General features: G+C 71.5%; 98 protein-coding genes and 2 pseudogenes (2 of these 100 running past the window's edge). 41 read left to right on the forward strand and 59 right to left on the reverse strand.

All coding sequences use genetic code 11. The features are described from left to right. From V5F53_RS17530 to V5F53_RS17570, 9 genes and pseudogenes are all read left to right on the forward strand, one after another. Positions 1–555: the 3' portion of an ABC transporter ATP-binding protein gene (locus V5F53_RS17530; protein WP_393996111.1), read on the forward strand. The gene continues 210 nt to the left of window position 1, outside the view; 555 of the gene's 765 nt are visible here — the last part of the coding sequence; the start codon falls outside the window, past its left edge; it ends in the stop codon at positions 553–555. A gap of 174 nt (positions 556–729) precedes the next feature. Beyond that, positions 730–1,734, forward strand: coding sequence for a quinoprotein relay system zinc metallohydrolase 2 (locus V5F53_RS17535; RefSeq protein ID WP_393996110.1), 1,005 nt, complete (start codon positions 730–732; stop codon positions 1,732–1,734). Positions 1,735–2,092: 358 nt separating this feature from the next. Continuing rightward, positions 2,093–3,901 carry a lanthanide-dependent methanol dehydrogenase XoxF5 gene (gene xoxF5 / locus V5F53_RS17540; RefSeq protein WP_393996109.1) on the forward strand — a complete coding sequence of 603 codons (1,809 nt, stop codon included), beginning with the start codon at positions 2,093–2,095 and terminating at the stop codon, positions 3,899–3,901. 258 nt (positions 3,902–4,159) lie between these two features. Next, complete coding sequence (locus V5F53_RS17545) at positions 4,160–4,636, forward strand: c-type cytochrome, methanol metabolism-related (protein WP_393996266.1); 477 nt, start codon at positions 4,160–4,162, stop codon at positions 4,634–4,636. A gap of 16 nt (positions 4,637–4,652) precedes the next feature. Beyond that, positions 4,653–5,507 carry a substrate-binding domain-containing protein gene (locus V5F53_RS17550; RefSeq protein ID WP_393996108.1) on the forward strand — a complete coding sequence of 285 codons (855 nt, stop codon included), beginning with the start codon at positions 4,653–4,655 and terminating at the stop codon, positions 5,505–5,507. 83 nt (positions 5,508–5,590) lie between these two features. After that, positions 5,591–6,166, forward strand: coding sequence for a PQQ-dependent catabolism-associated CXXCW motif protein (locus V5F53_RS17555; RefSeq protein WP_393996107.1), 576 nt, complete (start codon positions 5,591–5,593; stop codon positions 6,164–6,166). 51 nt (positions 6,167–6,217) lie between these two features. Next, entirely contained in the window at positions 6,218–7,141 is a 924-nt protein-coding gene (locus tag V5F53_RS17560; RefSeq protein WP_393996106.1) for a quinoprotein dehydrogenase-associated SoxYZ-like carrier, read from the forward strand. A 90-nt stretch (positions 7,142–7,231) separates the two neighbouring features. After that, positions 7,232–7,363: pseudogene (locus V5F53_RS17565) on the forward strand (IS630 transposase-related protein); the annotation flags it as partial. Positions 7,364–7,703: 340 nt separating this feature from the next. After that, positions 7,704–7,988, forward strand: a complete 285-nt coding sequence (locus V5F53_RS17570; RefSeq protein ID WP_509213016.1) for a transposase — start codon at positions 7,704–7,706, stop codon at positions 7,986–7,988. Between the two features lie 106 nt (positions 7,989–8,094). Here the strand turns inward: V5F53_RS17570 and V5F53_RS17575 are convergent. The 9 genes and pseudogenes from V5F53_RS17575 to ftsW all read right to left on the reverse strand — a co-directional run. Continuing rightward, a pseudogene (locus tag V5F53_RS17575) lies at positions 8,095–8,501 on the reverse strand (transposase family protein); the annotation flags it as partial. Positions 8,502–9,086: 585 nt separating this feature from the next. Further along, positions 9,087–9,401, reverse strand: coding sequence for a lipopolysaccharide assembly protein LapA domain-containing protein (locus V5F53_RS17580; RefSeq protein WP_393996105.1), 315 nt, complete (start codon positions 9,399–9,401; stop codon positions 9,087–9,089). A 6-nt stretch (positions 9,402–9,407) separates the two neighbouring features. After that, positions 9,408–9,692, reverse strand: coding sequence for an integration host factor subunit beta (gene ihfB, locus V5F53_RS17585; protein WP_393996104.1), 285 nt, complete (start codon positions 9,690–9,692; stop codon positions 9,408–9,410). Positions 9,693–9,791: 99 nt separating this feature from the next. Further along, positions 9,792–10,763: a signal peptide peptidase SppA gene (sppA, locus tag V5F53_RS17590; protein WP_393996103.1), complete on the reverse strand. Its 972-nt coding sequence runs from the start codon at positions 10,761–10,763 to the stop codon at positions 9,792–9,794. Between the two features lie 113 nt (positions 10,764–10,876). Then, positions 10,877–11,317: an NUDIX domain-containing protein gene (locus V5F53_RS17595; protein ID WP_393996102.1), complete on the reverse strand. Its 441-nt coding sequence runs from the start codon at positions 11,315–11,317 to the stop codon at positions 10,877–10,879. A gap of 21 nt (positions 11,318–11,338) precedes the next feature. Beyond that, on the reverse strand, positions 11,339–12,541 hold the full coding sequence (locus V5F53_RS17600; protein WP_393996101.1) for a GGDEF domain-containing protein: 1,203 nt from the start codon (positions 12,539–12,541) through the stop codon (positions 11,339–11,341). Between the two features lie 249 nt (positions 12,542–12,790). Continuing rightward, the gene (gene murC / locus V5F53_RS17605; RefSeq protein WP_393996100.1) at positions 12,791–14,203 is read right to left on the reverse strand and encodes a UDP-N-acetylmuramate--L-alanine ligase; all 1,413 of its coding nucleotides are present in this window, start codon (positions 14,201–14,203) and stop codon (positions 12,791–12,793) included. After that, a complete protein-coding gene (gene murG, locus V5F53_RS17610; RefSeq protein ID WP_393996099.1) occupies positions 14,200–15,327 on the reverse strand; it encodes an undecaprenyldiphospho-muramoylpentapeptide beta-N-acetylglucosaminyltransferase in 1,128 nt (375 codons plus the stop codon). The genes murC and murG overlap by 4 nt, the downstream gene beginning before the upstream one ends. A 212-nt stretch (positions 15,328–15,539) precedes the next feature. After that, the gene (ftsW, locus tag V5F53_RS17615; protein ID WP_393996098.1) at positions 15,540–16,760 is read right to left on the reverse strand and encodes a putative lipid II flippase FtsW; all 1,221 of its coding nucleotides are present in this window, start codon (positions 16,758–16,760) and stop codon (positions 15,540–15,542) included. Between the two features lie 1,050 nt (positions 16,761–17,810). Between ftsW and V5F53_RS17620 the strand changes: the two genes are divergently transcribed. Further along, on the forward strand, positions 17,811–20,582 hold the full coding sequence (locus V5F53_RS17620) for a ligase-associated DNA damage response DEXH box helicase (protein WP_393996097.1): 2,772 nt from the start codon (positions 17,811–17,813) through the stop codon (positions 20,580–20,582). Positions 20,583–20,875: 293 nt separating this feature from the next. On the opposite strand, the gene V5F53_RS17625 is transcribed toward V5F53_RS17620, so the two are convergent. The 3 genes from V5F53_RS17625 to V5F53_RS17635 all read right to left on the reverse strand — a co-directional run bounded on the left by V5F53_RS17625 (position 20,876) and on the right by V5F53_RS17635 (position 24,997). Next, positions 20,876–23,536, reverse strand: a complete 2,661-nt coding sequence (locus V5F53_RS17625) for a TIGR02302 family protein (RefSeq protein WP_393996096.1) — start codon at positions 23,534–23,536, stop codon at positions 20,876–20,878. A 131-nt stretch (positions 23,537–23,667) separates the two neighbouring features. After that, positions 23,668–24,441, reverse strand: coding sequence for an RluA family pseudouridine synthase (locus V5F53_RS17630; protein ID WP_393996095.1), 774 nt, complete (start codon positions 24,439–24,441; stop codon positions 23,668–23,670). After that, positions 24,404–24,997, reverse strand: coding sequence for an O-acetyl-ADP-ribose deacetylase (locus V5F53_RS17635; RefSeq protein ID WP_393996094.1), 594 nt, complete (start codon positions 24,995–24,997; stop codon positions 24,404–24,406). Before V5F53_RS17635 ends, V5F53_RS17630 begins: the two co-directional genes overlap by 38 nt. 92 nt (positions 24,998–25,089) lie before the next feature. On the opposite strand from V5F53_RS17635, the gene V5F53_RS17640 reads away from it, so the two are divergent. Next, positions 25,090–25,617 carry a hypothetical protein gene (locus V5F53_RS17640; RefSeq protein WP_393996093.1) on the forward strand — a complete coding sequence of 176 codons (528 nt, stop codon included), beginning with the start codon at positions 25,090–25,092 and terminating at the stop codon, positions 25,615–25,617. A gap of 697 nt (positions 25,618–26,314) precedes the next feature. Here the strand turns inward: V5F53_RS17640 and V5F53_RS17645 are convergent. Both V5F53_RS17645 and V5F53_RS17650 read right to left on the reverse strand, forming a co-directional pair. Further along, complete coding sequence (locus V5F53_RS17645) at positions 26,315–27,361, reverse strand: patatin-like phospholipase family protein (RefSeq protein ID WP_393996092.1); 1,047 nt, start codon at positions 27,359–27,361, stop codon at positions 26,315–26,317. A gap of 74 nt (positions 27,362–27,435) precedes the next feature. After that, entirely contained in the window at positions 27,436–28,218 is a 783-nt protein-coding gene (locus tag V5F53_RS17650) for a 3-hydroxybutyrate dehydrogenase (protein WP_393996091.1), read from the reverse strand. Between the two features lie 258 nt (positions 28,219–28,476). On the opposite strand from V5F53_RS17650, the gene V5F53_RS17655 reads away from it, so the two are divergent. The 4 genes from V5F53_RS17655 to V5F53_RS17670 all read left to right on the forward strand — a co-directional run bounded on the left by V5F53_RS17655 (position 28,477) and on the right by V5F53_RS17670 (position 32,112). Next, entirely contained in the window at positions 28,477–29,025 is a 549-nt protein-coding gene (locus tag V5F53_RS17655; protein WP_393996090.1) for a Fur family transcriptional regulator, read from the forward strand. 70 nt (positions 29,026–29,095) lie between these two features. Continuing rightward, positions 29,096–30,430 (forward strand): flavodoxin-dependent (E)-4-hydroxy-3-methylbut-2-enyl-diphosphate synthase, encoded by a 1,335-nt coding sequence (ispG, locus tag V5F53_RS17660; protein ID WP_393996089.1) that lies wholly within the window; start codon positions 29,096–29,098, stop codon positions 30,428–30,430. Positions 30,431–30,540: 110 nt separating this feature from the next. After that, positions 30,541–31,389, forward strand: a complete 849-nt coding sequence (locus tag V5F53_RS17665) for a DUF2076 domain-containing protein (protein WP_393996088.1) — start codon at positions 30,541–30,543, stop codon at positions 31,387–31,389. A 357-nt stretch (positions 31,390–31,746) separates the two neighbouring features. Beyond that, positions 31,747–32,112 carry a helix-turn-helix domain-containing protein gene (locus tag V5F53_RS17670; protein WP_393996087.1) on the forward strand — a complete coding sequence of 122 codons (366 nt, stop codon included), beginning with the start codon at positions 31,747–31,749 and terminating at the stop codon, positions 32,110–32,112. A gap of 57 nt (positions 32,113–32,169) precedes the next feature. On the opposite strand, the gene V5F53_RS17675 is transcribed toward V5F53_RS17670, so the two are convergent. The 4 genes from V5F53_RS17675 to fae form a co-directional block, all read right to left on the reverse strand. Further along, the gene (locus tag V5F53_RS17675; RefSeq protein ID WP_393996086.1) at positions 32,170–33,645 is read right to left on the reverse strand and encodes a sigma-54-dependent transcriptional regulator; all 1,476 of its coding nucleotides are present in this window, start codon (positions 33,643–33,645) and stop codon (positions 32,170–32,172) included. A 125-nt stretch (positions 33,646–33,770) separates the two neighbouring features. Beyond that, entirely contained in the window at positions 33,771–35,729 is a 1,959-nt protein-coding gene (locus tag V5F53_RS17680; protein ID WP_393996085.1) for a tetratricopeptide repeat protein, read from the reverse strand. Between the two features lie 395 nt (positions 35,730–36,124). Further along, positions 36,125–36,277 carry a DUF3309 family protein gene (locus V5F53_RS17685; RefSeq protein WP_393996084.1) on the reverse strand — a complete coding sequence of 51 codons (153 nt, stop codon included), beginning with the start codon at positions 36,275–36,277 and terminating at the stop codon, positions 36,125–36,127. A 263-nt stretch (positions 36,278–36,540) separates the two neighbouring features. Then, complete coding sequence (gene fae / locus V5F53_RS17690; protein ID WP_393996005.1) at positions 36,541–37,047, reverse strand: formaldehyde-activating enzyme; 507 nt, start codon at positions 37,045–37,047, stop codon at positions 36,541–36,543. Between the two features lie 531 nt (positions 37,048–37,578). On the opposite strand from fae, the gene V5F53_RS17695 reads away from it, so the two are divergent. From V5F53_RS17695 to mutS, 3 genes are all read left to right on the forward strand, one after another. Beyond that, positions 37,579–37,785, forward strand: coding sequence for a hypothetical protein (locus V5F53_RS17695; protein ID WP_393996083.1), 207 nt, complete (start codon positions 37,579–37,581; stop codon positions 37,783–37,785). 147 nt (positions 37,786–37,932) lie between these two features. After that, positions 37,933–38,904, forward strand: a complete 972-nt coding sequence (htpX, locus tag V5F53_RS17700; protein ID WP_393996082.1) for a zinc metalloprotease HtpX — start codon at positions 37,933–37,935, stop codon at positions 38,902–38,904. 114 nt (positions 38,905–39,018) lie between these two features. Further along, positions 39,019–41,811 carry a DNA mismatch repair protein MutS gene (gene mutS / locus V5F53_RS17705; protein ID WP_393996081.1) on the forward strand — a complete coding sequence of 931 codons (2,793 nt, stop codon included), beginning with the start codon at positions 39,019–39,021 and terminating at the stop codon, positions 41,809–41,811. 125 nt (positions 41,812–41,936) lie between these two features. On the opposite strand, the gene V5F53_RS17710 is transcribed toward mutS, so the two are convergent. The 5 genes from V5F53_RS17710 to V5F53_RS17730 form a co-directional block, all read right to left on the reverse strand. Continuing rightward, positions 41,937–42,836 carry an alpha/beta fold hydrolase gene (locus tag V5F53_RS17710; RefSeq protein WP_393996080.1) on the reverse strand — a complete coding sequence of 300 codons (900 nt, stop codon included), beginning with the start codon at positions 42,834–42,836 and terminating at the stop codon, positions 41,937–41,939. Next, positions 42,826–43,782 carry a TauD/TfdA dioxygenase family protein gene (locus V5F53_RS17715; RefSeq protein WP_393996079.1) on the reverse strand — a complete coding sequence of 319 codons (957 nt, stop codon included), beginning with the start codon at positions 43,780–43,782 and terminating at the stop codon, positions 42,826–42,828. Before V5F53_RS17715 ends, V5F53_RS17710 begins: the two co-directional genes overlap by 11 nt. A gap of 193 nt (positions 43,783–43,975) precedes the next feature. Next, positions 43,976–44,989, reverse strand: a complete 1,014-nt coding sequence (locus V5F53_RS17720) for an ABC transporter substrate-binding protein (protein ID WP_393996078.1) — start codon at positions 44,987–44,989, stop codon at positions 43,976–43,978. Positions 44,990–45,007: 18 nt separating this feature from the next. Further along, positions 45,008–45,847, reverse strand: a complete 840-nt coding sequence (locus tag V5F53_RS17725; RefSeq protein ID WP_393996077.1) for an ABC transporter ATP-binding protein — start codon at positions 45,845–45,847, stop codon at positions 45,008–45,010. Between the two features lie 32 nt (positions 45,848–45,879). After that, positions 45,880–46,713, reverse strand: coding sequence for an ABC transporter permease (locus tag V5F53_RS17730; protein WP_393996076.1), 834 nt, complete (start codon positions 46,711–46,713; stop codon positions 45,880–45,882). A 156-nt stretch (positions 46,714–46,869) separates the two neighbouring features. On the opposite strand from V5F53_RS17730, the gene V5F53_RS17735 reads away from it, so the two are divergent. Beyond that, positions 46,870–47,688 carry a Crp/Fnr family transcriptional regulator gene (locus V5F53_RS17735; protein WP_393996075.1) on the forward strand — a complete coding sequence of 273 codons (819 nt, stop codon included), beginning with the start codon at positions 46,870–46,872 and terminating at the stop codon, positions 47,686–47,688. Between the two features lie 338 nt (positions 47,689–48,026). Here the strand turns inward: V5F53_RS17735 and V5F53_RS17740 are convergent, their stop codons facing one another. The 5 genes from V5F53_RS17740 to V5F53_RS17760 form a co-directional block, all read right to left on the reverse strand. Further along, entirely contained in the window at positions 48,027–49,118 is a 1,092-nt protein-coding gene (locus V5F53_RS17740; RefSeq protein ID WP_393996074.1) for an ABC transporter substrate-binding protein, read from the reverse strand. 50 nt (positions 49,119–49,168) lie between these two features. Then, positions 49,169–49,981, reverse strand: a complete 813-nt coding sequence (locus V5F53_RS17745) for an ABC transporter ATP-binding protein (RefSeq protein WP_393996073.1) — start codon at positions 49,979–49,981, stop codon at positions 49,169–49,171. 3 nt (positions 49,982–49,984) lie between these two features. After that, positions 49,985–50,854: an ABC transporter permease subunit gene (locus V5F53_RS17750; protein WP_393996072.1), complete on the reverse strand. Its 870-nt coding sequence runs from the start codon at positions 50,852–50,854 to the stop codon at positions 49,985–49,987. Between the two features lie 128 nt (positions 50,855–50,982). Next, a complete protein-coding gene (locus V5F53_RS17755; protein ID WP_393996071.1) occupies positions 50,983–51,990 on the reverse strand; it encodes a PhnD/SsuA/transferrin family substrate-binding protein in 1,008 nt (335 codons plus the stop codon). A 47-nt stretch (positions 51,991–52,037) separates the two neighbouring features. Further along, on the reverse strand, positions 52,038–53,279 hold the full coding sequence (locus V5F53_RS17760; protein WP_393996070.1) for an acyl-CoA dehydrogenase family protein: 1,242 nt from the start codon (positions 53,277–53,279) through the stop codon (positions 52,038–52,040). A gap of 485 nt (positions 53,280–53,764) precedes the next feature. Here V5F53_RS17760 and gcvA point away from each other — a divergent pair, with 485 nt between their 5' ends. Then, positions 53,765–54,769 (forward strand): transcriptional regulator GcvA, encoded by a 1,005-nt coding sequence (gcvA, locus tag V5F53_RS17765; RefSeq protein WP_393996069.1) that lies wholly within the window; start codon positions 53,765–53,767, stop codon positions 54,767–54,769. A 14-nt stretch (positions 54,770–54,783) separates the two neighbouring features. Here the strand turns inward: gcvA and V5F53_RS17770 are convergent, their stop codons facing one another. After that, positions 54,784–55,806, reverse strand: a complete 1,023-nt coding sequence (locus V5F53_RS17770; RefSeq protein ID WP_393996068.1) for a Bug family tripartite tricarboxylate transporter substrate binding protein — start codon at positions 55,804–55,806, stop codon at positions 54,784–54,786. Positions 55,807–55,914: 108 nt separating this feature from the next. Then, positions 55,915–56,712, reverse strand: coding sequence for a class II aldolase/adducin family protein (locus V5F53_RS17775; RefSeq protein ID WP_393996067.1), 798 nt, complete (start codon positions 56,710–56,712; stop codon positions 55,915–55,917). Positions 56,713–56,969: 257 nt separating this feature from the next. Between V5F53_RS17775 and V5F53_RS17780 the strand changes: the two genes are divergently transcribed. The 3 genes from V5F53_RS17780 to V5F53_RS17790 are packed head-to-tail and all read left to right on the forward strand — an operon-like array spanning position 56,970 to position 59,951. Then, on the forward strand, positions 56,970–57,962 hold the full coding sequence (locus tag V5F53_RS17780) for a Bug family tripartite tricarboxylate transporter substrate binding protein (protein ID WP_393996066.1): 993 nt from the start codon (positions 56,970–56,972) through the stop codon (positions 57,960–57,962). Between the two features lie 16 nt (positions 57,963–57,978). Next, positions 57,979–58,428 (forward strand): tripartite tricarboxylate transporter TctB family protein, encoded by a 450-nt coding sequence (locus V5F53_RS17785; protein ID WP_393996065.1) that lies wholly within the window; start codon positions 57,979–57,981, stop codon positions 58,426–58,428. 17 nt (positions 58,429–58,445) lie between these two features. Beyond that, entirely contained in the window at positions 58,446–59,951 is a 1,506-nt protein-coding gene (locus V5F53_RS17790) for a tripartite tricarboxylate transporter permease (RefSeq protein WP_393996064.1), read from the forward strand. A gap of 77 nt (positions 59,952–60,028) precedes the next feature. Here the strand turns inward: V5F53_RS17790 and V5F53_RS17795 are convergent, their stop codons facing one another. The 6 genes from V5F53_RS17795 to V5F53_RS17820 all read right to left on the reverse strand — a co-directional run bounded on the left by V5F53_RS17795 (position 60,029) and on the right by V5F53_RS17820 (position 65,917). After that, positions 60,029–61,195 (reverse strand): acyl-CoA dehydrogenase family protein, encoded by a 1,167-nt coding sequence (locus V5F53_RS17795; protein ID WP_393996063.1) that lies wholly within the window; start codon positions 61,193–61,195, stop codon positions 60,029–60,031. Positions 61,196–61,249: 54 nt separating this feature from the next. Continuing rightward, positions 61,250–62,212, reverse strand: a complete 963-nt coding sequence (locus V5F53_RS17800; RefSeq protein ID WP_393996062.1) for a Bug family tripartite tricarboxylate transporter substrate binding protein — start codon at positions 62,210–62,212, stop codon at positions 61,250–61,252. Between the two features lie 40 nt (positions 62,213–62,252). After that, positions 62,253–63,752: a tripartite tricarboxylate transporter permease gene (locus V5F53_RS17805; protein ID WP_393996061.1), complete on the reverse strand. Its 1,500-nt coding sequence runs from the start codon at positions 63,750–63,752 to the stop codon at positions 62,253–62,255. Then, complete coding sequence (locus V5F53_RS17810) at positions 63,749–64,249, reverse strand: tripartite tricarboxylate transporter TctB family protein (protein WP_393996060.1); 501 nt, start codon at positions 64,247–64,249, stop codon at positions 63,749–63,751. The genes V5F53_RS17805 and V5F53_RS17810 overlap by 4 nt, the downstream gene beginning before the upstream one ends. Before the next feature lie 3 nt (positions 64,250–64,252). Next, the gene (locus tag V5F53_RS17815) at positions 64,253–65,611 is read right to left on the reverse strand and encodes an LLM class flavin-dependent oxidoreductase (RefSeq protein ID WP_393996059.1); all 1,359 of its coding nucleotides are present in this window, start codon (positions 65,609–65,611) and stop codon (positions 64,253–64,255) included. A 78-nt stretch (positions 65,612–65,689) separates the two neighbouring features. Next, the gene (locus V5F53_RS17820; RefSeq protein ID WP_393996058.1) at positions 65,690–65,917 is read right to left on the reverse strand and encodes a hypothetical protein; all 228 of its coding nucleotides are present in this window, start codon (positions 65,915–65,917) and stop codon (positions 65,690–65,692) included. A 129-nt stretch (positions 65,918–66,046) separates the two neighbouring features. Between V5F53_RS17820 and V5F53_RS17825 the strand changes: the two genes are divergently transcribed. The 3 genes from V5F53_RS17825 to V5F53_RS17835 all read left to right on the forward strand — a co-directional run bounded on the left by V5F53_RS17825 (position 66,047) and on the right by V5F53_RS17835 (position 69,280). Beyond that, complete coding sequence (locus V5F53_RS17825) at positions 66,047–66,988, forward strand: NAD(P)-dependent oxidoreductase (RefSeq protein ID WP_393996057.1); 942 nt, start codon at positions 66,047–66,049, stop codon at positions 66,986–66,988. Positions 66,989–67,132: 144 nt separating this feature from the next. Continuing rightward, positions 67,133–68,515 (forward strand): MmgE/PrpD family protein, encoded by a 1,383-nt coding sequence (locus tag V5F53_RS17830; RefSeq protein ID WP_393996056.1) that lies wholly within the window; start codon positions 67,133–67,135, stop codon positions 68,513–68,515. 39 nt (positions 68,516–68,554) lie between these two features. Then, positions 68,555–69,280, forward strand: coding sequence for an SDR family NAD(P)-dependent oxidoreductase (locus tag V5F53_RS17835; protein ID WP_393996055.1), 726 nt, complete (start codon positions 68,555–68,557; stop codon positions 69,278–69,280). A 106-nt stretch (positions 69,281–69,386) separates the two neighbouring features. Here the strand turns inward: V5F53_RS17835 and V5F53_RS17840 are convergent, their stop codons facing one another. Beyond that, positions 69,387–71,027: a rhodanese-like domain-containing protein gene (locus V5F53_RS17840; RefSeq protein WP_393996054.1), complete on the reverse strand. Its 1,641-nt coding sequence runs from the start codon at positions 71,025–71,027 to the stop codon at positions 69,387–69,389. Positions 71,028–71,187: 160 nt separating this feature from the next. Here V5F53_RS17840 and V5F53_RS17845 point away from each other — a divergent pair, with 160 nt between their 5' ends. From V5F53_RS17845 to V5F53_RS17855, 3 genes are all read left to right on the forward strand, one after another. Beyond that, on the forward strand, positions 71,188–72,606 hold the full coding sequence (locus V5F53_RS17845) for an LLM class flavin-dependent oxidoreductase (RefSeq protein WP_393996053.1): 1,419 nt from the start codon (positions 71,188–71,190) through the stop codon (positions 72,604–72,606). A gap of 36 nt (positions 72,607–72,642) precedes the next feature. Further along, positions 72,643–72,843 carry a hypothetical protein gene (locus V5F53_RS17850; RefSeq protein ID WP_393996052.1) on the forward strand — a complete coding sequence of 67 codons (201 nt, stop codon included), beginning with the start codon at positions 72,643–72,645 and terminating at the stop codon, positions 72,841–72,843. A 64-nt stretch (positions 72,844–72,907) separates the two neighbouring features. Beyond that, positions 72,908–74,293 (forward strand): LLM class flavin-dependent oxidoreductase, encoded by a 1,386-nt coding sequence (locus tag V5F53_RS17855; protein ID WP_393996051.1) that lies wholly within the window; start codon positions 72,908–72,910, stop codon positions 74,291–74,293. 171 nt (positions 74,294–74,464) lie between these two features. Here V5F53_RS17855 and V5F53_RS17860 read toward each other — a convergent pair whose 3' ends face one another. The 12 genes from V5F53_RS17860 to V5F53_RS17915 all read right to left on the reverse strand — a co-directional run bounded on the left by V5F53_RS17860 (position 74,465) and on the right by V5F53_RS17915 (position 85,203). After that, positions 74,465–75,271, reverse strand: a complete 807-nt coding sequence (locus V5F53_RS17860; RefSeq protein ID WP_393996050.1) for an enoyl-CoA hydratase/isomerase family protein — start codon at positions 75,269–75,271, stop codon at positions 74,465–74,467. A gap of 53 nt (positions 75,272–75,324) precedes the next feature. Then, the gene (locus V5F53_RS17865) at positions 75,325–75,750 is read right to left on the reverse strand and encodes a carboxymuconolactone decarboxylase family protein (RefSeq protein WP_393996049.1); all 426 of its coding nucleotides are present in this window, start codon (positions 75,748–75,750) and stop codon (positions 75,325–75,327) included. Positions 75,751–75,815: 65 nt separating this feature from the next. Continuing rightward, positions 75,816–77,201, reverse strand: coding sequence for a phenylacetate--CoA ligase family protein (locus tag V5F53_RS17870; protein WP_393996048.1), 1,386 nt, complete (start codon positions 77,199–77,201; stop codon positions 75,816–75,818). A 75-nt stretch (positions 77,202–77,276) separates the two neighbouring features. Continuing rightward, complete coding sequence (locus V5F53_RS17875; protein ID WP_393996047.1) at positions 77,277–78,032, reverse strand: Phenylacetic acid catabolic protein; 756 nt, start codon at positions 78,030–78,032, stop codon at positions 77,277–77,279. Between the two features lie 3 nt (positions 78,033–78,035). Beyond that, the gene (locus V5F53_RS17880; protein WP_393996046.1) at positions 78,036–79,145 is read right to left on the reverse strand and encodes an NADPH:quinone oxidoreductase family protein; all 1,110 of its coding nucleotides are present in this window, start codon (positions 79,143–79,145) and stop codon (positions 78,036–78,038) included. Continuing rightward, positions 79,142–79,936 (reverse strand): ABC transporter ATP-binding protein, encoded by a 795-nt coding sequence (locus tag V5F53_RS17885; protein WP_393996045.1) that lies wholly within the window; start codon positions 79,934–79,936, stop codon positions 79,142–79,144. The genes V5F53_RS17880 and V5F53_RS17885 overlap by 4 nt, the downstream gene beginning before the upstream one ends. Next, positions 79,929–80,672 carry an ABC transporter ATP-binding protein gene (locus V5F53_RS17890; protein ID WP_393996044.1) on the reverse strand — a complete coding sequence of 248 codons (744 nt, stop codon included), beginning with the start codon at positions 80,670–80,672 and terminating at the stop codon, positions 79,929–79,931. The genes V5F53_RS17885 and V5F53_RS17890 overlap by 8 nt, the downstream gene beginning before the upstream one ends. Further along, positions 80,669–81,712: a branched-chain amino acid ABC transporter permease gene (locus V5F53_RS17895; protein ID WP_393996043.1), complete on the reverse strand. Its 1,044-nt coding sequence runs from the start codon at positions 81,710–81,712 to the stop codon at positions 80,669–80,671. Before V5F53_RS17895 ends, V5F53_RS17890 begins: the two co-directional genes overlap by 4 nt. A 3-nt stretch (positions 81,713–81,715) precedes the next feature. After that, the gene (locus tag V5F53_RS17900) at positions 81,716–82,591 is read right to left on the reverse strand and encodes a branched-chain amino acid ABC transporter permease (RefSeq protein ID WP_393996042.1); all 876 of its coding nucleotides are present in this window, start codon (positions 82,589–82,591) and stop codon (positions 81,716–81,718) included. An 11-nt stretch (positions 82,592–82,602) separates the two neighbouring features. After that, positions 82,603–83,811: an ABC transporter substrate-binding protein gene (locus V5F53_RS17905; RefSeq protein WP_393996041.1), complete on the reverse strand. Its 1,209-nt coding sequence runs from the start codon at positions 83,809–83,811 to the stop codon at positions 82,603–82,605. A 425-nt stretch (positions 83,812–84,236) separates the two neighbouring features. Continuing rightward, entirely contained in the window at positions 84,237–84,713 is a 477-nt protein-coding gene (locus V5F53_RS17910; RefSeq protein WP_393996040.1) for an Rrf2 family transcriptional regulator, read from the reverse strand. 7 nt (positions 84,714–84,720) lie between these two features. Beyond that, positions 84,721–85,203 (reverse strand): GNAT family N-acetyltransferase, encoded by a 483-nt coding sequence (locus V5F53_RS17915; RefSeq protein WP_393996039.1) that lies wholly within the window; start codon positions 85,201–85,203, stop codon positions 84,721–84,723. Positions 85,204–85,388: 185 nt separating this feature from the next. Between V5F53_RS17915 and V5F53_RS17920 the strand changes: the two genes are divergently transcribed. From V5F53_RS17920 to V5F53_RS17955, 8 genes are all read left to right on the forward strand, one after another. After that, positions 85,389–88,361: a xanthine dehydrogenase family protein molybdopterin-binding subunit gene (locus V5F53_RS17920; RefSeq protein WP_393996038.1), complete on the forward strand. Its 2,973-nt coding sequence runs from the start codon at positions 85,389–85,391 to the stop codon at positions 88,359–88,361. Then, positions 88,358–89,194 (forward strand): FAD binding domain-containing protein, encoded by an 837-nt coding sequence (locus V5F53_RS17925; RefSeq protein ID WP_393996037.1) that lies wholly within the window; start codon positions 88,358–88,360, stop codon positions 89,192–89,194. Before V5F53_RS17920 ends, V5F53_RS17925 begins: the two co-directional genes overlap by 4 nt. Continuing rightward, positions 89,182–89,709 (forward strand): (2Fe-2S)-binding protein, encoded by a 528-nt coding sequence (locus V5F53_RS17930; protein ID WP_393996036.1) that lies wholly within the window; start codon positions 89,182–89,184, stop codon positions 89,707–89,709. The genes V5F53_RS17925 and V5F53_RS17930 overlap by 13 nt, the downstream gene beginning before the upstream one ends. Beyond that, a complete protein-coding gene (locus tag V5F53_RS17935; RefSeq protein ID WP_393996035.1) occupies positions 89,706–90,773 on the forward strand; it encodes an MBL fold metallo-hydrolase in 1,068 nt (355 codons plus the stop codon). Before V5F53_RS17930 ends, V5F53_RS17935 begins: the two co-directional genes overlap by 4 nt. Beyond that, positions 90,770–91,366 carry a cupin domain-containing protein gene (locus tag V5F53_RS17940; RefSeq protein ID WP_393996034.1) on the forward strand — a complete coding sequence of 199 codons (597 nt, stop codon included), beginning with the start codon at positions 90,770–90,772 and terminating at the stop codon, positions 91,364–91,366. Before V5F53_RS17935 ends, V5F53_RS17940 begins: the two co-directional genes overlap by 4 nt. Positions 91,367–91,389: 23 nt before the next feature. Continuing rightward, the gene (locus V5F53_RS17945) at positions 91,390–92,178 is read left to right on the forward strand and encodes an alpha/beta fold hydrolase (RefSeq protein WP_393996033.1); all 789 of its coding nucleotides are present in this window, start codon (positions 91,390–91,392) and stop codon (positions 92,176–92,178) included. A gap of 22 nt (positions 92,179–92,200) precedes the next feature. After that, positions 92,201–93,097 (forward strand): alpha/beta fold hydrolase, encoded by an 897-nt coding sequence (locus tag V5F53_RS17950; protein ID WP_393996032.1) that lies wholly within the window; start codon positions 92,201–92,203, stop codon positions 93,095–93,097. A 245-nt stretch (positions 93,098–93,342) separates the two neighbouring features. Continuing rightward, the gene (locus V5F53_RS17955; RefSeq protein WP_393996031.1) at positions 93,343–94,365 is read left to right on the forward strand and encodes an LLM class flavin-dependent oxidoreductase; all 1,023 of its coding nucleotides are present in this window, start codon (positions 93,343–93,345) and stop codon (positions 94,363–94,365) included. Between the two features lie 102 nt (positions 94,366–94,467). On the opposite strand, the gene V5F53_RS17960 is transcribed toward V5F53_RS17955, so the two are convergent. Then, complete coding sequence (locus tag V5F53_RS17960; RefSeq protein ID WP_393996030.1) at positions 94,468–95,871, reverse strand: hypothetical protein; 1,404 nt, start codon at positions 95,869–95,871, stop codon at positions 94,468–94,470. Between the two features lie 38 nt (positions 95,872–95,909). Continuing rightward, positions 95,910–97,202: an adenylosuccinate synthase gene (locus tag V5F53_RS17965; RefSeq protein WP_393996029.1), complete on the reverse strand. Its 1,293-nt coding sequence runs from the start codon at positions 97,200–97,202 to the stop codon at positions 95,910–95,912. Positions 97,203–97,412: 210 nt separating this feature from the next. Here V5F53_RS17965 and V5F53_RS17970 point away from each other — a divergent pair, with 210 nt between their 5' ends. From V5F53_RS17970 to purH, 3 genes are all read left to right on the forward strand, one after another. Then, positions 97,413–98,789: an RsmB/NOP family class I SAM-dependent RNA methyltransferase gene (locus tag V5F53_RS17970; protein ID WP_393996028.1), complete on the forward strand. Its 1,377-nt coding sequence runs from the start codon at positions 97,413–97,415 to the stop codon at positions 98,787–98,789. Between the two features lie 224 nt (positions 98,790–99,013). Then, complete coding sequence (locus V5F53_RS17975) at positions 99,014–100,774, forward strand: heparinase II/III family protein (RefSeq protein WP_393996027.1); 1,761 nt, start codon at positions 99,014–99,016, stop codon at positions 100,772–100,774. Positions 100,775–100,912: 138 nt separating this feature from the next. Then, positions 100,913–102,502: a bifunctional phosphoribosylaminoimidazolecarboxamide formyltransferase/IMP cyclohydrolase gene (gene purH, locus V5F53_RS17980; protein ID WP_393996026.1), complete on the forward strand. Its 1,590-nt coding sequence runs from the start codon at positions 100,913–100,915 to the stop codon at positions 102,500–102,502. Positions 102,503–102,645: 143 nt separating this feature from the next. Here the strand turns inward: purH and V5F53_RS17985 are convergent, their stop codons facing one another. The 5 genes from V5F53_RS17985 to tlpA all read right to left on the reverse strand — a co-directional run bounded on the left by V5F53_RS17985 (position 102,646) and on the right by tlpA (position 110,418). Continuing rightward, entirely contained in the window at positions 102,646–103,521 is an 876-nt protein-coding gene (locus tag V5F53_RS17985; protein WP_393996025.1) for an alpha-amylase family protein, read from the reverse strand. Positions 103,522–103,682: 161 nt separating this feature from the next. Then, positions 103,683–105,797 carry a glycosyl transferase family protein gene (locus V5F53_RS17990; protein ID WP_393996024.1) on the reverse strand — a complete coding sequence of 705 codons (2,115 nt, stop codon included), beginning with the start codon at positions 105,795–105,797 and terminating at the stop codon, positions 103,683–103,685. Between the two features lie 20 nt (positions 105,798–105,817). After that, positions 105,818–107,977 (reverse strand): hypothetical protein, encoded by a 2,160-nt coding sequence (locus V5F53_RS17995; protein ID WP_393996023.1) that lies wholly within the window; start codon positions 107,975–107,977, stop codon positions 105,818–105,820. Positions 107,978–108,030: 53 nt separating this feature from the next. Further along, a complete protein-coding gene (gene wecB, locus V5F53_RS18000) occupies positions 108,031–109,194 on the reverse strand; it encodes a non-hydrolyzing UDP-N-acetylglucosamine 2-epimerase (RefSeq protein ID WP_509212565.1) in 1,164 nt (387 codons plus the stop codon). A gap of 390 nt (positions 109,195–109,584) precedes the next feature. Beyond that, positions 109,585–110,418 (reverse strand): thiol:disulfide interchange protein TlpA, encoded by an 834-nt coding sequence (gene tlpA, locus V5F53_RS18005; RefSeq protein WP_393996021.1) that lies wholly within the window; start codon positions 110,416–110,418, stop codon positions 109,585–109,587. A gap of 15 nt (positions 110,419–110,433) precedes the next feature. Here tlpA and argH point away from each other — a divergent pair, with 15 nt between their 5' ends. After that, on the forward strand, positions 110,434–111,819 hold the full coding sequence (argH, locus tag V5F53_RS18010) for an argininosuccinate lyase (protein ID WP_393996020.1): 1,386 nt from the start codon (positions 110,434–110,436) through the stop codon (positions 111,817–111,819). A gap of 170 nt (positions 111,820–111,989) precedes the next feature. Here argH and V5F53_RS18015 read toward each other — a convergent pair whose 3' ends face one another. The 3 genes in view from V5F53_RS18015 to fhcD are tightly spaced (at most 57 nt apart) and all read right to left on the reverse strand, a layout consistent with a single transcriptional unit that may run on beyond the window. Further along, positions 111,990–112,421, reverse strand: coding sequence for a c-type cytochrome (locus tag V5F53_RS18015; protein WP_393996019.1), 432 nt, complete (start codon positions 112,419–112,421; stop codon positions 111,990–111,992). Positions 112,422–112,478: 57 nt separating this feature from the next. Continuing rightward, positions 112,479–113,285, reverse strand: coding sequence for a formylmethanofuran dehydrogenase subunit C (locus V5F53_RS18020; protein ID WP_393996018.1), 807 nt, complete (start codon positions 113,283–113,285; stop codon positions 112,479–112,481). Further along, on the reverse strand, positions 113,282–113,611 hold the 3' end of the coding sequence (gene fhcD / locus V5F53_RS18025) for a formylmethanofuran--tetrahydromethanopterin N-formyltransferase (protein ID WP_393996017.1). 588 nt of this gene lie beyond the right edge of the window; only the last 330 of its 918 coding nucleotides appear in the window; the start codon falls outside the window, past its right edge; the stop codon is at positions 113,282–113,284. The genes V5F53_RS18020 and fhcD overlap by 4 nt, the downstream gene beginning before the upstream one ends.

Raw genomic sequence — 113,611 nt, forward strand, 5'->3', positions numbered from 1 at the left:
GACCGCGACTTCGACGGCGTTGTGCGCCCCGATCCACGCACGCTCTCCATCGGCATCGTCTTCCAGGAACCGCGCCTGCTGCCGTGGCGCACGGTGGAGGAGAACATCCGCCTGGCGCTGCCCCGGGCGCAGCGGCGGCGCGATCTCGGCCCGCTGCTGGCCGCGTGCGGCCTAGCCGCCCACGCCGGCGCCTATCCCCATGCCCTGTCGCTGGGGTTGGCGCGGCGGGTGGCGCTGGCCCGGGCGCTGGCGGGGCAACCGGACCTGCTGGTGCTCGACGAGCCCTTCGTCTCGCTGGACGCGCGCGCGGCCTCGGACCTGCGCCAGCATGTGCGGCGGGCGGCGGAGGACAGCGGCACCGCCGTTCTCATGGTGACCCACGACGTGCGCGAGGCGCTGGCGCTGGCTGACCGGCTGGTGCTGCTGGGCCAGCAGCCCGGCCGGGTGATCGGCGAGATGACGCCGGACCGTCCGCGCGGCGCCCGCGACCCCGACTGGATCGAGCGGCGGCGCGCGGACCTCGCCGCGCGCTATCCCATGCTGCGGGGCCCTTAGAGCGGCGCTGGCGCGGGCCGGGGACGCTTCAGGGGGACGCGGTCGCCACCGATTCGCGCCGCCGGTGGCCAAACCGGTCCCTGGCGCGGCGCGGTCGCGTTCGACACCATGGCCGAGGCCGCTCCGGCGCCTGGAGCGGAACAAGCGGCGGCGAAGACCGCGGGAGGAGACACCATGTCCGGTCACATGCGGCGACTCGCCGTTGCTCTCTTAATGGTTCTCGGCACGGGGGCGCCGCTGGCGGCGGCGCAGGAGACGCGGCAGGACGCCGGGCAGGACGCGCCGGTGGCGCCGGTCACGCCCCTGCCGGTGGTGGAGGTGGCGCCCCTGCCGGTGGTGGAGGTGGCGCCCGGCGTGTGGGTGCACCAGGCGCCCTACGCGCTGGCGCTGCCGCGCAATCTGGGTTTCGTGGGCAATGCCGGCTTCATCATCGGCCGTGACGGGGTGGCGGTGGTGGACACCGGCGGCTCGCTGAAGGCCGGCGAGCAGCTCAAGGCGGCGGTGCGGGCGCGCACCGACCGGCCGATCCGCTATGTCATCAACACCCACATGCACCCCGACCACGTGCTGGGCGACGCCGCCTTCGCGGCGCCGGGCGTGACCTTCATCGGCCATCGCGTCCTCCCGGAGGCGCTGTCGGCCCGGGCCGAGAGCTATCTGGAGGCCACGCGACGCCTGATCGGCGAGGATGCCGCCGCCGGCACCCGCGTGGTGCTGCCGGACGTCACCGTGACCGAATCGCTGACGCTGGATCTCGGCGACCGGCCGCTGCTGCTGGAGGCCTGGCCGACCGCCCACACCGCCACCGATCTCACCGTGCTCGACCTGCGCACCGGCACCTGGTTCCTGGGCGACCTCTTGTTCCTGGGCCATGTGCCGGCGCTCGACGGCAAGGCGCTGGGCTGGATCGCCCTGCTCGAGACCCTGAAGGGGCGGCCGGCGGCACGGGTGGTGCCGGGCCACGGGCCGGCGGCGCAGCCCTGGCCGCAGGCGGCCGAGCCCACCGAGCGGTATCTCCGGCGCCTGGTGGCGGATGTGCGCCGCATGGTGCGCGACGGCGGGACCATGCGTGATGCAGCGCGGGAGGCCGGCCGCGCCGAGGCTTCCGACTGGAGCCTGTTCGACGAATTCAACGCGCGCAACGCCACCAGCGCCTTTCACGAGCTGGAATGGGAGTGAGGCGCGCGCGTGTCGCGGCGGCGGTTCTGCCGGTAAATGCGGCGCTGCGGCGAGGAAAAGAAGTTTACTTCGCACATGCAATATAGAAGGACCCTATCGCTCCACAATTGGTGTATTGCGTCCGAGAGGAACTTTGCTTACGTTCCTCACAGCTTCGGCTTCAACGGTATCGCGCGGGGAACGCGGTACTGGTTCGCAGGCCTGCGGGACAGCTTTTAACCGCAAGGCTTCAGGGCATCACGCCGGTCGTGACACGCTGCCGAAGTAGATGGAATCCCCCAAAGGCGAAAACAACGCTCAGTGCGTTTCCGTTCCACGGGCTGTGGAGGCGGGCGCGCATCCATCGGAGGAAGCCCAGATGAAGCGAGTTTTTACGGTGACCGCCGTGGCGGCGTGCAGCGCTTTTTTCGGCGCGCCGGCCATGGCCAACGACGGTGTTCTCAAGCTCACCCAGGATCCCAACCAGTGGGTTCTCCAGACCGGTGACTATGCCAACACCCGCCATTCCAAGCTGAAGCAGATCACCGCCGACAATGTGAACAAGCTGCAGGTGGCGTGGACCTTCTCCACCGGCGTGCTGCGTGGCCACGAAGGCTCGCCGCTCGTGGTGGGCGACGTGATGTATGTGCACACGCCGTTCCCGAACGTGGTCTATGCCCTCGACCTGAAGGACGAGGGGCGGATCATCTGGAAGTATGAGCCGAAGCAGGATCCGAACGTGATCCCGGTGATGTGCTGCGATACGGTCAATCGCGGCCTCGCCTATGCCGACGGCAAGGTGTTCCTCCATCAGGCCGACACCAAGGTGGTGGCGCTCGATGCCAAGACCGGTAAGGCGCTGTGGTCGGCGGTGAACGGCGATCCCAAGAAGGGCGAGACCAACACCGCCACCGTGATCCCGGTGAAGGACAAGCTGCTGGTGGGCATCTCCGGCGGCGAGTTCGGCGTGCGCTGCCACATGACCGCCTACGATCTCAACACCGGCAAGCAGATCTGGCGCGCTTACTCCACCGGCCCGGACAACGAAATCCTGTTCGATCCGGAGAAGACCACCGAGCTCGGCAAGCCGGTGGGCAAGGATTCGAGCCTGAAGACCTGGCAGGGCGACCAGTGGAAGATCGGTGGCGGCTGCACCTGGGGCTGGTATTCCTACGACCCGGAAACCAACCTCGTCTATTACGGCTCCGGCAACCCCTCCACCTGGAACCCGGCCCAGCGCCCCGGCGACAACAAGTGGTCCATGACCATCTTCGCCCGTGACGCCGACACCGGCACGGCCAAGTGGGCCTACCAGATGACCCCCCACGACCAGTGGGACTATGACGGCGTCAACGAGATGATCCTGGTGGACCAGGAGATCGACGGCAAGAAGCGGCCGCTCCTCGTTCACTTCGACCGCAACGGCTTTGGCTACACCCTGGACCGCAAGACAGGCGAGCTGCTGGTGGCGGAGAAGTATGACCCGGCGGTGAACTGGGCGTCCAAGGTGGACATGGACAAGAACAGCCCGACCTTTGGCCGGCCGCTGGTGGTGGAGAAGTATTCCACCGCCAAGAACGGCGAGGACGTGAACACCACCGGCATCTGCCCGGCGGCCCTGGGCACCAAGGACCAGCAGCCGGCATCGTTCTCGCCCGAAACCGGCCTGTTCTACGTGCCCACCAACCATGTGTGCATGGACTATGAGCCGTTCCGCGTGAGCTACACTCCGGGCCAGCCCTATGTGGGCGCCACCCTGTCCATGTTCCCGGCGCCCAACAGCCACGGCGGCATGGGTAATTTCATCGCCTGGGACGCCCGCAAGGGCAAGATCGTGTGGACCAAGCCGGAACAGTTCTCGGTGTGGTCGGGCGCGCTCTCCACGGATGGCGGCGTGGTGTTCTACGGCACCCTCGAAGGCTATCTGAAGGCGGTGGACGCCAAGACGGGCAAGGAACTCTACAAGTTCAAGACCCCGTCCGGCATCATCGGCAACGTGATGACCTATACCCACAACGGCAAGCAGTACGTGGCGGTGCTCTCGGGCGTCGGCGGCTGGGCGGGCATTGGCCTCGCCGCGGGCCTCACCGATCCGAACGCCGGCCTGGGCGCGGTGGGCGGCTATTCCGCTCTCAGCAGCTATACCGCCCTCGGGGGCCAGCTCACGGTGTTCGCGCTGCCGCAGTGATGCGGCCGACCGCCTGAGACATGGCTGCGACGCCGGCACGGCTCCCTCCCGTGCCGGCGTCCTTCGCAAAACCCAAGGAGGGGCACGGCTTCACTCAGTGCATCGCGTGGCCTGTCGCGCCGCGAACGGAGTCGTGCGCCCTTCCCCCGTCTTCGTGCCTGGAGAGAGCGTGTGTTGTCATCTGCCCTTATGAAGCGCGTCGGTCCGGTTGCCTTCGCCGCGGCGCTGCTGCCGCTTTCCGCCGCGCTGGCGCCCTCCGTGTCGCTGGCCGAAACCCCGACCTTCAGCAAGCAGGGCGATCCCACGCCCGTGAAGGACGAGGACGGCAAGTATTACGATGCGTCCGGCGCACCCACCTACAAGATCCAGCCCGACGGGACGGTCGACTGGTTCACCTACTCCGGGTATCGCCGGTACCATGCCGAATGCCACGTCTGCCATGGACCGGACGGCATGGGCTCCACCTACGCGCCCGCGCTCATCGAATCGCTGAAGACCATGGACTTCGATCACTTCCAGGAAGTGGTGGTGGGCGGACGGCAAAACGTGGGAGGTGGCAATGAAAAGGTCATGCCGTCCTTTGGACTCAACAAGAACGTCATGTGCTACCTCGACGACATCTATGTCTATCTCCGGGCCCGCTCCGATGGCGCGCTCGGCCGCGTGCGGCCGCCCAAGCGCGAAGACAAGACCGCCGGAAGCACCGCCACCGAAAAGGCCTGCCTCGGCGAGTGAGGGCTTCGCCCATCTGGTGGCTTCGCTCGGCACGGCGGGGCTCGCGGCCATCCTGCTGCTGAGCTCCTCCGGCGCCCACGGACAGAGCATCCCCAATTCGGTGTCGGCGGAGGCCTTGAGGGTGTGCGCCGACCCCGCCAACATGCCCTTCACCGACCGCAAGGGAGAGGGCTTCGAGAACCGCATCGCCGAGATCGTCGGCGACGCGCTCAAGGTGCCGGTGCGCTATTATTACATGCCGCAGGGGCCCGGCTTCGTGCGCAACAGCCTCGGTAAGCGCCTGTGCGACGTGGTCATCGGCTATGCGGCCGGCGCCGATCCGGTGCTGCATACCAATCCCTATTACCAATCGGTCTACGTGCTGGTGGTGAAGGCCGGCGGGCCCCTGGACGGGGTGGACCGCCTGGGCGATCCGCGCCTGAAGGGCGCGCGCCTGGGGCTGGTGGCGGGCACGCCGCCCGCCGACCACCTGCTGGAGCTGGGAATGCTCGGCACGGCGCGGACCTATTCGCTGCTGGTGGATCGCCGCTTCGATTCGCCGGCGGAGGAGATGTTGGCGGACCTTGCCAAGGGAGAGCTTGACGGCGCCCTGCTGTGGGGGCCGAGCGGCGGCTATTTCGCGAAGCACGCGGCGGTGCCGATGAAGGTGGTGCCGCTGCTCCACGAGGCCGAACGACCGCCGCTCGCCTACCGGATCACCATGGGCGTGCGCCCCACCGATCACGACTGGAAGCAGGTCTTGAACGAGGTGCTGCGCAGCCGCGCCGACCAGATCAACGCGGTCCTGCTCGACTACGGCGTGCCGCTGCTGGATGAGGATGACCAGCTGGTGACGGCGGCGGTGCCGGCACCGGGGAACCGGGCGCCATGATCGCCGGGACCGGCAGCACCCGGGCCAGCCGAGTCCGGACCGAGGGCCGGCGAGGGCTGCGGGCCGGGTGGCTTGGCCTATGCGTGGCGGCCGCGCTCGCGGCCAGCGCGCTCGGCGGCCCCCTTGATGCCGCTCATGCGGCGGAGCCGGCTGCGGCCGGCGGTGCCAGTCCCGGCGAGCCCGCCGGCTACCGCTTCGAGCCGTATCGGGCGCCGACCCCCTCGACCCTTGCGGGGGCGCGGGTGCTGACGACGGCGGAGGCCGAGGCCTTGTGGCGCTCCGGTGGGGCGGTGTTCGTGGATGTGCTGCCGCGCCCGCCGCGTCCCGCCGCGCTGCCGGCGGGCACGGTGTGGCGGGATGCGCCGCACGACAGCGTGCCGGGCGCCCATTGGTTGCCGAACGTGGGCTTCGGCGCCCTGGATGCCGGCACCGAACGTTATTTCCTGGAGGGGCTTACGGCGCTGACGTCCGGCGATCAACAGGCCAATATTGTGATATTCTGCCTGAAGGACTGCTGGATGTCCTGGAACGCCGCCAAGCGCGCCATCGCTGCCGGTTACGCCCGCGTGGCGTGGTTTCCGGAGGGGTTGGACGGCTGGAAGGCCGCGGGCCTGCCGGTGGCGACCCTCGATCCCTGGCAGCCTGATGCCGCGCGCTGAACGACGCGGCGGAGCGGCGGTGCTGTGCCGCCCGGGAAAGGGAGAGATGCCATGACGCGAGATATGGTCCGGCCGGTCGTCCGGCGGGCGGTGGGATGGTCCGGCGCCCTGGCGCTGGTGGCGATGCTCGCCGCTCCGGGGCCTTTGACGGCCGCCGAGGTTTCCGCTCCAGACGCGGGAGTGGGTGCCCCGGAGCGCGGCCCGGCGGGGGACGCTCCGCGTCGTCCGGTCGCGTCTCAGGATGTGGAGCGGGACGCCGGAAGGGACGCCACTTGGCGCACCATCGCCCCGGACATCTTCCCCGGGCGGCAGATTGGCGCCGCGGAGGGGCTGGTGGCACTCGATGCGCCGGGCCGGGCGGAGGATGCGGCCCTGGTTCCGCTCACCGTGGCGCTCACGCTTCCGGCCGGTGACCCGCGCCGCTTTCGGGCCGTGACGGTGGTCATCGACGAGAACCCCTCGCCGGTGGCCGGCCGGTTCACCTTCGGTCCCGACCAGGGGGATTTCGTTCTGTCCCTGCGGGCGCGGGTGAATTCCTATTCCCAGGTGCGCGCGATCGCGGAGACGGACGACGGCGCGCTGCACATGGCGACGGTGTTCGTGAAGGCAGCGGGCGGCTGTTCGGCGCCGGCGACCAAGGACACCGCCGAGTCCATCGCCCACCTCGGCGACATCCGCTTCCGCTCATTCGCGGAGGCAGGCCGGGCCGAAGCCCAGGTGCAGATTCGCCACCCCAACTTCTCGGGCCTGCAGATGGACGAGGCGACGCGCGGCTACACGCCGGCCTGGTTCGTCCGCGAGGTGGCCATCACCCAGGGCGGACGGCTGCTGCTGGGCATGGAGGGCGGGATTTCCATCAGCGAGGACCCCACCTTCCGCTTCACCTATCATCCCTCCACGGCGCCGGTGACGGTGCGCGGCGAGGATACGGAAGGCAAGGTCTTCAGCCGCACCTTTCCCGGCGGCGGCAGTTAGAGTGGTTTTTCTGGTTTCCGATTCGGGTTGGTTTTCCCAAACGTCGCGAACAGTGCGAGTGCCTTGTCGCGAGCGCGGCGGGGGTGGCGCATGGCGCGCGCCTACAGCCAGGATCTGCGGGATCGGGTCATCGATGCGGCGTTGTCGGGGAACTCAGCACGGCAGGCCGCGGCGCGGTTCGGCATTGGCCTTGCGACCGCGATCGTCTGGGTGCGTCGGGCGCGGCAGGACGGCGAGGGCGGGGCGCGCAGGCAGGGCCAGCCACGCCGCTCGAAGCTCGACCCGCATCGCGAGTATCTTCTGGGGCTGGTTGCAGAAACGCCGGATCTGACGATCAGCGGGCTGGTGGACCGGCTCGACGCCGAGCACGGCATCCGCGCCAGCCCGACGACGCTGTGGACCTTCCTCGATCGCTGCGGGCTGAGTTACAAAAAAGTCCGCCCCTGCGAGCGAGCCGGAACGTCCCGACATCCTGAAGCGGCGCGAGGACTGGTTCGAGGGGCAGCCCGACCTCGATCCGCAAAGCCTCGTCTTCATCGACGAGACCTGGACCTCCACCACCCTGGCGCGCCGGTGCGGACGTGCCCCGAAAGGCGAGCGCCTGCGCACGGGCGTTCCACACGGACATTGGAAGACGACGACCTTCATCGGCGCGCTGCGATGCACGGGGATGGTCGAGCCGATGGTTCTCCACGGGCCGCTCAACGGCGTCTGGTTCCTGGCCGATGTGGAGCAGGTTCTCATCCCCGACCTCAAGCCGGGCGACGTCGTGATCATGGACCATCTCGGCTCTCACAAGGGGCCGCAGGTGCGCGCCGCCATCGAAGCGGCAGGTGCTAGGTGTTGAGTCCCGGCATTTGGTGGATGGGATTGAGCGTGGATCGTTCTGGCTCTGAGGTCCATCGTTTGCAGATGAATTCGTAGGGCGTGAGGCCTTTCAGGGTCTTGAGGCGACGGGAGATGCAGTGGCGCTGAAGGCAACGGTGAAGCGACGAGCGGGTCAGGTGGGGGATCGTCGCCTGCAAGGCGTAAAGGCAGTCGTCGAGCGGCAACAGGGTATGCCTGCGGAAGGCGACGATGATCGCCTCTTCCTCCGGTGCCAGAACGCTCGACCTCGGCGCCTTTGGTCAAGCCCGCGCGGCGCGTGAGCGGACCCACTTGGCACCGGTCGAAGACCGGGGCCGATGGTATTAGGTCCGGTTGGCAGGTCGGCGACCGAGGTCCGCTTCTTCCATTTCGCGACTGTTTTCTGGTTGATCCCATAGCGCTTGGCCAGAGCCCTCAGGCTCTCTTGACTATGCTGTATCGCTCGACGGACCGCCTCTGTCGTCGTGGCGCATCCATGCAGAACCTGGCCCATAGCGCATCCTTCCAGTCCTGCGAAAAGACTGCACCATCAAAGCCAGGGATCAAACACCCAGGGGCCCGGGGCTCCGGCGGGCGTGAAGAAGGTATGGCAAGCCAATCGTCCGGGGCATTTGTGATGCGCCGCGCGCGTCGCCGGTGCCGGCGTGGTGCTGCGGTGTCGCGCCTCGGGCCCGGCCGGTTGGCAACCGTGGGCTGGGCAAGGGCCGTGCGTCGTGGCTGCGCCAACCGCCTCACCACCCGCGTTCCTGGGACAATGTCTGCCCTGCTGCCAGCGGCTTCGTGTGGCGTGGCCGCCTCACGGGCCTGGCTTTGGCGTCTCGGATGTCGCAGGCAGGATGGCCGCCGCTGCCGGCATGCGCGACCGGCGCTTTCCATGGAGCGTGGAATCATCTCCTGGAGCCGCCGTATTGTCTTCTTGGACAAGGCGGGTGCGGGAGAGAGCCCTGCGCTTGGGAGGGCTGGCGCGGTTTGCATCTGCCACCGGCTGCGGCTGGCGCCACGGGCGCCGGCCGCCATGGCCGTGGCGATGGCCCTCTGGTTTCACGTGAAACACGGTTAATGCCGGGGGGCGGAGCGCTCAGCCGCGCGGAGCGGGCAGGCCCAGCCGGTCACCGGCAATCGGGGTGTCGCTCGCCCTCCGTTCGCGTCGGGCCTGACGCGCCTCGCGGCGGAAGCGGCCCTGGCGCAGCCAGGTGACGCTGCCGCCGAGCACGACGCCGACGATGAGCGCCCCGAAGATCACCGCATAGAGCGGGACCGTCGCCGACAGCACCGGGGCGTTCGGCGAGAAGGGGTCGAGGGAAACCAGCACGTCGCGACGGTTGGCCACCGCCAGGGCGATGGCGAGGACCGACAACGGCAGGCCGATGAGGATGGACAGGACGCGCGCCACGGGTGATCATTCTCCGTCGTTGAGACGCTCGCGCATCTCCTTGCCGGTCTTGAAATAGGGAACGGTCTTTTCGCTCACGTCCACCTGCTTGCCGGTGCGCGGGTTGCGGCCCACGCGGGCCTCGCGCTTCTTCACCGAGAAGGCGCCGAACCCGCGCAACTCCACCCGGTCGCCGCGCTCCAGCGCGGAAACGATCTGCTCCAGGATGGCGTTCACAATGTTCTCCACATCCCGCTGGTAGAGATGGGGGTTGGCTTCAGCGATCTTCTGGACGAGTTCGGACTTGATCATGATGGCTTCAGTTCCCCTCACGACCGATCCGCCGGGAGCGGTGGACACGTGCTGACTGGACGAAAAAGCGCAACCACTGCTTATGGTTCCGCATCCCGATCACCTCTCCGCGGGAGGGTGCCAGAGGGCCAGTAGGCCGTCAAGCTGTGCGCGTTCCAGGGCATCGCGGCCGGTGGCGGAGAGAACAGCCGCAAGTTGTGGCAGGCCGGCGGCGTCGAGGGTCGCCTGGCCCAGGCCGAGCAGCCAGCCGAACTCGCTGCCCACCTGGCTCCCGCGCCAGGTGCGCACCTTGAGGTCTTCGGACACGCCCTTTTCGCGGGCCAGCCAGGCGCGGGCGGTGCGTTCGTCGCCGATCTCGTCCACCAGCTGCAGTTCGAATCCCTGGTGCCCGGTGAACACCCGGCCGTCGGAGACGGTGGCAAGACCGGTCCCGGAGAGCTTGCGCCGCTCGCCCACCAGACCCCTGAACCAGCTGTAGCTGTCGGCCACCAGCGATTCCACGGCGGCGCGGGCTTCGGGCGTGACCGGCGTATAGGGATTGGGTGCGGCCTTGAGCGGCGAGGACTTGATGTCCACCATGGAGACGCCCACGGTCTTCAGCAGCTCGGTGACGTCGGGGAATTGGTAGATGACGCCGACGGAGCCCACCAGCGCGTTGCGGCGCGCCACGATGTGGTCGGCGCCGATGGCGGCGATATAGGCGCCGGAGGCGGCCACGCCCTCCACCACCGCGATCACCGGCTTTTTCCGCGCCAGCTGGCGCAGCGCGTCATAAAGCTGCTCCGACCCGGTGACGGTGCCGCCGGGGCTGTCGATGGACAGGATCACCGCCTCCGCCGGCGAGCGGCCGATCTCCTCCAGCATCTCCACCCGCTGCCGGTCGTTGCGGATCACGCCGCCGATGACGACGCGCGCCACATGGGGTGAATTCGGGGGCAGTCCGTCTGCGACAACGGCGGCGAGGGCCACCGCCAGCGCCGCCACCACAGCCAGCACGCACGCCGTGCGCCAGAAGGTGACCTTGCGGCGCAGCCCACGGCGATCGACGATCTGGTCGGCGTCGAGCGACATTCGTGCCTCCTGCCTTCGCCGCCGGCGCAGCGAACGAAATCCTCGCGCGCCCGGGAAAAGGCGCCTCCGCATCCGGACTTAAGCGGGCGCCGGTCCCTTGGCAAGGCGAGGACTCACCATTCCGCGCTCAGGGGCATCCCGCCGCGCCATTCGGCGATGCGGCGCAGGGTGCCGCCGGTGACCTCCCTGGGCAGGCGGGAAAGGGGAAAATAGCCCACCTCCCGGATCTCGAGGCCGGGTGCCGGGGGCGGGCCGCCCGCGACGCGGGTGTGAAAGCACACCACGTGGTCGCGTCCGCCCACGCGGGGGTTGAAGAAGATGCCGTGCAATTCCAGCGCGCCGACGGGCTCCGTATCGGCTTCTTCCTTCAGCTCGCGGCGGGCGGCGGCGCTGGCGCTTTCCCCCAGGTCCACGCCGCCGCCCGGCAGGTGCCAGCCGGGGGTGTAGGTGTGGCGCACCAGCAGCAGGCGGTCATCCCCGTCGACGGCGAGCACCCGGACACCGAGGGTGAGACCGTGGCGGATCCGGCGCAGCAGGGGAAAGAACGGCAGCATGATGCCTTATAGCGCATTTCCTCAGGCGACCGCATCGGTCTCCTCGGGGAGCGGATTCGTCGCCAGCGCCGCCCGGTTCCGGCCGGCGCTCTTGGCGGCATAGAGGGCGTTGTCGCAGCTGCGCATCAGCGGCACGATGTCGTCGCCGCTTCGCGGCACGGCCAGGGCGCAGCCGATGCTGATGGAGCAGCGCAGGCCCGGGGCCTCGGGAATGTCCAGTTCATTGACCGCCAGCCGCACCCGCTCGGCCGAGTCGAGCGTATGGGCCTTGTCGCGGGCATCGGGCAGCAACAGGGCGAATTCCTCACCGCCGACGCGGCCGAAGATGTCGGTCGCGCGGGTGCGTTCGGCGATGGCCCTCACCAGGGCCTGGAGCACGCGGTCGCCCACGGGGTGGCCGTAGGTGTCGTTCACCCGCTTGAAGTGATCCACGTCCACCAGCAGCAGGGCCAGCGGCCGGTGGGCCTGGGCCGCCACCGCGAGCACCCCCCGCGCGGCATCGAAGAAGGCGCGGTGGTTGAGGATGCCGGTCAGCGGATCGGTCTCCGCCGCGTGGCGCAGGCGCTGGTCGTCGTCTTCCTTCAGCAGCAGCAGGAAGCCGACGCCGCCGGCCACCGCGTAGCAGTACATGACGATGAGCCCGAACAGCTGGAACATGTTCCGGTCCAGCACGGACCGGCCTTCTATGAAGCCGGCATAGGCGCGCATGAGGAAGGAGAGGGCCACCAGGACGTAGAAGGCCGCCAGCGTCCGTTGCAGTGACGAGCGGCGGCGGGAACGCGCCAGCAGCAGGGCGGCGGGCGCGAACAGCGCCGCCACGGTGAGCCCCGAGACCCCAACGAGATTGCCGGGGGCGGCTGCGGACAGGTCGAGGACGAGGATGGCGAGGCTGCCGGCGGCGGCGGTGATGAAGAAGACGGGCGCCGGTACGCCGCGCCGCGCGCGCAGGCCGACGATGGTGGTCAGCTCCAGCGCGAAGCCGAAATAGACCAGCGCATTGGCGAGGCTGATCGACAGCCAGGCCGAGATTTCACCGCGCGAGCCGATCAGCAGGCAACCCACGGCGTGCAGGCTGCGCGCCGCCACGAAGCGCAGGATCAAGCCGCGCTTCGGCCCCCGCTCCCCATAGGCAAGCAGCATCAGGCAGACCACCAGGTCCGTGATGAAGATGAGCCGGAACAGCGTTCTCAGGTCGAGGGGGGCGAAGTAGTCGAATATGAACACTTTTGCCGCACCTGTTTACCGGTCACGGGGGGACTCCACCAATGCGGAGTAAACTCACACCCAAACGCCAAGATCTGCGCGGGTCAAGGTATTCGCACCCAGTGTAACGGTAAAGGCGGCGCCGGGCCCTTTCTGGGCGCGGGTTTCAATGGGCTCGCGGCCGACGTTCGGGCCCGCGGAGGCCGGGGTCTCTTCTGCCGGCCTCATCCCCTGCCGCGCGGCGGAGCCGGCGCGGCAGGGGATACCAGTTCAGGCGGCGGGCTTCAGGGCGGCGAGCTCCCCCGGCAGGGCATAGGCCCATTGGCTGATGGAGCCGGCGCCGAGGCACACCACGTAATCGCCCGGCCGGGCAAGCCCGGCGACGACGGCGGCGAGTCCCTCCGGCCCTTCCAGCGCGGTGACACTGCGATGGCCGTGGGCGACGAGGCCCTCCACCAGGTGGTCGCGGTCGATGCCGGCGATGGGGGCCTCGCCGGCGGCATAGACCGGCGCCACGATGACGTGGTCGGCATCGTTGAAGCAGGTGCAGAATTCGTCGAACAGGGATTGCAGGCGGGTGTAGCGGTGCGGCTGCACCACCGCGATCACCTGCCCGTCGCTGGCGCCGCGCGCGGCCCGCAGCACCGCGGCGATCTCCACCGGGTGATGGCCGTAGTCGTCGAAGATGGTGGCGCCGTTCCAGGCCCCGGTCCGGGTGAAGCGGCGCTTCACGCCGCCGAAGCCGCCGATGGCTTCGATGATCTTGGTGTCGGGCACGCCCAGTTCATGGGCCACGGCGATGGCGGCGGTGGCATTCAGGGCATTGTGCTTGCCCGGCATGGGCAGCTTGAGGCCGTTGATTTCGTGGGTGGGCGTGCCGGCGCGGTCGCGGAACACCACGCCGAACTTGGTGACGCCGCCCTTCAGGTCCACGTCCACCAGGCGGACGTCGGCCTGGGGGTTCTCGCCATAGGTGATGACGCGCCGGTCCTCGATGCGCCCCACCAGGGCCTGGACCACGGGATGGTCGATGCACATCACGGCGAAGCCGTAGAACGGCAGGTTCTCCACGAAGGTCTCGAAGGCGTCCTGCACCTTGTCGAAGGTCTTGAAGTGGTCGAGGTGCTCGGGGTCCACATTGGTGACGATGGCCACCTCCGTCGGCAGCTTCAGGAAGGTGCCGTCGCTCTCGTCGGCCTCCACCACCATCCAGGTGCCGTCGCCCAGGCGGGCGTTGGTGCCGTAGGCATTGATGATGCCGCCGTTGATGACGGTGGGGTCGAAGCCGCCGGCATCCAGCAGGGTCGCCACCAGCGAGGTGGTGGTGGTCTTGCCGTGGGTGCCGGCGATGGCGACGCAGCTCTTGAGGCGCATCAGCTCGGCCAGCATCTCGGCCCGGCGCACCACCGGCAGGCGCTGGGCGCGGGCGGCGGCCAGCTCGGGATTGTCGCGCCGGATGGCAGAGGACACCACCACCACGGCGGCGCCCTCGACGTTCGCCGCGTCGTGGCCCACCGTGACCGCGATGCCCAGCCCGCGCAGGCGCTTCACATTGGCGCTCTCGGCCGCGTCCGAGCCCTGCACCGTGTAGCCGAGGTTGCTGAGGACCTCGGCGATGCCGCTCATGCCGATGCCGCCGATGCCGACGAAATGAATGGGGCCGAGGCGCTCCGGCAGCTTCATGGGCGTGGTCCTTGGAGGGTTGCGGCCGAGCCCCCGCCGGCCAGGTGTTGCACGAGGTCGCCGAGGCGTTCCGCGGCGTCGAGCACGCCGGCGCTTCTGGCGCGTTCCGCCATCGCCGTCAACGCGCTGGGGGCGTGGGCGAGGCGCGTGAGCTCGGCGGCGAGGCGCGCGGCGTCGAATTCCACCTGCCGCAGGGTCTGCGCGCCGCCGATGTCGGTCAGGGCGCGGGCATTGGCGGCCTGGTCCTGGTCAAGCGCATGGGGCAGCGGCACCAGGATGGACGGGCGGCCGATGGCGGCGAGCTCGGCCACCGTGCCGGCGCCGGAGCGGGAAATGATGAGGTGGGCCTTCGCCATGCGGGCCGGCAGGTCGTCGAAGAAGGGGGCGAGCTCGGCTTTCAGTCCGATCGCGTCATAGGCGCCGGCGACCTGATCGAGGTCCTCCTCGCGCGCCTGCTGGGTCAGCACCAGGCGGGCGCGGATCTCGGCCGGCAGCCGGGCGATGGCGTCCGGCACCACCTGCGACATCACCCGCGCCCCCTGGCTGCCGCCGAACACCAGCAGCTTCAGGGGGCCGCCGGGCTGTGGCGGGTCATAGGGCACGGCGGCGGCGGCCAGCGCCGCCGGGCGCAGGGGATTGCCGGTCCACACCGCCTTGGCCGCCAGCGCCGGGTCGGCGCTCAGGACGGCGGGAAAGCCGGTGGCGATGGCGGAGACGCGGGCTGCCAGCAGCCGGTTGGCCCGGCCCATGACGCCGTTGGCCTCGTGAATGAGCGTGGGCACGCCGGTGAGGGCGGCGGCCAGCAGCGGCGGCACCGTGGGGTAGCCGCCGAAACCCACCACCACCGCCGGCTTCAGGCGGCGCATGAGGGCGAGCCCCTGCATCAGGCCCGAGGCGAGGGCGAGGCCGGTGCGGGCCAGGGCGATGGGCGAGCGGCCGCGCACCGTGTCGGCCGGCAGCACATGCAGCTCCCGGGCGGGAAAATGCCCGGCATAGCGGGCGGCGCGCGCGTCGGTGGCGAGGTCCACAACGAGGCCGCGCGCGGTGAGCACGGCGGCCAGCGCCTCGGCCGGGAAGAGATGGCCGCCGGTGCCCCCGGCGGCGAGAAGAACGAGTTGTGTCACGGCCCCCTCACGTTGCGCGCTCCGCCGCGTCCCTCCGGCATTCCGGCCGCGATGCCGGTCCCGGAACCGCTTCGGCGGCGCTGCCGGGTCTCCACGGCGCTGCGGAGTCCTGCGGATTTCTGGCAACTCCGTTCGCGCGCTTTCGGTGTGTCGTCTTGAACGCTTCCTCTTGGACGCCAATAAGGCGACGAGTCCTGCCGCGCCGCCGCCGTTCAGGCCGGTCGCGCGGCGCCGTCGGGCGCGCCGGGAGGCGGGCTGAAGGCTTTCGGCACCGCCATGCGCGGCCCGCTCACGGTCTTCGGCTCGCTCAGGGCGGCCAGCGCCGCTGCGCCGGGGCGCCGTCGCGACAGGGCGATCAGCATGCCCATGCCGAACGCCAGCGAGATCAGCGACGAGCCGCCATAGGAGATGAACGGCAGGGTCATGCCCTTGGCCGGGGCGATGTGCACGTTCACCGCCATGTTGATGGCCGCCTGCAGGCCGAACAGCAGCGCCAGGCCGGTGATGGCGAAGCGGGCGAAGGGGTCGGTCTCATGCATGGCGCGGGTGAGAGCGCGCAGGATGATGAAGGCGAACAGGGCGAGGATGATGAGGCACAAGATAATGCCGAACTCCTCCGCCGCCACCGCGAACACGAAGTCGGTGTGCCCGTCTGGCAGCAGGCGTTTCATGGTGCCCTCGCCCGGGCCCTGGCCGAACCAGCCGCCGTTGCGGAAGGAGTTGAGGGCCGCGTCGATCTGGTAGGTGTCGCCGGATTCCGGGTTCAGGAAGCGGTTGATGCGCTTCTGCACGTGCGACACGGTCATGTAGGCGATGCTGCCGCCCACGGCGCCCACCCCCACGAGGCCGATCATCCAGATCCAGCGCAGGCCGGCGAGGAAGAACAGGGCCGCCCACACCAGCGAGATCAGCAGGCTCTGGCCGAAGTCCGGCTGCTTCACCAGCGGCCCGAGCACGCTGGCGAGCAGGCCGATGGCCATGAGCTGCGCCGGCATCTCCGGCCGCCGGGTGCTTTCCGAGAACAGCCATGCGGCGATGATGACGAACGCCGGCTTGATGAATTCCGAGGGCTGCACGGTGATGCCGGCGACGGTCAGCCAGCGCCGCGCCCCCTTCACCTCCGGCCCCAGCACCAGGGTGGCGAGGAGCAGCAGGAAGAAGATGGCGAACACCGCCATGCAGACGTGCCGGATGGCGCGCGGCGTCATGAAGGAGGTGAGGATCATCACCACCGCGGCGGGAATGAGGAACAGCACCTGCCGGTTCACGAAATGGAACGGGTCCGGGATATTGAGCCGCGCCGCCACGGCGGGGCTGGCGGCCAGGCACAGGACGATGCCGATGACCATCAGGCCGAACAGGCCGGCAAGCAGGCCCCGGTCCACCGTCCACCACCATTCGCTCAAGACGGTGCGGTCGGCGCGCGACATCATGGAACGGCAACTCCTCGGCGGGCCCCGGACGGCACCCCGGCGGCGACCCCGGAACGGGATGGCCACCCGGCGGCGGGGCGGAACAGTGTGCGCACCATGCGTCGGCGACGGTTGACGGGCGATTAAGGCCGGCGACGGGTCGCGCCGCGCGCCGGCACCGCATATGGTGCGGGCGTGGCCAAGATGAGCAAAGCCAAGACCCCAAAAGGCGTCACCCGCGAAGGTGTCATCCGCGAGGGCGGGACCCGCACGGCCGGGACGAGCGACGCCGCGCCCCGCACAGCCAGCGGCGGCGCGGCCACGCCCCAGCCGGCGGCGCCGGCCAAGGGGGGCGCAAAGGGGGGCGCAAAGGGGGCAGCGAAGGGGCGCGCCAGGGGGGCGGTTAAGGGTCTTGCCGAGGGGTTGGCGAAGGCGCCGGCCAAGGGGGGTGGGGTGGTGTCGGCGCCGGTGGAAGCCGCCGCGTCCGCGTGTCAAGCCATGCCTCAAGCCGGGCTGCGCGCTGGGTTCCCGACCGCGCCCCACGGCGCGCCCCATGCCGCGCCCCATGCCGCGCAACCGGCCGGACGGCCAGGCACGCCTCAAGGTGCGCCTCAAGCTGGGGCCCTGGCCGGCTCCCCCTTCGCGCCCCATGCCGGCTCTCAGGCCGGTTCCCAAGCCGGTTCCCAAGTCTCGCCCGAAGGCGGTCTCCAAGTCTCGCCCGAAGGCGGTCCCCAAGCTGGTCGCCAAACCGGGGCCCTGGCCGCGCCTCAAGGCGGGCCTCCGGCCGCGTTTCGAGCCGGATCCCAAGTCACGCGCTACGCCGGGCCGCCGCCTGCGCCCCAAGGCGAGTCCCAAGGCAGGCCCCAAGTCGAGGCCCAAGTCGAGGCCCAAGTCGAGGCCCAAGTCGAGGCCGAAATCGAATCCCCGGCCGCGCCCCGGGGCGGCTTGACCGATGCGCCGGCGTTGCAGCCGTGCGCAGGGCGGAAGGCCGTTCGGCGGGCGACGCGGCCGGTGGCCACCACGCGGGTGCCCGGGCAGGCGACGTCTCCACCCGTGGCGGTGTCTGCGCCGATGGCGGGGCCGGATGATGCCGAGGGCCTGCCCGAGACTTTCCGCCGCTGGTTCGCGGCGCGGGGCTGGGCGCCGCGCGTCCATCAGCTCGACCTGCTGCGGGCGGCGCGGGCGGGCCGCTCGGTGCTGCTCATCGCCCCCACCGGCGCCGGCAAGACCCTGGCCGGTTTCCTGCCGACGCTGGTGGAACTCGCTGGCGATCGGCCGCAGCCGGGGCAGGCCGCAGGCGGCGGCCCGCTGGCGCAGGCGGGCGCCACGGGCGCGCCGGCCCGAAGCTCCGGACCCGCCCAAGAATGTGCCCAACAAGCGGCCCAACAAGCGGCCCAAGAAGAGGCCCAAGAACGCGGCCGAGAGCCGGCTCTAGATGTTGCGCAGGAACCTGCTCAAGGTCGCGCCGCCCGGGCACCGGCCGGGGATGGCACGGGGGAGACAGACCCGGGGGCCCCGGGGGCCTTCACCCGATGGCAGGCCGAGCGGGGCTCGCCGCTCCATACCCTCTACATCTCTCCGCTGAAGGCGCTGGCGGTGGACATCGCCCGCAATCTGGAGGTGCCGGTGGCGGAGATGGGCCTGCCCATTCGGGTGGAGACCCGCACCGGCGACACGCCGGCCTCCCGTCGCCAGCGGCAGCGCCATGACCCGCCGCACATCCTGCTCACCACCCCGGAGCAGGTTGCCCTGCTGCTGGCCTCCAGGGATGCGCCCACCCTGTTCAGCGGCCTGAGGCGGGTGGTGCTGGACGAGCTGCACGCCCTCGTCACCTCCAAGCGCGGCGACCTGCTGGCGCTGGCCCTGGCGCGGCTGCGCGCGCTGGCGCCGGGCCTGCAGTGCGTGGGCCTGTCCGCCACCGTGGCCGAGCCGGACGACCTGCGCCGCTATCTGGTGCCCCAGCAGGCCGGCGCCGCGTTGGCCGATCTGGTGGTGGCGCAGGGCGGCGCGGCGCCCGATGTGGCGATCCTGGAGACGGCCGCGCCCATGCCCTGGGCCAGCCACATGGCCGACCATGCGGTGCCGGACATCTATGCGGCGCTGAAGGCCAGCGGCATGACGCTGGTGTTCGTCAACACCCGGCGCCAGGCGGAAGTGCTGTTCCAGGCGCTGTGGCGCATCAATGACGACAACCTGCCCATCGCCCTGCACCACGGCTCGCTGGCGGTGGAACAGCGCCGCCGGGTGGAGGCCGCCATGGCGGCGGGCCGGCTGAAGGCGGTGGTGGCCACCTCCTCCCTCGACCTGGGCATCGACTGGGGCGATGTGGACCTGGTCATTAATGTGGGCGCGCCGAAGGGCGCCTCGCGGCTGATGCAGCGCATCGGCCGCGCCAACCACCGGCTGGACGAGCCCTCCCGGGCGGTGCTGGTGCCGGCCAACCGGTTCGAGGTGCTGGAATGCCGGGCGGCGCTGGAGGCGGTGCGCGCCGGGGCCCAGGACACGCCGCCCGAGCGGGTGGGCGCCCTCGACGTGCTGGCCCAGCACCTGCTCGGCATGGCGTGCGCCGCCCCGTTCGACGCCGACGCCCTGTTTGCGGAGGTGCGCGGCGCTGCCCCCTATCGCCACCTCGCGCGGGCGGATTTCGACGCCGCGCTCGATTTCGTCGCCACCGGCGGCTATGCGCTCCGGGCCTATGAGCGCTTCGCCAAGATCCGTCGCACCCGGGAGGGTCTGTGGCGGGTGGCCAATCCCATGATTGCCCAGAGCTATCGGCTGAACGTGGGCACCATTGTCGAAAGCCCCATGATCAAGGTGCGTCTGGTGTCTGCCCGCGGAGGTGCGCGCGATGGCGGGGCGCCGCGGGCGCGATGGGGCGGGCGGGTCCTGGGCGAGGTGGAGGAGTATTTCGTCGAGACCCTGAGCCCCGGCGATACCTTCGTGCTCGCGGGCGAGGTGCTGCGCTACGAGGCGATGGTGGAGGACGAGGCCCTGGTTTCGCGCACCAGCGCCAGGGATCCCAAGGTGCCTGCCTACGCCGGCGGCAAGTTTCCGCTCTCCACCTTCCTGGCCGCCGGGGTGCGGGCGCTGCTGGCGGAGCCGGCGCGCTGGGCGAGCCTGCCGCCCCAGGTGCGCGACTGGCTGGAGCTGCAGCGCCAGCGCTCTCGCCTGCCGGGGCCCGACGACCTGCTGGTGGAGACCTTCGCCCGCGCCGGCCGGCACTATCTCGTCACCTATCCGTTCGAGGGCCGGCTGGCCCACCAGACGCTGGGCATGCTGCTGACCCGCCGCCTGGAGCGGGCCGGCCTGAAGCCGCTCGGCTTCACCGCCAACGACTATGCGCTGGCCGTCTTCAGCGTGGGCGACATGGGTCTCGCCGTCGGTGAGGGCCGGCTGTCGCTGTCCGACCTGTTCGACGCGGACATGCTGGGCGACGACCTGGAGGCGTGGCTGGACGAGAGCAGCCTGATGAAGCGGACCTTCCGCTATTGCGCGGTGATCGCAGGCCTCATCGAGCGCCGCTTTCCGGGCAAGGAGAAGAGCGCGCGGCAGGTCACCATGTCCACCGATCTGGTCTATGACGTGCTGCGGCGCCACCAGGGCGACCACCTGCTGTTGCGCGCCGCCCGCGCCGACGCCGCCACCGGGCTGCTCGACGTGGCGCGCCTTGGGCATATGCTGGCGCGCATCAAGGGGCGCATCGTGCACCAGGGGCTGGAGCGGGTGTCGCCCCTTTCGGTGCCGGTGCTGCTGGAGATCGGCCGCGAGGGCGTCGGCGGCGAGGCCGACGACGCCCTGCTGGCGGAAGCCGAGGCCGAGCTGGCGCACGCCGCCCCCGACTGAGGCACGCGCCACCGCCGGCTCCCGCTGAGTCCCCGCGTCCCCGGACCGCACCTCGGCCCGGCGGCCGCTTCCGGCACCGGGCGCCGCTGCCGAATTGCGGCGCCTTCGCTTTTGCGGCGGGTGCCATCTTCCTCCGGCGCCGGTTCACGGCCTGTGGCAGCGGCCTTGCCTGAAGGCCAGTGCCAAGGGCCTGCGGCAAAGGCCGGAGGTAGGTGCGTGCGCGCCGGAGTGTCGCGCGGGCCTCGCCATCTCCCCCTGCGGCAAGGCGCGGGAGATGGCTGCCGGAAGCGGGCTCACAGGCCGTTCAGCAGGCGTTCCAGATAATCCAGCTCGGTTTGTGGCCGCTCTGGCTGTTCCAGGCGGCGGCGCAGTTCCTCCAGCACCCGGCGCGCGCGCTGGGCGTCCACTTCGTCCGGCACCTTCACCGTGAAGTCGTCGCCATAGTCCTGGTTGCGCATGGGCCGGCCCATGGGATCGGTGCGCTGGGCGCTTTCCTCCCCGGGACCGCCGGAGCCGGGCTGGCCCTGGTTGCCACGCTGGCCCTCGGCGAGCGCCTGGGCGCCCTGGCGCAGGGACTGGAGCGCCTTGCCCTCCGCGTCGAGGGCGGGCGCGCCGTCGCCACGGCCGAGCGCCTCCTCGGCCTCGCGCATGGCCTGCTCGGCGCGGCCGAGGGCCTCGCCGGCCCGGTCGAGCGCCTCCGCCTGTCCCCTCTCCGCCTGCCCTTTTTCGCCCTGGCCGGCTTCCTCCTGGCCGGTGCCGCCTTCGCCTTGCGGTCCCCGCTGCTGGCCCTGCTGGTACTGGCGCAGGGCGTCGAGCATCTTGCCCAGGCGCTGGCGCAGCTCCTGCTGCCCCTGTTTCAGGTCGTCGAAGCGGTTCTGTCCGTTCTGCTGGCCCTGCGGGTCGCCGCCCGCCTGCCCGTCCTGCTGCCGATCCTGCTGTCCCTGCTCGCGGCCCTGGCGATAGGTGCGGTCGCGCAGGCGCTGCTGCTCCTGGATCATCTTGCCCAGTTCGTTCTGCTGCTGCTGGCCGCTTTGGTTGCCGGCCTGGCGATTGCCGGGGCGCATGTTCTCCATCATGGCCTGCAGCTCGTTCAGCAGCTGCTGCGCGGCCTCGCGGTTGCCGGAGCGGGCGAGATTCTCGATCTGGTCCATCATGCGCTGCAGGTCCTGCGGGCGCACGATGCGGGCGTTGGGATCGAGCGGGCGGGCGTCGGTGCCGCCGTCGCGCCGCGCCTGCTCGGCGAGCTGGCGCATCATCTTGTCCATGGCGGCACGCAGGTCCTGCGTCAGGCGCTGGATCTCCTCGTCGCCGGCGCCGCGCTCCAGGGCCTCCCGCAGGGCGTCCTGGGCGGCCTTCAAGGCGCGCTCGGCCTCGGTCAGGGTGCCGTCCTCAATGCGCACCGCGATGTCCCAGAGATAGTCCACCAGGGCTCTCAGGTCGTCATCGTTGCGGGCGGTCTTGGCTCGCGCCAGGGCCGTGCGCAGGCCGAGATATTCGCCGGCCGGCGGCGCGAACTGCTCGGGCGCGTCGCTCAGCGCGGTCAGCACGGCGACCAGCCGGCGGCGGTTGCGGGCATCGAAGGCCAGCAGGCGCCGTTCGTCGATGAGGGCGCGGGCCAGCGGCTTGCTGAACGCGCGCGACGGCAGGCGTACGGCGCGGGTGTCGCTGAAGCCCTCGTTGCCGGCCTCGTCCCGGGCACGCAGGGTCAGGTTCACCGTGGCGCCGGCCCACGGGTGGGCGGTGAGGTCCTTGCTGGTCTGCGCGGCGCCGGAGCGGCCGCCCGGCGGCAGCGTCAGCTTCACCTCCGGCGGCGGCACCAGGGGCTTCTCCGGCATCCGGGGCGCGGGCGCACCGGGGCGGGAAAACAGGGGCGGCTGGGGTGGCTGCGGCGCCAGCAGCGCGTCGGCGTCCTTGATGCCGTAGTCGTCCTCCACCCGGTAGGCGAGTTGCAGCGTGCCGCGCGCGCCCGGCTGCGGGTCCCGGGCGAAGCTGATGGCGGGCTTCAGGTCCGGCATCACCTTGAAGTGCCACATCACCCGCCGCTGGTCCGGGCCGACGAAGGTGGCGTCGGCGGTGTCGCGGATGAGGAACCGGCGCTCGGCACCGTCGGCGGCGGTGTCGCCCGCGGCGGCTTCAGGCGCGATGCCGCCGTCCAGCTTCAGGCTGGAGATGTCCACGCCAGCGCCGCGCACCACCAGCACGCTGCCGGCCGGCACCTGCAGCGCCGCCGCGTTGAGGGTGGCGGGCTCGTCCCAGCGCAGGCCGGGCAGTACAACCGGCGGCCGGCCGGTATAGCCCGGCGGGTCCACCCAGGCGTCCAGGCGGAACGGTGCCGGCGGGGTCAGGGCGCGCCAGTCGAAGGCGGCGCCGATGCGCGCCAGATGCGCGCCCGGCGCCATGAAGAAGGTGGCCACCAGCGCCAGCAGCGCCAGCGCGCGGAAGGCGCGGGGGTCGCGCCGGGCGAGGCCGGGGGTGGGGATGCCGGCGCGCAGGCGCCGCGCCCCCTCCACCGCGCGGGCGAGGTGGGCCCGCCACAATGCGGCGCCGACCGGGTCGTCGGGCCGGGTGGCGAGGCTGTCGGACAAAGCGGTGGCCGGGCGATGCGCCAGGGCGCTCGCGCGGTCGAGGCGGGCCACAGCCTCGGCGTCGTCGGGCCGCCGCAGGCGCGCCAGCGGCCAGACGGCGCGGATGAGGAGCAGGCCGAACCCGGCCACGCCGACGATGCGGCCCAGCGCCGGCAGCGCCTGCCACAGGCCGGCGAACGACGCCGCCAGGAACAGCGCGAGCACCGTGAGCACCGCCGCGAGGCCGGGCCAGGCCCGCTCCCACAGCAGGGCGAGGCGGGCGCGCCGGGTGGCGCGGGCGAGCAGCAGCCGGGCGGCCGCCGCCGGGGCGGGCTCGGCCGGGAGCTTCGGGTCTTCCTCCGCATCCGGAGGCCGCTTCACCGGGGGCACGTGTTCTCCTCAGCTTCGCCCGGGGGCCGGGGCGGGGCCAATGGGACGTCAGCTTAACACGCCGCCCCGTCCCTGCCAGCGGCGGCGGGGGGCATGGCGTTCACATCCAGGTTCAGGCCGCGCCCGGCCGTCTACCCGGCGGCGGGGCGGGTGAAGGCGGTGTCGGCGGCGGCGCCGATGGCGTCGGGATCGAGCCCCAGCGCGCGCAGCGTCTCGCACATATGCGGCGGCAACGGGGCGCTCACCGCCACCGGCGGCCCGTTGCGGGCGATCGGCACGGCGATGCGCCGCGACTGCAGGTGCAGGCCGGGCCCGCCGGGCAGGCGGGAGGCGCCGCCATAGATGGCATCGCCCAGGATTGGCGCGCCGAGATGGGCAAGGTGGGCGCGCAGCTGGTGGGTGCGCCCGGTCAGCGGCGAGAGCGCAAGCACCGCCAGCCCCTCGCCGCGATGGAGCACGCGAAAGTCGGTGATCGCCTCCAGCGCCCCCGGAGCGCCCTTGGGCACCGCCTGCATCCACCAGCCGCGGTGGGGCGAGCGCTTGGCCAGCGGCTGGTCGATGCGGCCGGCGTCGGCGGCCGGGGCGCCGCGCGTGAGCGCCACATAGGTCTTGTCCACCTTGCCCTCGGCGAACAGCTTGCCGAGCAGCGCCAGCGCCTTGGCGTGGCGGCCCAGCACCAGGCAACCGGAGGTGTCCTTGTCGAGCCGGTGGGCCAGCTCAGGCCGCTTCGGCAGGCCGAAGCGCAGGGCGTCGAGGTGGTCGGCGAGGGTCTCGCCGCCCTTGGGGCCGGTATGCACCGGCAGGCCGAACGGCTTGTCGATGACCAGCATCATGCCGTCGCGGTGGAGGACGGGCAGGGCCGCCGGCTCAGCGGGGTTCGGCGCGGCTTCGGGCGAGGGCGTCATGATGCAGCTCGGCGGCGGAGAGGGAAAAGCAGCAGAACACCACCTTCGTGATGGAGGTGGAGCTGTCCAGATGGTCAAGCACCGCCGCCACCGCCAGCGGCGCCGCCCGTTCCGGGGGAAAGCCATACACCCCGGTGGAGATGGCGGGAAAGGCGATGGAGGCCAGGCCCGCGCCGGCCGCCAGGGCAAGGCTCTCGCGATAGCAGGCGGTGAGCAGCGTATCTTCGCCGCCGCTGCCGCCACGCCACACCGGCCCCACGGTGTGGATGACGTGCCGCGCCGGCAGGGCGAACCCCGGGGTCAGGCGGGCCTCTCCGGTGGGGCAGCCGCCGAGGGTGCGGCAGTGGGCCAGCAGGCCGGGGCCCGCCGCCCGATGGATGGCGCCGTCCACCCCGCCGCCGCCGAGCAATGTCGCGTTGGCGGCGTTGACGATGGCGTCCAGCGCCAGGCGCGTGATGTCGTCCTCCACCACCTCCAGGCGCGCACCGCGCCAGCCGAAGGTGGCGGAGGACGGCGAGGGAGCCGGAGAACGGGGGGACGATGGCGGAGTGGACATGAGGCGGCTCGCGACGACGTGAGGTGTCTTATGCGCTTCACACACCATGTCATAGCCATTCGGGCTCTTTTCTGACCAGGAGGTCCGCCATCATGGCCCATACGCGCAAGACGGAACGGCAGCTGCTGACCGATACGGAGCTGGAGTTCGTGGACAAGGCCCGCCAGCCAGTGCTGGCGGACCTCTCCGATGCCGACCTCCACGCCCTGGTCGGGTATCTGCGGGAGCGCCGGGAGCGGGCGCTCACCATCGCCAACAACCAGCGCCGGGCCCTGCGCGGCAAGGGCGGGCGCGGCGAGACGACGTTCGAGAAGGCCGATGCCGGCAACCGCCAGAAGGCCGCCGTGCTCACCGACGCGCTGACCCGCGCCCGCCGCGAGCTGGTGCGCCGCAAGGCCGAGGCCGCCCGCGCGGCGCTGGTGGCCAATGCCCACCGCGCCCTCGAGCTGAAGCGCGATGCCAAGCGCGCCACCCGTCCCGCCACCCTGCCGCGCCCCAACACCGGCATGCGCAACAAGGCCAAGCGCCGGGTGGATGCCATCGGCGCGGCGGGCGAGGCCGGCCGCGTCACAGCCATCGTGGCGGCGGCCCAGGCGCGCAAGGATTCGCGCGGGGCGTGACACGGCCCCGGGTGAAACGGCGTCTGGCCGCGGCGCCGACGCCGCCTCGCACCGGCCCGGGGAAGCGGGCCTCTTGAAAGACCTGCTTCCTGGGGCGCCGGCGGGCCCTGCACCGAGTGCCGGGCAGTGCGGTGCCGGCGAAGGCGCGCGAGGGAAGCGGGCGGGCCGGCGCCGCCATCGCCGTGGCCCTGGGTGCGGCGTGGGGCAGCCGGGCGGCACATGCGGGACGGGACATGCGGGACGAGACATGCGGGACCGGACGGCCCTGGCGGCGCGGCCGTGACGAGCCGGCCGTGACGAGCCGGCCGTGACACATCGGCCGTGATGCGTTGGCCGTGGCGGGGCGGCTCTCGCGGGCCGGCCGTGGCGGCGCAGCCGTGGTCGGACATCCCTTGCGGCGCACCCCTGATCGCGCACCCCTGATCGCGTACCCCTGATCGCGTACCCCTGATCGCGTACCCCTGGCGGGCGGTCCCGGTGGGTGGCCTTGGGTGGGACAGCCTTGGCGGGTCGTCCCTCCGGGCGCGGCCTTCGGGTCCGGGCGTGGTGCCGCGCGCGCCGGGCTTGCGTGCGAGGGCTTGCGTGCGAGGTCTCGGGACCGTGGTTCAGGCGCGCCCTCTGCCGGCCGCGGGCCGCTCCGCTCCCCGTCCGCCGCCCGTCCTCCCGTCCGGCCCGCGCCGGCTGGGATCGCACACCGTCAGTCGTCGGCCAGTTCCAGCCGCAGGTCCAGGGTGGAGCGCCGGCCCAGGTCGTCGAAATGGGTGTCCAGGAAGGCTTCGGCGGCGGCCCGGCCGAGGTCCCGCAGGTGCTGCAGGAAGGTCCATTCGGCATTGAGCTTGGAGGTGGCGTCGAGCATGGCGATCTGGTCCTCGCCGCCGATGCGGTGCAGCCGCACCCGCCGGAAGCTGGAGCCGCCGAGGGTCCAGCGGCTGATGAGGCCCTGTTCGATCAGCTTGGCGGCGTGGTCGATGGCCCGCAGCTGCGCCAGCAGCGAGGCGTTGAAGGTGATCTCATTGATGCGGTTATGGATTTCGGCGGCGGAGCGGGGCGTGGTCTTGCGCGCCACCGGGTTGATCTGCACCAGAAGGATGTCGTCCGCGTCGGCCTTCTCATACAGCGGGAACAGGGGGGGATTACCCATGTAGCCGCCGTCCCAATAGGGCACGCCCTCGATCTCCACCGCCTGGAACATGAAGGGCAGGCAGGCCGAGGCCATGACCGCGTCGGCGGTCATCTCGGCATGGCCGAAGATGCGGGCGCGCCCGGTGTGCACGTTGGTGGCGGAGATGAAGACCTTCACCTGCGAGCGCCGCAAGGCCTCGAAATCCACGTGCGCCTCGATGATCTCGCGCAGGGGATTGATATTGAGCGGGTTGAAGTCGTAGGGCGAGAAGAAGCGCGAGGCCACTTCCAGCGCCAGATAGGCGGGATTGTTGGCCAGCGACCAGTTGCCCATCAGCCGGTCGAAGGTGGTGCGCTGCAGCGGCGACATGCGCCCGTCGCGCGAGACGTCGCGCCAGAACTGGGTCAGGCCGTGCCGGGCCTCCTCCGGATCGCCGGTGGCGAGGCCGTTGGCCAGCACCACGGCGTTCATGGCGCCGGCGGAGGTGCCGGAAATGCCGGAAATGCCGATGCGCTCGTCCTGCAGCAGCCGGTCGATCACGCCCCAGGTGAAGGCGCCGTGGGCGCCGCCCCCCTGGAGCGCGAGGGAAATATACTTCTTATCGTCGTCGCGACGGGCCATGGGCGACCGTCTCCTCAGCTTGAGCCTGTGGACAGCCCGGCCGAAGACCCCGCCCGAGGCCCGCCGCGCCGGCTTCACTCAGCCACCCAGCCGCCGTCGATGGACTGCAGGGAGCCGGTGATGGAGCGGGCGTTGTCGGAGGCGAGGAATACCGCCAGCGCCGCCACTTCTTCCACCGTCACGAATTCCTTGGTGGGCTGGGCGGCCAGCAGCACGTTCTTCTTCACTTCCTCCTCGGAGATGCCGCGCGCCTTGGCGGTGTCCGGGATCTGCTTTTCCACCAGGGGGGTCCACACGTAGCCGGGGCAGATGGCATTCACGGTGATGCCGAACTGGGCCGTTTCCAAGGCGGCGGTCTTGGTCAGGCCGGCGATGCCGTGCTTGGCCGAGACGTAGGCGGACTTGAAGGGCGAGGCCACCAGGGCATGGGCCGAGGCGGTGTTGATGATGCGGCCCCACTTGCGCGCCTTCATGCCGGGAATGGCGGCGCGGATGGCGAAGAAGGCGGCCGACAGGTTGATGGCGATGATGGTGTTCCACTTGTCGATCGGGAAATCCTCGATCGGCGAGACGTACTGGATGCCGGCGTTGTTCACCAGGATGTCGCAGGCGCCGAGCTCGGTCTCCGCGAGCTTCACCATGCCTTCGATCTCTTCCGGCTTCAGCATGTTGGCCGGGGAGTAGAGCGCCTTCACGCCGAAGTCGCTCTCGATGGCGGCGCGCTCCTTCTCGATGGCGTCCACGTCGCCGAGGCCGTTGATGACGACGTTGGCGCCTTCCTTGGCGAAGGCGCGCGCATAGGCGAGCCCGATGCCGCTGGTGGAACCGGTGACGACGGCGACCTTCCCTTTGAGCATGGCTTTTCCCCAATCAGGCGCGGATGGTCCGGCAGGCGCGCGGAACACCCATTAGCGGGCCGGTGTGACGATGCTGTCACGACGCGGCCACCCCGCCGGGGCGGCCGCGCGGCGCACATTGCCCCGCGCGCCGCGGCAGCGCAATGCGTGGGCCGCGCATGGCCGCTCATGCTGGCGTGAACGGCCGTGGAAAGCCCCCGCCGGAGCGGCGCCGGGCGGGCGATGGCGCAACCGCTGAGGATGCACTAGATTTACCGGGTGAGCACGAATTCCCCGCCTGTCCCGTCCGCCGATCCGCCGGCCGACCACGATCACGACCAGTGCGTCGCCGGCGCGGTGGCGCGCATGGAGGCGTGCTGCGCCGCCAAGGGCCTGCGGCTGACGTCCCTGCGCCGCAACGTGATGCGCGCCCTGGCCGCCAGCCATGTGCCGCTCGGCGCCTATGACCTCGTCGAGCGGCTGGCCGCCGCGGGCGAGGGCGCGCCGCCCATGTCGGTGTACCGGGCGCTCGACTTCCTGGTGGCGGAGGGGCTCGCCCACCGCATCGAGAGCCGCAACGCCTTCCTCGCCTGCGCCCATCCCCACGATGCCGACGAGGTGGTGGTGTTTCTCATCTGCGAATGCTGCGGGCTGACGCGGGAAGTGGGCTCGCACGCGGTTGGCCGGGATCTCGCCTGGGCCGCCCGTGCCGCCGGCTTCACCCCGCGCCAGCGGGTGCTGGAGGTGGCGGGCGCCTGCGCCCGCTGCCGCACCGACGGCCCCGCGCCTGCGCCCGCCCAGGCTGGGGAGCGGCCAGCGGGCGGTTGACGCTGGCGGGCGGCGGGCCTACCTCGAAGGCAGCCGATGGCGACACAGCGCCGATCGAGGAGGCCTGCCCATGACCGAGCCCCACATCGCCTCCGAAGCGGCGCCCTCCGTTCCGCCGCCGGCGGGGCCGGTGGTGCCCGCGGAACTGCTGGAGGCGGGCCCGGCCCTGCGCCGGCGCACCGTCGGCGTCCGGGTCGGCGCGGTCACGGTGGGCGGCGGCGCGCCGGTGGTGGTGCAGTCCATGACCAACACCGACACTGCCGACATCGCGGCCAGCGTCGCCCAGGTGGCGGCCCTGGCGCGCGCCGGGTCCGAGCTGGTGCGCCTCACGGTGGACCGCGACGATGCGGCCGCCGCCATTCCGCACATCAAGGACAAGCTGGCGGCGCAGGGCATCACGGTGCCGCTGGTGGGCGACTTCCATTACATCGGCCACAAGCTGCTGGCCGACCACCCGGCCTGCGCCGAGGCGCTGGACAAATACCGCATCAATCCTGGCAACGTCGGCTTCGGCGACAAGAAGGACCGGCAATTCGCGGCCATCGTCGAAACCGCCATCCGCCACGGCAAGCCGGTGCGCATCGGCGCCAATTGGGGCTCGCTGGACCAGGAGCTGCTCACCGCGCTGATGGACGAGAACTCCCGCCTGCCGCATCCGGCCGAGGCGCGGGCCGTGACCCGCGAGGCCTTGGTGCGCTCGGCGCTGCTGTCGGCGGCCCTGGCCGAGGAGATCGGGCTTCCCCGCGACCGCATCATTCTGTCGGCCAAGGTGTCGGCGGTGCAGGATCTGATTACCGTTTACTCGGAGCTGTCGCGGCGCTCGGACTACGCCTTGCATCTCGGCCTCACCGAGGCGGGCATGGGCTCCAAGGGCATCGTGGCGTCTACGGCGGCCATGGGGGTGGTGCTCCAGCAGGGCATCGGCGACACCATCCGCGTGTCGCTGACCCCCGAGCCCAACGGCGACCGCACCCGCGAGGTGCAGGTGGCGCAGGAAATCCTGCAGACCATGGGCCTGCGCACCTTCGTGCCGCTGGTGGCGGCCTGCCCCGGCTGCGGGCGCACCACCTCCACCGTGTTCCAGGAGCTGGCGCAGGGCGTGCAAGACATGATCCGCGCGCAGATGCCGGCCTGGAAGGCGCGCTATCCCGGGGTCGAGACCCTCAATGTGGCGGTCATGGGCTGTATCGTGAACGGGCCGGGGGAATCCAAGCACGCCGACATCGGCATCTCCCTGCCGGGCACCGGCGAGACCCCCTCCGCGCCGGTCTTCGTCGACGGCAAGAAGGTCGCGACCTTGCGCGGCCCCGCCATCCAGGAGGAGTTCCGCCGCATGGTGGAAGCCTATGTGGAGCAGCGCTTCGGCGGGGGCGCGAAGGGGACGAAGGCGGACGCGGCGGAATAATCCGCGCCGCATCGGCTTACCTTACGTTACGAAAATTTCATGCAGCGGCGCCCTACCGGCGTCATCCTCGGCTGCTCATATCCCCAACGGTCCAACCACCGGAGGCGGAGATGACCCCCGAGGAACGTGCCCTGATCGACGGCCTTTTCGACCGCATGCGGGAATTCGGAAATGCGCCGCGAGATGCCGATGCGGAAGCGCTCATCGCGCGCCGCGTCGCCCAGGCACCTTACGCGCCTTACGCGCTCGCCCAGAGCGTGCTGGTTCAGGAACATGCGCTGCAGCAGGCCTATGCCCGCGTGCAGGAGCTGGAAGCCCAGCTGCAGGACGCCGAGGCCCGTGTGCAGGAGGCCAGCCAGCGGGCGGCCCAGCCTTCGTCCGGGGGCTTCCTTGGCGGCCTGTTCGGCGGCGGTCGCTCGTCCGTGCCGGCGGCCGGCGCGCGCCTTCCGGGCGAGGCGGCCGCCAATCCCGCCGGCTATGGCCAGCAGGGCTATGGCCAGAATCCGCAGCAGGGCTATGGCCAGCAGGGCTATGCCCAGCCCGGCTATCCCCCTCAGGGGGGCTATCCCCAGGGCGGGCAGCCGGGTGGTCAGCCGGGTGGTCCCTGGGGCCAGCAGGCTCCGGTGCAGCAGCAGCGCGGCGGCTTCGGCGGCGGCGGCTTCCTGCAGAGCGCGTTGGCGACAGCGGCCGGCGTGGCCGGAGGTGCCCTGCTGTTCGACGGCATCAAGGGCATGATGTCCGGCGGCGAGGGCGCCATTGCCCAGTCGGCGGCGGAGGCCATCAAGCCGGTGGGCGACGCGGCCAGCGGCTTCGGCGATCTCGGCGGCGCCGCCCAGCAGGCGCTGGGCGGGCAGTCGCCCTCCGACATCTGGAGCGGCGGCGACCAGCAGCAGTTCGCCAGCAATGAAGATGACGGCGGCTGGGATGCCGGCGGCGGTGACGACACCGACTGGACCTGATCCGGTCGCACGTGGCCGTCTGGCCGGGGCCCCGCGCGCCGCGATGCGCGTGGGGCTCTGCATCGGCCGGGCCGCCGACGGGTCTGGCCCCCGCACGGGGCCGGCGCGCCGGCGCCTCCGGCGGGGGCCGGGAGCCTTGATCTCGCCGGCCACCCGCACCATACCCGAGGCGATGACTTTCGCTGGCTTTGCATTGGAAGACCGGACTGCGGGCTGCGCGGCTTCTGTGCGCGCTGGAGACCCCACTGATCGTTTCCCGGACCATGTCGCGGCGTCCTGCACGGGCAGGGCGGTTCCACGCGCGCCGCCAAGGCTGGTTCCAAGGGTGGGGGCCGGGGGAACGCCAGGGGTGGAGCGATGACGCCGTTCGGACGCCGGGTGCGCGACCTGCGCGCCGCGCGGGGGGCCACGCTCACCGAGATGGCCCACGCGCTGGGGGTGACGCCCACCTATCTCTCGGCCCTGGAAAATGGCAGGCGCGGGCGGCCCACCTGGGCCCTGGTCCAGCGCATCATCGCCTATTTCAACGTGATCTGGGACGAGGCGGAGGACCTGCAGCGGCTGGCCGAACTGTCCCAGCCCAAGGTCAGCGTCGATACCTCGGGCCTGAGCCCGGAGGCCACGGAACTGGCCAACCTGCTGGCCGTGGAAATCCGCCACCTGCCTCCGGAGGCGGTGGCGGAACTGCTGGGCCGGCTCAAGATCCTGCGCAAGCGGGCCTGAGCGGCTGTCGGCCTGCCGGGCGCGGCATCGCCCGCTCGCCTCGGGCCGCGGCCGGGATCACGCCACGTGATGCGCGTCGGTGGCGGCCGTGCCTTCGCGCGCCGGGGTCTGCTGCCAGGATTGCTTCTTGCGGTAGAGAGTGGAGGGGCTGAGATCGAGCGCGGCGGCCGCCAGCGCGATATTGCCCTGGAAGGCGGCGATGGCGTCCTCGATGGCCCGCCGCTCGATTACCGCCAGCGGCTCCACCTTGGGAAAGGCGCCGTCCGGCCGCGCCGTGGGGGTCGGCGCCGGGCCGGTCGGGCTCACCTCGTCCCGCGCCGGGGGAACGGGGGAGGGGTTGTCCCCGCCCATCCGGTCCTCGGCGAACAGGGCCGGCGGCAGCACCGCGCCTTCGCTCAGCACCACCGCGCGGCGCATCAGGTTCTGCAGTTCGCGCACATTGCCCCGCCAGTGGCGGTGGCGCAGCGCGGTCGCCGCCTCGGCGGTGAGGCGCGGCAGCGGCCGCCCCTCTTCTCCGGCGAACCGCGCCAGGAAGGCTTCCGCCATCCGGATCACGTCGTCGCCGCGCGCGCGCAGCGGCGGCAGGTGCAGGTTGAGCACATGCAGCCGATAGAACAGGTCCTCGCGCAGACGCCCGGCCTTCACCTCCGCCACCGGGTCGCGATTGGTGGCGCAGACGATGCGCACGTCCACCTGCCGCTCGTGGCCCTCGCCGATCCGCCGCACCTTGCCGTCCTGCAGGAAGCGCAGCAGCTTGGATTGCAGGGCGAGGTCCATCTCGCCGATCTCGTCGAGAAACAGGGTGCCGCCGTCGGCCAGTTCGGCCGCTCCGGCACGGTCCGCGTGGGCGCCGGTGAAGGCGCCGCGCGCGTGGCCGAAGATCTCGCTCTCCATCAGGTCGCGGGGGATGGCGCCGCAGTTGAGGGCGTGGAACGGCGCGGCGTGGCGCGGCGAGCGGGCATGGACGGCGCTCGCCGCCAGTTCCTTGCCGGTGCCGCTCTCGCCGGTCACGAACACCGGCGCGCGGGAGGGCGCCACGCGGTTGATCTGCTCATAGATCTGCGTCATCGGCGCCGAGCGGCCGAGGAAGCCGCAGAAGTCGGCGTGCTGGGTCGGCGGCGGGCGCCGGTCCTCGCGCAGGGCGCGGCGGCGCTCGGGGCGGGCGGACGGCGTCGCGGCGAGCAAGCGGTCGACCACGTCCTCGGCCCGGATGGGTTTCAACACCACGTCGTCGGCACCAGCACGCATGGCTGCCACGGCGGTGGCCACCGAGCCTTGCGCCAGCGCGGCCACCAGGCTTCCGGCCAGCCCGGAGGCCCGCAGCCGGGCGATGGCCGCCTCCTCGCCCGAGGCCACGCCGACCAGAGCGGCATCGCACTGGGGGGCGAGGGCGAAGGCCGCCTCCAGGCTGTCCGCCTCCATGAGGCCGAGCGCGCCGCGCCGCGCCAGGGCCGCGCGCAGCATGCGCCGCACGGCGGGGTCGGGGTCGCACACGAGGACACGAAGGCTGGAGGCAGGGCGGGCAGCGGTCATGTGGGCACGCGCAGGGGAGGGCCAGAGCCGCCAAATTGCCTTGCCGAAGGTAAACAAACCCTTGCACGCCCCGAGCGCACCCCCAACGCGGCCCTTGCGCGCCCGGGGGCGATGGCACCTGCGGCTCAGCCGTGCGGGCGCTTTCCGGTCGCCGCTTCCTGCGACAGGCCGGCGCTCTCCAATGCGTTCAACGCCCGCTCGGAGACCACCGGCGCCGGCAGCAGGTGGCGCACCAGACGGCGCACCGCCTCGGGACCGCCGCCATCGAGATGGGCCAGGGCGCGCACCGCCTCGCGCTCGTCGCTGTCGCGGTCGAGGGCGTGGAGGGCCAGCGCCAGCGCCAGCCGGTTGCCGGGATTGGGATGAAGCCGCAGTTGCGGCACCAGCGCCTGGGCCGAGAACGGATCGTTGCGCAGGAAGGCGGCGATGGCGAGATAGGTTTCCTGCAGCGGCGAGCGCGCCGCGCCCTGGGCGCGGGCCGACACCAGCAGCGCCTCGCCCTCATCCACCCGTCCGGCGCCGATGAACACGGTGCCGATGGTGGCGGCGATGTCGTGATCGAGCGGATTGAGGCGCAGGGCCCGTTCGCCGGACGCGACCGCCGCCTCGGTCTCGCCCAGATAGAGCTGCACCAGCGCCAGGGTGCGCGCCGCATAGGCACTGGCGGGAGCGAGGTCCACGGCGAGTTCCACCTCGCGCAGCATCTCCGCTGCGCGCTCGGGCGAGGACGGCGCGGCTGTGTCGTGCACCGCCTCGTCGAGCATGGCGGCCGCCCGCACCGCATGGCCGAGGGCGAACTCGCCGTCGCGGTCCACCAGCTGGGTGAGGCAGGCGCGCGGCGCGGAAGCCGGCGCCGAGCCGTCGTTGCGCAGCACCGCGAACGCCTCCGCGATGCAGCCGAAGCCTGACGCGGGGGCGTGGGCCCGGGCCTGCGCCCGGGCGCGCACCTGAACCACGCCGTAGCTTTCCAGCAGCGCCGACGCGATCTCCCGCACCACCCGTTGCTCGCTGTCGCTGGCGGCCACCGATTTCAGGCCCTCGATGGCGTGGGACCAGACGATGATGCCCTCGCAGCGGTCGGTCAGGTGCACCAGCAGCGTATAGGTGCCGTCGTCCTGCGCCTCCGCGAGGCCGCCGAGCGAGAACACCGATCGTGGCCGGCGGCCGCCGCATTCGCGCGCCGAGATCTCGCCGTGGACGCCACCGGCGCGCACGTCCACGAAATCGAATTGGGCGAAGCTGTCGCGCAGGCGCTCCTCGATGCTGCGCAGATCGCCGCGCGTCGGCGTCTTGCCGTCGCCGGCGTCCAGCCCGCCCAGCTCGATGATGGGCAGGCGCACGCGATCGGCCACCGACGGGCGCTCGCCGATCCAGGCCTGGATTGGTGCCGGCAGGTCGATGTCATCGGTCAGGCGGAAGGCGACGCCGGTGACCAGCGCCGCCATCACCGCCGCAACCGCCGCCAGCCGCCCGGCGCCGAGGCCGCGGCGCCGGGCGGCTGGCGGCGCTTCCTCGGGTGGCAGCGGCTCCAGCGCCGGGAAGGGGCCCGGCGCGCCGGGCGAGCGCCCCGGCAGCGGCTCCGCGAGCGGCCCGGCGGCGGGCGCGGCGCCGAAGGCCTCGCCGGGGCGACGCGCCTCGAACTGTGGGACATAACCGCCCTTGGGGATGTGGATCACCAGGGGGTCGTTCAGGCCTGAGGTATTATAGTAATTCTGAAGGGCGCGGCGCAGGCGGGTGGCCTCCACGCGCACGATCGGGTCGGCCTGGGGATCGAATGTGGCCGGCCGGCCCAGCGCCTCCACGGCGATGGTGTAGCCTTTGATCTCGCCGGCGCGGCCGCCCAGCGTCGCGTCCACCACATAGCGCAGGAAGGCGCCGAGGCGCGGCGACGTGCACAGGTCGGCGGAGGCCAGCACCCGCTCCAGGGCGGCCCGCACCGCCTGTTCGCGTTCGGTGGCGCCGGCGGGCGCCTCGTCCCCGGTCCCGGCCGGCGCGCCAGGCGTCGTCTCGGACGGGGTCGCAGGCGATGCCTGTCCCTCGGCCGGCACGCACGGGGGCTCCTCCGCCGTCGACGGATCGCTCATTGGTGTCGGCCTGCCCGCATTACCCATGGTCATGGGTTCTTTGTCGGTCAGAAGCCATGCGGGTGCAAGAGGGGTGAGGCAAGATGGGGTGTCGTTTCCTGTTCGGCCCGGCATCGCTTGCTTACCCATGGCCGCGGCCGAAACATGGCGCCGTCGCGTAAAGCCTGCGTTTCAGCGCAAAAATCACGCTGGCGAGCCGCGCCGGGCGCAGCCAGAAGACGCGGCATCGGCGCCAGCCGATGACGTCCGCGACCGCACAGGGGGATGTCGGATCCGGCGGACGGGAGGGCTTCCATACCAAGGGCCCGTGAACTTGGCCCCTGGGGCTTTGGTCAAGCCCGCGCGGCGCTTGAGCGGACCCGCTTGGCACCGGTCGAAGACCGGGGCCGATGGGATCAGATGTAGCCGGCCAGCGTCAGCGCCGCCACCACCGCCAGAAGGGCCCCTGCGATCCCGCCGGGGCCGTACCCCCAGCGCTCGCTATAGTCCCAGGTGGGCAGGGCGACCACCGTCAGTACCACCAGCAAGATGATCAGGATTGCCGCCATTGGTGCCCCCCTCGCCCCGTGCACGGCTCCCGGCTTCGCTTCCGCGGCGGCGCGCCAGGGTCCCATGTATCCATGCCGGCGGTGCTGGCGAAAGCGGAATTCTCCGGTCCGGCTTCCGGCGCGGCGTCGCGCTCGGGGCGGGCCGTGATGAGAAAGCCCGGCCACCGGGGCCGGGCTTTCGATGTCGCGTCCCGCCCTGAGGCATCCTCTCGAGGCAAGGCGCGGCGCGCCGGCCGCGCGGATGCGACAGCTCCAGGTCCGGCTCAGGCCTGGAAGGGATGCTTGACGGCGTCGCGCTGCTCGGTGGCTTCCTTGGCGGTGGGGGTACCGGCGACGGCGCGGGCGATGGCGAGCTTGGTCGCCTCGTAATTGTAGGACTGGATCTTGGCGTCGTCGGCGGCTTCCCAGTGGATGAACACGCCGACCGCGATGTAGAGGTCGTCGGCCTCCTCCAGCGGGATGACGCCTTCGGCCACCGAATCCTGCACCGCCTTGGCCACGCCGTGCTGGGCCGGGCCGAACATCTGCACCGCCTGGCGCGCGTCCTTGATGGTCACCTTGTTGAACATCACCGTGTTGGGCTTGCACGCCAGGTTGGGCGCGATCACCGCCAGCAGCGAGGTGAAGCCGTCCTTGTTGTTGGTCAGGCTGTTGCAGAACGCGGCCTCGGCGGCGCTGCCGCGCGGCCCGATGAGGAGGTCGATATGCGCCACCTCGTTGCCGTCGCCCACCAGAGCCTCGCCCACCAGAACCTTGTCGATCTTGGCCATTGGTTTCGTCCTCCCAGAAATTTCGCCGGATGGCGCGGGTGACCGGAACGTTTCCGGCCCAATCCCGACGACACCCGACCGGGGACGACCGCTCCCGGACCTGGCGGATAGCGGTCGCCTGCCGCTTACCCTTGCTTCAGCGCCCGGCTTTCCGCCGAGCCGGTTCACCGGATAGCGGGCGGGAACCTACCCCAGCTCGGCAGTAGCGGCAAGACGGCTTGCCCGGCGGCGGAGGTCTGCGCCCCCCGAATTGCCGGCGGCTCCCTGAAAAGGTAAGAAATTCCCATCGCCGCGGCGTTTGGATACCGATTTTGCAGCGGGTTTCGCTGCACTGCACAAAGAGCTTTCCAGAGGCATGGAATTCAGCTTACGATCTTGCTCGAGACCGGCCGACGAGCACTGGCGCAGGTGCGGGGATTGCTCCGGCGTGACGCCGCCAGCGCCTCTGCCGACGCGGCCTCAGGCCAAAGGTCTCGGGAGCGACAACGATTGAGGACGGCAGCGCCCAACCGCCTGGGAAGGACACCGTTCATGTTCATTGTGCTGTATGCCTGCCTCGTCAGCGCCCCGGCGACGTGCCGGGAGGAGCAGATCAGTTTTTCCATGGAGGCCGCGGCGCCCATGGCCTGCATGATGACGTCGCAGGCCACCATCGCCGAATGGTCGCAGGCCCACCCGCAGTGGCGGGTCGGCCGCTGGAAGTGCGTGCAGGCGGACCGTCTCTCGCGCGATATCTGACGGTTCGCGGCCCCCGTCCGCGCGGGATCGCGCCGGGCTTGCCCCGGAGGCCGTGCGCCTCCCCTTGCGTCGCCGCCGCGCCACTCCCATCCTCTGGGTCTGGCGGGGGCTTGGCGCCCCCGGAGCGCGCCGTGGCGGAGGGGAGAGATGAACCACCTGAAGACGGTGATCCTGCTTGCGGGGCTCACCGCTCTGTTCATGGTCGTGGGCTTCGCCCTCGGCGGCCGAACCGGCATGCTGATCGCGTTCGTGGCGGCGGCCGGCATGAACCTGTTCAGCTACTGGAACTCCGACAAGATGGTGCTGCGCATGTACGGCGCCCGGCAGGTGGACGACGCCACCGCGCCGGAGTTCGTCGCCATGGTGCGGGAGCTGGCGCGGCGGGCCGACATGCCCATGCCCAAGGTCTACATCATGGACAACCCGCAGCCGAACGCCTTCGCCACCGGCCGCAACCCCCAGAACGGGGCGGTGGCCGCAACCACCGGCCTGCTGCAGATGCTGCCGCCCAACGAGGTGGCCGGCGTGATGGCGCACGAGCTGGCGCACATCAAGCACTACGACACCCTCACCATGACCATGACGGCGACCATCGCCGGCGCCATCTCCATGCTGGCGAATTTCGGCCTGCTGTTCGGTGGCGGCAACCGGGAGCAGAACGGCAGCCCGTTCGGCGCCATCGGCACCATTCTGATGGCGGTGCTGGCGCCCATGGCCGCCATGGTGGTGCAGATGGCCATTTCCCGCTCGCGGGAATACGAGGCGGATCGCGGCGGGGCGGAGATTTCCGGCCAGCCGCTGGCGCTCGCCTCGGCGCTGGCGCGCATCTCCGGCGAGGCCCACCAGGTGCAGAATTACGAGGCCGAGGCCAATCCCGCCACCGCCCACATGTTCATCATCAATCCCCTCTCGGGCGCGCGCATGGACAACCTGTTCTCTACCCATCCCGCCACCGGCAACCGCATCGCCGCGCTCCAGGACCTCGCCAGCCGCATGGGGCCGCCGCGTGGCGGCGGCCGGCCCGCCTCCGGCCCGTTCGCGGCGGCCCCCTCCGGCCCCTGGGGCCAGGGTGGACAGCCGGGACCCGGGCCGCAGCCCGGGCGCGGCCCCTGGGGCTGAGCCTGGGGCTGAGCCTGGAGCCGCGCCGCCGCGCCGGCCGGGGCGGCGAGATTTCCTGTCGAAGGCGGGCGTGGCGCACTGACAGCGCCGGCCGCGCCCGGTAGCTTGGCGCCCATGACCTCGTCCCCCGCGCCCGCCTCGATCCCTGCCGCCCCGCCCCCGCCCGACGCGCCCGAACCCGACGCGCCCGCGGCGGCTTCCGATGCCGTCCCGGCGCCGGCGGCCGACAGCCGCGTCACCCCGATGATGGCGCAGTACCAGGAGATCAAGGCCGCCAATCCGGACAGCCTGCTGTTCTACCGCATGGGCGACTTCTACGAGCTGTTCTTCGCCGATGCGGAACAGGCCTCGCGGGCGCTGGGCATCGTGCTGACCAAGCGCGGCAAGCACCTGGGGGAGGATATTCCCATGTGCGGCGTGCCGCTGGAGCGGTCGGAGGAATATCTGCACAAGCTCATCGCCCTCGGCTTCCGGGTGGCGGTGTGCGAGCAGCTGGAGGACCCGGCGCAGGCCAGGAAGCGCGGGCCGAAAAGCGTGGTGCGCCGCGACGTGACGCGCCTCGTCACCCCCGGCACCCTCACCGAGGAGTCCCTGCTCGACGCCCGGCGGGAGAATGTGCTGGCCGCCGTCGCCCGCACCCGCGCCGGCACCGCGCCGGACGATTTCGCGTATGCGCTGGCCTTCACGGACATGTCCACCGGGGTGTTCCGGGTGGCCGCGACCAGCGCCGAGGCCCTTGGCGCGGATCTGGCCCGCATCGAGCCGGCGGAGATCCTGGTGTCCGATGCGCTGCTGGATGAGGACGACCTGAAAGCGCTGCTGCGGGCGTTTCCGGCAGTGACGCCGCTGCCGCGCCAGAGCTTCGAGGGGGCCAGCGCGGAAAAGCGCCTCACCGGCTTCTTCGGGGTCGCCGCCCTGGACGCCTTCGGCGCCTTCAGCCGGCCGGAGCTGATCGCCGCCGCCGCCATCGTCGCCTATGTGGAGCGCACCCAGCTCGGCGCCCGCCCCATCCTCGCCCCGCCGGTGAAGGAGGCGGAGGGCGGCATCATGCTCATCGACGCCGGCACGCGGGCCAACCTGGAACTGGTGAAGACCACCGCCGGTGAGCGGCGCGGCTCGCTGCTGGGCGCCATCGACCGCACCGTTACCGCCGCCGGCGCCCGGCTGCTGGCCCGGCGCGTCGCCGAGCCCCTCACAGACCTCGGCGCCATCCGCGACCGGCACGACGCGCTCGGCTTCCTGCTCGACGACGGCGCCCTGCGCCGGGTCCTGCGCGGTCGCCTCTCCGCCGCCCCGGACATGGCGCGCGCCCTGACCCGCCTCGCCCTCGGCCGGGGCGGGCCGCGCGACCTCGCCGCCGTTCGCGATGGCCTTGCCGGCGCGCTCGACCTTGCGTCCGCCTTCAGCGCCGCGCCGCCGCGCGATCTCGCCCGTGCCCTCGCCGTCCTGGCGCGGGTGTCGCGGGAGCTGGCGGCCGACCTCGCGGCGGCGCTGGCCGACGAGCTGCCGCCACACCGCCGCGACGGCGGCTTCGTGCGCGCCGGCTACGAGGACGAACTGGACGCCACCCGCGCGCTGCGCGACGAGAGCCGCCGCGTGGTGGCCGCCCTGGAGCGGCGCTATGCCGAGGAAACCGGCGTCAAGTCGCTGAAGATCAAGCACAACGCGGTGCTGGGCTATTTCGTCGAGGTCAGCCAGCAGAATGCCGGCCGCCTGCGCGAGCCGCCCCATCTCGATGTGTTCGTGCACCGCCAGACCATGGCCGGCGCCATGCGCTTCTCCTCGGTCGAGCTGGGCGAGCTGGAAAGCCGCATCGCCAGCGCCGGCGAACGGGCGCTGGGGCTGGAGCAGGCCATCTTCGACCGCCTCGCCGCCGCGGTGGTGGACGCCGCCGCCCCCATCCGCGAGGCCGCCGAGGCCCTGGCCGAGCTGGACGTGGCCTGCGCCCTCGCCGAGCTTGCCGCCACCGAACGCCACGTGCGACCGCACATGGAGGACGGGGCGGCCTTCGCCATCGCCGGCGGCCGTCATCCGGTGGTGGAGCAGGCGCTGGCCCGCGACGGCGGCCCGTTCGTGCCCAATGACTGCGAACTGTCGCCGCCGCCGGGGCAGGCGGACGGGCGCATCGTGCTGGTGACCGGCCCCAACATGGCCGGCAAGTCCACCTTCCTGCGGCAGAACGCGCTGATCGCGGTGCTGGCCCAGGCGGGAGCCTTCGTGCCGGCGCAGGAGGCCCGCATCGGCATCGTCGACCGCCTGTTCTCCCGGGTCGGCGCCGCCGACGACCTGGCGCGCGGGCGCTCCACCTTCATGGTGGAGATGGTGGAGACCGCCGCCATCCTGAACCAGGCGACCCATCGCTCGCTGGTGATCCTGGACGAGATCGGGCGCGGCACGGCCACCTTCGACGGCATGTCCATCGCCTGGGCGAGCCTGGAGCACCTGCACGAGGTGAACCGCTGCCGGGCGCTGTTCGCCACCCATTTCCACGAGCTGACGGCGCTGTCGCAGCGCTGCAACCGCCTGTTCAACGCCACCGTGAAGGTGACGGAGTGGAACGGCGACGTGATCTTCCTGCATGAGGTGGTGCCGGGGGCGGCGGACCGGTCCTACGGCATCCAGGTGGCCAAGCTCGCCGGCCTGCCGGAGGCGGTCATCACCCGCGCCAAGGCGGTGCTGGCGGAGCTGGAGGCGGCCGAGCGCGCCGCGCCGGCCCAGCGCCTGGTGGATGACCTGCCCCTGTTCGCCGCCGCGCGGCCCCGCTCGGGCACGCAGGCGGCGCCGGCCGCCGCCGTGGACCGCGCGGGCGAGGCCCTCGACGCGCTCGATCCCGATGCCCTCTCCCCGCGCGAGGCGCTGGACGCCCTCTACCGCCTGAAGGGGCTGCGCCAGCCGGCCAAGCCGTGATGCGAGCCCTGATGCCTGGGGCCTGATGCCTGGGGCCTGAGACATTGAAAGCCCCCGGCCGGCGACCAGGCCGGCGCCGCACACGGGGCCGATCCGGCGCCCGCCGAGAAGCGGACCAGCCGGTCTCAGGCGGGAGGCGCCCGCCCGTCGCCCAGCCACTCCGCGATGGCGCTGGAGACGGCGGGCCCGGCCTCCCGCTGCGGGAAATGACCAATCCCCGGCAGCACCAGCCGGCGGTAGGGTCCCCGGAAGGCGTCGCGCGGCTGCGAGGTGGCGGCGTCGTTGCAGGCATCGTCTGAGCCATGGATGACCAGGGCCGGCACGGTGATCGCCGGCTGCCGGCGCATCGTCTCCTCCAGATCGTCGTAATGCGGGTCGCCGTCCGCGTGGCCCCAGCGCTGGCGGTAGGAATGGAGCGTGACCGCGAGCCAGTCCGGTGCGTCAAAGGCGTCAGCGGCGGCGGCGAAGGCCGCGTCCGGTACCGTCCATCCGGGCGACCACGTCTGCCACAGGGCGCGGCAGAAGCCATGGCGGTCGGCGGCGAGCGCTGCCGCCCCCTGGGGCAGGCAGAAGTACCATTGGTACCAGTAGTTCCGCGCCTGCTGCAGCGTCGGCAGCCCGCCGCCGCCATAGCCCACCGACAGAGCGACGCAGGCGCTCACCCGCTCCGGCGCCAGGGCGGCCAGGGTGTAGGCGGTGCGCGCGCCCCAATCGTGGCCGATCACCGCGAAGCGGGCGAGGCCGAGCCCATCGGCCAGGGCCAGGGCATCGGCGGCGAGGGCCGTGATCTGGCCCGAGCGGGGCGTCCCGGGGGCAAGAAAGCGGGTCGGCCCGAAGCCCCGCAGATAGGGGCGCAGGGTGCGCCAGCCGGCGGCGTTGAGCCGGGCGGCGACGGCCGCCCAGGTCTGCGGCGCATCCGGCCAGCCGTGGAGCAGCAGCGCCACCGGGCCATCGGCCGGGCCGTCGTCGAAGACGTGCAGCTCCAGCCGGTCGGTGAGGATCCGGCGCGGCGCCTCAATAGCCATAGGCCACTTTCGACACCCGCCCGCTGCCGTCCACGGCGGCCAGGGTGTTGGCCACCGGCTGCGCCTGGGCTTCCAGGTCGAAGGTGACGCGGTGGTTGACCCGGCGGGCCGGCCAGTAGTCGGCGAGGGCGTAATGCTGGGTGGCGTAATTGTCCCAGATGGCGATGGCGCCCGGTTCCCATTTGTGGGTGTAGGTGAATTCCGGCTGACGGATCCACTGGGCGAGGAAGGCCAGGATGCCCCGGCTCTCGATGGTGGACAGGCCGTTGATGTGCCGGGTGAAAGTCTCGTTGACGAACAGGAACTCCTTGCCGGTGCGCTCCTGGCGATAGACCACCTTGTGCACCACCGGCTTGAACTTCTGGATGGCGTTGATGAGCACGTCCTCGCCGAGATTGGCGAGATAGGTGCGCCACTGGCTGGTTTCCCAGGTGTGGGTGGCCTCCAGCGGCCGCAGGTAGTCCTTGAGGCCGGGGGAGAGCGCCTGGAACGCCTTGCTCATGCTCGACCACGACGTGCCGCCGCCCACCGGCGGGTTCTCGGTGATCTGGATGACGGTGCCGGCCGGCGGCGTGGCGAGCCATGTGAGGTCGGCGTGCCAATGGTCCACCGAGGCGGGGCGGTCGGCGTCGTTGGCGAGCACCTCGATCTGGGGATGGCCGTCCTTGCGCGGGAAATAGGCGCCCTGCGCCACCGGGCCGAACACCGAGGCCAGGTCGAGGTGCTGCTCGGGGGTGATGTCCTGCGGCGGCAGGAAGATCACCTCGAAATCGTCGAGCGCGCGCTTCAGTTCGGCCCGCACCTCCGGCGGCAGCGGCCGCGTCAGGTCCACGCCCTCGATGCGGGCAGCGAAATTGGGCAGCTGCGGCACCGGGCGAATGTGCCGGTAGCTGGCTTCGGTATCGACGAGGTGATCGACGGTCTTGGCGGTCTTATAGGCGAGCATGGGAGATCTCCGGGGGCGTGTCGCGGCGCCGGCAGGGCCGGCGCGGGCGAGGCGGGGCATCGGTTTGAGGTGCGGGAGCGGCCGCGCCGTTTCATGCCATCGGCCCCGGTCTTCGACCGGCGCCAAGGGGGCCGCTCAAGCGCCGCGCGGGCTTGACCAAAGGCCCATGAGTTACCCTCACGGGCCTTTGGTATCAGGCTAGGGCGGCGAGGAAGATCTTCGGATCGAAATAGGTTTCGGCACGGATCGGGTCCTTGATGGCACCCACTTCCTGATTGAAGTCCGTCACCTGGTTCAGCCACCGCACGATGGAACCGTCCGAATAGTATTTCGGCCAGACATTGGTGGGGTAATATTGGATGAGTTCAGCCTGGCGCTTCAGCTCTTCCACGGTGAAGTCCTTGTATTTTCCGGCCGCCAGCACGGCCAGGGCCTGGTCCGGGGAGGACAGGAGGAAATCGTTGGCGCGGGCCCAGGCGCGCACCACCCGTTCCAGCAGCGCCGGGTTCTCCGCCGGCAGGGCGTTGCGGGCGGACCAGCCGTCCACCACCGTGGCGTCGGGGAAGTCGCCGGATTTGGCCAGCAGCACCGCGTCCGGCCGGCGCTGGCGGATGGGGGTGTCGAGCGGCACCCACAGCACCACCGCCGGCACCGAGCCGGAGATGAAGGCGGTGACCGCCTGGTCGAGCCGCTGATGCACGATCTCCACGTCCTTGGTGCTGTCGAGGCCGACGCTCTTCAGCGCCCGGTGGAGAAAGAAATGGGCGGTGGTGCCACGGGTGGTGGCCACCTGCTTGCCCTTCAGGTCGGCCAGGGTGGAGATGCCGGCCTTGGGATCGACCCAGATCTGCGCGATGCCGGTCTCCAGGCCGTTGATGAGGAACACCTTGCCCTGGCCCCGGGCGGGGAAGTTGGAGATCACCGCGCCGGTGGTCACCACGTCCACGCTGCCGCCGGCCAGCGCCTGATAGGCCTCCAGCCCGGTGACGAACTGCAGGGCCTCGACCTCGAGACCTTCCTGCTTGAAGGCGCCGAGATGCTCGCCCAGCCACAGGTGCCCATCGCACGAGAGGGTGTGGAGATAGCCCACCTTCAGCTTCTGCGGCGCAGGGGCGGGCGCGGCGGCAAGGCCGGGCCGGGCGGCCAGCGGCGCGGCGGCGAGCCCGAGGGCGGTGGCGGTGAGGAACTGGCGGCGATCAAGGCGCATGGGTTTTGGTCCGGATGGTCAGGCGGGGATGCGGTCTTCGCGCTGCTGGCGGGCGTATTCTTCCATCACGCGGGCGCGCAGATGGGCTTGCAGGCGGGTGAATTCGGGGGTTTCCAGCACCCGCTCGTCGCGCGGGTAGGGGAAGGGCACGTCGATGATCTCGGCGATCCGGGCCGGACGCGCGCTCATCAGCACGATGCGGGAGGACAGATACAGCGCCTCGTCCACCGCATGGGTGATGAGCAGCACGCTCTTGCGCTCCTGCTGCTGCAGCGACAGCAGCAGGTCCTGCATCACCAGCCGGGTCTGGGCGTCGAGGGCGCCGAACGGCTCGTCCATGAGCAGGCAGCGCGGGTTGACCGCATAGGCCCGGGCCAGCGCCACCCGCTGGCGCATGCCCCCTGACAGGGTGTTGGGCAGGGCGTCGGCGAAGTCGGACAGGCCCATGAGCGCGAGATAATGGGCGCAGATGGCCTCCGCCTGCCCGGCCAGATGCCGGTTGGCGCCGAGCGACAGGCCGAAGGCGATGTTCTGGCGCACCGTGAGCCACGGGAACACGCCATATTCCTGGAACACCACGCCCCTCTCGGGGCCCGGCGCGGCGATCGGTGCGCCGGAGAAGGTCACGGAGCCCGAGGTGGGCCGGGCCATGCCGGCGGCGAGCTTCAAGAGCGTGGTCTTGCCGCAGCCGGAGGGGCCGATGAGGGAGACGAACTCGCCGGGCCGCAAAGCGAGCGAGACGTTGCGCACCACCCAGCCGCCATGGGGCACGCCGTCGTAGCGCACCGACACGTCGGTGAAGCGGATCTCGCCGTCGAGCGGGGCGGCGCCGGAGGGTGCGCGGGGGGACGCGTGCATGGAAGGGGGCATGGAGGGGGGCATCGCGGGGTTCACGGGCGGATCCTGTCCTGCCAGCGCACCAGCCGCGCGCTGAGGCGCACCAGTGCGAAATCCATGGCCATGGCGGTGAGGCCGATGGCGATGAGGCCGAGATAGATGGTCTCGATCTGGAAATAGGAGGCGGCGATCTGGATCATGGCGCCCAGCCCCTGCTGGGCCGACACCAGCTCCGAGGCCACCAGCGTCATCCAGCCGACGCCGAGGGCGACACGGGCGGCGGTCAGCACATGCGGCAGGGCCAGCGGCAGCACCACGCCGGTGAACAGCTCGCGGTCGGTTGCCCCGAGGGTGCGGGCGACCTGCACATAGATGGGCGGAATGCGCGAAATGCCCTCGTAGAGCACCACCACCGCCGTGAAGAAGGCGGCGTATCCCAGCACCAGCCCCTTCGCCAGCTCGCCGATGCCGAAATAGAGGATCATGAGCGGAATGAGGGCGATGGGCGGCAGCGCCCGGAAGAAATTGACCACCGGGGTCAGCACCCGCCGCACCGGCGCATACCAGCCGAGGGCGAAGCCGGCGGGCACCGCCAGGACCACGCCCGCGGTGACGCTCACCAGCACCCGCAGGCTGGAGGCGGCCCAGTTGAGCGGCAGGGTGCCGTCCTTCATCAGCGCGTAGCCCTGCTGCAGCACCGCCAGGGGCGAGGGGACGAGACCGGCATAGCGGGCGCTGAGGACCCGCACCCCGACCCAGGCCAGCAGCAGCGCGACCCAGGGCAGCGCCATCAGCGCCAGCCACGCCGCCGCGTGGAACCGCGCGCGCGCCGGCGCCGGGGGCGCAAGGCCGAGGCGTCCGGCCGGCATCACTTCGCCATCGCTCATGGTCGTCGGGGTCTCCTGCCACAGCCGCGTCGGGGCCGGCCGACGAACGGTGCGCGCCGGCTTCGAACCCGCTCATGCTAGGGTGGAGGCGAACGCCATTCTGTCGCCCGGGCGACAATAAAAACAAAAATTATCAAAATTGTGGATTATAGGAGCATGACCACCTCCCGCACTGTCCCCTGGTATTGGGAGCGGTTCGATCTGTTCGCCGGACTGCCGCCGGAGGCGCGCGCCCTGGTGGAGCAATTGTGCGAGCGGCGGGTCTACCGGCGCGGCGAGAGCGTGTTTGCCGCCGACGATCCGGCGAGCCACGTGTTCTGGCTGGACAGCGGCCTGGTGAAGATCTTCCACCTCTCCACCCAGGGCGAGGTCACCATCTTCTGGTTCTGCATGCCCGGCGACTGGTTCGGCGCCGGCGGCATCTCCGGGGCGCCGGAACAGGCGGTGTTCGGCCAGGCGGTGGAACGCAGCGTGGTCCATGTGCTGCGGCGGGCGGATTTCGAGCGCGCGCTTCTGGCCTTCCCGCAGCTGGCCCTCAAGATGATCCGCCAGGTGAGCGGCCGGCTGCGCCTGGCCTGCGATGCGCTGGTGGAAAAGACCGCGCGCCAGGCCGACGTGCGCCTCGCCGGCATTTTGCTGCGGTTGGCGCGCAATTGCGGCGAGCCGCGCGGCGACGAGATTCCGTTCCGGGTGCGCATCACCCAGCAGGACCTGGCGGACATGGTGGGGGCGTGCCGCCAGACCGTGAACCGCACCCTCAACGACTTCGCCCAGCACGGATTGCTGCGGTTCGAGGGACGGCGGCTGGTGCTCACCGATCCCGCCGGATTGCAGCGGCTCCAGGAGGCGGGCCAGCAGGGAAACCAGATGGCGGGTCAGATGGCGGGGCAGGAGACGCAGCAGAAAGCGGGCCAGAAGACGGGCGGCCCGCCGGCCACGCCGCGCCGGCGGGCCGCAAAGCCGCTGGCGCGCTGAGCCGCGCGGCCGCCGCATAATACCATCGGCTCCCGTCTTCGACCGGTGCCGAGTGGGTCCGCTCAAGCGCCGCGCGGGCTTGGCCAAAGCCCCCATGAGTCAAGCTCACGGGCCTTTGGTATGAGGCCGCCGGCGGGCTGGTGGAGGTCATGCGGGATGGGCCATGCCCCGGGTTCGGCACGCCCCGCTCGACAGGGCCCAGGGGCGGCTTGCGCCCCCGCCGCCGGCACGGCCGGCCCATCGGCCGGCCGCGCGCGGACCCACATGCTTCGACCGGTGCCGGTCAAGGGCCCCGTTTCAATAGCCCCGTTTCAAGGGGCCCGTCTCGATCGGCCGTCTCAATTGGTCTTGGGCTTGTCCCCGGCGGTGATCTGGTCGGCATAGCGCCCATCCACCACCGTGGCGAAGTCCACGGCGCGCGGATAAAAGCCCGCCTTCACCAGCTTCTCGGTGGCGGCGATCTCCTTCTCGAACCCGGCGCTGCCGGGGTTCACCGGAATCAGCGTCACCGCCTTGGCCTTGGCGGCGCTGAGCGCGTTGCGCTCGGACAGCTGCTGCGTCTTCACATAGGACTTGGCGGTTTCCTCCGGATGGGTGGACGACCAGCGCAGGTATTGCGCCAGCCGGTTGAGGAAATCGCCGATGGCGGCGCTGAGCTTGGGGTCGTCGAGCGCCCCGGTGCGGGCGGTCACCGAGACATAGCCGGGGAAGCCCACGTCGATGTCGCGGGCCAGCTCGATCAGGGTGCCGTCAGCGAGGGCGTCGGCGACCCGGGCGCGGGTGACGGGCGCGGCGTTCACGGCGCCGGCGATGAGGGCGGTGGAGGTGGCGTCATAGGTGAGCAGGCGCGGCTGCACGTCCTTGAGGGTGAGGCCGGCATGGGCAAGGCCGAGCAGCGCCAGCGCATTGATGTTGCCGCCCTCGTTGAACGCATAGGTCTTGCCCTTCAGGTCGGCCAGGGTCTTCACCCCGGCATCCTTGTGGGCGGCGATGAGGCTGTTGGAGAACTTGTCCTCGTCCAGCGGCTTCAGCAGCGCCACCACCTTGATGGGGGCGTTCTGGGCGGTCCAGTTCTGCCGGTCCTCCGCCGAGGCCTTGGCGGGCGCCGTGTCGCTGAGGCCCCAGGAAATGTCGATGGCATTGCCGCCCAGCGCCTGCACCGTCGGTCCGGCGCCGTTGAGGCGGGCCCATTGGATCTTGTAGGGCGTGCCCTTCAGGACGTCGGTGGCTTCGATGGCGTCGCGGGTCACATCCTCGAAGATGCCGACGCGCAGGGTGACGCCGGACAGGTCCACCGGCTCCGCCGCCAGGCTGGAGGCGATGGGCGCGCCGAGGCTGCCGATCAGCGCGCCGGCCAGGGTGGCACCGACGGCGACGCCAAGGGCGCGGCGGCGCGAGAGATGGGGGAAACGCGGGAGCTGCGGGGTCATCGATCGTTCCTCGAACATGGCAGGAGACAGGAGGGGAGCGGCGGCCGGCCTCAGCCGCCGGCGAGGCCGGAACCGGTGTGTTCGGCGCGGGCCGCGGGGTCGGCGGGCCGATCGCCGCCGAGGGGCGCAACCCCCAGCTCGCCATAGAGGCGGGCCCGCAGCCGGGCGCCGGCGGGGGTGGTGCCGTCGCGCGCGTCGCCGACCGCGGCGTCGAGGGTGAGGCGGCGGTCACGCAGCACCAGCACCCGGTCGGCCAGCCGCACCGCCTCGTCCACGTCATGGGTCACCAGCAGGGTGCCGGGCCGATGGCGGGCGCACAGGCGGCGTACCAGGTCCTGCATCTTCAGGCGGGTGAGGGCGTCGAGCGCGGCGAACGGCTCGTCCAGCAGCAGCAGCGCCGGTTCCAGCACCAGGGCGCGGGCCAGCGCCACGCGCTGCGCCTCGCCGCCGGAAAGGGTGACCGGCCAGGCATCGGCGTGGGCGGCAAGGCCCACCTCGGCCAGGGCGTCGAGCGCCCCCTGGCGGCGCTGCAGGCGGCGCGGCACCCCCATCAGCACGTTGCGCCACACCGGCTGCGAGGGGACGAGGCGCGGCTCCTGGAACACCGCCGAGCGCGGTGTCGCCACCTCGCCCGCCCCACCGTCGAGCGTGTCGAGGCCGAGCAGGATGCGCAGCAGCGTGGTCTTGCCGGAGCCGGACGCCCCCAGCAGCGCCACGAACTCGCCCCGCCGGATGGCGAGATCCACGTTCTCGAACAGGATGCGCCCGCCGAAGCCCTTGGTGGCGCCCTTCAGCAGCACCGCCTCCGGTTCTGGCCGCGCCGCGAGGCCCGGGCGCAGGGGGGTGATGGTGGCATCGGTCATGGCTCAGCGCGCCTTCTGGAGAATGGTGCGGTGCCAGGGCAGGAGCCGGTCCTGGACGGTGCGGATGAGCACGTCCACCAGCAGGCCGAGCACCGAATAGAGCAGCACCACGCCGAGGATGATGTCGGTGCGCAGCGAGGCGCGCGGGTTGAGCGCCAGATAGCCGATGCCCGAGGTGGCGTTCACCTGCTCCGCCGCCACCAGCGACAGCAGCGCCACGCCCATGGAATAGCGCACCCCCACCATGATGGAGGGCAGCGCCAGCGGGGCGACGATCTGGGTGGCGATGGCGGCGCGGCCCATGCCGAACACGGTCGCCGCCTCCAGGATCTTCGGGTCGACGTTGCGCACCCCGGAGAAGGTGTTGAGATAAACCGGGAAGATGCAGGCCAGGGCGATGAGCAGGATCTTCGGCTCCTCGTCCACCCCGAACCAGATGACGAACAGCGGGATCACCGCCAGGAACGGCACCATGCGCAGCATCTGCAGCAGCGCGTCATAAGCCCGCTCGCCGGCGCGGGAGAGGCCGGCCATCACGCCCAGCGCCAGCCCGAGGCCGCCGCCGAGGAGAAAGCCGGCGGAGGCGCGCTTGAAGGAGGCGACCAGACTGTCCCACAACACCCCGGACACGGTCAGTTCCACCAGCGCCTGGACCACCGCCACCGGCGATTCCAGGGTGCGCGGATTGATGAGGCCGAAGCTGCAGGCGCCCTGCCAGACCGCCAGCAGCACCAGGGGCAGCAGCAGGCGGGCGGCATCGACGCCCACCAGCCTCAGCCGGCCCGCGCGCGGCCTGGGGGTGAGCTTCAGCGCCAGCCGACCGGGCGTGCCGGGGCGGGAGGCGCGAGGATCGAACACGGCTTCTACGGTCATGGCGGGTCCAGGCCGGGCAAGGGGAAGGGGGCGGGGAAGGGGAAGGGCCGCCTGCGGGCCCTGGCGCGTGGTCGGGCGCCGCCTGCGGTGGCGCGGCGCGTGGTCCGTGGCGGTGCGCGAACCTGCGGCTAGTCGCGCGGGGCGGTGACGGCGTTGAAGTCGCGGCTGAATTCAAGATCGACGTCGATCTTGCGCGGGATCACGCCGGCCTCGAACAGGACGTCGGCGATGCGCTGCTCCCGCTTCACCAGCGCCTCGTCCAGGGGCTGGAAGCGGGCCTGCTGAAACTGGGTGACGATGCGGGCCCGGTCCGGCGTCTGCTTCAGCTTCTCCACATAGAGCGCCTCGATGGCGGCCCGGTTGCTGGGATACCATGCCCAATAGTCGCGCAGACGGGACAGGAAGTCGGCGATCGCGGCCTTCTTCCGCGGGTCCTTCAGAACGTCGGTGCGGGCGGTGAAGACGCCGAGGGCGGGAATGTCCAGCTCGTCGCTGGTGACGAGGATCCGCGCCTTGCCGCTCTCGATGGCCTCCGCCACGCCGATGGTTCCGCCGGAGAAGGCCTCCACCTTGCCGGCGTTGAAGGTGGCGGAACTGGTGGACTGGTCGGCGAGGCGGACCGACTGGATATCGTTTTCCGTCAAACCCGCCTTCAGCAGGGTCAGCACATAGTGCAGGTAGTTGTAGCCGCCGAAGTTGTTGGCCACCGTCCGGCCCTTCAGGTCCTGCAGGGTGGCGATGCCGGAGTCCGCCCGCGCCACGGTGACGATGGGCGGGTACTTCAGGTCGGTGGAGCGCCAGCCGGCGACGATCTGCAAGGGCGCCGTCTGCGGCGTCCATTCGCTCTTGGCCTTGCCCTGCTCGATGATGAGCGAGGTGTCGCCCATGTGGCCGACATCGATGGCCTTGGAGTAGAGCGCGGCGAGCTGCGCCGCCGGCCCGGTCAAGGTCACCCACTCCACCTCGTAGGGGGTGCCGTCCAGCACCTTGGAGGCGGCCACCGCCGTCGGCAGGGTCTGGTCCTGGTAGCCGACCACGAGCTTGAGCTTCTGCTCTTGCGCCAGGACGGGGCCGCAGGCGGCGAGGACGAGGCCGGCGGCCAGAAGCGCGCGGCGGGACAGGTTTGAGAAGGACACGGTCGGGGCTCCGGTCTTGAGGCGCGGGGCGGCGGGCCGGGCCGCCGTCAGAAGAAGGCGGCCGTGGGCAGGGGGGTGCCGTCCAGGATCTGCCGGCCGAGGGCGCGGGCCTTGTAGGCAACGGGATTGTGCGATGCGAGGGTGCGGATGTTGCGCCAATGCCGGTCGAGCCGCGCCCGCCGGGTGGCGGCCGAGGCCCCGCCCACATCGAACAGGCGGGTGGCGGCATCGAGCGCGAGCCCGTCGAGCACGACCTTCGACTGCGCCGCGCGCCGCGCCGCCTCCTCGAACAAAGCGGTGTCCGGATGCCCGGCGCGGGCGCTCTCCAGCGCGCCGTCGAGCGTCTCGGCGGCGCGCAGCACCGCGGCTTCCGCCACATAGGCGGCGCTGGCGATGCGCCCCAAGGCCTCCTGCAGCTGCGGGTCGTCCGCCGGCCGCGCCGCCGTGGCGTGGTAGAAGTTGCGGTTGCGGGAGCCGATCAGGTGGGCCGCGTCCCGCGCCACCGCCTTCAGGATGCCGGTGACGATGGAGGTGAGGTAGAGCTGGGCCAGGGTGGCGTCGTGCGGCACCGGCACTTCCTCGCTGGCCTGGAACACCACCTCGTCCGCCGTCAGCCGCACGCCGGTGAAGGTGGTGGTGCCGGAGGCGGTGAGCTGCTGGCCGATGCCATCCCAATCGTCGCGCACCTGCACGCCGTCGCGCCCGCGCGGCACCACGGCGGCGATGGCGGCGCCGTCCGGAGTGCGGGCATTGACATGGATGTAGTCCACGAACGCATTGCCAGTGCTGTAATATTTCTCCCCGTCGAGAACGAAGCCCGGGCCGGACGGCGCGACGATGGTGGTGCCGCCGCCGGCGCCGATGTCCGGGATGCCGAGCTCGCTGGCACCGAGGCCGAACAGGCGGCCGGCGCGCACCTCATCCAGCCAGCGGGCGAACTTGGGGTTGGCCTTGGCGCGCTGGGCCTTCTCCACGAACAGGGCATGATTGCGCAGGGCGTGCGGCACGTTGGAATCCGCCTCCGCCAGCGCGATCACGACCGAGACGAGATCCGGCACGGAGGCGCCCGCGCCGCCCTCCGCCCGGGGCAGGCGGAAGGTGCCGAAGCCGGCCGCCCGCAATTGCTCGATAGCGGCCTGCACGTCCCCTTCGGTGCGCTCCGGCGCCTGCGCCTCGGCGGCGATGCGGGCAATGACCGGGGCCAGGGCCGCGACGCTTCCCGGGGCGGGGCCGGCGACGGTTTCGGCGGCCCGGCGGTCGATGGTGAGGGTCTGCGCGGCGATGGTCATGACGCACTCTCTCAAAGCTGGAACGGCCCGGCGGCCGGAAACGTCGCGCCGGGGGCGGGCGCTGGCGGCCAGTTTGTGGGCTGGGTCGCGGGCTGGCACCCGGGCGCAGCGCCCACCACGGTGCCGCCGGATCGAACGGAAGTGCACCACGTTTCGCGCAGGCCTGTCAGGGCAAAAATTCTTTTTCAGATTAAAAGAAACTTTTCTATGCTGTATAATAAATGATTATATGTTCGAATAGCACGTATAAATTTTATTACGTAGATATTGGATGCGTATAGTTTTTTTATTTTATGGATATTTTAGTTCGTTTTGTCTGCCTCATTCCCCCGAGGCCCGGATGAACGTGAAAAATCCGGGGCCTGGACGGCGTGGGGGTGGATTGGATTGGAGGAGTGCCGCCATAAACCCCTGCGGGTAACGAACGGCGGCCATCGCGTTCCGATTTGTTGTATATTAAATCTATCTAAAATATATAATATGGAATGACCTCCGCCGACCGCACCGCCCGCATGAGCCTCGCCCCCATGAGCCTCGGCCGCATGCCGCCCATGACCGCCCTGCGGGCCTTCGTGGCCGCCGCGCAGCAGCGCTCGTTCGCCAAGGCGGCGGCGCTGCTCCATGTCACGCCCGCGGCCATCGGCCAGCAGGTGCGGCTGCTGGAGGCCCATGTGGGCCAGCCGCTGTTTCGCCGCGACCGCCGTCCGGAGCTGGAACTGACGGAGGTTGCCGCGCGCCTGCTGCCCGGCCTGGTGGAGGGTTTCGCCGCCATTCTCGCCGCCGTCGAGCGCCTGGACGAGGCGGTGGACGACACCCCGCTGCGGGTCTCGGTGGCGCCGTCCTTTGCGCTGAAATGGCTGCTGCCCCGTCTCGACCGCCTGCGGGCGCGGCATCCCGAATTCGACGTGCGCATCGCCACCACCGTGATGCTGGCCGATTTCGCCGCCGACGAGGCCGATTGCGCGATCCGCTTCGGCGCCGGCGCCTATCCGGGCCTCCACGCCCAGATTCTGCTGTCGGACTATGTGATCCCGGTGTGCAGCCCGCGCCTTGCGGCGGGGCCCTGCCCGCTGGCCTGCGCGGCGGACCTTGCCGGGCACACCCTCATCCATGACGACGGCGCCGCCATCGACGCCAGCGCTCCCGACTGGCACGGCTGGCTGAAGGGCGAGGGGGTGGAGGGCATCGACGCCGCGCGCGGCCCGCGCTTCGATCAGGCGCTGATGGCGATCGAGGCGGCCATTGCCGGGCAGGGGGTGGCGCTCGCCCGGAGCACCCTCGTCAGCGACGACCTGGCCCACGGGCGGCTGGCCCATCCCTTTGGCGCGCCGCGCAAGGTGCTGCACTCCTATTATTTCGTGTGCCCGCCGCACCGCCTGCCGAGCCCCAAGGTGCAGGGCTTTCTGGCCTGGCTGAAGGAGGAGGCGGCGGGCGAGGCGCGGCTTCAGCCCACCCCTGCGGCCCGCCGGCCCGCGGTGGCGGTGGCCTGAGCGCGGGGCGGGGCTCAGTCGAGGCTGATGCCGCCCTCGTCGAGAACGCGCTTCCACTTGGCCCGCTCGGCGGCGATGAATGCGGCGCTGTCGGCCCGGGAATCGACGCGGGGATTGACGCCGATCTTGCGCAGGCTCGCCTGCACCTCCGGGTCGGCGAACGCCTTGGCCAGCTCGCGGTTGAGCGCCTCCAGCACCGGCTCGGGGGTGCCGGCCGGGGCAAGCAGGCCGAACCAGGCGCTGGCGAGCACGTCGGGCACGCCCTGCTCGGCCAGGGTCGGCACGTCCGGATATTGCGGCCAGCGCGCGCGGGTGGCCACCGCATAGGGGCGCAGGGTCCCCGCCGCGATGTGGGGCGCCACCGCCGGGAACGAGGTGAACAGCAGGTCCACATGGCCGCCCAGCAGGTCCTTGATGGCCGGTCCGCCGCCGGGATAGGGCACCAGGACAAAGTTCGTCCCGCTCTTCAGGCGGAACAGCTCGCTCAGCAGGTGGGCGTCGGAACGCGCCGCCGAATTGGCGATGCGGAGCCCGCCTTCGCGGGTCTTGGATGCGGCGATCAGCTCGGGAACCGTCTTCGGCGCCAGCTCGGCATTGCCCACCAGGGCATAGGGCAGGTCGGCGATGACGGTGACCGGGGTCAGGTCCCGCGCCGGGTCCACGCCCTGGGGGTCGATGTTCACCACCAGCGGGCCGGCAAACGACACCAGGAGGGTGTAGCCGTCGGCCGGTGCCTTGGCCACGGTGTTGACGCCGATGATGCCGCCGCCACCGGGCTTGTTCTCGACGACGAATTTCTGGTGGAACGCGCTCCCCAGCTTGTCGGCCACGAGGCGGGCAATGATGTCGTTGGTGGCGCCGGGCGGCGAGGGCAGCACCACCCGCACCGGCTTGGCGGGATAGGCCTCCTGCGCCCGGGCGGGGCTCGCCAGCAGTGGCGCGGCCAGGGTGGCGATGAGGGCGGCTGCGCGGGCCAGCGCCGGCAGCAAGGCCACGCGGAGCGCGCGCCCTGGGGCACGCCGGAGGGCGTTCGTCATGTCTCGTCTTCCTGTTGGGGGCATCGTGCGGCGGCGGGGGCTGTCCCGCGCGGGACGGGGCGAAGGGGGATGCCGGCGACGGCGGACGGGCCCGCCGGCATCGTGTCCTCACACCGCGTAGCCGGGGTCCTCGCGGTCGATCTTGCGGCGGAAGGCCTGCCATTCGATGGCGGCGCCGGGCGACCAGCTGTCGGGCGTGTAGAGCTTCAGGCCGAAGGCGCCGGCCTGGTCGATGTACTGCTGTTCGATGGCCTTCAGCGGCGCCTGGGCCGATTGGGCGGCGATCTGGATGGCGGCGGCCTTCTCGACGCGGGCGATGAAGGAGAACGCCTCGCCGATGGTGCGGCCCACCGCCAGCGTGCCGTGATTGCGCAGGAACAGGATGTCCTGGTCTTCCAGAGCCGCGGCGAGGCGGCCGCACTCCTCCCGGTCCAGCTTCACGCCGGTATAGTCGTAATAGCGCACGCGCTCGCGGATGATGATGGCGTTCTGGGAAATGGGCAGAAGCCCGCCCTCCTGCGCCGCCACCGCCACGCCCGCCACCGAATGCAGGTGGAGGATGGATTGCACGTCGGGCCGGGTGGCGTAGATGCCGCCGTGGATGAGGTCAGCGGCGGGGTTCACCCCATAGCCGTTGTCCTCCACCAGCCGGCCCTCGATGTCGATCTTCACCAGCGCCGAGGCGGTGATTTCCTCGAAGAACAGGCCGTAGGGATTGACCAGGTACTGGTCCGTGGTGCCCGGCACCCGCGACGAGAAATGCGTGCCCAGCAGGTCGGTCCAGCCGAAGCGGCCGGCGAGGCGGTAGGCCGCCGCCAGATCGACCCGCACCGCCCATTCCTCAGGCGAGAAATCCTGCACGGTGCGCGCCTTCACCGCGCGCGGGGTGAGATTGTGGACGCTCATGGACCTCTGCTCCCTGCTGATGTGTCGTGCGCGCCGAGGCGGCCCCGGGGCGGGACGGCCGGCGGGCGGCTGGCACCGGCAGCGCCGGCGCGGCGCGTGGCCCGATGCCTCGCGAAGCTAGGGGAGCTCGATTTATTTGACAAGTTTTATCGAATTTATAAATATTAATTTGGCCTCGAACCGGCGCCAATCGCCCCGGCCCGCGTCCGCCTTCTCCCGACAGCCCTGCCCCCAAGACAAACCGAGGACTCGCGCCCATGCTGAGCCGGCGTTCCCTTCTCCAGCACCTGGCCATCGCCGCCGCGGCCGGTGGCGCACTGAACGTGGCGCGGGCCCGCGCCGCCGCCGGCGACTATCCCAGCCGGCCCATCAAGATCATCGCCACCTACCAGCCGGGCGGCACCAACGACATCATGGCCCGCCTCGCCGCCGACATCTGGAGCAAGGCGCTGGACGTGCCGGTGACGGTGGAGAACCGCCCCGGCGGCAACGGCTCCCTGGGCACCAGCCTGGTGGCCCACGCCAAGGCCGATGGCTACACCCTGCTGGCCGGCACCTTCGGCCCGGTCACGGTGCTGCCCACCCTGACCCCCGACATCGGCTACGACCCGCTGAAGGACCTTGCCCCGGTGGGGATCCTGGCGACCGCGCCGAATGTCATCATCGTGCATCCGAGCCTGCCGGCGACCACGCTGCCGGAGTTCATCGCCCTTGCCAAGGCGCGGGCGGACAACCCGTTCCGGTTCGGCGTCGTGCCCGGCGGCACGCCGGAATTCCTGGTGGAGGTGTTCAAGACCGCCACCGGCATCACGCTGGTGAACGTGCCCTACAAGGGCGGCACCTCGGCCCTCAACGACCTGATCGGCAACCACATCGACTTCTACATCGACAACGTGCCGCTGGTGCTGCCGCAGATCCGCGGCGGCACGGTGCGGGCGCTGGCGCTCGCCAGCCCCACCCGCTCGCCGGTGTTGCCGGAGGTGCCGACCACCGTCGAGCTCGGCTATCCCGACGCGGTCATTCTGCCCTGGCATGGCATCCTCGCCCCCGGCGGCACTCCCGAGCCCATCATCGCCCTGCTCAACGCCAAGCTGGTGGAGGCGCTGCGCACGCCGCCGGTCATCGAGCGCATCACCAGCCAGGGGGCGAGCGTGGTGGCCAATTCGCCGGCCGAGTTCGCCGCCTTCCTGAAAGCGGAGGTTCCGCGCTGGGCGCAGGTGATCCGCACCTCCGGCCTGACCGCCCGCTAGTGCGGAGGCGCCCGCCATGCGCATCGCCAGCCGCACCAATTTCCTCGCCGGCCTGCTGTTCGCCGGCTTCGGCGCCGCCGCCCTGCTGCTCGGCCGCGACTATGTGGCGGGCACCGCCGCCCACATGGGGCCGGGCTATTTCCCGCGCGCCCTCGGCATCGTCCTGGTGCTGCTGGGCGGCGCCATCGCCCTGAAGTCGCTGGCGGTCGAGGGCCCGGCGCTGAAGCCGGTGCGCCTGCGGCCGCTGGTGGTGATCACCCTCGCCATCGTGCTGTTCGCCGTGCTGCTGGAGCGCGTCGGCCTGGTGGCGTCGGCGGTCGTGCTGGTTGCGGCGTGCCGGCTCGCCGGGTCGCGCCTGTCGGTGCGGGAAACGGTGCTGCTGGCGGTGGGGCTGGCCGGCGCATCCGCCCTCCTGTTCGGCTATGGGCTCGGCATTCCGCTGCCCATCTGGCCGCCTCTGACCTGAGCATCGGAACCCGGTCCATGGATGTTCTCGACCATCTCGCCCTCGGCTTCGCGGTCACGCTGACGTCGGCCAATCTGTTCTACTGCTTCGCCGGGGCGCTGCTCGGCACGCTGGTGGGAGTGCTGCCGGGGCTGGGCCCGGCAGCCACCATCGCCATGCTGCTGCCGACCACCTTCGCGCTGGGGCCGGAAGCGGCGCTCATCATGCTCGCCGGCATCTATTACGGCGCCCAATATGGCGGCTCCACCACCGCCATCCTGGTGAACCTGCCGGGCGAATCCTCCTCTCTCGTGACCTGCCTCGACGGCCACCAGATGGCGTTGCAGGGCCGCGCCGGGCCGGCGCTGGCCACGGCGGCGCTGGGCTCGTTCTTCGCCGGCTGCGTGGCCACCGTGCTCATCGCCCTGCTGGCGCCGGCCCTGTCGGCGGTGGCGCTGAAGTTCGGCCCGGCGGAATATTTCTCCCTCATCCTGCTGGGCCTCATCGCCGCCGTGGTGCTGGCCAATGGCGACGTGCTGAAGGCGGTGGCGATGATCGCTTTGGGCCTGCTGCTGGGCACGGTGGGGGCGGACGTGGGCGGCACCGCCAAGCGCTTCACCTTCGGCGTGCCGGAGCTGGTGGACGGGCTCGGCTTCGTGGCCGTGGCCATGGGGGTGTTCGGCATCGGCGACATCCTCGCCAGCCTGCAGCGGCCCGATGGCGGCAACAGCCTGGACCGCGCCCAGGTGAGCCGGCTGTGGCTGACGCGGGAGGATTTCCGCCGCATCGCCGGCCCGGTGCTGCGCGGCACCGCGTTGGGCTCGCTGCTGGGCGTGCTGCCGGGGGGCGGGGCGCTGCTCGCCTCGTTTTCCGCCTACACCCTGGAAAAGAAGATCTCCCGCACCCCCGAGCGGTTCGGGCGTGGCGCCATCGAGGGGGTGGCGGCGCCGGAGGCGGCCAACAACGCCGGCGCCCAGACCTCGTTCATCCCGCTGCTGACCCTGGGCATTCCCTCCAACGCGGTGATGGCGCTGATGGTCGGGGCGCTGATGGTGCAGGGCGTGGCGCCGGGGCCGCAGCTCATCACCGAGCGGCCCACCCTGTTCTGGGGCGTCATCGCCAGCATGTGGGTGGGCAATTCCATGCTGGTGGTGCTCAACCTGCCGCTCATCGGCATCTGGATCCGGCTGCTGTCGGCGCCCTACCGGCTGCTGTTCCCGGCCATCGTGCTGATCTGCTGCCTCGGCGCCTACAGCCTCAACAACAGCACCTTCGACGTGCTGCTGGTGGCGGTGTTCGGCGTGCTGGGCTACGCCTTCCATGTGCTCGACTGCGAGCCGGCGCCGTTCCTCATGGGCTTCGTGCTCGGCCCCATGTTCGAGGAGTATTTGCGCCGGGCCATGCTGCTCGCCAACGGCAACCCCCTCGCCATTGTCGAACGGCCGATCTCGGCGGTGTTCCTGGCCCTGGCCCTGGGGCTGCTGGTGCTGATCCTGCTGCCGACGTTCCGCAAGGTGCGGCAGGTGGCGTTCCAGGAGAATTGAGGCGCATCGCCGGCCGAAAGCCGGCGGATGCGAAAAGGGGCCGCCGCGGCGGCCCCTTCGCTGTCGCCCCGGCCCGCCTACAGGCGGGCGGTGGTGTCGAACGCCTCGCCCAGATAGGCCTGCCCGATGGTGGCGGCGGTGCGGTCCACATTCTCATGCAGGGTGTGGAAGCGCAGGTCGCGGTAGAAGCGGGCCAGGGCCGAATGGTCCAGGAAGGCGCTGGAGCCGGCGATGGCGGCGGCCTTGTCCAGCACCTCCACCGCGGTGGTGATGGTGCGGTGCTTGGCCTCCATGGCGTAGAGCTCCGCGCGCGGATCGTCGCCCCGCGTCCACAGCCAGGCGGCGCGGTAAACCAGCCAGCGGGCGGATTCGATGGCCACCCGGATCTCGCCGAAGCGCAGCTGCGCATAGGCATCGCCGGTGGTGCCGCGGGCCGGCAGATAGGTGCGCAGCTGGTCGAACACGCCCTGGGCGGCGCCCAGGTACTGGGCGGCGAAGCCGAGGTGGAACTTGGCCTGCCAGCGCTCGCGCGGATTGGTGCCGGGGGCGCCGAGCACCAGCGCATCGGGCACGAACACGTCGTCAAGCCGGATCTGCGGGCTCACCGCCCCGCGCATGCCGATGGGGTCCCAGGTGCCCGGCACCACCGAAAAGCCCCTGGTGCCCTGGGGAATGGCGACGCCGAGGTGGCCATCGGCGGTGCGCTGGTCGGCCAGCAGGGCGAACACGATGTTGTAGGCGGCCACGTCCGCCAGGGTCGCGTAATTCTTGAGGCCAGTGACGGAATAGCCGCCGGGGCGCCGCTCCGCCAGGGTCTCAAGGCCATAGAGGCCGCGCGCGGTGCGGCCGGGCTCCGAGCCGGTGGCGTTGAGCAGCGCCTGTTCCTCCACCACCCGGCCGAGGATGTCGCGGCGCTGCTGCGGCGTGCCCACATGGTTCACATAGTGGGCGCCGTGGCTGTGGATGTGCAGGCATTGGCCGGTGGAAGGGCAATGGCGGGCGGTCTGCTCCACCGCCAACAGGTAGAGCAGCGGATCGGAGCCCTTGGCGCCGCTGTCCTCGCCGCCCAGGTCGGAGGAGATGGTGAGCTTCAGCAGGCCGAGGTCGCCGAGATCCTTCAGATTGTCGAGGGGCAGCGAGGCGGCGGCGTCATGGCCGGCGGCGCGGGGGGCGAACACCTCGCGGCCGAGCCGGCCCACCTCTTCATAGACCTGCCGCTGCCGGGGGGAAAATTCAAAGTCCACGTGTCAACCTCCGGGTCAAACCGCCGGGCGTCGCGCCCGGTCCTGACGACTGTTTCACTGCTCGATGCGGGCGCCGGAGACCCGCACCACCTCGGCCCAGCGCGTGTTTTCGGCGTCGATGAAGGCCTGGAACTCCGCCGGGCTGGAGGCGATGAGGTCCAGCCCCAGATCCTTGAGCTTGTCGCGGCTCTGCGGTGCGTTGAGAATCTTCACCAGCTCGGCGTTGAGCCGGCCCACCACCTCCGGCGGGGTGCCGGCGGGGGCTAGGATGCCGTGCCAGGCCAGCGCCTCGGCGCCGGTGATGCCTTGTTCGGCGAGGCTGGGCACGCCGGGCAGGAAGTCGGTGCGCCGCGACACCGCGATCGGCCGCAGCCGCCCGGACTTGAGGAACGCCGCCGAGGAGGAGGTGTTGTCGACCGCGAAATCCACCTGGCCGCTGACCAGGTCCACCAGCATGGGGCCGGCGCCCTTGTAGGGCACGTTGGCCCATTCGACCCCGGCCTGGGTGCGGATCAGCTCGGTCAGCAGATGGTGGATGGTGCCCAGCGAGCCCATGCCGTTGTTGAGTTGCCCGGGCTTGGCCTTGGCCAGGGCGATCAGTTCCTGGACATTGGTGACCGGCAGCGCGGGGTTCACCTCCAGCACCAGCGGGCCGCCGGCGGCCAGCACCACCGGGGCGAAGTCCTTGCGCGGGTCGAACGGGGTCTTGGTGAGGTTGGGCATCACCGAGAGCATGGCGGAATTGCCCACCAGCAGGGTGTAGCCGTCGGGCGCGGCCTTGGCCACGTAGTCATGGCCGATGATGCCGTTGCCGCCGGGCTTGTTCTCCACCACCACCGGCTGGCCCAGCGCCGCCGACAGCGGGTCGGCCACCAGGCGGGCGACGATGTCGGTTTGCCCGCCGGGCGGATAGGGGGCGATCAGGCGGATGGTCTTGGCCGGATAGTCGGCGGCGCCCGCGGTGCCGGCGAGCAGCGTCAGCGCCGCCGCGGCGGCGAGGGACAACAGGGTTTTCACGAAACCTCTCCTGGACTTGAAGGGAAAGGGGCGCCGCGGATCATTCGCGGAACGCCTCGGCACGCACCTGGCGCACGGCGGGCAGCACCAGCAGCACCAGCAGCGCGGCGGCGGCGAGCAGGAACGCGAGGGTGATGGGCCGCTGGAGCATCACCAGCGGATCGCCGCGGGCGAGCTGCATGGCGCGGCGGAAGTTCTCTTCCATCAGCGGCCCCAGCACGAAGCCGAGCAGCAGCGGCGCCGGCTCGCAGTGCAGCAGGTGGAAGAGGTAGCCGACGAGCCCGAACAGGGCGACCAGCAGCACGTCGAACCAGCTGTTGGAAACGCTGTAGGCGCCGATCAGGCAGAACAGCACGATGGCGGGAAACAGCAGCCGGTAGGGCACCGACAGCACCCGCACCCAGATGCCGATCAGCGGCAGGTTCAAGATCACCAGCATCACGTTGCCCACCCACATGCTGGCCACCACGCCCCAGAACAGCGCCTTGTGGTCGGTCAGGATCTGCGGGCCCGGGGGCACGCCGTGGATGAGCATCGCCCCGACCATCAGCGCCATCACCGCATTGGCGGGAATGCCCAGGGTCAGCAGCGGGATGAACGAGGTCTGGGCGCCGGCGTTGTTGGCTGCCTCCGGCGCCGCCACCCCCTCGATGGCGCCGCGCCCGAACCGCTCGGGGGTGCGGGAGAGCTTCTTTTCCAGCGCATAGGCGGAGAATGAGGCGAGCAGCGCGCCGCCGCCCGGCAGCAGGCCCAGCAGCGAACCGAGCGCCGTGCCGCGCAGGATCGGCGCCCAGATGGCGCGCCAGTCCTCCCGCGAGGGCCAAAGACGGCCGATGGTGGCGCTGGCGCCGCGCCGTTCCGGCGTATGGAGGTTGGCGACGATGTCGCCGATGCCGAACACCCCCATGGCCAGGGCCACGAAGCCGATGCCGTCGCCCAACTCCGGCACGCCGAAGGTGAAGCGCGGCACGCCGGTGGCCACGTCCGCGCCCACCAGCCCCAGTTGCAGCCCCAGCAGCACCATGGCCACCGCCTTCAGGAACGGGCCGTTGGCCAGCACCACGGCGGCGATGAGGCCGAGCAGCATGAGGGAGAAATATTCCGCCGGCCCGAACTTCAGCGCCGCTTCCGCCAGCACCGGGGCGAACAGGGCGATGAGCACGGTGGCCACGCAGCCGGCGAAGAACGAGCCCAGCGCCGCCGTGGCCAGCGCCGGCCCGGCGCGGCCCTGGCGGGCCATCTGGAAGCCGTCGAGGGTGGTGACCACCGACGAGGATTCGCCCGGCAGGTTCACCAGGATGGCGGTGGTGGAGCCGCCGTATTGGGCGCCGTAATAGATGCCGGCGAGCATGATGAGCGCGGCGGCGGTGGGCAGGCCGAAGGTGATGGGCAGCAGCATGGCGATGGTGGCCGCCGGGCCCAGCCCCGGCAGCACCCCCACCAGCGTGCCGAGCAGCGCGCCGATGAGGCAATAGAACAGGTTCGCCGGCTCCAGCGCCACCAGCAGCCCCAGCCCCAGATCGGAGAACAGCCCGCTCATGACGAGAACGGCCAGACCCGGAACGGCAGGCCGAGGCCTTCCGCGAAGGCGAGTGTTGCGACTGTCGCCAGGCCCAGCCCGAGCGCCAGCGCCTCGCCCAGGCGGAAGCCGGGCGCCGCCAGCCGGCAGCCCACCACCAGCATCAGGCTGGAGAGCACCAGCCCCACGGTGTCGATGCCCGCGGCGAACAGCAGCACGCAGGCCAGGAGCACCAGCGGCCCGCGCAGGCGCGGCACCCGCACATCCTCGATGGGGCCTGCCCCGGCCCCGGCGCGCACGCCGATGCCGAGTCCCACCACCGTGAGGGCGATGCTGACCAGGGTGGGAAAATAGCCCGGCCCCATGTTGGCGGCGGTGCCGAGCCGGTAGTCGCGCGCCAGCACCACGCCGGCGATGCCGAAGGCGCAGAACAGGCCGGCCGAAAGCAGGTCCACCAGCCGGGCGTAGGCGACCAGGCTGGACGGGGCGCGCAGCGCAGGTGGGAGGCGGGACACCATCGCTCAGCCGGCGCCGGCGCGCTGGGCGCGAAGGCGGGCGGCGGCATCCTCCGGGCGCGGCAGGCCGAGATTCTCGCGCAGGGTCGCGCCTTCGAAATCGGCCCGATACAGGCCGCGCCGGCGCAGCTCTGGCAGCACCGTGGCGGCGAAGGCGTCGAAGCCGCCGGGCAGGTAGGGCGGCATGATGTTGAAGCCGTCCACCGCCTCGTCCTCGAACCAGGCCTCGATCTCATCGGCGATGTCGGTGGCGGTGCCGATGACCACCAGGTGGCCGCGCGCGCCGGCATTGCGCAGGGCGAGCTGGCGCAGGGTGAGGTTTTCCCGCCGGGCGAGGTCGAGCAGCAGCTTCTGGCGGCTCTTTGGGCCGTTGGTCTCCGGCAGGTCCGGCACCGGCGCGTCGGGGTCGTAGGGCGTCAGGTCCACTCCGCCGAGCTGGGCGGAGAGCTGGGCCAGGGCCACCCGCGGATGGATCAGGGATTGCAGATGGTCGAACGCCGCCTGCGCCTCCTCGCGCGTGCGGCCCACCACCGGAAACAGGCCGGGCATGATGGCGAGATGGTCGCGCGCGCGGCCATGGCGGGCGAGCCGGCCCTTCACGTCGGCATAGAAGGCCCTGGCGGCGCCACGGTCCTGCTGGGCGGTGAAGATGACCTCGGCGGTGGCGGCCGCGAGCTCCTTGCCGGCCTCCGAGGAGCCGGCCTGCACGATCACCGGATGGCCCTGGGGCGGGCGCGCCACGTTGAGCGGCCCGCGCACCTTGAAGTGCGGGCCGGCGTGGTTGAGCACATGCAGCTTGGCGGGGTCGAAGAACTGGCCGGCGGCCTTGTCGCGCACGAAGGCGTCGTCGTCGAAGCTGTCCCACAGGCCCTTCACCACCCGGGCGAATTCGTGGGCGCGGGCGTAGCGGTGGGCGTGGAGCGGATTGGCCTCGCGGTTGAAGTTCCAGCTCTCGTAGTCGGAATTGGTGGTGACGAGGTTCCAGCCCACCCGTCCCTGGCTCAGGTGGTCGATGGAGGCGAGCTGCCGGGCGAGGTTGTAGGGCTCGTTATAGGTGCTGGAGGCGGTGGCGACGAGGCCGATGCGGCGGGTGGAGACCGCCAGCGCCGACAGCAGGGTGAGCGGCTCCAGGAAGGCGCCGCGCGCGGTGCGCCCGAGCACCTCGGGGTCGCGCTCGCGCACCGCCACGGTGTCGGCGAGGAAGATGAAATGCAGGCGCTCCTCCTCCGCCCGGCGGACGAGGTGGAGATAGCGCGAGAACGCGACGGCATCGTCGGTGGAGGCGCCCTCGTGGCGCCACCCGGCCACATGATGGCCGGTCTCCTGGATGAACAGGCCGAGTTTCAGGTTTGCGCCGCGCGCCATGGTCGATGCCCCCGCTGCCCTGGGAACCGGCCGCGTGGCCGCCCGAGGCGGCAGACGCTAGGGGCTCAGACCTTAATGTCAATAAATTTTACAGATTTTATATAAAATATGCGACCGGAGCATGGCCGCCGCGCGCCGCGCGTCGAAACCTTTCATGGCGCCGATAAAAATCTTTCTTTGACAAATACGATTAAATTTATCAGCTATTGGTGCATAGCGAGCGTACCTTCTGGCGGGAGCGGCGTGCTGCGCCGCTCCCGCTCCTTTCCCCCGCAGCACAGCGATGCCCGCACGCGACACCGACATGCCTTATCCTAGTCCGCCGCCGCGCCGTGGCGGCGCGCCGGCCTCGTCCCCTCGCCCAGCCGCGAGGCGCTGGCGGCGCGGCGAGGGAGCAGGACGGCCGCGAGGCGGGCTGAGCTCCGGAGCCGCCCCATGCTGATTGCCAGCCAGCTCGAGCCTTTCTTCAACGCCGCCCTTGCCGAACGCCTCGGCGCCGAGGTGCTGCCCATCGCCCGTGGCGCGCCGCACGCGCTGCCCGGCGAGGCCCGGGTGCTGGTCGCCGCGCCCCTGTTCGGGGTGCCGGACGTCGCCCACCTGCCCCATCCGGCCGCCCCGCCGCAGGGGTGGCCGTTCAACCTCGACTGGATTCAGCTCGTCTCCTCCGGCATCGACCATTACCCCAAGTGGTTCCTGGAGGCGGTGCCGGTGAGCACCGCGCGCGGCGTGGCGGCGGAGCCCATCGCCGAATTCGTCATCGGCGCCATCTTCGAGGCGGTGAAGCAGCTTCACACGGTGTGGATCCACAGCCCCGAGGCGTGGCGCATCCGGCCGTTCCCGCCGCTGGCCGGCAGCACGATCGGCCTCGTCGGCTATGGCGCCATCGGCCGGGCGGTGGCCCGCAAGGCCCAGGGCCTGGGCCTCAAGGTGCACGTGCTGCGCCGCAGCCCGCCGCCGGAGGGGGAACCCGGCGTGGTGTTCGAGCGCACGATCGAGGACCTGCTCGCGGTCACCGACCACCTGGTGCTGGCGGCCCCGGGCACGCCCCAGACCCGGCACATCCTCAATGCCGAAAGCCTCAAGGCAGTGAAGCCGGGCGTGCATGTCATCAACATCGCCCGCGGCTCGCTGATCGACGATGACGCCTTCCTCGCCGCCATCGCCGACGGGCGGATCGGCCTTGCCACCCTCGACACCACGACGCCGGAGCCACTGCCGGCGGGCCATCCCTATTACACCCTGCCGCAGGTGCGGGTCTCGCCCCACACCTCCGCCATCGGCATCGCCCCGCGCCTCGCCCTGGTGGAAAAGGTGGCCGCCAATCTGGAGCGCTGGAGCGCCGGCACGCCGCTGCTCGATGCCGTGCACGCCGCCTGAGGCGCGCCGGTCGGGTAGCGCCCCGTGCCACCCGTGATCCGACCCCGGACGGCACTCCGCCGCCAGTCGCGGAGGAGCGCCGATGCCGCGCCGGCGCCGTCGCGCCTGGCGCATCCCTTGCCCCGCAGCCGCTTGGAGCCCCGCGTGAACAGTCCGGTGTTTCCCCCGCCCGCCGCCGTCCGCGCCGATGTCACCGCCGCCGTGGCGGAGGCCGCAGCCGGCATCGGCTATCACAGCCTGCCGCCCGAGGTGGTGACCACCGTGAAGCGCGTGCTGGCGGATACGCTGGCGGTGGCCTGGGCCGCCGGCGAGGCGGCCGGCGTGCCGGCGGCCCGCGCCTGGGCGTTGCGCGGCGGCGCCGGCCAGGGACGCCTGTGGGGCCAGGGCGAAGCGCGCCGCGAGCCCGCCGCAGCCGCCTTCTTCAACGGCACCCTGGCCGCCGCCCTCGATTTCGACAGCCTCGCCGGCCAGGTTCACGCCGACGCGGTGGTGGCGCCGGCCGCGGTGGCGGTGGCCGAGGACGCGGGCCGCTCCGGGCGCGATCTCATCGCCGCCCTCGCCCTCGGCGCCGAGCTCACCATCCGCCTCGCCGCCGCCAGCCACTCCAACACCGGCTGGTTCCACACCTCCATCGCCGGGGTGTTCGGCGCCGCGCTGGCGGCCGGGCGGCTCCGGGGGCTGGATGCGGGGCGTCTCCACAATGCCCTCGGCATCGCCCTGTGCCAGGCCGGCGGCACCCAGCAAAGCCACGTGGAACAGCGCCTCACCAAGCGCCTGCAATCGGCCTTCGCGGCGCGGGATGGCGTCGTCTCGGCCGATCTCGCCGGCCTCGACATCACCGGGCCGCAGGCCGCCTTCGAAGGGCCGTTCGGCCTCTACGCTTTGTTCGAGCAGGGCCGCGCGGACCTCGTGCTGGACGGCTTCGGCAGCCGCTACCTGCTGCTCGACACGGCGCTGAAGCGCTATCCGGCCTGCGGCTGCAGCCATGCGGCGCTGGAGGCGGCGGCGGCGCTGGTGCGCACGCACGGGCTCCGCCCCGACGACGTGGCGCGCGGCGAGATCGTCATCACGCCTTATATGGCGCGGCTGGTGGGCGGCGCCTTCGCGCCCGAGGCCAATCCCCAGGTCACCGGCCAGTTCAATGTCCGCTACGGCGTCGCCGCCACCGTGCTGCGCGGCGGCTTCTCGCTCGCCGACATCGAGCCCGGGGCGGTGCTGGATCCCGCCGTCCGCCCTCTCGTCGAGCGGCTCTCGGTGCGGGTGGATGAAAGCCGCACCGGCCGCTTCGGCCCTTCCGACGTGACCTTCGAGACCGATGACGGCCGGCGGCTCCACCACTCGGTGGCCGAGCTGCCGGGCAGCCCGGCGGCGCCGCTGTCGGACGCCGAGCACCACGCCAAGCTCATCGGCGCCTTCACCCATGGTCCCGGCGCGCTCACCGCCGCGCAGGCCGAGGCCCTCATCGCCCGCGTCCACCGGCTGGAGGCCGTCGCGGACGTCTCCACCCTGTTCACGCGGATCCGCTGACCCGCGCCCGGATCCGGCGCCACCACACGGGAGATCCCCATGGCACATGACTTCAAGGACAAGGTGATCTGGGTCACCGGCGCTTCCGGCGCCCTCGGCGCGGCCAGCGCCCGCACCCTGGCGGCGTCCGGCGCCACCGTCGTCGCCTCCTCGCGCCGGCCGGAGGCGCTGCCGCAGGCGGACGGCATCGTTCCGCTGCCGGTGGACGTCACCGACACGCCGGCGGTGGAGGCCGCCGTGGGCGAGATCCTGGCCCGCTTCGGCCGGCTGGACGGGCTCGTGACCAGCACCACCTTGCCCATCTTCGGCGACTTCCTGGAACTGACCGACGACGACTGGCAGAAGGTGATCGACGCCAAGCTGCTGGGCACCGTGCGCCCGGCGCGGGCGGCGCTGCGGCACTTCGTGACGGTCGGCGCCGGCGCCATCGTTGCCTTGAGCGGGCGCGGCGGTCTCGAGCCCTCGCCCCAGCACCTGCCCGGTTCCAGCGTAAACGCCGGCCTGATCCTGCTGGTGCGCGGCCTTGCCTCCATCTACGGACCCAAAGGCGTGCGCATCAACGCGGTGTCGCCGGGGCCGATCCAGTCGCCCCGCCTGACGGCGCTGATCGCCGCCGGCACCGGCGCCGCTCCCGCCACGCCGCTCCAGGGTCCGGGCCTGCCGTCCGACGTGGCCGACGCGGTGGCCTTCCTGCTGTCCGACGAGGCCCGCTTCATCACCGGAGCCAACCTGCTGGTGGACGGCGGCGGCCGCGCCCTGGCCTGACGCAGGCCGGGCCGGCGCCCGCCCCCGGGGCGCCTCGCTCCAACGAAAAAGGCCGGCGCGTTGCGCGCCGGCCTTTATCCATTGCGGTGATCCGGGCTGCGCGGGATCAGGCGTAGACCTTGAATGACACGGTGTCGTCCTTCTCGATCTGGTGGATCAGGTCGATTTCCCAGTCGAGGTAGCGGCGGAAGGCGGCATGGCGGTCGCCGGCCTCCTGATAGGGCGAGCGCCATACGTCGTCGGCGGTGTGCAGCAGCGCGCTTTCGCCCGTCTCCAGCGGCAGGCCGGCGGCGGCCCAGGCCTGGGTGCCGCCCTCCAGCACCGAGACTGAGCGGCCGGTCGCGCCCGCCTCCGCCGCCGCGAAGGCGGCGAGCCGGCCGTCGGCGGAGGTGAGCACCAGCGGCAGGTCGGGCAGGGTGTCGAGCCCCTCCGGCAGGCGCGCGCGCACGGCGAAGCGCGCGCCGGGCACATGCCCGCGTCCGTAGGCGAGGCTGGTGTCGAGGTCGAGCACGCTCACCGCCCCGGCCGCCAGCAGCTCCGCCAGCCGGGCCGGGCTTACCGTGGCCGCCGCCGGCGGGGTGCCGAGCACCGGAGCCTGTTCGGGGCCGCGCTCCAGCCCCTGCGCATCGGCCGGCAGCGTGAAGACGTGGATTTCCCCGATGCCGAGCTGGATCAGCCACGAGGCGGTGATGGCGGCGCGCACCCCGTTGGCGTCGTCGATGAGCACGATGCGGGCGTTGCGCGTCCCGATCCAGCGATCGGTGGCCTGCACCAATTGCCCGCCCTCGGCCCACAGCGACCCCGGCAGGTGGCCGGCCTCGTATTCGGCGCGGGTGCGCACGTCCAGCAGGTAGAGGCTGCGGCGCGCGCGCTCGGCCTCCAGCGCGGCCAGGCCGGCGGCGTCCAGGGCCTGGATGCCGAACCGCTGCGTGAGGTGAGCGACCGCGGCGCGCGCCTTGTCCAGCCCGGCCGCGCCGGGGGCGGGGGCGGCCCGGCTCACCCCGCGGTTGAGCTCGAAGCCCTCGAACAGCCACGCCATGGTGCCGTTTTCGAGCGCGGCCACCGGATTGGGGATGCCGGCATTGATCAGCGCCTGGGCACCGATGATGGAGCGGGTGCGGCCGGCGCAGTTCACCACTACCAGGGTGCTCTCCGAGCGTACCAGATCATGCACCCGGTAGGGCAGCTCGGCGTTCGGCACCGCATGGGCGCCGGGAATGGAGAAGGTCTCGAACTCCTGCAGGGTGCGCCCGTCGAGCACCACCAGGTCCTCGCCGGCGTCGAGCTTGTCCTTCAGCGCCCGGGCGGACAGGCGCGGCGTGCCATAGGCATGCTCCACGAATTCTCCGAACGCCTTGGAATAGACGTTCGAGCCGGTATAGGCGATGCCGCCGGCGGCCACCCAGGCCGCCACGCCGCCCGCCAGCACCGAGACGTCGGTGTAGCCGAGCCCGGCGAGCCGATCCGCCGCGCGCCGGGCCAGCACGCCATCGCCGGCATCCACGACCACCAGCGGCACGTCGCGGCGCGGCAGCAGGGCGCCGGCGCGCAGCTCGATCTGCCCGAGCGGCAGCGGCACCGACTGCAGGATATGGCCGTCACGGGCACGGACGCCCTCCTCGCGCACATCCACCACCGCAATCTCCGCCGGCGCGGCGAGGCGGGTTCTGAGTTCGGCGACCTGGACAAGAGCGGGCGCCGGCGCGGCGGCGGGCGGGGGGGAGTGAAGCACGGCAGTGGCGGCCATCGTCGATCCTCGCGACAGGGAAGACGCGCAGCATCGTCGCACTTATATATAATTTCAATTGAATTTATTGACTAACGCGCCGGGCGCTGCTCTGCTGCCGCCACCGGACTCGACACGGCCGCCAGCCGGAGACCCGCCGAAGACCCGCCGGAGACCTGGGATGTCGCAGCAGAACGAGAAGAAACAGATCCGCGTCAATGCGTTCGCCATGGCGACGCCGGTCCACCATTCGCCCGGGCTGTGGCGCCACCCGGATGACCGGTCGCTGGACTACACCGCGCTGTCCTACTGGACCGACCTCGCCCAGGTGCTGGAGGGCGGCCTGTTCGACGCCCTGTTCATCGCCGACTCCATGGCGTCCAACGACATCTATGGCGGCTCCTACCACGCGGCGCTGAAGGTGGGCGCGCAGATTCCCAAGCTGGACCCCATCGTGGCGGTGAGCGCCATGGCGCTGGTGACGCGCCATCTCGGCTTCGGCATCACCAGCAACGCCCTCTATGAGCCGCCGTTCCCGTTCGCCCGGCGCATGAGCACCCTCGATCACCTCACCGGGGGGCGCGTCGGCTGGAACATCGTCACCGGGCACACCCAGTCCGGCTCGCGCGCGGTGGGCGAGAAGGCGCTCACCCCCCACGACCAGCGCTATGACATCGCCGACGAGTACCTCGACGCCGTCTATGCCCTGTGGGAAGGCAGCTGGGACGACGACGCGGCGGTGCGCGACCGCGCTGCCGGCATCTATGCGGACCCCGCCCGGATCCGCCCGGTGACGCACCGGGGCCAGCACTTCCAGATCGACGCCCTGCACCTGTCCGAACCCTCGCCGCAGCGCACCCCGGTGCTGTTCCAGGCCGGCGCTTCCGCCCGTGGCCGCGTGTTCGCCGCCCGCCATGCCGAATGCATCTTCGTCAGCGGCCCCACGCCCGCCGTCATCGGCCCGGTGGTGGCCGACACCCGCCGCCGCGCCGCCGCCCTCGGCCGCGACCCCGCCGAGCTGAAATTCTTCTCCATGGCCACCACCATCGTCGGCGCCACCGAGGATGAGGCGAAGGCCAAGCTCGCGGACTACCGGCGCTACATCAATCCCGAGGCGGCGCTGATCCTGTTCTCAGGCTGGACCGGCATCGACTTTTCCGGCTGGGACCTCGATGCGCCGATCACCTTCGACACCCGCTCCCAGGGCCTGGTCTCGGCGCTGGAGGCGTTTTCCATCGCCGACCCCAGCCGGGTCTGGACCGTGCGCGAGCTGGCTGAGCACAATGCCATCGGCGGGCGCGGGCCGGTGTTCGTCGGCGCGCCGGACCAGGTGGCGGACCAGATCGAGGCCTGGGTGGAGGCCACCGACGTGGACGGCCTGAACCTGAGCTATGCCATCACCCCCGGCGGCTTCGCCGATTTCGGTGCGCTGGTGGTGCCCGAGCTGCAGCGGCGCGGCCGCTTCAAGCCCGCCTACGCCGCCGGCACGCTGCGCGAGAAGATCTACGGACCGGGCCATGCCCGCCTGCCGGCAAGCCATCCCGCCGCCGCCTTCCGGCCCGGCGCGGCCGCCGGCGGCCCGCAGCGCCAGGCGGTGTGACCCCACATGCGCGTTTCCAACCTCCAGGGAGGTTCCATGGCCGGCTTCAGCGACGGGCTCGACGCCCTCACCCTCCAGTTCGGCGCCCTGCCGCTCCAGGGACTGCACACGCCGGACCCGCTCCGGCCCACGCGCGGCGATGCCGGCTCCGCCACGCCGCCCCAGGGCAGGGGGAGCGCTCCCGCCTTCTGGGGGCGGCTGCGCCCCTGGCTGCCGCGCGCCCGGCGCCGTGGCTGACCGGCCCGGCCCGCGTGCCGGCGCCCCACCCCATCCTCTTCTCCCCCGACCGAGGGCGCGCGTCATGACCCGCCAGATTCGCCTGAACGGCTTCATCGGCTTCAGCCCGGTGCATCTCTCCCCCGGCCTGTGGGCGCACCCGCGCAACCGCAGCCTGGACTACAACAGCCTGGAGCATTGGGTGGAGCTCGCCCGCCTGCTGGAGCGGGGCAAGTTCGACGCCCTGTTCATCGCCGACAGCATCGGCCTGCCGGATGTCTACGGCGGCTCGGCGGAGGCGGCGCTACGCGCCGGCACCCAGGTGCCCAAGAACGATCCGCTGCTGCTGGTGGCGGCGCTCGCCCATGCCACCCGGCACCTGGGCTTCGGCATCACCGCATCGACCTCCCATGAGCTGCCGGCGGTGCTGGCGCGGCGCTTCTCCACCCTCGATCACTTCACCCAGGGGCGCATCGGCTGGAACATCGTCACCGGCTATTCCGACAGCGGCGCCAAGGCGGTGGGCCGGGCCGGGGTGATCGCCCACGACGCGCGCTACGACCGCGCCGACGAGTTCCTGGAGGTGGTGTATAAGCTGTGGGAGGGCTCCTGGCAGGACGGCGCGGTGGTGCGCGACCGCGAGAGCGGAGTGTTCGCCGACCCGGACAAGGTGCATCCGGTGCGGCACCAGGGGGCCCATTTCGAGCTGGAGACCATCCACCTCACGGAACCCTCGCCCCAGCGCACGCCCTATCTGTTCCAGGCCGGCGCCTCGCCGCGCGGGCGCGCCTTCGCCGCCCGCCATGCCGAGGCGGTGTTCGTGGGTGGGCCGACGGCGGCCAGCGTCGCCCCGCTGGTGCGCGACCTGCGCGCCCGGGCGGCGGCGGAAGGCCGCGACCCGCGCGACATCGCGGTGTTCGCGCTGGCCACCGCCATCGTCGCGCCCACCCGCGCCGAGGCCGAGGCGAAGCGCGCCGAATATGCCGCCTATGCCGATCCCGAAGGGGTGCTGGCGCTGCTCTCCAGCTGGACCGGCATCGACCTCGCCAAGGTCGACCGCGACGCCCCCCTCGCCTCCACGCCGCTGCCCGACAATGCGGTGCAATCGGTGCTCACCGGCTTCGCTGGCTCGGACGCACGCCCCTGGACCCTGCGCGAGGTGATCGACCATGCCGCCATCGGCGGGCGCGGGCCGGTGTTCGTGGGCAGCCCCGCCGACGTGGCGGATGCGTTCGAGGCGTTCGTGGCGGAGTCCGATGTGGACGGCTTCAACCTGTCCTACGCGGTGCTGCCGGAAACCTTCGCCGACGTGGTCGACCTGCTGGTGCCGGAGCTTCAGCGGCGCGGCCTGTACAAGCAGGACTATGCCCTGGGCACCCTGCGGGCCAAGCTCTCGGGCACCGACGGCCTGAAGGCCACCCATCCCGGCGTCGCCTATCGTGCCCGCGACCGCATCGTCCCGGCGGCCTGAGCCGCAGGGGTGCGGCAGGGGTGACCCTGGCCACCGCCTTGATGATCGCCCCTTGATCCGGGGGATTGACCCACAAAGGCCAGTCGACCGCCTTCGCGGTCCCGGCGTCGAGCGCGCTTTCGCACGAGGCGGGCGCCGGCTCGCGTGGAGAGAAATCGCCAGATCAAGGCTTTATGCGCCGGTGAAGACCGGCTTGCGCTTCGCGTGGAAGGCCTCCACGCCCTCCTTGAAGTCGCTGGACTGGCGCAGGCGGCTGTAGCACTGGCCTTCCAGCTCGATGGCGAGCGCCAGGGGCGCGTCCTCGGTGGCGTTCAGCAGTGTCTTCGCCGTGCGTTGGGCGAGCGGCGAGAATTCCACCAGCTCCGCGACCAGGGCATCGGTGGCGGTCTCCAGCGCGTCGTCGGCCACCTTCGCGGTGGCGATGCCCCACGCGACGGCCTCATCGGCGCCAATGCGCCGGGAGCGCATCACAATGTCCTTGGTGCGGGTGATGCCGATCATCTTCTGCAGCCGCGCCGAGCCGCCGGAGCCGGGAATCTGCCCGAGCTTCTGCTCCGGCAGGGCATATTGGGTGGTTTCGGTGACGAGGCGAAAATCGCAGGCCAGCGACAGTTCGAAGCCGACACCGAAGCAATAGCCCCGGTTGGCCGCGATCACCGGCTTCGACGCCCGCGCCGGGGCGGCGATGTTCCAGGCCAGCTTCGAGACATGCTCGGGGCTCGCCTCCAGGAAGCCGCTGATGTTGCCGCCGGACGAGAAGTGCGCGCCGCCGGCGCGCACCACGATCACCCGCACCTGCGGGTCGTCGTCCAGGATCTCGAACACCAGGCGCAGCTGGTCACGCTCGGGCATGGAGATGATGTTGAACGGCGCGCGGTCGAGGACGATGTCGGCGCGCTGGCGGGGCGCGTCGATCTCGACGCGGAAGCCGTCCAGCGCCGCGAGGCGGGGATCGGCGAACGGATAAGGAACGGGCATGGCTCTCGGCCTTGGGTCGCGGCCTTGGTCTCGGCCTGGGATCGGAGGCGGGGTCAGGCCGCGGTGTCGCTGCCGGTGTCGAACAGGCCGTCGGCGCGCAGCCTGTCGAGAATGCGCAGGCCCAGGCTGTAGACGGCGATCCCGCCGGTCAGCAGGCCGCTTTCCACCACCCCCGCCAGTTCCTCCAGGGAGGCGCCGGCGCGGCGCGCGGCCTGGGCGTGGCGGGTGGCCTCGGGCTCCCGCTCCAGCACCAGCAACTGGCCGAACTGCACCAGCTGCAGCCGCTGCGGGCCGAGCGGGCTGTGGACGATCACCTGTTTGCGCAGCGCCTCCAGGGCCGCCCCGGTGCGGGCGCGGCCGGCGGCGGCCTCCAGCGCCCAGCGCCGCTCCACGTGCTCGGGCACGTGGCCGAGCAGCAGGTCGTAGACATCGACCCCGTCCTGATGCCGGATCGCGGCATCCCCATCGTGTTCCGCCATGGTCCTTCTCCCAGTCGCGGGGCCCGCCACCGGGCCGCCGCATCGAGCCGATGCCGCGCGCCCGCTCAGGCGGGGCGGCGGCGATTGTCGCGGATGCGCTTGGCCTTGAGGTCGAAGCGCGGCAGAGTTCCCGGCGGCACCACCTCCACCTTCATGGTCACGAACAAGGTGCGGTGCAATTGCTCCTCCAGCGCCCGCGCCAAGGCCCGGGCGCCCTCCGCCTCCTGCGGCGCGCGCGGCTCGACGCGGATGCGCACCTGGTCGAGGCCGTCGGCGTCGGACCAGAACTCGATGTCATAGTCGTCGGAGGTGCCGGGATGGCTGCGGATGGCATGCTCGATGCCCGATTGCGCCACGCTGACGCCGCGGATCTTGGCAACGTCGTCGATGCGGCCGATGAAGCCCTTGAAATGGCGGAAGCCGCGCCCGCAGCCGCAGGACACGGTCTCGAAGCCGGCCACCAGATCGCCGGTGGGAAAGCGCACCAGCGGATGGGTGCGCTGCAGCAGGTCGGTCACCACCAGCTCGCCCGGCTGGCCCTCGGGCACCGGCTGCCGGGTCACCGGGTCCAGCACCTCGGCATAGACGAGGTCCTCGTTCCAATGGAAATGGCCGTGGTCGCAGTCCCAGGCGAAGTAATTGGTCTCCTGGGTGCCGCAGAATTCGTGCACCTCCGCGTGCCACAGCTCGGCGAGGCGCTGGCCGGTGGCCGGCGAGGAGGCCGGCCCCACCTCTCCGGTCACGAACAGCTTCTTCACCGGCCAGGTGGAGAGGTCGTGGCCCTGCTCCACCGCCAGCCGGCCGAGGCGCAGCAGATAGGTGGGCGTGCCGAGCAGCACCGTCACCCCGAGGAACGGGAGCATGTTGATGCGGATGGCGCTGTCCCAGGCGCCGCCGGGGATCACGGTCGCGCCGATCCAGCGCTCGGCGGCGTCATGGGCGCCGAACAGCCCCACGAACGGGGTGAAGCCGAAGGCGGCGTGCACCACGTCGGTGCGGCGCACGCCGGCGGCCCACAGCGCCCGCACCACGCCTTCCATCCACAGCGCGTAGTCGCGGCGGGTGAAGGGGATCAGCACCGGTTTGCCGGTGGTGCCGGAGGTCATGGCAAGGCGCACCACGTCGCCCTGGTCCAGCCCCTGCGCCAGCATCAGCCCGTAGGGCGGGGCGTCGGCCTGGCTCTGGCGGATGAGGGGTTTGGTGACGAACGGCAGGCGGCCGATGTCGTCGAGACCCAGCGGCGTGTCCGGGCTCAGGCCGGCGGCGCTCCACAGCTCGCGATACCAGGGATTGCTGGCCCAGGCATAAGCGAGGGTGGCGCGGAACCGCTCGTCCTGGAGCGTGCGCAGGGCCGCGCGGTCCAGGGTTTCCTCCCGGCTCCAGTAGGTGTCGTCCCACGGGCTCCGGTCGACCGAGAAGTCGGGAAAGGCGGCATGCTCAGAAACGGACATTTCGGCTGTTCTCTCGCGTCGTCGCCGCTGGCGCGGCCGGCGGCGACTTTCAGGGGTCGATGCCGGCCGAACCGGTCACTGCAAGGTGAGGATCACGTCGTGGGTGGACGGCAGGAGCTGCACGCCGGCGGCGTCGAAGGCGGCAAGCGGGGGGAAGCGCAGGCCGGCGGCGCCCAGCGGCTCGCGGATCTCCGCGAGGTAGGCATTGACGATGACGTCGCTGCTGCTGCGCTTCAGGCCGAACTCCACCGCCTTGGCGTTCTCCGCGCTGTCCGGCCGCCCGAACGCGCGCTTGACGAGCACCGGGAGCAGCTGGTCGATCACCGCCTGGAAGGTGGCGAGCCCGTCGCCGGCGGCGGCGAAGTCCTGGATGTTCTCGATGCCGTGCTCGTAATGGGCGGCCTCCTCGCCCAGCATCCGGTAAAGATGCCGCGCCCACGGCCGGTAGGTGGAATGCAGGTATTCCTCGATCTGGTGGGAGCCGCCGCGGTCCACCAGGAAGTTGAAGGCGGCGAGCGCCACCCAGCTGTCCAGCTTGATGCCCCAGAACTCCTCGGCGGATGGCCGCTGGGCGATCAGCGCCCGGCCGTCCACGCCGAGCTCGGCGAGCACGCCGAGGATGACACGGGTGTGCTCGCCCTCTTCCCAGGCGAAGCGGGCCGACAGCAGCTTTTCCTCGAACGTGGGCGCAAGGTCGATGGCGCGGCCGAACACCTCCAGTGTCGCCGATTCCGCCAGCAGCTGGCGGGTCAGGAGACGGATGAGCAGATCGCGATATTCACCCGTCGCCTGTTCCGGGCGGTGGACGGGCGCGTGCACGCCGGTGGCCATGTTTCAGTCTCCAAGAGGGGGTGAGGAACGGGATGGGTGAAACGTCAGGACCACCTTGCCCACGACCCGCCGCCCGGCGAGGGCGTCGAACGCGCGGGCGAACGCCTCCACCTCCAGCGCGGCGTGGATCACCGGCCTGAGCCGGCCGGCCACGAGCAGCGCGAACAACTGATCAAAGGCGGCGCGCACCAGCTCCGGGGCCTGCTCGTCATAGGTGTTGCTGCTGAAGCCGAGCACGCCGGCATTGCGCAGCAGCAGCAGGTTGGCGCGGGCAGCGGGAATGTCGCCGGAGGCGTAGCCGGCGCTGATGAGGCGGCCCTTCCAGGCCAGCGTCTTCAGCGCCAGATCGAAGGCCGCGCCGCCGAGCACGTCCAGCGCGACGTCGATGCCGTGGCCGTCGGTGAGAGCGCTGATCCGGGCGCGCGCCGCCTCGGGCGCGGCGCCGGTGTCCACCACCGCATCGGCGCCCGCCGCCAGCACCGCCGGCGCCTTGTCGAGGGTGGTGAGGCCGGCGATGACGGTGCCGGCGCCCAGCGCCCGTGCCGTCTGCACCGCCGCCAACCCGACCCCGCCGGCGGCGCCGGTCACCAGCACGCGGTCGCCCGGCCGCAGGCCGGCCCGGTCGGCCAGCGCCAGCCAGGCGGTCTTGTAGACGAGGCCGAACGCCGCCGCGTCCACGAAGCCCACCTGCGGCGGCAGCCGGAACGCCTGCGCGGCGTCCACGGCGATGACGTCCGCGAACGCGCCGTAGTGCGTCTGCACAAGCACCCGGTCGCCGATGACGACCCCCTCGGCGCCGGCGCCGAGGCCGATCACCTCGCCCGCGGCGTCCTTGCCGAGCACGAAGGGGGCCGGCGGCCGGATCTGGTACTTGCCGTCGATCATCAACAGGTCGGGAAAATTCAGTGCGGCGGCGTGGACGCGGACCAGGATCTGGCCCGGCCCGGCGGCCGGTGCCGGAACGCGGACCAGGGCCAGGGAGTCGCGCCGGCCGGTCTCGCCCACCACCAGGGCGCGGATGGTCCCGGCGGTGGCGTCCCGATCCAGGCCGGCACGCAGCCGGGCGGCGGTGTCGCAGCCGGGGGCGGGAGTGGCGGGGGCGCGCGCACTCATGCCGCCCGCTCCTGCGCCGGCCGGCCGTTCTTGTAGGCGGCGATGATGCGCTGGCGCTCGGCCCCCTGGCGCGGGTCGCCCTGGTGAATGAGCTCGCCATGGTGGAGCACCGCCGCGCGGGAGGCCACCGACAGCACCAGGTCGAGGTCGTGCTCGATCCACAGCACCGAGAGATCGCGGCGCGAGCGGGCAAGGCCGATCATCTCCGCGATCAGCGGGCGCTCGTCATGGGCCAGGCCCGAGGCCGGCTCGTCCAGCAGCAGCAGCGCCGGCTCCCCCACCAGGGCGCGGGCAAGGTCCACCCGGCGCAGGATGCCGAGCGGCAGGTCGGCGCAGCGCTCCCGGGCCGCCGCGGCAAGGCCAGTCAGCTCCAGCACCGCCGCGGCGCGGGCGGTGTTCGCCCGCTCCTCCGCCACCGCGCGCGCCGGCAGCAGCAGCGAGGCGAAGGCGCCGAGGGAAAAGCGCGGCGCCAGGCCCAGCAGCACGTTTTCCAGCACCGTCAGCTCGCCCACCAGGTGCATGCCCTGGAAGGTGCGGCTGACCCCGGCGCGGATCACGCGGTGCGGCGGCAGGGTGTCGATGCGGGTGCCGTCCACCAGGATGCGGCTGCCGGCGGAGGGCCGGTAGATGCCGCTGATGACGTTGAGCAGGGCGGACTTGCCGGCGCCGTTGGGGCCAATCAGGGCCAGCACCTCGCCGGCAGCGAGGTCCAGCGCGATGTCGCGCAGCACCGCGACCCCACCGAATTCGAGGCTGACCGCGCGCAGCGACAGGCGTGGAGCTTCAGCCATGACCCACCTCGCCACTGTTCGTCAGACCCAGCATCACGTCATGGATGGCGTCGAGGTCGGGCGGCTCCAGGCGCGCGAAGTCGGCGACCCGGCGTCCGCGATCGATCACCACCGCGCGGTCGGCCAGATGCGGCAGCCAGTTGCTGTCGGATTCCGCCACCAGCGCGCCGAGGCCGAGCTCGGCCTTGAGCCGTCGGAGGCTGGCGCAGAAATCCTCGATCACCGGTACCGCCAGCCCCAGGGTGGGCTCGTCCAGGAGGATCAGGCGCGGTGTGCCGAGCAGGCTGACGCCGAGCGCCAGCATCTGCTGCTCACCGCCGGACAGGTTGCCGGCCAGGGTCTCGCGCCGCTCGCCGAGGCGTGGAAACCAGGACAGGACATCGTCGAGCCGCACCCGGTCGCCACGGGCGCGGCTGGCGCCGATGCGCAGGTTCTCCCGCACGGTCAGCAGGGTGAACACCTTCTCCCGCTCCGGCACCAGCGAGATGCCGGCGGCAAGGCGTCCGCGCACGTCGCCCCAGGGGAAGGCCCGGCCGGCGAAATGCTGGGTGCCGACGATGCGGGCCCCGGATTTCAGCGCCCCGGCCAGGGCGAGCAGCGTGGTGGTCTTGCCGGCGCCGTTGGCGCCCACCAGCGCCACGCTCTCGCCCGCAGCCACCGCGAGGTCGAGGGTCCGCACCGCCGGCCGCAGGCCGAAGGCGACGTCGAGGCCGCGCAGTTCCAGTCCGCCGGTCATCGCCCGCCCTCCTTGCGCAGCCACGACAGCACCCGCGACGGCGCCTTGAGCAGGCTGGCGGCGAGGATGGTGCCGAGGGCGATGTTCTCGAGCCCCGCCACATGGGCGGCGGCGGGAATGGAGAGCGCCCGGAGCGTGCCGTCGATGGCCACCGGCAGCAGCAGCACCACGTACGAGGCGATCAGCGCGCCGCGCAGGCTGCCGGGCCCGCCCAGGGCAACGATGGTCAGGAACGCCACCGCCATGTGGATGGAATAGCTGCCGGCCTGCACGTTGCCGAGGTGATAGGCCGAAAGCACCCCGGCCGCCGCGGTGATGGCCGAGGTGAGGGTGAACACCGCCGCTCGCGCGCGCACCTGGGAGATGCCGAACACGGTGGCGGCGGACGGGTCCTCGCGCAGGAAGGTCCAGGCCCGGCCCACATGGCTCCGGCGCAGGAACGACAGCGCCGCCCACACCAGCGCCAGTGCCGCCAGCACCAGTGCCCACCAGCGCGCCTGCGAGTTCACCACGACGCCGAGCACCACCGGCGGATCGAGCAGGAAGCCGGTGGCGTTCGTGACCTTGATCTCGATGTCGCTGGCGACGATCTCCACCACATAATGGAAGCCGAAGGTGGCCACGGCCAGATAGAGGCCCGACACCCGCAGCGTCAGCAGCGCCAGCAGGCCGCCCAGCAGCAGCCCCAGCAGCGCCGCCGCCGCGAGCGCCGGCAGCAGGCCGAGCCCGAGCTGGGTGGCGAGCAGGGCGGCGGTGAAGGCGCCCACCGCCATGAACGCGGCCTGGCCCAGCGACAGCAGGCCGGCGGTGCCGGTGAGCACGGTGAGGCTCATGCCGCCGATGGCGAGAATTCCGCCGGACACGGCCAGGTGCAGGCCGTAATCCCCGAACGCCAGCGGCGCCAGGATGCCGGCGCCGGCGGCGACGGGCCAGGCCAGGGCCCGCAGGCGGCGGGCCGCCGCGCCGGGCGCGAAGGCGGAGGCGCCTGGCGGAATCGTGATCGGAGACGAAAGCGGCGTGGAGACGGGCTCGACGGACATCGCTCACACCCTCTCGATGCTTTCGGCGCGGTTGCCGATGCCGCGCGGCCGCACGATCAACAGGGCCAGCAGCGACAGGATCGGCACCACCTGGCTGTAGCGGGCGTCGAACCAGGCCGTGGTCAGGTTCTCGGCCAGCGCCAGCAGCAGCGCGCCGATGACGGCGCCGGCCGGATTGGTGAGGCCGCCGATGATGGCGGCGACGATGCCGGACAGGCCCACCGACGCGCCCTCGATGGAAACCGAGGAGAAGGCCGCCGACATCATGCCGCCGATGGCGCTGAGCAGCGCCGCCAGCACCCAGATGCTGAGCAGCCGCCGGTTGACCGGGATGCCGCGCAGATGGGCGAGGCCGCGATTGGTGGACAAGGCCTGGCTCTCGATGCCGAAGTCGCTATGGCGCAGCAGCAGGAAGATCGCCGCCAGCAGCACCGCGCCGATGGCGATGACGGCAGGCGTCAGCAGCGGAACGCGGGTTCCGGCGAGGGTGGTGAAGCCGAGGCGGATGGGCAGGCGGGTGATCTCGCCGCCCCAGCCGGCGGCCAGCACGCCAAGCAGCACCACCCCCACCGCCACGGTGAGGATGGTGCCGATGAAATGGTTGCCGCCCGGATTGAGCCGCTCCACCAGGAGATAGAGACCGGCGCCGATGAGCGCGGCCACCGCCAGCGCCGCCACCACCCCGGCGGCGAAGCCCGCCGGCCCGGCGCCGGCGAGCGCCCAGCCGTCGCGCAGCACATAGGCGGCCACGGCGCCGATTTCGCCCACGCAGAACACCAGGACCCGGCTCGCCCGGTAGACGAAGACCACCGCCAGGGCGAGGGTCGCATAGACGACGCCGATGCCGAGCGTCGACAGCGCGAAGGAGATCGACAGCATCGGCCCGGCTCTCACTTCTTGGCGACGGCGGGGGAGCTGGTGGCCGGCACCCACTCACCGACCGGCGAGAAGCCCTTCTTCTCGTGGTCGAAGCGATAGAGGCGGTAGGCGGAGCTGCCGTAGTGGTCGGTGGGGGAGAACTTGACCGGCGCGCCGCTCAGGCCGCCGGTGTCCACCGACACCTGTTCCAGCGCCTTGGTGAAGGCGGCGCGGTCGCACGGCTCGCCGCACTTGGCGGCGGCGTCCGCCACCACCAGGCCAAGGGTCCAGCCGGCGGCGTGGTAGGTCAGCAGCTGCTTGAAGCCGGCCGCCTTGGCGGCGGCGCGCAGCGCCTCGGCCTGGGCGCCGGGGCCTTCGCCGTCGACGATGTAGCGGCTGTAGGTGAACAGCTTCAGGTCGGGCGCGTCGCGCACCGCGTCGCGCAGGGCGTCGATGCCGATGCCGGATTCCATGTTGAGATAGACACCGTCATAGCCCGCCGCGCCCAGCGCCGGCAGCAGCGAGACCACGTGCCCGCGCCCGAAGCAGTCGGTGACCACGTCGGGATTGAGGGCGATCACCTTGTCCACCACGCCGCGGAAGTCGCGCTGGGTGAGCGGCACGATGATGCTCTCGACCTTGGTGAAGCCGTTGGCCGCCGCCGACTTGGTGGCCGCCTCGCACGCCAGGATTGAGCCGGGGGATTCGAAGCCCAGGCAGACCAGGGTCTTGCCCTTGGGCGCGACCTCGCGGGCGAACTTGCCGGCGACCTCGCCGGTCACCGAGAAGATGAGGCCGGTGGCGAAGGCATTGGGCGAGGCCGGGGGCAGCGCCAGCGGAATGTTGGCGGGATAGGCCGCCACCACCGGCAGGCCGAGCTTTTCCGCCGAGGCATAGACGGCGGCGTGGGTGTTGGAGACGGCGAGGCCCAGGATGGCCAGCACGTTGGCCGCCGCCAGCTCCTGCACCGCGTTCACCGAGCGCTGGGTGTCGCTCTGGATGTCGCGCACCTGGATGTCGAACGGGCGCCCCTTCACGCCGCCGGCGGCGTTGAGCTGGTTCACGAACAGCTGGAAGCCGTCCAGCGTGGCCTTGAAGGTGCCCTGCATGGGGCCGGAGGCGTCGGTGAGGTAGCCGAACCGGAACGGTTCCGGCTCCGCCGCCGCCGGCGCGGTGGCGAGGCACGCAAGGGTCAGGCCGAGCGCCAGCCCCCCGAGAACGCGGCTTTTCTGTACGGACATTCCACGGCTGCCTTGAGTGAGCGGGCGATTGGGGAGCGCTGGCGCGGCACGGCCATCGGTCGGGGCGGGCCCCGCATGGCGCATCCGACGCGGCGCATTCGATATAATTTAATAGACAGATTTTATGGGATAAGAGTCAACTCTATTTTCGTATAAGAGTATGAAATTATCCCGGCGCGCCCCTCGCACACCGGCGACCGCGGCCCGCTACGGCGCGGCGCGCGCATGAGGTGCGGAAGGCGGCGCAGGGAAACGGCCCGGCGCGCGATGGCGTGCGGGGAGGTGGAAGCGCGGCCGAGGGGGCACGCGGGGCGGCCCTGGCCGGAGCGCCGGAAGCCGCGCTTCGACGCGCGATCCCCTGGCAAGGCTCGCGTGGCTCAAGGGGGCCCGGCCCCGCTCCCGGACCGGGCGCAGGGTCGACGATGTCAGATGTCCACGATCCAGGGCGGTGGCGAGAAGCCGGTGTCGTCCACCGCCGCCGGCTTCGCCGCCGTCGGCGCGGCGTGGCGCCGCCCGTTGTTGATGAGGGTCTGGATCGTCACCGATTTCAGCGTCGCGGCGGCGATGCGATCGATCTCGTCGAGCACCCGGTTGACCTCCTGGGCCAGCGGCGGCAGCTCGCCCCCGCCCGGCGGGTGCGGCTCCCCGTCCCCCTCCAGCAGGGTGATGAGGTCGTACATGGTGAGGCGCTTGGCGTTGCCGATGAAGGTGCAGCCGCCGCCCGGCCCGCGCACCGATTCCACGATGCCGGCCAGGGACAGGGTGCGCAGCACCTTCGCCAGATGGTGCTGGGACATGCCGTATTTCGCCGCCAGCTCACTGGCGGAGACCTGGGCGTTGGGCCGCGCCGCCAGCTCGACCACCGCCCAGATGGCGTACCAGGTGGAATAATGCAGCTTCATGGCGCGGTCAGGTCCGCGTCGAATCGGCGGGCGGTGGCGCCGAGGTGAGGGTTTCCAGCTCGATGAAGGGGCCGGCCATCATCCCCTGGCTGCGGAAGAAGGACATCAGCAGGTCGTCTTCCACATGCAGGATGGTGCGCATCTTGCGGATGCCCAGGCGGCGGAAGCGGGCGCGCAGGGCCTCGAACAGCTTGGCGCCGAGCCCCGCCTGCCGCACCTGCGGATCGACCCCGATGGCATAGAGCCAGCCGGACGGCGGCGCGCCGAACTCCCATTCGCGGACCTCGCCCAGGACATAGCCGACGATCCGCTCGGCATCGAGCGCCACCAGGAACGGCCGGGCGTTGGCGAGGTATTTCGCGGAGGAATACTTGCCGTACCACAGGTCCGGCTTGGCGATGCCGGTGATGCGGGCATCGATGTCGATGACGCGGGCCACGTCCGCCACCTCGGCGTCGCGGATCAGCACGTCGGTCCTGTCGGGAGTCATCGCGGGCCTCGGCGGGCTGAGGGTGATTGTCAGGGCGCTATTAATCGTATAATCGTACGATAAATCAATTTCGACGCGTGGGCGGGTTCGCCCGATGGCGCCGTGGGAGTTTTCGCCTTGCCCCGCATCCACGTCCCTTCGTCGCTCGGGCGCCGCGCCCGGCCGGCGCGCCCGGAGCGCCGTCCATGACGATCCCCGTGGGCGAGGGCGTGCTCGGGCGTCCGCTGCCGCGAATCGAGGATACCGCGCTCCTCACCGGTCGGGGAAGATACGCGGACGACCTGCCCGCGCCCCGGGGCACGCTCCACGCCCATGTGGTGCGCTCGCCCCACGCCCATGCCCGCATCCTCGGCATCGACACCGCCGCCGCCCGCGCCGTCGAGGGCGTGGCCGCGGTGCTGACCGGCGAGGACCTGCGCCAGGTCACCTCGCCGTTCATGGTGGTGCTGAAGGCGCCCATCGACCAGTGGCCGCTGGCAGTGGAGGTGGTGCGGTTCGTGGGCGAGCCGGTGGCCCTGGTGCTGGCCGAGAGCCGCTATCTGGCAGAGGACGCCGCCGAACGGGTGAGCGTGCGCTATGCGCCGCTGCCGGCGGCGGTGACCATCGCCGACGCCCTGCGCGACGACGCGCCGCTGGTGCACGCCGCCGCCGGCGCCAATGTGATCTCCACCCGAGACTTCCAGTACGGCGACCCGCAGGGCGCGTTCGCCCGCGCGCAGCGCCGGGTGCGCCTGCGCACCGAATATCCGCGCAGCTCCTTCACCCCCATGGAGTGCTTCGTGGTGGTGGCGCAGTATGCCCCGGCCGACGACAGCTACGACATCAGCGCCAATTTCCAGGGCCCGTACACCGTGCATCCGGTGATGGCCCGGGCCCTGAAGGTGCCGGGCAACCGGCTCCGGGTGCGCACGCCGCCGGACAGCGGCGGCAGCTTCGGCATCAAGCTCGCCATCTTCCCCTACATGGTGCTGATGGCGGCCGCCGCGCGGCTGGTCGGACGGCCGGTGAAATGGGTGGAGGACCGCAACGAGCACCTCGTCGCCGCCAATTCCGGCCCCAACCGGGTCACCGAGGCGGAGGCGGCGGTGGCCGCCGATGGCCGGGTGCTGGCGCTCCACTTCGACCAGATCGAGGACTACGGCGCCTTCCTGCGCGCGCCCATGCCCGGCCCGCTCTATCGCATGCACGGCGCCACCACCGGCGCCTACGACATCCAGAACCTGTCCATCCGCAACCGCGTGGTGCTCACCCATCGCGCCCCGGTGGGGCTGGTGCGCGGCTTCGGCGGGCCGCAGCTCTATTTCGCCCTGGAGCGGCTGATGCACCGGATCGCGGTGGAGCTCGGCCTCGACCCGCTGGACGTGATCCGGTGCAACCTCATTCCCGCCGGCGTCTTTCCCTACCGCGCGGCGGCCGGCGCCCTCTACGATTCCGGCGACTATCCGGCCGCGGTGGCGCAGACCCTGGCCGATGGCCGGCTCGAGGATCTCGAGCGGCGGCGGGAGGAGGCGCGCGCCGCCGGCAAGCTCTACGGCATCGGCTTCGCCGCCGTGGTCGAGCCCGGCATGTCCAACATGGGCTATCTCTCCAACATCCTCCCCGCCGCCGTGCGCGAGCGCAACGGGCCGAAGAACGGGGCGGTCTCAATGGCCACGGTCAGCATCGATCCCCTCGGCGCGGTGCTGGTGACCGCCGACGTGACGGTACAGGGCCAGGGCCACGCCACGGTGCTGTCGCAGATCGTCGCCGACGCCCTCGGCCTGTCCATGGACCGCATCAGGGTGGACCTGGAGCTGGACACCCAGAAGGATGCCTGGTCGATCGCCGCCGGCACCTATTCCTGCCGCTTCTCGCCGGGCACCGCGGTGGCGGCGCATCTGGCGGCGATGAAGCTGCGCCAGCGCCTCGCCCGCACCGCCGCCGGCCTGCTGAACGTGGACGCCTCGGAGATCGAGTTCGCCGACGGGCGGGTGCGCAGCCGCGCCAATCCGGCCAACGGCCTCGATTTCGCCCGCGTCGCCGGCACCGCCCACTGGGCCCCGGCGCTGCTGCCGGACGGGGTGCCGGCGGCGCTGCGCGAGACCGGCGTCTGGAATCCGGAGCAGCTCTCCGCCCCCAGCCCCGACGACCGCATCAACACCTCGCTCACCTACGGCTTCGTGTTCGACATGTGCGGCGTGGAGGTGGACCCCGACACCTATGAGGTGCGGGTGGACCGCTACGTGTCCATGCATGACGCCGGCCGCCTGCTCAATCCGCTGATCGCCGAGGGGCAGATCCGCGGCGCCTTCGTCCAGGGGCTGGCCACCGCCCTCTACGAGGAATTCGTCTACGACGCGGACGGCGCCTTCCTGACCGGCACCTTCGCCGACTACGTCGTGCCATCGGTGCACGAGGTGCCGGCGCTGGAACTGCTGCACATGGAATCCCCCTCGCCGTTCACGCCGCTCGGCGCCAAGGGCCTGGCCGAGGGCAATTGCATGAGCGTGCCGGCCTGCATCGCCAATGCCCTGGCCGATGCGCTGGGTCTTTCCGAAGTGCCCCTGCCGGCCACCCCGCGCCGGCTTCACGCCGCCCTGAACGCCGCCGCGCCGGACGATGCGCCGGTGGACGCGGTTGCGCAGGCCGCCCCCGCGCAGGCGTCCCCCGGCCGGCGCCTGTCCGGGTCCGGCGCGGTGGAGGTGGCGGCGGCGCCCGAGCGGGTCTGGGCGGCGCTGCTCGACCCCGACACCCTGCGCCGCGCCATCCCCGGCTGCGGTGCCCTCGGCGCCACCGGTCCGCACGCCTACACCGCCGAGGTGGTGCTCGGGGTCGGCCCGGTGCGCGGGCGCTTCCTGGCCGAGGTGGTGCTGAGCGAGCTCGACCCGCCCTGCTCCGGCCTGCTGTCCGGTGGCCTGTCCGGCCCGCTCGGCACCGCCGCCGGCGGCGGCCGGCTGACGCTGACGCCCACCGCGGCCGGCACCCGCATCGGCTATGACTTTTCAGTCGAGGTGGGCGGCAAGGTGGCCGCGGTGGGCGGGCGCATGCTGGAGGCGGCCGCCGGCATCGTCATCGGCCAGTTCTTCGAGCGCCTCGCCGCCGTGCTCGCTCCCGCGCCGGCGCCCCATTGGCTGGCGCGTCTCCTCCGCCGCGTCTTGCCTCACCGGACCCCGTCATGAAGCCGCGCCCGTTCGACTATGCCCGCCCGGAGACCGTGGCGGAGGCGCTGGACCTGCTGGCGGCCCGGGGGGAGGACGCCCGCGTCCTGGCTGGCGGCCAGTCGCTGATGGCGCTGCTCAACCTGCGCCTCGCCGAGCCGGGCCTGCTGGTGGACATCGCCCGCATCCCGGAGCTGAAGCGCATCGAGCGGCGCGGCGGGCGCGTGGAGATCGGCGCCGGCGTGACCCAGAGCGAGCTGCTGGCCTGGCCGCAGCTGCCGGCCGCCCTGCCGCTGCTGGCCCGCGCCCTGCCGTTCGTTGGCCATGTCCAGACCCGCAACCGGGGCACGGTGTGCGGCTCGGTGGCCCATGCCGATCCCTCATCGGAGATTCCACTGGCGCTGGCGGCGCTGGAGGGCGAGGTGGTGCTGCGCTCGGCCCGCGCCACCCGGGTACTGCCCGCCGCCGCCTTCCAGACCGGATTGCTCTCCACCGCCCGCGCGCCGGACGAGATGATCGTCGCGGTGCGCTTTCCCGAGATGCCGGGGACGGGCTTTGCCTTCCGCGAGGTGGCGCGGCGGCATGGGGATTTCGCCATCGTCGCGGTGGCGGCGGTGGCCGCCGCCGACGGCGCGGTGCGCCTTGCTGTCGGCGGCGTCGCCGACCGGCCGCTGGTGCGGCGCCTCGCCCCCGCCGAGGCCGCCGACCCGGACCGGCTGGCGCGCGCGGCGGACGCCCTGGCCCGCGCCGCCGGCGGCAGCGACGACGTGCACGCCAGCGCCCATTACCGGCGTGATCTGGTGCGCCGGCTGGCGCCCGCCCTGGTGAAGGAGGCCCGCGCATGCGCGGCGTGAGCAAGGACGAGCGGCCGGTCATCCGCTTCACCCTCAACGGGCAGGCGGTGAGCGCGGCGGTGGAGCCGCGCCTGCTGCTCACAGATCTGCTGCGGGACCATCTGGACGCCACCGGCACCCATGTGGGCTGCGAGCACGGCGTCTGCGGCTGCTGCACCGTGCTCATCGACGGGTTGGCGGCGCGCGCCTGCCTCACCCTTGCCGTGCAGGTGGAGGGGCGCGCGGTGCGCACGGTGGAGGGGCTGGCGCCGGACGGGCGTCGCCTCAATGCCCTGCAGCAGGCGTTCCACGCCCATCACGCGCTGCAATGCGGCTTCTGCACACCGGGCATCCTGATGTCCTTCACGGAGCTGCTGGCGCGCGATCCCGATCCCGACCGGGCCCGGGTGGAAGAGGTGCTGAGCGGCCATCTGTGCCGCTGCACCGGCTATCACGCCATCGTCGAGGCGGTGCTCGACGCCGCCAGGACCCTCAACGACGTTCAGCCAGATGCGCCACGGGAGGCCGCCCAATGACCGCCGCCGCGCCCTCTTCCTCCACTGCGTCCCCGCCCTCAACTCCCTCCTGGAGCCTGGAGGAGGTGGCCCCCGGCCTGCTGCGGCTGGACACGCCGCTGCCGTTTCGCGGCCTGAAGCAGGTCAACCTCTGGCTCATCCATGGCGCCGAGGGCTGGACCATGGTGGATTGCGGCTTCGGCTCGCCGGAGCATCGCCAGATGCTGGAGGAGGCGTGGCGCGCCGCCCTGGGCGGGCGGGCGCTGACGCGCCTCGTCGTCACCCATTTCCACCCGGACCACCTGGGCAACGCCGGCTTCATCGCCCGGCGCTGGGGCCTGACGCCGGAGATGACGCAGCTCGAATGGCTGGCCGCCCACGTCGCCTGGCATGACGGCTACAGCGACGACATCACCGCCTCCACCGGCTTCTTCCGCCGCCATGGCCTGGGCGAGGCCCATGTGGAAACCTACCGCCAAGGCTTCCTGCGCTATGGCGCCAGCGTGGACCTGCCGCCGGCCTACCGGCGCATCGCCGACGGCGACGTGCTGCGCCTCGGCGACGACGACTGGCAGGTGATCACCGGCGCCGGCCATTCGCCGGACCTCGCCACCCTCCACAATCTCCGGCGCGGCCTCTACATCTCCGGCGACCAGGTGCTGCCCGCCATTACCCCCAACGTGAGCGTCTATCCGGGCGAGCCCGACGCCGACCCGATCGCGGCCTATGTCGCCGCCCTGGCGCGCATCCGCAGCCGGGTCGACGACGCGGTGCTGGTGCTGCCGTCCCACAAGCGGCCGTTCCAGGGGCTGCATGGCCGCCTCGACGCCCTGGGGCGGCATCATGAGGAGCGGCTCGCCCACCTGCTGGGGGCCTTCCCGGCGGACGGGCACGCCATCAGCGCCGCCGAGGGAATGGCCCACCTGTTCCCGTTCGCCCTCGACGGGCACCAGGTGTCGTTCGCCATGGGCGAGACCCTGGCCCATCTCAACCACCTGCGCCGCCGTGGCGCGGTGGAGGAGATCTCCGCCGGCGATCGCCTGTTTTACCGCCTCACTTCCCCCGCACGGAACCCGAGCCCATGACCCCCCCGCCCGCCGGCAAGCCCGCCAAAACGCCCGCCAAAGCCCCCGCCAAAGCGCCCACCAAGGCCGCCGCAAAGGCCGCCGCCGAGCCCGCGCCGCCGGCGCCGGCGCCGGCAGGCAAAGATGCGCCCCGCGCTTACACCGAAAAGGTGACCATCAACGGCAAGAACGTGGTGATCGCCCACCACCAGCCGCCGGTGATCAATGCTGGGGTCCTGGAGAATGGCGACATCTTCCGCCTCATCAACGTGTTCGACGACACCTTCGCGCCCACCAACGCCACCCGCGCCGACGGCACGCCGCTGCGCCTGTTCACCTCCCCGCGCACCAAGGTGGACGTCTCCAAGCGGCGCAAGGAAGACATGTCGTTCTGGCATCGCAACATCGACGCCCACGAGATCATCTTCTGCGTGAAAGGGGCGCTGGCCTGGGAAACCGAGCTCGGCAACGTCACCATGAAGCCCGGGGACATGCTGTTCATCCCCAAGGGCATCGCCCATCGCTCGCTGCTGGCGCCCGAGTCCAGCGACGAGAACGTGCTCATCGAGCTCAAGATCGCCGACGACCTGGAATACGTCGGCGAAGACCACTGACCCCTCGCGCAGGACCTTCCACGATGCACGCCACCGTCAATGGCATCCGCCTCAGCTATGAGATCGAGGGCCCGCAGGACGCCCCCGTGGTCACCTTCGCCCACGCGCTGGGCAACGGGCTGCGGCTCTGGGACGACGTGGCCGACGCCCTCAAGGACCGCTACCGCGTGCTGCGCTACGACCAGCGCGGCCACGGCCTGAGCGAGGCCACGCCCGGCCCCTACAGCTTCCCGGAGCTGGAGGACGACGCCCTGGGTCTGCTCGACGCGCTTGGCATCGAGACCACCCATTGGGTGGGCCTGTCCATCGGCGGCATGATCGGCTACGGCCTCGCGATCCGCGCGCCGGAGCGCCTGCGCTCCCTGGTCGCCTGCGACGCCCGTCCCGACGCACCGCCCGACTATGCGGCCTATTTCCAGTCGCGCATCGACAAGGCCCGGACCCTGGGCATGGAGAGCCTGGCCCAGCTCTCGGTGGAGCGCTGGTTCACCCCAGAGACGGTGGCGGCCAACCCGCCGGTGCTGGACAAGATCCGCGCGCTTGTCGCCACCACCAGCCCGGTGGGCCACGAGGGCTGCTGCGAGGCGCTGAAGACGCTGGCCTACGGATCGCGCCTCCCTCTCATCACCGTGCCGACGCTGATCCTGGGTGGGGCGCAGGACAAGGGCGCGCCGCCGGACAAGCTGGCGGAAGCCGCCGCCGCGATCCCCGGCGCCGTCCATGTGACCCTGCCCGATGCCGGTCACATCACCCCCATCGAGGCGCCGGAGGCGTTCCTGGCCGCCCTGACGGACCATCTCGCCCGCCACTGACCACCGGTCGAGGAGCGAACCCGTGTCACCCGCCGCCGAGCAGACCACGTCCGTCCCCCTGTCGGACGGGGCCGAAATCCTGTTGCGCCGCACTGGCCATGCCGGCGGCGCCCGCCTGTTCCTGTCCCATGGCAATGGCTTCGCCATCGACGGCTATCGCGACTTCTGGGAGCCGCTCGCCGCGCGGTTCGAGCTGCTGCTGTTCGACATGCGCAACCACGGGCGCAATCCGCCCGCCGGCGGCGACGGTCACCACTACCGGCAGCTGGCGCGCGACCTCGAAGCGGTGGCGGTGGCGGCGCGAGGCGCGTTCGGGGACAAGCCGGGGATCGGGGTGTTCCACTCCATGTCGGCCCGCGCCGCGCTGAAGCAGGCGGTGGAGGGGCCGCGCCTGTGGGCGGGGCTGGCGCTCTACGATCCGCCCAGCGTGCCGCCTCCCGCCCACCCCCTGTACGAGGCCATGCGGGCGTTCGAGATCAAGCTGGTGTCGTTCGCCCTCGACCGGCCCGCCCGCTTCACGGACCCGGACCAGCTCGCCGCCCAGTTCGCCACCGGCCGCGCCCAGAGCCGGTGGACGCCGCGCAGCCGGGTGGAGATGGCGCGGGCGATCCTGCGGCCCGACGGCGCCGACTGGACCCTGCGCTGCCCGCGCGAGCTGGAGGCCGCCATCTACCTGCAGGCGCTGAACCTCGACCTGTGGCCGGCGGCGGCGGACGCGCCGCTGCCAGTGAAGATCATCGGCGCCGATCCGGAGCTGGAGGGAACCGGCCCCACCGGCCGCGCCAACGCCGCGCTCTCGGCCGAGGGCGGCTTCGCCTACGAAGCCGTGGCCGGCACCGGGCACCTGCTGCAGATCGAGCGGCCGGAGGCCTGCCGTGCGGCGCTGGTGCGCTGGCTGGAAAGCCTGGGCCTGGCCTGACGGCCCGTCCCGGGCAGGGGAGGGGCAAGGGAGGGGCAAGGGAGGGGGCCGGCACGAGACGGAGCAACGGGCGGGACAGGGCGGGCGATGGCGTGCAGGGGGCCAAGCGATTGCGGCTAATATTTGCAATTATGCAAGAAATGGGAGGCCCCGGAAACACAATAGCGTCATGCGCGCACGCCGGCCGTGCGTTTCGCGGTGGCGCGCGGTAGCCTGCCGGTCCTTTCCTCTGGCATGGCGGCATCGTGAAGAAGATCGGCTTTCTGTCCTTCGGGCACTGGACTCCCTCACCCCATTCTCAGACGCGCTCGGCGGCTGACGCGCTGCTGCAATCCATCGAGCTGGCGGTGGCCGCGGAGGAACTGGGCGCCGACGGGGCCTATTTCCGCGTCCACCATTTCGCCCGCCAGCTGGCGGCGCCGTTCCCGCTGCTGGCGGCCGTGGGGGCCAGGACGCGCCGCATCGAGATCGGCACCGCCGTCATCGACATGCGCTATGAGAACCCGCTCTACATGGTGGAGGACGCGGGCGCCGCCGACCTCATCGCCGGCGGGCGGCTCCAGCTCGGCATCAGCCGCGGCTCGCCCGAGCAGGTGATCGATGGCTGGCGCCATTTCGGTTACCAGCCCGCCGAGGGCCAGAGCGACGCCGACATGGGCCGCCGCCATGCCGAGGTATTCCTGGAGGTGCTGCGCGGCCAGGGCTTCGCCCAGCCGAACCCGCGCCCCATGTTTCCCAACCCGCCCGGCCTGCTGCGGCCGGAGCCCCATTCCGAGGGCCTGCGCGCGCGCATCTGGTGGGGCGCCGGCTCCGATGCCACCGCCGAATGGGCGGCCCGGATGGGCATGAACCTGCAGAGCTCGACCCTGAAAAACGACGAGAGCGGGGAGCCGTTCGACGTGCAGCAGGCCCGGCAGATCCGCGCCTATCGCGCCGCCTGGGCCGCCGCCGGCCACGACCGGGCCCCCCGGGTCTCGGTGAGCCGGTCCATCTTCGCCCTGGTGGACGATCGCGACCGCGCCTATTTCGGCAATGGCGGCCAGGAGCAGGACCAGATCGGATTCATCGATCCGCAGACCCGCGCCATCTTCGGCCGCAGCTATGCCGCCGAGCCGGACGCGCTGGTGCGGCAGCTGGCCCAGGACGAGGCCCTCGCCGAGGCCGACACCCTGCTGCTGACCGTGCCAAACCAGCTCGGTGTCGACTACAACGCCCATGTCATCGAGGCGATCCTGACCCACGTCGCCCCGGCCCTCGGCTGGCGCTGAACGCGCGCGGGCAGCCCCGCCCGGCCCGTCAGAGGATGAAACGCACGAAGGGCCGGTGATCCCGTCACCGGCCCTTCGTGCGTTCCGCGTTCGCGAGGCGGGTCAGCCGCCGTTGGGCTGCTCGGCCGGGGCCGGCTGCTGCTGGGGCGGCGGCTGGAGCAGCTCCCCCCAGGCCGAGAAGGCGTCGTTGAACGCCTGCTCGCCGGCCGGTCCCTTCTCGAACACGAACACCGCCTTTTTGTTGTTGGTGTACACCACCGGCACGTCAAACCACGGGTAGAGCTGGAGCAGGGCCAGATTGCGCTGGCGGTCCGCGGCGGTGGGCGACAGGCCGAGCAGGAACAGCGTGGGGCTGACCTTCACGGCAAGACCCGCCAGCGGGACGCCCTGGGCCTGCTGGCTCTGCTTGGCGCGCACGCCCGGCACGTTGGCGACGCCACCGAAGGCGAAGTCGGCCGGCAGCTTGAAGGAAATCTCGATGGTGTGGGAGGCCGGCAGGGTCTGGTCGGTGTTGCGGCGCAACACGAAGCCCATGGCGATCTGCCGCTCGGGAATCACGATCTCGCCGCGCAGGCCGATGTCCGGCGGCAGGCCGGGGCCGGCATTGAAGGTCTCCGTCTTCCAGGTGACGGTGCCCTCGAAGGTCTGGGGCGGGCTGGTGCCGCCCGGGCTCTCCTCCAGCAGCACCGCCCGTTGCGCGCCGGCGACCCGGTTCGGGGCGGGCGCGCGGCGCGCGGCGTCGCCGGAGCTGGACGCCACGCGGTCCTCGCTCTTGGGCTGCTCGGCGGGCGGAGCGGGCGTCGCGGCGGGCGCGGTGGCGGCGGTCTGCTGGCTGGGCGTGAACAGGCCGAGGCCGACCACGGCGAACACGATGCCGCCGAGCACGACCGCCGCCAGCACCGCCCACAGGGCGAACCGCGTCCAGGAAGCCTTGCGCGGCTCCGGCGCGCGCACGCTCGGGCGAACCGGGGCCGCCGGCTCGCGGCTGCGCACTTCGCCGCGGCGCAGGACGCCGCGGCGGGGCGCGGCTTCCGAATCGTCCGAAGCGGCCGCAGGCGCCTCCGCACCTTCGGAGGACGCCGACGGCTCCTCCGCCCCGGCGGGAGATGACGGAGCGACAGAGGGAGAGGCAGCGGGCGGCGGAGACGGCGGGGCCGATGCCACCGGCGCAACCGGTTCAGGCTTCGCCGGGCCGTCGGCGACGGCCGGGGCCGTCGCCGGTGCGTCGGTGGCGGCAGGCTTTGCCGCCGGCTTGCTGGCCGGCTCGGGCTCGGGGGATGGCTTCACATTGTCCTGGGGCGCGTGCTCCGCCTCGAGCCGGCGGATCGCCTCCTCGAGGGTCAGGCGCTCCCGCGTGATCTCGCCTTCGGGCAGGGGCGGGTCCACCCCGCGCAGCTGCCGCAGCAAGGCGGTGCGGGCACGGTCGAACACCGCCTTCCGCGCCTCCGCAGTGTTCTGCGGAAGGGCGGAGACTGCGCGGGCGAGGAGCGGATAATAGTCAGCCATCAGCGCCTAAGCTTCGCCTTCGGGTTGGAGGTCTCCGATCAATCCTGGAACGGATTATGGACCAGAATGGTGTCGTCCCGCTCCGGGCTCGTGGACAACACCGCCACCGGGCAGCCGATCAATTCCTCGACCCGCCGCACGTACTTGACCGCTTCCGCCGGCAGGTCCGCCCAGGACCGGGCGCCGGCGGTGGAATCCTGCCACCCGTCCATGATCTCGTAGATGGGCTCGGCCCGCGCCTGCGCCCCGCTTTCGGCGGGGAGATGGTCGATGACTTCGCCATCCACCTTATATCCGACACAGACTTTAAGTTCGGTAAAGCCGTCGAGCACATCGAGCTTGGTCAGCGCGATGCCGTGGATGCCGCAGGTGCGCACGGTCTGGCGCACCAGCACGGCGTCGAACCAGCCGCAGCGGCGGGCGCGGCCGGTGACCACGCCGAACTCGTGGCCCTTGCTGCCCAGGGCCTTGCCCACCTCGTCGGTGAGCTCGCTGGGGAACGGCCCCTCGCCGACGCGGGTGGTGTAGGCCTTGGTGATGCCGAGCACATAGCCGAGCGCGCCGGGGCCGATGCCGGTGCCGCTGGAGGCGGAGCCGGCCACCGTGTTGGACGAGGTGACGAACGGATAGGTGCCGTGGTCGATGTCCAGCAGCGCGCCCTGGGCGCCTTCGAACAGGATGCGCTTGCCGTCGCGGCGCGCCTGATCCAGCAGCTCCCACACCCGGTCCATGAACGGCAGCACCTTGGGGGCGAGGGCCAGCAGCTCGCCGACCAGCGCCGCCCCGTCCACCGGATCGAGGCCGAGGCCACGCCGCAAAGCGTTATGGTGGGTGAGCAGGCGCTCGACCTTGGCCGGCAGGGCCGCGGCGTCCACCAGGTCGACGAGGCGGATGGCGCGGCGGCCGACCTTGTCCTCGTAGGCGGGGCCGATGCCGCGCTTGGTGGTGCCGATGCGGGTGCCGGGATTGCTGTTCTCGCGCAGGGCGTCGAGCTCGCGATGCAGCGGCAGGATGAGGGGCGTGGTCTCGGCGATGCGCAGCCGATCCGGGCCGACCTCGACCCCCTGGGCCGCGAGCCGCGCCAGCTCGTCCACCAGCGCCTGCGGGTCCAGCACCACGCCGTTGCCGATCACCGAGAGCTTGCCCGGCCGCACCACGCCCGACGGCAGGAGCGAGAGCTTGTAGGTGACGCCGTTGACCACCAGGGTATGGCCGGCATTGTGCCCGCCCTGGAATCGCACCACCACGTCCGCCCGCTCGGAGAGCCAGTCGACGATCTTACCCTTGCCTTCGTCGCCCCACTGAGAGCCGACCACGACCACGTTGGCCACGCTGAATTGCCTCCTCGCGCGGCGCGGGTCAGATCGGCCCGCGCGAACAAAGCAAAGCCCCGGCTTTGGTCCGGGGCGTTGCCAATGTCTCTTACGGGATCAGGGCTTTGGAGGCAAGGCATCCTCCTGTCGGTGGTAAAATGATGCAATCGAAGCGCCGGGGCGGTGCCTGGCTGGCGAGACGGGCCGGTTCGTGCTCTATCTCCGGCGATGAAACCGCCTGTGAAACCGCCCGCGAAATCGCCCAACAGGGCGCCTGCGCGCTCCGCCCATCCGCCCCGCGCCGCCGCTCCGGCGGGGTTCGCCGCCCGGCGCCTCGCGGTGGACGGTCTGGACCGCATCCTCAACCACAACACCACGCTGGAGGACGCGTTCGAAAGCGCGCCGGCGGGGCTCGATCCGCGCGACCGGGCGCTGGCCTATCGCATCGTCGCCACCGCCCTGCGGCGGATCGGCACGCTGCGCGCGGTGCTGGGGCGGCTGCTGGAACGCGGCCTGCCCAAATCGGCGCCACGGCTGGAGCCGGTGCTGCTGGCGGGAGCGACGCAACTGCTGTTCATGGACGTGCCCGACCATGCGGCGGTCGGTCTCAGCGTCGATCTCGCCCGTGCCGATGGCACCACCGCGGGCTTCGCCGGCCTCGTCAACGCGGTGCTGCGGCGCATCGCCCGCGACAAGGCGACGGTGCTGGAGGGGATCGACCCCTTCCTGGCCGACACGCCGGCCTGGCTGCGCGAGCGCTGGAGCGCCGCATACGGCCTGGAGGCCGCCCGCGCCATCGCCGCCATGCATGCGGTGGAACCTCCGCTCGACATCTCGGTGAAGGCCGATCCGGCGGGCTGGGCCGGACGGCTGTCCGGCGAGCTGCTGCCCACCGGCACCGTGCGGGTGCTGCAGGCCGGCCCGGTGCGGCTGCTGCCGGGCTTCGCCGAGGGCGACTGGTGGGTGCAGGACGCCGCCGCCGCCTTGCCCGCCCGGCTGCTGGGCGACGTGGCCGGCCTCAAGGTGGCGGACCTGTGCGCCGCGCCCGGCGGCAAGACCGCCCAGCTCGCCGCCGCCGGGGCGGTGGTGACGGCGGTGGACCGCTCCGCCGTCCGCCTCGCCCGGCTCAGGGAAAACCTCGCCCGTCTCAAGCTGTCGGCCACCGTGGTGGAGACCGACACCGCCCAGTTCGCCGGCGGACCGTTCGACGCGGTGCTGCTCGACGCGCCGTGCTCGGCCACCGGCACCCTGCGCCGGCACCCGGACATCGCCCTGGCCAAGCGGCCGTCCGACATCGCCACCCTCGCCGCCTTGCAGGCGCGCCTGCTCGACCACGCGGTGAGCCTCGTCAAGGTGGGCGGGCTGGTGGTCTATTCCACCTGCTCGCTGGAGCCGGAGGAGGGGGAGGCGCAGGTGGAGCGGCTCATCGCCGCGCGCCCGGACGTGGCGCGGGTGCCGCTGGCCCCGGACGAGATCGAAGGCCTCGCGCCGTTCATAACTCCTCAAGGGGATGTGCGCACTCTTCCCAGTCAATGGATGCGCGGGGAAACGGAACGCTCGGGGCTCGACGGCTTCTTCGCGGCTCGTCTCAGGCGCATCGGGTGACGCTGAAAGCTCATTTGTGAGAAGGGATTAACGGGTATCGTGGCGGGCGCTCGGAGAGCTTCCGCCACCCGCTCCCGCCGCCCGAATCGGCGTATGCGTCACCGGCCTGTCGATTCGCCGCCTGATGTGCCGAGGGGGGAGACACTGTCATGTGGCATGGGACAGCCGGGCGTTTCCAGTCCGCGCCCCCCTCCGCCTCGCGCGCGGCGCCCCGGGGGACCCACGTGAGTCGAGACAGCCTCGCCGACCGCCTGCGCCTCGCCATTCTCGTCGCCGGCCAATGGGTCGGCGCGCGTCTCGCCCGCGCCGACGGCGGTGTGCTCGGCCTCACCTATGCGCCGGTGCCGGTGCCTGAGCGGCTGCTGATCGCCCCCCAGGACCTGCGCGCCGGCGATCCCGCCCTCGCCGCGGACATCTATGCCGGCCGCTTCGCCTTCGCCGGCCGGACGGTGCAGCTGGACGGGCGCACCCCGTTCGAGCTGGCGCCGCCCTGCCTGGACTGGGCCGAGCACCTGCACGGCTTCGGCTGGCTGCGCCACCTGAAGGCCGCCAACACCACCATCGCCCGCGCCAACGCCCGCGCCCTGGTGGGCGACTGGATCCGCAACCCCGGCACCGCCCGCGCCATCGCCGCCGAGCCCGAGGTGACGGCCCGGCGGGTGATTTCCTGGCTCACCCAGGCCACCTTCCTGCTGCAGGATGCCGAGCTCGACTTCTACCGCCGCTTCATGCGCTCGCTCGCCCGCCAGGTGCGCCACCTGCGGCGCGGCGCCACAAAGGCGCCGGATGGTTATCCGCGCCTGCTGGTCATCACCGCTCTCACCTTCGCCGGCCTGTGCATGTCCGATCAGGGGCGGCTGCTGAAGGCGGCCCAGCGCCGCCTGGGCGAGGAGCTGGACCGGCAGATCCTGCCCGACGGCGGGCCGATCACCCGCAATCCGGGCATGCTCATCGACCTGCTGCTGGACCTGCTGCCGCTGCGTCAGGCCTTCACCGCGCGCAACCAGCAGGCGCCCGCCGCGCTGATGAACGCGGTGGACCGGATGATGCCCATGCTGCGCTTCTTCCGCCACGGCGACGGCGCCTTCGCGCATTTCCATGGCATGAGCTTCACCGCCGCCGACCAGCTCGCCACCATCCTCGCCTTCGACGATGCCCGCGGCGCGCCGGTGGCGAACGCGCCGTATTCCGGCTATCAGCGGCTCGACGCCAAGGGCGCCGTGGTGATCGCCGATACCGGCCCTCCGCCGCCGTTCCCGGTGAGCTGGGAGGCGCATGCGAGCGCCCTCGCCTTCGAGTTTTCCACCGGGCGCAACCGCATCGTGGTCAATTGCGGGGTGCCGGCGGCCAATCGCGAGCAGTGGCGGCAGGTGGCGCGCGCCACCGCCGCCCATTCCACCACGGTGATCGCCGATACCTCCTCCTGCCGCTTCCTGAAGGGCCCGCGCCTCACCGGCCTCATGGGCATGCCGGTCGTCGCCGGGCCGACCCAGGTGGAGGTGCAGCGCGGCACCCGCAACGAGGCCATTCTGGTGCGGGCCAGCCATGACGGCTACAAGCCGGAGTTCGGCCTCGTCCACCAGCGCTCCTGGCGCTTGGCCCTCGACGGCAACCGGCTCGATGGCGAGGACGTGTTCCGCCCCGACGTCGAGGGGGCGGAACTGGGGTCCAACGCCTTCGCCATCCGCTTCCACCTCCATCCCCAGGTCCTGGTGGAGCGCTTCGACGATCCCCATACCGCCCTGCTCACCCTGCCCAATGGCGAGGCGTGGGCGTTCGCCGCGCCCCACGTGCCGCTGGCGGTGGAGGAAAGCATCTATCTCGCCGCCTCGGGCGGGCCGCGCCGCACCTCCCAGCTGGTGCTGCTGGGCGACGTGCGCGACACCGCGCGCGTCATCTGGACCTTCATGCGCACCCGCGAGGCCCAGGGCGGCCCGTTCACCGGCACCTATATCGGCAGCCGCGGCGCCGCGCGCCCGCGCTGAAGGCGACGGGGGAGAGGCGAGGGGCGGGGGCGGCACCCCTGAGCCCGCCGCAGGGGTGGGCGGCGCGCTGCACCCTTTCGGGCCACGGCTATTAGTGATAGGCGAAATTCACTTTTCCGGTGACAGGAGCCGCCCATCATGACCGCCGACATCCGTCCCGTGACCCGTGCCCTGATCTCGGTCTCGGACAAGACGGGTCTCGTGCCGTTCGCCGCCGCCCTCGCCCAGCATGGCGTGGAGCTGGTGTCCACCGGCGGCACCTCGAAGGCCATCGCCGACGCCGGCCTGAAGGTGAAGGACGTGTCCGACCTCACCGGCTTTCCCGAGATGATGGATGGCCGGGTGAAGACCCTGCATCCGAAGATCCACGGCGGCATCCTCGCCATTCGCGACGACGCCGGCCATCAGGCGTCGCTGGCCGCGCACGCCATTGCCCCCATCGACCTGGTGGTGGTGAACCTCTATCCGTTCGAGGCCACCGTCGCGCGCAAGGCGGACTTCGACGAGACCATCGAGAATATCGACATCGGCGGTCCCTCCATGATCCGCGGCGCCGCCAAGAACCATAATGACGTGGCGGTGGTGGTGGACGCCGCCGACTACGAGGCGGTGCTGAAGGAGATCGCCGAGCACGGCGGCACCACGCTCGCCACCCGCCGACGCCTCGCCCAGAAGGCCTATGCCCGCACCGCCGCCTATGACGCCGCCATCTCCAACTGGTTCGCCCGCGAGCTGAAGGAAGAGGCTCCGGCCTACCGCGCGGTCGGCGGCAAGCTCATCGAAGCCCTGCGCTACGGCGAGAACCCGCACCAGTCGGCCGCCTTCTATACCTCCGACGAAATCCGCCCCGGTGTCGCCACCGCCCGCCAGGTGCAGGGCAAGCAGCTCTCCTACAACAACATCAACGACACCGACGCCGCCTTCGAGGCGGTGGCCGAGTTCCACCCCGCCCGCACCGCCGCCGTGGTGATCGTGAAGCACGCCAACCCCTGCGGCGTGGCCGAGGGCGCGTCGCTGGAAGAGGCCTACGTCAAGGCGCTGGCCTGCGATCCGGTCTCAGCCTTCGGCGGCATCATCGCCGTCAATCGCACCCTGGACGCCGCCGCCGCCCGCGCCATGGTCGAGATCTTCACCGAGGTGATCGTCGCTCCCGACGCCACCGAGGAGGCGATTGCCGTGGTGGGCGCGAAAAAGAACCTGCGCCTGCTGCTCACCGGCGGCCTGCCGGACGTGCGCGCCCATGGCCTCACCGTCAAGACGGTGGCCGGCGGCCTGCTGGTGCAGGGCCGCGACAATGTGAGCGCCGACGACCTGGACCTGAAGGTGGTGACCAGGCGCGCGCCCACCGAGGCGGAGCTGAACGACCTGCGGTTCGCCTTCCGCGTGGCCAAGCATGTGAAGTCCAACACCATCATCTATGCCAAGGACCGCGCCACCGTGGGCATCGGCGCCGGCCAGATGAGCCGGGTGGATTCGGCCCGCATCGCCGCCCGCAAGGCGGAGGATGCGGCGGCGGCGGCCGGTCTCGCGGTGCCGCTGACGAAGGGCTCGGTGGTGGCCTCCGACGCCTTCTTCCCGTTCGCCGACGGCCTGCTGGCGGCGGTGGAGGCCGGCGCCACGGCGGTGATCCAGCCCGGCGGCTCCATGCGCGACGCGGAGGTGATCGCCGCCGCCGACGCGGCGGGCCTCGCCATGGTGTTCACCGGGGTGCGCCACTTCCGGCACTGAGGCTTGATCCCGCGGGCTCCGGCCCGCGGGCCTGCCCCCGCCGCGGGGCCCCGCCGCAGACGTGCGGGGCAGTCTTGCGCCCGCAGCCGCGGCACACACGCGGGCCGCAGCAGGCCATCGGAGCGGGTGTCGCCGGAAACGCCCTAGGACCGCGTCAGGGCGTTGACGAGGGTGCGGTCCACGTAATGGGGGGCCTCGAACACGAACGTGACGAGGCCGCGATAGGCGTCGATCTGCGGGCGGATCTCGGCGAGGGTGGCCGGGCGCAGCTTGTCGCCGCCAGCGGGCCGGAAGGCCTCCAGGATCATGCGGAAGCGCGCTGGCCCGAGCTTGGCCACCAGCGCGTCGGCGTAGAGGCGGGCCGATTGCGCCGTGCGCATGTGAAGGCCCACGCCATCCTGGAAGAACAGGCCCACGTCCTTCGGCAACCAGCTGTCGATCCAGTCGGCGAAGGGGCCGGCGCCGATGTTGGTGTTGTCATAGGCGCTCACCCACAGCGGCCGGGGCAAGGCGGACAGAAGCGGTCCCATCTTGGGCGCGTCCATCCAGGTGGGGTCCGCCTCCACCGGGAAATAATAGCCCGCGGCGGCGAAGGGCAGGGGCTTTTCCGCGATCCGGGCCGACAGGTCGATGAGCGCCGCCACGTTGCGCCGCGCCTCCGGCTCGTTGCCGAGGCTGGCGAGGCCGACGATGATGGAACGGGCCCACGGCTCCGCGGCGATGCGCGCCCAGTTGGGCGGATCGGCGATGGTCTGGATGCCGAGGTCGGGCACGAAGGCGACGCCGTTCAGCACGATCCATTGCAGCAGCAGCGACTGGGCGCCGAGCCGGTCCCACTCCCCGTGGGGATCGAGGGAGCCGGCGTGGACCTGCCAGACGATGCCGTCCACCAGCTCTTTCCGGGCCGGGCCCTGCGCCCTGGACCACCGGTCGAGGGTCTGGACGCCGAGGGTGCCGGCGACACCGGCGGCGGCGCCGGCGCCAACGCCGATGAGCAGGGCGGTACGTCGATTGATCATGGCCCTCGCGCGACCCTCCGTCGGAGCATTCCCGCACCATCTTACACCATGGCGCCGGCGCGGTCTTGAGCTTGGCGGGCCGCCTGCGGGCGGGGCCGGATGCGAAACCGGCGGCCAGGGGAGTGGCCGCCGGTTTCAGCTCGCGTCAGGCGCGCGGCCGGTCAGGCCGGCATGAACATCAGCCGGCGCTGCTGCTCCTTCATGGTCTCGGCGAGCGCGTCGGGCGTCACGATCCCGCAGCGCACGAGATATTCGCCGATGCGGCCGTCCACGTCCGGGCGATAGTGCTCCATGGCGGCATCGAACGCCTCGCGCTGCATGAAGCCCTTTTCCAGCAGGAGGTCGCCCAGCAGCGGCGGCGACTGCGCCCCCTCGAAGGCCCGGCCGGTGCCGCGCACGAGGCGCAGGCCGTCGTTGATCTCGCTCTCGCGGGCGATGCGCTGCACCGGCAGGTCGCCGATGGACCCGCGCACCTCTTCGAGGGCCTTCTCGCTGAGCGGCGAGGACACCGCCACCACCAGCCGTCCGGTGGCGTCGCGGCCGACCGGGATCACGCGGCGGCGGACCATCAGTTCCACCGGCAGCAGGTCATGGAATTCCTTGACCATGTGCTCGGTGATGTGGGTGCGCGGCATGTTGGACTGGTAGGCGATGGCTTCCGCCAGCGTCTCGTCGTCCAGCCAGCCCTTGGAGACCAGGATGCGGCCCAGCGGCTGCTGTTGCCCGCCCTGCAGCGCCAGGGCTTCCTCCAGGTGCTCCGGCAGCACCGCCTGCCACATGACCAGCAGCTCGCCGAGCCGCTGGCGCCGGTGGGCGAAGGCGTCGTTCTCGGGGAAATCGTGCATCGTCTTGTCCCAGACGATGCGCCGACCGAGGAAGATGTGTCCCAGGAACAGCTTCCAGGCCCTGAGCGTGGCCGCGAAGTTCACGAAATTGCCCATCACCACGCGGGGGACGGACATCAGCCCCTGTTCCCAGCCGTAGATGGCCGAGACGAAGTAGAAGCGCTGGACCAGACGCAGCGCGAACGCCACTGCGTTGGCCGCCAGCACCATCAGCAGCCAGCCTTCGGTGGCGAAGATGGAGGGGTAGCGTTCGGGGATGAAGCCGATCTCGTTGCCGAAATAGATCAGCAGGAACATCACCGCCAGCACGTAGGCGATCACCGTGACAACGGAGGTGAACACGCCCTTGCGGTCGCGCATCAGGAAGTATTTCGAGGCGAGGCTGCCCTGCCAGCCCATGTGCTGCCAGCCCTGGAACGCGATGCCCAGCGCCCAGCGTGCCTTCTGCCGGTAGGAGGTGCGGAAGGTGTCGGGGAAGAACTCACGCACGCACAACGGCATGGAGAGCTGGATCTCCTTGTCCGGGCCGAAGCCGAAGAAGGTCTCGCGCTTCACCCGGTACTCCACCGGGAACCGGGCGATGATGGCCTGCATGTGCGCCTCTTTGAGGCGCGCGCTGATGTCGTAGTCCTCGGTCAGGCTCTGGGTGTTGAACACCTCGCCCTGGTCGTGGGTCTTCAGATGCAGCACCGCGCGCCGGGAGAAGCAGGTGCCGACGCCGGCCGAGGGCACCTCGCCGGCCACGCTCTCGCGGACGATCAGGTCCTTGGCGTGCCACTCGGCGAACTCGTCCATGTAGATGCCGGCCACCATCTCCGACCAGTGGCGCTCCAGCGACACCACCGGCACCTGGATCAGGTCCTTGCGCGGCAACAGGTAATTGAAGAAGCGCAGCTCCAGGGGATGCAGCACGTCCTCGCTGTCGTGCAGGATGAGGCCGGCGAACTCGGTGCCGGTCATCTGCTCGTGCTGGAAGATGGCGCGAACCACCGCGTTGAGGCAGTCCGCCTTGTTGGTGGGGCCGGGATTGCGCGTCTCCACCCGCACCAGCTGCTTGTAGCGCCGGCGCATGCGCTCCACCTCGGCGATGGTGTCGGGGTCGTTGGGATAGGTCCCGACGAACACCATGTAGCGGCGGTAATCGAGCGTGCTCACCATGTTCTCGATCATGGCGGCGATCACGTCCGATTCCTGCCAGGCCGGGATCATGATGGCGAGCGGCTGCTCGTCCTTCTGGTACAGGGCCTGGACCGACAGCGGGCGGATGAACGGCTCGATGACGAACCGCCGGTACACCCGCCGCGTCCAGTACCACGCGTCGACGAACAGGTCGTCGAGCGAGGACAGGAGGATCAGCACCGCCACCACCGCCGACGCATATTCGACGATGCGAATGAAGTCGGCGAGGAAGTAGGGCCAGTAGAGTGACATCGTGGTCGTCCCCCGATGACTCAGTTGCCCCGGCGACGCACGTAGGATGCGCGCATCAGCAGCAGGAAGAACAGGGCCGCGGCGCCCACGCCGAGCGGCAGGCCCCATTCGGCGGAGTTCTGCCACAGTCGCTGCAGGGTGGCGACCGCGCCCTCGGTCTCCGGCACGCGGATGGTGCCGGCCTCGGCGCCCGAGGCGGAGAGCTCGATCAGGGTGCCGTCCACGCCGACGATGGCCACGTCGCCGCGCGACAGCCGCACCGGCTTCTGGGGCGTCATGGGCGTCGGGCCGATGGACTGCCACAGGATGCCGCGGCTGCCGTCGGCGCGCACCGCCTGCACCAGCGCCACGTTCTTGAGGCCGGTGACGTCGAGGATGCGGGCGGCGTCGTTGTTGCCGACGATGACGCGGTCACCCTCCACCCGCGCCTTCAGGTCGGCGCCCTGGGCGGGCACGTCGAGGGCCAGGAAGGAGCCGGTGACGCGGAACGGCACGCCGGGGGGGGTCACGTCGAGGGTGCTGGACGAGCCGGACGGGACGCCCGCCGCCGCCGCCGCGCGCACCACCCGCACCACGCTGGAGCGGGCGGTGGACAGGTAGGTGTCGGGCACCACCACGCGACCGCCGCCGGACATGGCGGAGATCACGCCCAGGAAGTCGGCGCCGGAGACCGAGCCGCCGAGCTCCAGGTTGGACGAGGGCAGCACCTGCACCGGAAACGCCTGCGGCGTCTCGCGGCACCGGTCGCTGACCGGCTGGCGCTGGAAGCTCACCCGCAGCACGTTGCGCGCGCCCAGGGCATAGACCGGGATCGCCGCCGAGAGGTGCTCGGGGTGGCCGTTGGCGTCGAGGCGCTTGGCCGCCAGCAGCACGTCGTTGAGGAACACGGACACCACCGGGTCGGTGGTGGCGGCGCCGGGGGCGGCGGCCACGTCCAGGTTCAGGCGGCTGGGCAGCGAGGCGCCGGCGGTGGCCGAGGCCAGGTCGAAATTGACGGTCCAGTCGCCGCGCGCCAGCACGTCCAGGTTGCCGGCGGCATTGCCGAAGGTGGAGAGCGGGATGGAATCGCGCGGGGCCGGCTGGGCGTCCACCGAGCGGATGGTCACGTTGCCGGCGGCGATGGTGCCGCGCCAGAAGCTGTCGAACAGCTGCGCCGCCTTGGCGCCGGCGCCGGCGCCGACCGCGATCACCGGGCGGCCGGCGAGGGTCTGGAGGCTCAGCTCGTCGGTGGCCACCACCGCGTTGCCGAGGCTGGCCGCCTTGGAGCGCCACTCGTTGAACAGCCCCATGGTGGGGGAGCCGAGCCGGGCCGACAGGGCCTCAAGGGCGCTGCGCACCTGGCTGAGAAGGTTGGGGTCGGCGACCACGATATCGGCGCCCACCGGCGAGGACGGCAGCAGCAGCAGCGCGCCCACCTCGGCAAGGTCGCGGATGCGGTAGGTGTTGGCCCCCACGAAATTGGAGAACGGCGCCACCACCCGCAGGGCGGCCGGAACATCGAGGCCCGACACGTCCACTTCGTCGCCGATGCTGGGCAGGGTCTTGACGACGATGCGCTTGCCGGCGGTCTCGACCGCCAGGCCGAGGCGCCAGGCGGTGTCGAAGCTCTCCTTGGCGAGCGCGCCGCCCGCCACCAGCATCGAGCCCGAGCCGGGCATGGCGCTCCAGGCGGTGGACAGGTCGCGCACGTGGCTGGCGTCGTAGGAATAGATGAAGCGGCTCGACGGCATCAGCTTCAGCACGTTGCCGATGGCCCGCTCGTCGGCGCACAGGTCCTCGCTGACCACCGAGGCCCAGGCGACGCCGAAGCGCATGAAGCCGGTGGGCCGGGGCGTGCCGGGCACGTCCACGGTGGTGTTGACCGTGCCCTTCTCACCGTCCAGGCTGCGCGAGAAGATGGGATTGCCGTCCACCGCCACCACCATGGTGGTGCGGCCGCCGTCGCCGCGCAGGTAATCCGCATTGACGACGAAGCGGGGATTGGAGAGCGGCACGCCCGCCGGCACCGGGATGTAGACGTCGCGGCGCGCGTCCATGCCCTGGAACACCACCGGCGCGTCCACGCCGAGATCGGTGAGGGTGATCTCGCGGGTAATCAGCCGATCCTGAATCCGCTCCTGCAGGGCGGAGGCTATGGGATCGGCGGATTGTGCAAAGACCGGGGAGCCGAGCAGGGTCAATGCGACCAGCCCAGCCGGGATTGCGCAAGCCGCGCGACGTGCAAAATGAGGTGTCATGTCATTCTCTCACGATGGCGGTTGAAGGCATGCGCAACGCCCACGGCGGGGCGTTGCTGCGATGAGGACATCTCGGGCGTGAACGCCGCCACGGGGCGGCCGAGGATGCGATCGACGATGCGGCGGCACGCCTGCCCGTCGCCGTAGGGATTGACGCGATTGGCGAAGCGCGCATAGGCGCCGGGGTCGTCCAGCAGGGCGGCGGCGGCGGCGACGACGGCCTCGCGCCGGGTGCCCACCAGCTGCACCGTCCCGGCGTCCACCGCCTCCGGCCGCTCGGTGACGTCGCGCATCACCAGCACCGGCTTGCCAAGGGCAGGCGCCTCCTCCTGCACGCCGCCGGAATCGGTCAGCACGAGGTGGGCGCGCTGCATCAGGCGCTGGAACGGCAGATAGTCGAGGGGCGCCACCAGATGGACGTTCGGCCGGCCCGACAGGGCCTCGTGCACCGGCCCGCGCACATTGGGGTTGAGGTGGACCGGGTAGACGATCTCCACGTCCGGGCGTCGCGACAGGTCGGCCAATGCATTGCAGATATTGAGGAAGCCCTGGCCGAAATTCTCACGGCGATGGCCGGTGACCAGGATGATGCGCTTGTCGGGATCGAGCCCGGCGAATGGCCGGTCGAGCTCGGCGGCAAGGCCGGGGTCGGCAGCGATGCGGGCCTGGGTGGCCTGAAGCGCGTCGATCACGGTGTTGCCGGTGACGAGGATCTCGCCTTCCAGCCGCTCGCCCTCCAGATTGGCGCAGGCGCGGCCGGTGGGGGCGAACAGCAGGTCGCTGACCACGTCCACCACCCGGCGGTTCATCTCCTCCGGGAATGGCTGGTCGAGGTGATAGGTGCGCAGGCCCGCTTCCACATGGCCCACCGGAATACGGCGATGGAAGGCGGCCAGAGCGGCGGCCATGGCGGTGGTGGTGTCGCCGTGCACCAGCACGCGGTCGGGCTTCACCTCCTCCAGCACCGGATCGAGGGCGGCCAGGGCGCCGGCCGCCAGGCCGTTGAGGCCCTGGTTCAGGGCCATCAGCTTGAGGTCGAAATCGGGATGGATGTCGAACAGCCGAAGCACCTGGTCCAGCATCTCCCGATGCTGGCCGGTGACGCAGACAAGCGACGTCAGCTCCCCCTCGCGGGCGAGAGCCTTGACCAGGGGCGCCATCTTGATCGCCTCGGGTCGCGTGCCGAATACGGACAGAATTCTCAAAGCACCCGCCACCGCTGATTCGAGCAGCCGCACGACCTGCTACAGCCAAGCTGTCAAGGCCTGAACGTCCATCATCCTGTGTGTCGCCAAAACCACGCGGACGCAAGCAAAGCCTGAATCTATGCCTAATTTTCCACTATACCCGAATACCGTGAGGCGCATCACTCATGCACCCTCGCACAGCGGGAACTGTGGCTTGATTAAGGGCATCCGGCCCAAATCCCTAAAGTGCCATTAAGGAATATCAAAGGTTTACGCCACGGCACGCCGCCCCGACGGGGGGCGGGGGGCGCCGCGTCCGCGCGGGTGGCTTCGCGCTTCACATCCCCGATAGCCGGGGCGGCATCAGCCGCGCGGCGAGGGCGCGGTTTGGGGCGGCGGGGGCTCCCGTTCGGTCCGCTCGGCGCCGATGGCGGCTTTCACCAGGGCCTCGGCATCGGCGCCGCCCCAGGCCGCCGGGCCTGCGAGGAAGCCGAGTTCGCAGCCGTCGCGGTCCACCAGCAGGGTCGTCGGCAGGCCGAAGCCGCGCCCCACCGCGCGCAGCGCCTGGAAGCTCTGGCCCTTGGGATCGGCGAAGTTGCGCAGCCGGCTGACGCCGATGTCACGCAGGAACGCGACCGGCTTGTCGGGATCGCGGGTATCGAGATTGATGGCCACCACCTGGAAGTCGGGCCCGCCGAGGCGCGCCTCGAGATGATCCAGCTCCGGCATCTCCTTGCGGCAGGGCACGCACCAGGTGGCCCACAGGTTGACCAGCAGCACCCGCCCGCGGAAATCGGCGAGGCTGACCGCCCGGCCTTCCGGATCGGTGAAGGACAGCGGCGGCAGCGCCTTCGGCGTGGTGGTGAGCTTGAGGGCGGCGATGTCGCCGGTGGCGTACGGCTCCAGGGCGCGGGCGCGGCCGGCGGCGGCAGCGCAGGCGGCGGCACCGGCGGCGGTCTGGGGGGCGGGCGCGGAGGGGGCCTCGACCGCGGGTCCGCTCGCGGTTTCCCGAACCGGAACATTGCCGGGGAGGCGGTTCATCCCGTATAGGGCGAGCGCGCCCGCCGCGGCGCCCGCCACCACCGCCAGGGCGACCACGACGGGACGGCGGAGCAGGGACGCGCGCGGGGCGCGGGTGTCCGTTCCCGGGCCGGCCTCGGTGTCGGTCTTCGGGCGCGCCTGTTCGGAATTGGTCATCACCGGAGGTCCGTCATGAGCAACAAGATGTGGGGCGGGCGGTTCACCTCCGCTCCCGATGCCATCATGGAGGAGATTAACGCCTCCATCGGCTTCGACCAGCGTCTTTACGCACAGGACATCGCCGGCTCCAAGGCCCACGCGGCCATGCTCGCCGCCCGCGGGATCGTGGCGGCCGACGATGCGCGGAAGATCGCCGAGGGTCTAGACACGATCCTGTCAGAGATCGAGGCCGGCAATTTCACCTTCCGGCGCGAGCTGGAAGACATTCATATGAACGTCGAGTCGCGGCTCGCCGAGCTGATCGGCGCCTCCGCCGGGCGGCTGCACACCGCCCGCTCGCGCAACGACCAGGTGGCCACCGACTTCCGCCTCTACGTGCGCGACACCGTCGACGCCCTCGACGCCCAGCTCGCCGACCTGCAGAAGGCCCTGGCCGAGAAGGCCCTGGCCCACGCCGACACGGTCATGCCCGGCTTCACCCACCTGCAGACCGCCCAGCCGGTGACCTTCGGCCACCATCTCATGGCCTATGTGGAGATGACCGGCCGCGACCGCAGCCGCCTGCGCGATGCCCGCGCCCGCCTCAATGAGTGCCCGCTGGGCTCGGCGGCGCTGGCCGGCACCTCCTTCCCCATCGACCGCGAGGCCACCGCCGCGGCGCTGGGCTTCTCCCGGCCCACCGCCAATTCCCTCGACGCCGTGTCGGATCGCGATTTCGTGATGGAGGTTCTGGCCGCCGCCTCCATCTGCGCGGTGCACCTGTCGCGGTTCGCGGAAGAGGTGGTGATCTGGACCTCGCCGTCGTTCGGCCTCATCAAGCTGTCCGACAAGTTCACCACCGGCTCCTCCATCATGCCGCAGAAGCGCAACCCGGATGCGGCCGAGCTGGTGCGGGCCAAGGCCGGGCGCATCATCGGCGCCCTCACCGGCATCCTGGTGGTGATGAAGGGCCTGCCGCTGGCCTATGCCAAGGACATGCAGGAGGACAAGGAAGGCGCGTTCGACGCCCTCTCCGCCCTGTCCCTGGTCATCGCCGCCAGCGCCGGCATGGTGCGCGACCTGACCCCCGACGCGGCGCGCATGAAGGCGGCGGCGGGCCAGGGCTATTCCACCGCCACCGACCTCGCCGACTGGCTGGTGCGGGCGCTCAACATCCCGTTCCGGGAGGCGCACCACATCACCGGCCGCATCGTCGGCATCGCCTCGGACCAGGGCATCGCCCTCGACGCGGTCCGGCTGGCCGACATGCAGGCGGTGGACGGGCGCATTACCGACGACGTTTATTCGGTGCTGACGGTGGACTGCTCGGTAAACAGCCGCGTCAGCTATGGCGGCACCGCCCCGAGCCAGGTCCGCGCCCAGGCCGAGCGCTGGCTGAAGCTGCTGAACGGCGAGTGAGCGGGCGCGGATTCACGTGAAACAGCCCGGCGCGCACGGGCTCCGGGCAAGGAAAGGGCGGCGAGACATGGTTTCGCCGCCTGGGTTTTCCATGTGGGATTGAGCCTGCCCGATCCGCCGGGCGGCAGGGCGAGCCCGGCGTCCGGGCCGGGGCATCGCCGCAGTGAAGGCTATTTCTTTGCGCCGGAGGCGTCGAACTGGGCCAGGAAGGCGATCAGGTCGGCGCGCTCCTCGTCGTTCTTCACGCCGGCGAAGGCCATCTTGCCCTTGGGCGCCAGCACCTTGGGGTTGGTGATGTAGTTGTCCAGGGTGGCGAGGTCCCACACCTTGCCGGCGGCGGCCCCGTCCTTGATGTCCTGGGAGTAGGGATAACCCTCGAAGTGGGCCCACTTGGCGCCGACGATGCCGTTGAGCGGCGGCCCCACCTTGGTCTTCGCGTCCGGCCCGATGGCATGGCAGGCCATGCACTTCTTGAACACGTTCGCGCCCTTCTCGGCATTGCCGGTAATGGCGCCCGCCTCAGTCTTGGCCGGCTCGCCCTCGGCATGGGCGACACCCATGGCCAGCAGCAGGGCGAGGGCGCTGGTGGTCAGAACTTTCATACCGCATCCTCCCTTGGGCCGGCTTCGAGGCCGGCTCGCGTTGCGTCTGCCGCAGCCTCACTGCAGCAGCAGAATTTCCCCCTCGCCCCCCACCAGGCGGTTCCCGGCGAGCCGCTGGGCCCGGCCGCTGAGGCCGCCGCCGAACAGGGCCGCCAATTCCGGCACCCGCCGCGCCAGCAGCAGCAGGGCGACCAGGTCGTGGCTGCCGGTATCGACAAAGCCCGGCTCCAGCGCCTGGGGGGGCTGGGCCAACAGCAGCGTGCCCCGCCGCATGCCGCGTCCCGCGTCCGGCCCGAGCGGGCCGGCAATGGCGACGGTGCCGGCGATGAGGTCGGTGGCGGCATCCGCCCCCGCCGCTCCGCCCACCAGGATCAGCCCGCCGCGCAGCCGCTCGCCGAGGCCGGGGCCGACGCTGCCGGTGATGCTGACGAGGCCGCCGCGCATGCCCAGGCGTTCGCCCGGCAGGGCGCTGCCGATGCGCGCGCCGGCGGTGCCGGACACCTCGATCCGCCCGCCTGCAAGGCCGGCGGCAAGGCCGTCGCCGGCCTCGCCCCGCACCACCAGCCGGCCCCCGGCCATGCGGGCCCCGGCGAAGGCGCCCACTGGGCCTTCCACCAGGATCTCGCCGGCGGCAAGGTCGGCGCCGACGAAATCGAGGCGCGGATCGCCGCTGACCACCAGCGCCGCGGAGGCGGCTTCCGCCACCTCGAACACCTCGCCGAGGGCGACGCGCTGGTTGCCCAGGAACACATCCTTGCGCGCCACCGCCTCGGCGCCGAGGCCGGCCAGGGCGGCAGGGGTGATGCCGGAGAAATCGAGTCGCGCGGGCAGCGCCGCCCGCAGCTTCAGACGATAGCCGCTCATGCCTCACCCCCGGCCGGCGCCATCAGGGCGCGGAGCTTGAAATGGAAGGGCCCGAGATTGCCGCCGTAATTGCCGGCGTCCACGGCGACGACGCCGGCCTCGGCGCCCAGCTCGCACACGGCGGTGATGCCGGCCTTCATGCTCGCGGCCACCTCCCGCTCGCCGAGCCCGTCGATGACGATCTCCATGACGCTGCCCACTTCCGGCGGCAGGGCGGAGGGCACCACCCCGCGCAGGGTCGGGCAATAGGCGTCGTTGCTGGAGGCGATCAGGGCCGCATACTTGGAGCCCACCTTGGAGCCGGAGCGCACCACCCCGCCGGGAAA

This window comes from Xanthobacter cornucopiae, from assembly GCF_043195065.2.
Taxonomy (GTDB): Bacteria; Pseudomonadota; Alphaproteobacteria; order Rhizobiales; family Xanthobacteraceae; genus Xanthobacter.

Excerpts from the sequence above, each read along its gene's own strand:
- V5F53_RS17535 (WP_393996110.1), top strand. The coding sequence starts at position 730 with ATGTCCGGTCACATGCGGCGACTCGCCGTTGCTCTCTTAATGGTTCTC.
- xoxF5 (WP_393996109.1), top strand. The coding sequence starts at position 2,093 with ATGAAGCGAGTTTTTACGGTGACCGCCGTGGCGGCGTGCAGCGCTTTT.
- V5F53_RS17560 (WP_393996106.1), top strand. The coding sequence starts at position 6,218 with ATGACGCGAGATATGGTCCGGCCGGTCGTCCGGCGGGCGGTGGGATGG.
- ihfB (WP_393996104.1), bottom strand. The coding sequence starts at position 9,692 with ATGATCAAGTCCGAACTCGTCCAGAAGATCGCTGAAGCCAACCCCCAT.
- sppA (WP_393996103.1), bottom strand. The coding sequence starts at position 10,763 with ATGTCGCTCGACGCCGACCAGATCGTCGATCGCCGTGGGCTGCGCCGC.
- V5F53_RS17595 (WP_393996102.1), bottom strand. The coding sequence starts at position 11,317 with ATGCTGCCGTTCTTTCCCCTGCTGCGCCGGATCCGCCACGGTCTCACC.
- murC (WP_393996100.1), bottom strand. The coding sequence starts at position 14,203 with ATGAAGCTGCCGGAGCGCCTCGGCCCCATTCATTTCGTCGGCATCGGC.
- ftsW (WP_393996098.1), bottom strand. The coding sequence starts at position 16,760 with ATGATGTCGCGCGCCGACCGCACCGTCTTGAGCGAATGGTGGTGGACG.
- V5F53_RS17620 (WP_393996097.1), top strand. The coding sequence starts at position 17,811 with ATGGCGGGGCCGGATGATGCCGAGGGCCTGCCCGAGACTTTCCGCCGC.
- V5F53_RS17630 (WP_393996095.1), bottom strand. The coding sequence starts at position 24,441 with ATGACGCCCTCGCCCGAAGCCGCGCCGAACCCCGCTGAGCCGGCGGCC.
- V5F53_RS17635 (WP_393996094.1), bottom strand. The coding sequence starts at position 24,997 with ATGTCCACTCCGCCATCGTCCCCCCGTTCTCCGGCTCCCTCGCCGTCC.
- V5F53_RS17640 (WP_393996093.1), top strand. The coding sequence starts at position 25,090 with ATGGCCCATACGCGCAAGACGGAACGGCAGCTGCTGACCGATACGGAG.
- V5F53_RS17645 (WP_393996092.1), bottom strand. The coding sequence starts at position 27,361 with ATGGCCCGTCGCGACGACGATAAGAAGTATATTTCCCTCGCGCTCCAG.
- V5F53_RS17650 (WP_393996091.1), bottom strand. The coding sequence starts at position 28,218 with ATGCTCAAAGGGAAGGTCGCCGTCGTCACCGGTTCCACCAGCGGCATC.
- ispG (WP_393996089.1), top strand. The coding sequence starts at position 29,096 with ATGACCGAGCCCCACATCGCCTCCGAAGCGGCGCCCTCCGTTCCGCCG.
- V5F53_RS17665 (WP_393996088.1), top strand. The coding sequence starts at position 30,541 with ATGACCCCCGAGGAACGTGCCCTGATCGACGGCCTTTTCGACCGCATG.
- V5F53_RS17670 (WP_393996087.1), top strand. The coding sequence starts at position 31,747 with ATGACGCCGTTCGGACGCCGGGTGCGCGACCTGCGCGCCGCGCGGGGG.
- V5F53_RS17675 (WP_393996086.1), bottom strand. The coding sequence starts at position 33,645 with ATGACCGCTGCCCGCCCTGCCTCCAGCCTTCGTGTCCTCGTGTGCGAC.
- V5F53_RS17680 (WP_393996085.1), bottom strand. The coding sequence starts at position 35,729 with ATGAGCGATCCGTCGACGGCGGAGGAGCCCCCGTGCGTGCCGGCCGAG.
- V5F53_RS17685 (WP_393996084.1), bottom strand. The coding sequence starts at position 36,277 with ATGGCGGCAATCCTGATCATCTTGCTGGTGGTACTGACGGTGGTCGCC.
- fae (WP_393996005.1), bottom strand. The coding sequence starts at position 37,047 with ATGGCCAAGATCGACAAGGTTCTGGTGGGCGAGGCTCTGGTGGGCGAC.
- V5F53_RS17695 (WP_393996083.1), top strand. The coding sequence starts at position 37,579 with ATGTTCATTGTGCTGTATGCCTGCCTCGTCAGCGCCCCGGCGACGTGC.
- htpX (WP_393996082.1), top strand. The coding sequence starts at position 37,933 with ATGAACCACCTGAAGACGGTGATCCTGCTTGCGGGGCTCACCGCTCTG.
- mutS (WP_393996081.1), top strand. The coding sequence starts at position 39,019 with ATGACCTCGTCCCCCGCGCCCGCCTCGATCCCTGCCGCCCCGCCCCCG.
- V5F53_RS17710 (WP_393996080.1), bottom strand. The coding sequence starts at position 42,836 with ATGGCTATTGAGGCGCCGCGCCGGATCCTCACCGACCGGCTGGAGCTG.
- V5F53_RS17715 (WP_393996079.1), bottom strand. The coding sequence starts at position 43,782 with ATGCTCGCCTATAAGACCGCCAAGACCGTCGATCACCTCGTCGATACC.
- V5F53_RS17720 (WP_393996078.1), bottom strand. The coding sequence starts at position 44,989 with ATGCGCCTTGATCGCCGCCAGTTCCTCACCGCCACCGCCCTCGGGCTC.
- V5F53_RS17725 (WP_393996077.1), bottom strand. The coding sequence starts at position 45,847 with ATGCACGCGTCCCCCCGCGCACCCTCCGGCGCCGCCCCGCTCGACGGC.
- V5F53_RS17730 (WP_393996076.1), bottom strand. The coding sequence starts at position 46,713 with ATGAGCGATGGCGAAGTGATGCCGGCCGGACGCCTCGGCCTTGCGCCC.
- V5F53_RS17735 (WP_393996075.1), top strand. The coding sequence starts at position 46,870 with ATGACCACCTCCCGCACTGTCCCCTGGTATTGGGAGCGGTTCGATCTG.
- V5F53_RS17740 (WP_393996074.1), bottom strand. The coding sequence starts at position 49,118 with ATGACCCCGCAGCTCCCGCGTTTCCCCCATCTCTCGCGCCGCCGCGCC.
- V5F53_RS17745 (WP_393996073.1), bottom strand. The coding sequence starts at position 49,981 with ATGACCGATGCCACCATCACCCCCCTGCGCCCGGGCCTCGCGGCGCGG.
- V5F53_RS17750 (WP_393996072.1), bottom strand. The coding sequence starts at position 50,854 with ATGACCGTAGAAGCCGTGTTCGATCCTCGCGCCTCCCGCCCCGGCACG.
- V5F53_RS17760 (WP_393996070.1), bottom strand. The coding sequence starts at position 53,279 with ATGACCATCGCCGCGCAGACCCTCACCATCGACCGCCGGGCCGCCGAA.
- gcvA (WP_393996069.1), top strand. The coding sequence starts at position 53,765 with ATGACCTCCGCCGACCGCACCGCCCGCATGAGCCTCGCCCCCATGAGC.
- V5F53_RS17770 (WP_393996068.1), bottom strand. The coding sequence starts at position 55,806 with ATGACGAACGCCCTCCGGCGTGCCCCAGGGCGCGCGCTCCGCGTGGCC.
- V5F53_RS17775 (WP_393996067.1), bottom strand. The coding sequence starts at position 56,712 with ATGAGCGTCCACAATCTCACCCCGCGCGCGGTGAAGGCGCGCACCGTG.
- V5F53_RS17780 (WP_393996066.1), top strand. The coding sequence starts at position 56,970 with ATGCTGAGCCGGCGTTCCCTTCTCCAGCACCTGGCCATCGCCGCCGCG.
- V5F53_RS17785 (WP_393996065.1), top strand. The coding sequence starts at position 57,979 with ATGCGCATCGCCAGCCGCACCAATTTCCTCGCCGGCCTGCTGTTCGCC.
- V5F53_RS17790 (WP_393996064.1), top strand. The coding sequence starts at position 58,446 with ATGGATGTTCTCGACCATCTCGCCCTCGGCTTCGCGGTCACGCTGACG.
- V5F53_RS17805 (WP_393996061.1), bottom strand. The coding sequence starts at position 63,752 with ATGAGCGGGCTGTTCTCCGATCTGGGGCTGGGGCTGCTGGTGGCGCTG.
- V5F53_RS17810 (WP_393996060.1), bottom strand. The coding sequence starts at position 64,249 with ATGGTGTCCCGCCTCCCACCTGCGCTGCGCGCCCCGTCCAGCCTGGTC.
- V5F53_RS17815 (WP_393996059.1), bottom strand. The coding sequence starts at position 65,611 with ATGGCGCGCGGCGCAAACCTGAAACTCGGCCTGTTCATCCAGGAGACC.
- V5F53_RS17820 (WP_393996058.1), bottom strand. The coding sequence starts at position 65,917 with ATGTCGGTGTCGCGTGCGGGCATCGCTGTGCTGCGGGGGAAAGGAGCG.
- V5F53_RS17825 (WP_393996057.1), top strand. The coding sequence starts at position 66,047 with ATGCTGATTGCCAGCCAGCTCGAGCCTTTCTTCAACGCCGCCCTTGCC.
- V5F53_RS17835 (WP_393996055.1), top strand. The coding sequence starts at position 68,555 with ATGGCACATGACTTCAAGGACAAGGTGATCTGGGTCACCGGCGCTTCC.
- V5F53_RS17840 (WP_393996054.1), bottom strand. The coding sequence starts at position 71,027 with ATGGCCGCCACTGCCGTGCTTCACTCCCCCCCGCCCGCCGCCGCGCCG.
- V5F53_RS17845 (WP_393996053.1), top strand. The coding sequence starts at position 71,188 with ATGTCGCAGCAGAACGAGAAGAAACAGATCCGCGTCAATGCGTTCGCC.
- V5F53_RS17850 (WP_393996052.1), top strand. The coding sequence starts at position 72,643 with ATGGCCGGCTTCAGCGACGGGCTCGACGCCCTCACCCTCCAGTTCGGC.
- V5F53_RS17855 (WP_393996051.1), top strand. The coding sequence starts at position 72,908 with ATGACCCGCCAGATTCGCCTGAACGGCTTCATCGGCTTCAGCCCGGTG.
- V5F53_RS17860 (WP_393996050.1), bottom strand. The coding sequence starts at position 75,271 with ATGCCCGTTCCTTATCCGTTCGCCGATCCCCGCCTCGCGGCGCTGGAC.
- V5F53_RS17865 (WP_393996049.1), bottom strand. The coding sequence starts at position 75,750 with ATGGCGGAACACGATGGGGATGCCGCGATCCGGCATCAGGACGGGGTC.
- V5F53_RS17870 (WP_393996048.1), bottom strand. The coding sequence starts at position 77,201 with ATGTCCGTTTCTGAGCATGCCGCCTTTCCCGACTTCTCGGTCGACCGG.
- V5F53_RS17875 (WP_393996047.1), bottom strand. The coding sequence starts at position 78,032 with ATGGCCACCGGCGTGCACGCGCCCGTCCACCGCCCGGAACAGGCGACG.
- V5F53_RS17880 (WP_393996046.1), bottom strand. The coding sequence starts at position 79,145 with ATGAGTGCGCGCGCCCCCGCCACTCCCGCCCCCGGCTGCGACACCGCC.
- V5F53_RS17885 (WP_393996045.1), bottom strand. The coding sequence starts at position 79,936 with ATGGCTGAAGCTCCACGCCTGTCGCTGCGCGCGGTCAGCCTCGAATTC.
- V5F53_RS17890 (WP_393996044.1), bottom strand. The coding sequence starts at position 80,672 with ATGACCGGCGGACTGGAACTGCGCGGCCTCGACGTCGCCTTCGGCCTG.
- V5F53_RS17895 (WP_393996043.1), bottom strand. The coding sequence starts at position 81,712 with ATGTCCGTCGAGCCCGTCTCCACGCCGCTTTCGTCTCCGATCACGATT.
- V5F53_RS17900 (WP_393996042.1), bottom strand. The coding sequence starts at position 82,591 with ATGCTGTCGATCTCCTTCGCGCTGTCGACGCTCGGCATCGGCGTCGTC.
- V5F53_RS17905 (WP_393996041.1), bottom strand. The coding sequence starts at position 83,811 with ATGTCCGTACAGAAAAGCCGCGTTCTCGGGGGGCTGGCGCTCGGCCTG.
- V5F53_RS17910 (WP_393996040.1), bottom strand. The coding sequence starts at position 84,713 with ATGAAGCTGCATTATTCCACCTGGTACGCCATCTGGGCGGTGGTCGAG.
- V5F53_RS17915 (WP_393996039.1), bottom strand. The coding sequence starts at position 85,203 with ATGACTCCCGACAGGACCGACGTGCTGATCCGCGACGCCGAGGTGGCG.
- V5F53_RS17920 (WP_393996038.1), top strand. The coding sequence starts at position 85,389 with ATGACGATCCCCGTGGGCGAGGGCGTGCTCGGGCGTCCGCTGCCGCGA.
- V5F53_RS17925 (WP_393996037.1), top strand. The coding sequence starts at position 88,358 with ATGAAGCCGCGCCCGTTCGACTATGCCCGCCCGGAGACCGTGGCGGAG.
- V5F53_RS17930 (WP_393996036.1), top strand. The coding sequence starts at position 89,182 with ATGCGCGGCGTGAGCAAGGACGAGCGGCCGGTCATCCGCTTCACCCTC.
- V5F53_RS17935 (WP_393996035.1), top strand. The coding sequence starts at position 89,706 with ATGACCGCCGCCGCGCCCTCTTCCTCCACTGCGTCCCCGCCCTCAACT.
- V5F53_RS17940 (WP_393996034.1), top strand. The coding sequence starts at position 90,770 with ATGACCCCCCCGCCCGCCGGCAAGCCCGCCAAAACGCCCGCCAAAGCC.
- V5F53_RS17945 (WP_393996033.1), top strand. The coding sequence starts at position 91,390 with ATGCACGCCACCGTCAATGGCATCCGCCTCAGCTATGAGATCGAGGGC.
- V5F53_RS17960 (WP_393996030.1), bottom strand. The coding sequence starts at position 95,871 with ATGGCTGACTATTATCCGCTCCTCGCCCGCGCAGTCTCCGCCCTTCCG.
- V5F53_RS17970 (WP_393996028.1), top strand. The coding sequence starts at position 97,413 with ATGAAACCGCCTGTGAAACCGCCCGCGAAATCGCCCAACAGGGCGCCT.
- purH (WP_393996026.1), top strand. The coding sequence starts at position 100,913 with ATGACCGCCGACATCCGTCCCGTGACCCGTGCCCTGATCTCGGTCTCG.
- V5F53_RS17985 (WP_393996025.1), bottom strand. The coding sequence starts at position 103,521 with ATGATCAATCGACGTACCGCCCTGCTCATCGGCGTTGGCGCCGGCGCC.
- V5F53_RS17990 (WP_393996024.1), bottom strand. The coding sequence starts at position 105,797 with ATGTCACTCTACTGGCCCTACTTCCTCGCCGACTTCATTCGCATCGTC.
- wecB (WP_509212565.1), bottom strand. The coding sequence starts at position 109,194 with ATGGCGCCCCTGGTCAAGGCTCTCGCCCGCGAGGGGGAGCTGACGTCG.
- tlpA (WP_393996021.1), bottom strand. The coding sequence starts at position 110,418 with ATGACCAATTCCGAACAGGCGCGCCCGAAGACCGACACCGAGGCCGGC.
- argH (WP_393996020.1), top strand. The coding sequence starts at position 110,434 with ATGAGCAACAAGATGTGGGGCGGGCGGTTCACCTCCGCTCCCGATGCC.
- V5F53_RS18015 (WP_393996019.1), bottom strand. The coding sequence starts at position 112,421 with ATGAAAGTTCTGACCACCAGCGCCCTCGCCCTGCTGCTGGCCATGGGT.
- V5F53_RS18020 (WP_393996018.1), bottom strand. The coding sequence starts at position 113,285 with ATGAGCGGCTATCGTCTGAAGCTGCGGGCGGCGCTGCCCGCGCGACTC.